Consider the following 115,343-nt stretch of genomic DNA (forward strand, 5'->3'; position numbering starts at 1 on the left):
CTCGCGGTCACCCCCGACCTGCCCGAGCGCTGGCGCGACGGCCGTGAGGCGGACCGGGAACCGCGCCCGGTGACCTGGCCGGACAAGGCACTCGCCTCGGCTGCGAGCATGGCCAGGGTCCGGTACCAGCTGCGCCGCCTCGCCAGGGGACGCCGTCCGGCACCCGGCGTCCACCCGGCTTGGGCGCTGCTCGCCGAGCGCCGGCTCCAGCGACGGGCACTGCGGCGCTACCGCGCCTGGCTGGCCACCGCGCGGAGCGCCGTCGCGACGCGTCCGGCACCGGTCCGAGTTGCCGAGCGGTAAGGACACCCACAGGGTAAGCGGTGCGCATTCGCGTGACCGCGAGGAAAGGAACGAGACGATGACGAAGGTCCTGTTCGTGATCTCGGCGGCGGACCGCTGGACGCTCGACGACGGCACGGTGCATCCCTCGGGCTACTGGGCCGAGGAAGTCGCGGTGCCGCACCGCGTCTTCACCGAGGCGGGCTGGGACATCACCGTCGCGACCCCCGGCGGGAAGGCACCGACCCTCGACCGGCTGAGCCTCGGTGTCTCCGGCGGGCTGCCGGGCAAACGCCGGGAGGTGAAGCGCTATCTCGACGGCATCGAGGACGTGCTGGCCCACCCGGTGGCACTGGACACGGTCGACCCGGACGCGTTCGACGTGGTGTTCTACCCCGGCGGTCACGGGCCGATGGAGGACCTCGCCCACGACGAGACCTCCGGCGCGCTGCTGGCCGCCAGGCTGGCCGCGGGCACACCGCTCGCCCTGCTGTGCCACGCGCCGGCGGCGATCCTGGCCGCGACCGGCCCCGACGGCACGTCTCCCTTCGCGGGCTACCGGATGACCGGACTGTCCAATCGGGAGGAAATGCTCAACCGGTTCGCGAAGAAGGCGCCGTGGCTGCTGGAAGACAGACTGAAGGAAGCCGGTGTCGAGTACTCCAAGGCGTTGCTTCCGTTGCGTCCCCACGTCGTGGTCGACCGTAACGTCTACACCGGACAGAACCCGCAGTCCTCCGAGCGGCTGGCCGCCCGGCTCGTCGCCGATTTCGGCGGCACGTCACCGAAATAGCTTTCCGCGAGAGTTCCGAAGGAGCCACACCGATGTCGCCGGCCCACCAGGAAACCGTCGAAGTCGAGCTGGGCGGCCGCACGGTCGCGGTGCCGAAAGGCGGCCTCTACGACCGATACCGCATGAACACCGACCTCGACGAGGTACTCCGTGATCCCCGGGTCGGCACCGTGGACTTCTTCCGGCGGCTGCCCAAGACCAAAGTGGACTCGCCGATCGGCCCCACCCTCACCCCGAACTTCTACTACCGCGTCTCGACCGCGCGGCTCACGATGCTCGCCCGTACCCGCGCGATCCGGGCCCGCCTTCCCCGCGAACTGGCGCCGCTGGAGGTCGCGCCGGGACTCGGGCTGATCTCGGTCATGTTCTTCCGCTACGACGTGTGCGACATCGACTTCTACACCGAAGCCGCCGTCGGCGTGGCCGTCCGGCCCGCCCGGCACGGCCGCCTCGGGATCGCCGATCTCGCCACCGCGCTGGGGAACGACCACCTCCACTCCTATGTGCTGTCCCTGCCGGTCAGCACCGACATCGCCCAGGTCCGCGGCCACGACGGCTACGGATTTCCCAAGTGGGTCACCGGACTCGACGTCGACATCGACCCGAGCCGGGTCACCGCGCGCGTGGCCGGCGACGGGGGCGGCACCGACCTGTCGTTCTCGGCCGCCACGCCCGCACCGCGCACATACCCGACCGGCACGCGGGTCTCGACCCTCACCTCCTACACGTCGATCGGCGGCGCGTGGCACTCGACGCTGAGCCAGACGAACGTGCTGTCCGCCGGGAGCGCGCGGTTTCCGCGCGGCGCCGGACTCCACCTCGGGCAGGGCCGGATGAGCGAGGACCTGCGGTCCCTCCGCCCGCTCAGGACCGTCCGGCTCGACGTCACCACCGAAGGCCAGCTCGCCCTGCACCTGCCGGTCCCGATCTCGATGCCGGACCCGAGCTGAGCATCGCGACGCGGCGGACCGATCCACCGTGTCCGGCGGAGTCGGGGGTCGCGGTCGGCCGCGGTTGTCACCGGGGTGCGCGGGGCCTGGCCGAGACGTGTTCGTTCGGGCACGAATATGAACCCGTGGGTACTCGGCGGACTCCGGGGTGCCCGGGGGCTGGTTAGCGTGATCATCATGAGGGATGAGAAGCCGAGGACGTTCGTTCTGGTGCACGGAGCCTGGCACGGCCCATGGTGCTGGGAGCGGGTGAGCGAGCACCTGATCGCGCGTGGTCACGAGGTGGTGTGCCCGTCGTTGCCGTGCGACACCGCCGAAGCCGGCCAGGACGAGTACCTCGCGGTGATCGAAGACGCGCTCCGAACCCGGTCCGATGTGGTCCTCGTCGCGCACTCGATGAGCGGCATGGTGGCACCGCTGGCGACCGGCGACCCGGCGGTCGGTTCCCTCGTCCTGCTCGCCGCCCTGCTGCGCAGACCCGGCACCGCATGGGTGGACGGCGGGCTCACGCCGCTTGCCGAGCCGTTGCAGAAGACGCTCGCCAGTGCCGGCGTCGACGAGTCCGGGTGCGTGGTCCTGGACCCGGCGGACGCGACCGACGTGCTGTACCACGACTGCGCCCCGGCCGACGCCGCCGACGCGGTCCGCCGGTTGCGCCCCAGTGCGAACATCTTGGGCCAGCAAATCTGCCCCGGCCTGCCGCGGCGCCGCGTGCCGACCACGTACGTGGCCTGTCGCGACGATCGCGCGGTGAACAACGCATGGAACGCCGCCCTAGCCCAGGAACTGCTCGGTGCCACGGTCCGCGAGATCGACGGTGGGCACTCGCCGTTCTGGTCGGCACCGGAACAGCTCGCCGCGCTGCTGGTCGAGGCGGCCTGACCCACGCGGCCCGGCGGAGGGCCGAACCGCCTCACAAGCGACCGATGCGGCTCACCGGGATCCACGGCCCCTTCCCGTGGATCCCGGACCCATCACGAGGAAGTGCGAACATACGTTCGATTCATGGGTTACAGTGGACTCATGGCACTACCGCTCCAGGCTTCGTTGTTCGGCTCGGCGGGGCCGATGACGCTCGGCCCGCTGACGGACCTCCGCCGCACCACACTCGGCCGCGGCGCGTGGATCGACGTGCTGCCCGGCTGGCTCACCGGGGCCGAACGGCTCTTCGACCGGCTCGCCGAAGAGGTGCCGTGGCAGGCCGAACGCCGCCGGATGTACGACCGGGTCGTCGCGGTGCCGCGCCTGCTCTGTTTCTACGACGAGCGGGCAGCGCTCCCCCACCCGATCCTGGCCGACGCGCGGGAAGCGCTTTCCACGCACTACGCGGCCGAGCTCGGCGAGCCGTTCCGCACCGCGGGGCTGTGCTACTACCGCGACGGCCGCGACAGCGTCGCCTGGCACGGGGACGACCTCGGGCGCGGCCGGACCGAGGACACCATGGTCGCGATCGTGTCGGTCGGCGCGCCACGACAGCTCGCGCTGCGCCCGCGCGGCGGCGGCGAGACACACCGGTACGCGCTCGGGCACGGCGACCTGATCGTGATGGGCGGCTCCTGCCAGCGCACCTGGGAACACGCCATCCCGAAGACCACGAAAACGGCGGGACCGCGCATCAGCGTCCAGTTCCGCCCACGCGGCGTGCGCTAGGAAACGAAGGAAAACGCGAGGGCGAGTGCTCACACTGGATGGGTTTTGAATCCGTTGCCGCATGCTCCCCGTCCGCGCGGGTGAGTGACGAACCGGGCGAACGTCCGCGAAGGTCGCCACCCAAGCAAGGAAGTAGCAGGCCGCGCGCTCGTCGCCGATGCGTTACGCGCGAGTCGCCTGCATCTCCTGGAACAGCTCGAACTCGCCGTCGGGACCGGCACTGAACCCCTGCCACCGGAACGAGGTCGGCGTGACGTCGGTGAACGTCCACCGCGAGCGCCCGCCCCCGGCGTCCGTGCCCTCCTGGATCATCCCGCCGTCGCCGTCGGGCCTGCCGATCTGCGAGAAGTACGACGGGAGTTTCGGCGAGAACCAGGTGACCTGCCACAGCCCGGTCGTGACGTCGTACATGCGGATGGTCGTGCCGGGGAACCGGTCGTGGAACTCCGGGCAGAAGAGCACGTCCTGCACCGCCCGTCCGCCGAGCACCCAGCCGAACCGCCATTCGCCCGTCGCACTGCGCCACTGGCCGTCGGGGAACCTGTACCGGTTGACGATGGTCCACTCCCCGACCAGCCTGCCGTAGAGCATCAGCGCCTCGGCGTGGTCCGGGTCCGGTCCGTCCGCCAGGAGCAGCCCCGGCATCGCCTCCCCCGAGGGCATGTCAGTCCACCAGCACCGGGAGCTCGTCGAGACCGTAGACGATCGAGACCTTCCGGAACGCCAGCTGCTCCGGCTCCACCGCCAGGCGCAGCTTCGGGAAGCGGCGGACCAGCGCGGGATAGGCGGCCCGCAGCTCCATCCGGCCCAGCTCCGCGCCGACGCACCGGTGGATGCCGTAGCCGAACGCGAGGTGCGAGGACGGCTCGCGGGTCGCGTCGAAACGCTCCATGTCCGCGCCGAGGGACGGGTCGCGGTTGGCCCCGGACAGCGAGACGATCATGATGTCGCCCTCGCTGATCCGCACGCCGCCGATCTCCATGTCCTCCTTGGCGAAACGCGGGAACGCCATCTGCACCACGGTCAGGTACCGCAGCAGCTCCTCGACGAACCGGTGCACCTCGTCCTCGGTGCCGCGCGCGGCGGCCATCGCGCGGTCGTCGCGCAGCAGCACCAGCGCGCCCAGCGCGAGCATGCTGGCAGTGGTCTCGAACCCGCCGGTGAGGATGCCGTCGGCGAGCCCGGCCAGCTCGCGGTCGTCGATCTCGTCCCCGTGTTCCTTGATCAGCATGCCGAGCAGGCCGTCACCGGGCTCCTCGCGCTGCTTCTTGACAACTTCGAGCAGGTAGGTCAGCGATTCGGACATCGCGCCGAGCGAGGCGCCCGCGCCGCTGAACAGGTCGAACCGGGCCATGCTCAGCCGCTGGAAGTCCGCCCGGTCCTCGTAGGGCACCCCGAGCAGCTCGCAGATCGTCAGCGACGGGATCGGCAGCGCGAAGGAGGTCCACAGGTCAACCGGCCCCTCGGTGGCGGCCATCGCGTCGAGCTGCGCGGCGATGATCTCGTCGATGCGCGGGGTCAGCCGCGACAGCCTGCGCATGGTGAACTCGGGGGTGAGCAGCTTGCGCAGCCGGGTGTGCACCGGCGGGTCCGCGAAGCCGAGCCCGCCCGGGTTCTGGTCCTCGGTGACCCCGGCGTTCCCGACCAGGTTGGTGAAGTCACTGCTGAAGCCGTTCGCCTTGCCGAGGACGGCCTTCGTCTCCTCGTACCCGGTCACCAGCCAGGCGTTCATCCCGAACGGCAGGTCGAGCTTGCTGATCGGCGCCTCGGCCCGCTTGGCGCCCAGTTCGGGCAGCGGATCGAGGCCGTCCCGCTTGAGCGGCATCAGCGCGGCGTCCGGCAGGAACGCCATCTTCGACAGGTCGAAGCCCTTCTTCTGTTGGCGCGCAAGGTAACGGCGCCCGACCCAGCCGAGGACACGCGTACGGATACTCCCCATGGCCGCGACACTACCGCACTAGACCGATCGGGCTACCGGCCCGTTCACCGGGGTGACCGGCTCCCGCCGATCTCGTGGTCCGCGGTGAGCAGGCCGTGGTTGCTCGCGACGTAGTGGAAGTACGGCCGTCCGCGGTCGTCGGGTCCGGTGTAGAGGGTCCGCGAGCTGTCGTCGGACTCCGTCGTGACACCGTTCGTCCTGGTCAGGGTGCCGGTGGAGCGCAGCCACTCCCGCGAGGACGACTTCGGCCGCCAGTGACGTCCGTCACCGGTCTCGTCGCTCAGCTGCTTGGTCATCTCCACCGTGCCGCCGAGCTTGAAGTTCTGGTCGTCGGTCAGGGTGAGCGGCGAGGCGTCCACGGTCAGCGGATAGGACCAGGAGTGCCGGTCGGCCGCGACCACCCGGCCGTCCACAGTGGAGACCGAACTCTGCCGCCCCTGGTCGGTCTGCACCAGGTGCTGGGCGTTCGCGCCGTGGGTGAGGTCGTCGCTGTTGCGGTAGTCGCGGGTCCGCTCGACCTGGGTGAATACGCGCCCGGCGGAGGTGTCGAGGTACCCGGCGGTGACGTCGTGGCGCTTCGCGGTCACCGTGGCGTTGACACCGTCCGAGGTGTCCTTCACCACGGTCGTCTTCTCCGCCACCGGGGCGACGTCGTCCCGCGTCAGCGCGCCGGAGGTCCGCTCGGCGTGCTGGTCGGTGTAGAGGAACAGCGTCGGCACGACACTCCAGCCGCCGCCGATGTCCGGCACGGTGAACGACAGGTCGTGGGTCCCGCCGTCGACGAGCCGCCCGGCGAACGGCGTGAGGTCGAACGTCTCGGCGTGCAGGCTGAACGTGTCGATCGCCACGATCGGGCGCCACAGCGTCGGCACGATCCCGCCGGAGTAGATGTGCGGGAAGGTGTGCGCGCCGCCGACCGGGGCGCCGTCGAGGGCGATGTTCGCCTCGCGGAACGGGCCGTGCCCGCACAGTCCCGCCTTCGGGTACTTCGCGACCACCTCGTCCGGGACGGCGCTGAACCACTGCTCGTCGCAGGCGCCGCCCTCCAGCGTCACCTCCAGGTAGGCGCGGGTGATGTTGCGCGGCAGGTCCTTCGCGGTGAAGTGCACGGTGCCCGCGCCGACGTTCGCGTCGGCGTGGGCGAACCCCGCGACGCGGTCGGGCACGGCGGGCGCCGGGTGCGCGGCGCCGGCCCGGTAGTAGGTGATGGTCACGGTCTGCTCGTACACGCCGGTGTAGACCGGTGAGGTGAAGTTGCCGATCCCGCCGCCGAACGGCTGCGGCGTGCGCAGCAGCGAGCTGTAGGCGGTCAGGTCCTTGTCGAAGTGGTAGGTGATGGGCCGCCTGCCCTCGCCGCTCGGTTCCTCGGTGGTGCCCCACCACACCTCGGTGCCGCCGATGAGCAGATCGCCGATCCGGTCGTACTGCCGGCCGCTGACGGTGACCGTCTGGTCGAGCACGACCTTCGACCACGGTCCCGCGCACTCCTTCGGCGGTGTGAGCGTGCCCTCGTAGAAGCGCTGCGCGCCGTCGGGCGCGTTGGAGCGGAACCGGTCCGCGAGCGTCACCGTGCAGTGCGCGGTGTCCGGCCGCGTCACCGCGGGCGCCGGGGTGACCGGGTTGTCGGTGTCCCCCTCCAGCACCGGATCGGCCGAGGCGGCCGTCGGCGCGAACAGCAGCAGGAGGGCGGCGAGCAGGACCGCGAATCTCTTCACCGGCGCAGCGTAACCAGTCCGCGACCCGACGAACGGTGATCGTCACCTGGTCAGCCCAGCAGCTCGGCCAGGATCGCCCGTGCCTCCCGTCCCCTGCCGTCGATGTCCTTCCGCGCCAGGAAGACCGGCAGTTCGACGGGCGGGGCGTTCAGGTACGGGGCGGCGCGGCGGGCCAGGTCGGCGGTGTCGGTGCCCAGCCCGTGGTCGAGGAGGATCCCGGCCACCGTGGCCCACAGCTCCGGCGAGTCGAGCAGGTCGCGGACGGTGCGGACCGGCCGGGTGACCGGCACGCACGGATCGTCCCAGGTCCAGCTGTGCCTGCCCGGCCGCACCGCGATCGGCTCCCCCGCGGGCGGGTACACCGTCGCGGTCGTACCCGGCGGGATCGTGACGTCGAGGACGAACTTCCCGTCCGCGCGGCGCCATCCCGCGTACGCCTCGCCGTAGGGCGTTTCGTGCTGGGCCCAGGCGTGCGTCAGCGCGGCGTCCGGCACCGGCCGCACCACGATCTCGCGGTAGCCCGGCGCGCCCGGCGCGAGCCCGGCCACCGTCCGGTGCAGCCAGTCGGCCACCGCGCCCAGCGCGTAGTGGTTGAACGAGGTCATCTGGCCGGGGTTGATCGTGCCGTCGGGCAGCATGCTGTCCCAGCGTTCCCAGATCGTGGTGGCGCCCATCGTGACCGGGTACAGCCAGGACGGGCAGCCGCGTTCGAGCAGCAGCCGGTAGGCAGGCCCGGGATGCCCGGCCGAGGTCAGCGCGTCGGCGACGAGCGGGGTGCCGACGAAGCCGGTGCCGATCCGGAACCCGTTGCCCCGCACCAGATCCGCGAGCCGCTCCCCCGCGCCGCGCCGTTGCTCCCCCGTCGGCAGCAACGCGAACTCCAGTGCCAGCGCGTACACCGTCTGCGCGTCGCTCAGCACCCGTCCCGCGCCGGTGACGTATTCGCGGACGAACGCGGCGCGGGTCCGCTCCGCGAGTTCTCCGTACCGTTCCGCTTCCTCCGCGCGGCCGAGCAGCGCGGCGGCGTCGGCGACGATCCGCGCCGAGCGGGCCAGGTACGCGGTGGCGACGACGTCGGGATCGGCCTTCGCCGCGAACGGATTGTCCGGCGGCGCGGCCGGGTCGAGCCAGTCACCGAACTGGAACCCGCCCGTCCACAGGCCGTTCGTGCACGCGGCGGCCACCCGGTCCACCCACGCGCGCATGCTCGCGAACTGCCGCGCGAGGATCTCGACGTCGCCGTAACGCCGGTACAGCACCCACGGCACGATCGTGGCCGCGTCGCCCCACGCCGTGGCGGCCGGGGCCTCGATGGACAACACATCCGGGACCACGTACGGCACCGAGCCGTCCTCGTGCTGCTCCGCGGCGAGGTCGGCGAGCCAGGACCGGAGGAACCCGGCGGAGTCGTACAGGAAGCTCGCGGTCGGCGCGAACACCTGGATGTCACCGGTCCAGCCCATCCGCTCGTCCCGCTGCGGGCAGTCGGTGGGCAGGTCGACGAAGTTGCCGCGCATGCTCCAGACCACGTTCTCGTGCAGGCGTTCCAGCAGCGGCTCCGAGCAGCCGAACCAGCCGGTGCGCCGCAGGTCGCTGCCGATCACGACGGCCGCCACGTCGGCGGGCGCGAGGTCGGGGACGCCGGTGACCTCCGCGTACCGGAACCCGTGGAAGGTCAGGCTCGGTTCCAGCACCACGTCGCCGGCGCCAGTGAGCACGTAGGTGTCGGTCGCCTTCGCGCTGCGCAGCGGCCGCACGCCGAGTTCGCCGTGCTCCAGCACCTCCGCGTGCCGCACGACGACTTCCTGCCCCAGTACCGGTTTCCGGACCGCGAGCCGGACCCAGCCGACGAGGTTCTGCCCGAAGTCGACGATCGTCCGCCCGGACGGCGACGCGGTCACCGAGAGCGCGGACACCACCTCGGTCACCCGCACCGGCGGCCCCTCCGGCGCGACCACGGTGGACAGCCCGGCGTCGAGGACCGTCACACCGTCCACAACGGACTCATGGGGCCGGAGGTCGGTGTACTGCCCGTCGTACAGGTCGTTGTCGAGGACGTCGCTCTCCCGCGCGGTCCAGCCCTCGCCGGTGCCGACCACCTCGCTCGTCCCGTCCGCGTAGGTGATCTCCAGCTGGGCGAGCAGCGCGACCCGGTCACCGTAGACGCCGCGGTCCCCGGTCCAGCCGAGGCGTCCCCGGTACCAGCCGTTGCCCAGCAGCGCCTCCAGCGTGTTCTCACCGGGTACCAGCGCTTCCGTGACATCGTGGGTCCGGTACCGCAGGCGGTGCGGATAGCTGGTCCAGCCGGGCGCGAGCACCTCGTCACCGACGCGGGAACCGTTCAGGGTGAGGGTGTACACGCCGTGCGCGGTGACGTAGAGCCGTGCCGAGGCGACCTCGCCGCGCACGGTGAAGGCGCGGCCGAGGATCGGGGCGCGTTCCCCGATGCCGCCGATCATCGCGGGGGTGACGAACCGCGCCGCCCAGTCGTCCGGGGCGAGCAGGCCGGTTTCCACAGTGGACGGTGCGCTCCAGTCGCTCCACCGCTCGCCCGCGGCGACCCGGATCCGGACGGCGGCGCGGGCCCGGGACGCCAACGGGGCGAACGGCCACGGTACGAGCACCTGCTCGGCCGAGTCCACCCGTACCACGGTGTGCCCGTTCGGTTCGTGGCGCTCCCCATCACCGGGAACGCATCGGCACAGCTCGGCTTCGTAGGCGGTCTGCGCCCAGCCGGGCTCCTCGGCGCGCACCTGCCAGGACAGGCGTGGCGACGCGGTGCCGACGCCCAGCGCGTGCTCGTGGTGGTCGAAGCGGACCCGGGTGACGAACAAGACGAACTCCTTCGGCTTCACGCGAGGGCGCGTTCGGTTTCGATCCGCTCCAGCGACTTGCCGGAGGTGTCGGGCATGAACAGGAAGCCGACCAGCCCGCTGATCAGCAGGAACAGCGCCAGCAGCGCGGCGACCGGGCCGATCCCCGCCTCGGCGAGTACCGGCACGAAGAAACTCCAGACGCCGAGGACCGCGCGGGCCACGCCAAAGGTGATGCCCTGCGCGGTGCCCCGCAGCATGGTCGGGAACAGCTCCTGGCTGAACACCTTGTAGAAGGCCTCCCCGGCGAGCGCGCCGCCGAACGCGAACAGCACCAGGTTCGCCACGATCACCGGCACGGTGAACGGGAACACCAGGTACAGCACGAACGCGAGGAACTCGGTGACCGCGCCGATCGCCCACATCGTCCGCCGCGCGCGGTAGCCGCGGTCGGCGAACCGCATGAACCCGGCCGCGACCACGAGCGCGGTGACCACGAAGCTGGAGCAGGAGAGCGCGACACTCGCCGCCTGCGTCCCGGCGTTGAGCGTCTTGATGATGTACGGGGTGAAGATCCCCGCGGTGCCCGCCGCGAGGTTCCAGAACAGGTAGATCGTCGCGGTCCAGACGAGGGCCTTCAGGTTGGCGCCGCTGAACAGGTTTCGCGGCCGGTGACGCGCCGGAGCGCCCGGAGTGTCCGAAGTGGACGCGGCGGCCAGCTCGGCGGCGGTCCGCCAGCGCGCCGATTCGGCCAGGTTGCGGCGCAGCGCCCAGGTCACCAGCGCGACCACGAGCAGATGCGCGAACACGATCCGGATTCCCAGCAGCCCCAGCGAGGACAGCGCGAGCGCGAGCAGCAGCACGACGATCGGCCCGACGCTCCAGGCCACCTGGGTCAGCCCCAGCAGTTTGCCGCGCGCCCCGGCCGGGGAGAACTCGCCGACCAGCGCCAGCGACGCCGGGACGTCCGCGCCGACCGCGACCCCGACCACGAACGTGCCGGCGAACAACATGGGCGTGTTGACCGACAAGGCGACGCAGAGGATGCCCGCCGCGTACACCAGCAGGTCGTACTTGTAGATCCGTTTGCGGCCCAGCCTGTCGCCCAGCCGCCCGCCGATCAGCGCGCCCACCGCGCAGCCCAGCGCGTTCGGCCCGATCGCCGCCAGCGCACCGACCGCACCGGCGCCGAGCCCGAGGGAGGACTGGAACAACGCCAGCCCCGCGCCGAGCGCGACGATCGATCCGGCGTCCAGATAGGACGCCATCCCGGCCAGCACGGTCCAGTTCCAGTGCTCGCGGCTGACCGCCTCGCCCTCGGGGACCGGGGTGAGGCCGACCGCGTCGGGGGAAGTCATGGGATCTCCCAGTCGTCGTCGAGCCGGGGATGATCATTTTTGAAACGTATCAATCAGGTACTGCGCACGAGAGTAGCCACAGTTTTCGCGCCGTACAAGACCTTCGGGGCCGGACGCCCGATGACGCCCTGGGTGTGTTCATCGCCAACGCCAGGAACTTGAGGGGACGAGCGCCCCAACGGGGTTTTCTCACTGGGAGTGGTGTGGCCTCGCGGCGAGCTGAAGGACGCCTTCGGTGCGCTCAGTGCACTGAAGGCGTCCTTCAGCGCGGCCAACGCACTGAAAGCGTCCTTCAGCACCCTGCCCACCCCGGGAAGCCACCAGCATCGCTCACCGTCCCCACGCGCCGCTCGGGACGCGGACTTCGACTGGGACGGTGTCGCTGCTGAGAAACCCCAATGTGGCATTGGGTGCGTTGGACGCACCGAACGCCATATTGGGGCGCATGACCACCGCACAACGGGAACGCTCGGGCCCCTGGCGGTAGAGCTGGGGGCACTATCGCGGGTCGTAGCGCCGGGGCGGCGAAGCTCGGGCGATCCGGGCACGCAGGGTGTCCAGCCCACCGGTAAGAGCGCCGTGTGCGCGGGCCTGGACGAGCACGTTGCCCAGCGCCGTCGCTTCCACCGGTCCGGCCAGCACCGGCAGGCCGCAGGCCCGCGCCGTCAACCGGCACAGCAGTGCGTTGCGGGCCCCGCCGCCGACGACGTGGACGACGTCGATCTCCTTGCCGGACAGGCGTACCGCGTCGGCCAGGGCACGGCGGTAGGCCTCGGCGAGGCTGTCGAGCACGCACCGGGTGAACTCGGCCGGATCCCGGGGTACCGGCTGGCCGGTCTCCCGGCAGCACGCCGCGATCCGGCCCGGCATGTCGCCCGGTGGCAGGAAACGCGGATCGTTCACGTCCACAATGGATCTTCGGGGCAGCTCCGCCGCCGCCCGCAGCAACGGTGCCACCTCGGGGACGCCCCAGACCCGCTGGCATTCCTGGAGCAGCCACAGGCCGGTGACGTTGCGCAGGTACCGGACGGTCCCGTCGACGCCGAGTTCGTTGGTGAAGCCGGCTTTCCGGCTCTCCTCGGTGAGCACCGGGGCGGTCAGCTCGACCCCGACGAGCGACCAGGTGCCCGAGGAGATGTAGCCGAACCGGTCCGTGGTGGCCGGGATCGCCGCGACCGCCGACGCCGTGTCGTGGGAGCCCACGGCATACACCGGCACCGAACCGAGTTCCGGGTCGGTCGTCCCCGCCCGCTCGCCCGGTGATCGCAGCGGCGGGAACCCGCCGACGTCGAGGCCCGCCCGCGCCGCGACCCCGGTGGCCCAGCCGCCGGTGCGCGGGTCCAGCAGCGCGGTGGTGGACGCGTTGGTGCGCTCGGTGCCGAGCTCGCCGGTCAGCCAGTAGGTCAGCAGGTCCGGGATGAGCACGATCCGCGCCGCGTCCGCGGCCCGCCGGTCCGCGGCGAGCTGGAACACCGTGTTGAACGGCAGGAACTGGATCCCGGTCGCCGCGTACAGCTCCGACGCCGGGATTTTCGCCAGTACTTCGCCGATGACGTGCTCGGTGCGGCGGTCCCGGTAGTGCACCGGATTGCCGAGCAGCGCGCCGTCTTCGCCGAGCAGGCCGTAGTCGACCGCCCAGGAGTCGATCCCGGCCGCGTCGACCGGCCCCGCCGCGCGCAGCCCCTCGCGGACCTCGCGGTAAAGCGCGAGGATGTCCCAGTACAGCGTGCCCGCGACCTCGACCGGCCGGTTGGGGAACCGGTGTACCTCGGTCAGGTCCGGCCCGCGTGCCGGGTCGCCGACCATCACCCGGCCGCCGGACGCGCCGAGGTCGACCGCGGCGAACCTCATCGCGGGACCGTCATCGCAGCGCCGTCATCGCAGAAACGCCGCCGCGACCCCGGCGTCCACCGGCACGTGCAGCCCGGTGGTGTGCGACAGCTCCGCGCCGGCCAGCGCGAACACCGCGTTCGCGACGTGCTCGGGCAGCACCTCGCGTTTGAGGATGGTGCGACGGGCGTAGAACGCGCCCAGCTCCGACTCCTCGACGCCGTACACCGCCGCCCGCCGCGCGCCCCAGCCGCCCGCGAAGATCCCCGACCCGCGCACGACGCCGTCGGGGTTGACGCCGTTGACCCGGATACCGTGCTCCCCCAGCTCGGCGGCCAGCAGCCGGACCTGGTGCGCCTGATCCGCCTTCGCCGCCCCATAGGCGAGATTGTCCGGGCCGGCGAACACCGAGTTCTTGCTGACGACGTAGATCAGGTCACCGCCGGCGCCCTGGGCGATCATCGTCCTGGCCGCTTCCCGCGCGACGAGGAACGAGCCGCGTGCCATCACGTCGTGCTGCACGTCCCAGTCCTTTGTGGACGTTTCGAGGAGCGGCTTCGAGATGGACAGCCCGGCGTTGCTGACCACGAGGTCCACGCCGCCGAAGGCGAGAGCCGCGGCGTCGAAGGCGTTCCTGACCTGGTCCTCGTCGGTGACGTCGGCGGTGACGGCGATCGCGGTCGCCAGCTCCCCGGCGACCTCGCGCGCGGCGTCGGCGTTCAGGTCGGCGACGACGACACCGGCGCCCTCGGCCGCGAGCCGCCGGGCGATCGCCCTGCCGATGCCCGAGCCCGCGCCGGTGACCAGCGCCACGCGGCCGGTCAGCGGCTTCGGCGCGGGGCGGCGACGGAGTTTGGCCTCCTCCAGTGCCCAGTACTCGATGCGGAACTTCTCGCGCTCGTCGATCGGCGCGTAGGTCGACACCGATTCCGCGCCCCGCATGACGTTGATCGCGTTGAGGTAGAACTCCCCGGCCACCCGCGCGGTCTGCGCGTCGGCGCCGAAGGAGAACATCCCGACGCCGGGCACCAGCACGATCGCCGGGTCCGCGCCCCGCATCGGCGGTGAATCCGCGTCGGCGTAGCGCTCGTAGTAGGCGCGGTAGTCTTCGCGGTATCGCTCGTGCAGTTCTCCCAGCCGCGTGATCGTCGCGTCCAGTGGTGCGGCGGGCGGCAGGTCGAGGACCAGCGGGCGGATCTTGGTGCGCAGGAAGTGATCCGGGCACGAGGTGCCGAGCGCGGCGAGGCGGGGGTGTTCGGCGCGGGCGAGGAAGTCCAGCACCGGCGCGGAGTCGGTGAAGTGCCCGACCTGCCGCCGGTCGGTGGACGCGAGACCGCGCAGGACCGGGGCGAGCGCGGCGGCGCGTGCCCGGCGTCCGGCCTCCGGCAGCGCGCGGAAGCCGTCGAGTTCCGGGCCGAACGGCTCCGGTTTTCCGTGCTCGGCAAGGAACTCCGCGGCGGTACGGATGATTTCGAGCGAGTGCGCCTCGGCCGCGTCGCTGGTTTCGCCCCACGCGGTGATGCCGTGCCCGCCGAGGACACAGCCGATCGCGCGCGGGTTTTCCGCCTTGACACGGGCGATGTCCAGGCCGAGCTGGAACCCCGGCCGCCGCCACGGGACCCAGACGACGCGCTCGCCGAAGCACCGCTCGGTGAGCTTTTCGCCGTCGGCGGCGGTGGCGAGCGCGATCCCGGAGTCCGGGTGCAGGTGATCGACGTGCGGGGCGTCGACGAGCGCGTGCATCGCGGTGTCGATCGACGGCGCGGCAACACCTTTCCCGTGCAGGCAGTAGTCGAACGCGGCGACCATCTCGTCCTCACGCTCGACACCGGGATAGACCGCCGGCAGCGCGCGCAGCCGGTCCAGCCGCAGCACCGCGAGCCCGGCCTCGGTCAGTGTGCCCAGGTCTCCCCCGGAACCCTTGACCCACAACAGTTCCACCGGTTCGGCGGTGACCGGGTCGACCGCCGTCCCCTTCGCCGAGGCGTTGCCCCCGGCGTAGTTGGTGTTGGCCGGGTCGGCACCGAGCCGGCGCGAACGGGCGAGAAGTTCTTCGACGGCTTTCGGGGTCACGCGCCCCACCCCGCCTGGGTGCCGCCGACCCGGTTCGCCGCGATGCGCTCGCCGTAGCCGGACCGCCGGTAGGCCGCCACCGGATCCGGGTCGAGCCCCTGTTCCGCGCGAAGCTCGGCGAGCATCGGCCGGACGTCGGTGTGGTAGGCGTCCATGACCACGTCGTGCGCGGCGAGCACGTCGCCCGAGTACTGCGCGGCGGTCAGCGCGTCGCGGTCGATCAGCAGCGCCTTGGCGGTGGCCTCCTGGACGTTGCACACCGAGCGGATCTGGCCGGGGATCTTGGCCTCGACGTTGTGGCACTGGTCGAGCATGAACGCGACGCCGGTCTCCGGGTCGAGCCCGCCGCCGCGGATCACCTCGGCCATGATCCGGAACAGCTGGAACGGGTCGGCGGCCCCGACCATGAGGTCGTCGTCGGCGTAGAAGCGGGAGTTGAAGTCGAACGCGCCGAGCCTGCCCGCGCGCAGCAGCACCGCGACGATGAACTCGATGTTGGTGCCCGGCGCGTGGTGCCCGGTGTCGACGCAGACCTGCGCGCGGTCGCCGAGGTGCAGGCAGTGCGCGTACGCGGTGCCCCAGTCGGGGACGTCGGTGGTGTAGAAGGCGGGCTCGAACAGCTTGTACTCCAGCAGGAGCCGCTGATGGGCACCGAGCCGTTCGTAGACCGCGACGAGTGCCTCGGCGAGGCGGTCCTGGCGGGTGCGGATGTCGTCCTGGCCGGGATAGTTGGTGCCGTCGGCGAACCAGAGCTTGAGATCGCGTGAGCCCGTCCTGTCCATGATGTCGACGCAGTCGAGCAGGTGATCCAGTGCCTTGCGCCGGATCGCGCGGTCCGGATTGGTGACGCTGCCGAGCTTGTAGTCGTCGTCTTGGAACACGTTGGCGTTGATGGTGCCAAGGCGGACACCCGCGGACTCGGCGTACTTCGCGAGCCTGCCGTAGTCGTCGGCGCGGTCCCACGGGATGTGCAGCGCCACCGTCGGCGCGACCCCGGTGAACGCGTGCACCTGGGCGGCGTCGTCGATCTTCTCCTCGACCGTCCTCGGCACGCCCGGCTGCGCGAACACCTTGAACCGGGTGCCCGAGTTGCCGTACGCCCAGGACGGCGTCTCGATCCGTTGCCCGCGCAGCCGTTCCTTCACCACCGCCGCCGGTACCACCATGGTCCGCTCACCCTCACCCTCGTCGCCGTGGTCGGGTTGAAACGTTTCACACGCATGGTAGGCTCGCGCCCACCTCCGGAGCAAGGGAACGCATGGTCGGGATCAAGGATGTCGCGAAACACGCGGGCGTCTCGATCGGCACGGTGTCCAATGTGGTCAATCGACCCGAGGTCGTCTCCGCGGCCACCCGCAAGCGGGTGCTGTCGGTCATCGAGGAACTGGGCTACGTCCGTGACGAGTCGGCGCGCCAGCTGCGCGCCGGGCGCAGCCGGATCGTGGCGCTCGTGGTGCTCGACCTCGGCAACCCGTTCTTCGTGGAGGTCGCGCGCGGCGCCGAGGAGGCCGCGCACGCCCGCGGGCTCAACGTCATCACGTGCGACAGCGGGCAGCGGACCGACCTGGAGTCCTCCTATCTCGCGATGCTCGCGGAACAGCGGGTGCGTGGCGTGCTGCTGAGCCCGGTGGACACCTCCGGCGAGGCGCTGAAAGCCTTTCGGCGCAGCGGCGTCCCGTACGTGTTCGTGGACCGCGGGGTGCCCGCCGACCAGGCCAGCTCGGTCTCGGTGGACGACGTCGCGGGCGGGGCACTGGCGGGACGGCACCTCGCCGAAGCCGGGCACCGGCGGATCGCGTTCGTCACCGGGCCCGCCGTGCTGGCGCAGTGCCGGGACAGGGAGGCCGGGCTGCGGTCCGTTGTGGACGGTTCCGGGGTTTCGCTCACGGTGCTGGAGGCGACGGCGCTGGACTTCGCGTCCGGCCGGGACGCCGGGGCGCGCCTGCTCGGGATGAGCCCCCGGCCGACGGCGGTGTTCTGCGCCAACGACCTCCTGGCGCTGGGCGTGCTCCAGGCGATGGTCGGGGCCGGGATCCGGGTGCCCGAGGAGATGGCGATCGTCGGGTACGACGACATCGAGTTCGCCGGCGCCGCCGCGGTCCCGCTGACCTCGGTACGCCAGCCCGCGCGACGGCTGGGCCGCACCGCCGCCGAACTGCTGCTCGCCGAAACCGGCGACGGCGCCGCGGCCGGCCACCAGGGCGTGGTCTTCACCCCGGAACTCGTCGTCCGCGAATCCACCCGCACCCGCCGCTGATCACGCGAGATCTCCGCCTGATCACGCGAGTTCCGCCTCCCATCACGCGAGTTCGCCGTCCCATCACGCGGACGACGCTCACCGGTGTCGGGTGGCGCGCACGACGACGTCGTGCAGCGAGACGCTCCGGCCGTTCGGGGCGGTCAGGGTGCGGCTGCGTTCCTCGGCGGTGACGACGGTCCACCCAGCGGGGTCAAGACGCGCGGTGATGTCCGCGGCCGTGACCGACGCCTCGGCGGGCGGGCGACTCCCGTGCCCATGCCCGTGCCCGGCCGCTCCCCCGGCGTGCAGGTGCCCGACGACGAGCAGCGTGCCGCCGGGCTTCACCCAGCCGGCGACGCGCTCGTAGAACGCCAGCTGCGGCATCGACGGATGGGCGTAGTGCGTCACGACCAGATCGAACCGTGACGCGGGCGTCCAGGTGGTCAGGTCCGCCCTGACCCACTCCACCTTCGCCGCGTCCCCGGCACCCGCCGCACGGGTGAGCGCCTCGGCGGAGATGTCCGCCGCCGTGACGTCCCAGCCGCGCGACGCCAGCCAGCGCGCCTCGCCGCCCTCGCCGCATCCGGCGTCCAGCGCCGTGCCCGGGTTCAGCCCGGCGGTCTCGCGGACCAGGTACGGATTCGGTTCCTTCCCCGTCCCCGACGCCCCCCGCCAGTGGTTCTCCCAGTAGGCGCCGTCGAACTCGTGCGCCCCCGCCTGTGTACTCACCCGTGTCCTCCCGGTCCGTTCCGTCCCCGTACACGACCACCGTGCGCCCTCATCCGCCCTGGTGGCAAACCTTCTTGCCGAATGGCAAAATTCCGGCGTGGACGAAACGATCGACCGGACCCTCGACGCGGTCGGGCCGCGGCTGAAACACCTCCGGCTGCGGCGGGAGACCACGCTCACCGCGCTGGCCGAGCAGACCGGGATCTCGGCCAGCACCCTGTCCCGGCTCGAAGCGGGACTGCGCCGCCCCACGCTCGAACAGCTTCTGCCCCTCGCGCGGGCCTACGGGGTCACGCTCGACGAACTCGTCGACGCGCCGCCCACCGGCGATCCCCGCGTCACGCTGCGCCCGATCGCCTGCGGGGACGGCTCGACGATCCTGCCGTTGACGCGGCGGCCCGGCGGCATCCAGGCCTACAAGTTCGTGCTGCCCGCCGGGCGCGACGGCGAGGAGCCCGACCTGCGCACGCACGAGGGCTTCGACTGGGTCTACGTGCTCGACGGGACGCTCCGGCTGGTCCTCGGCGAGCACGACCTGCTCCTCAAGCCCGGCGAGGCCGCGGAGTTCGACACCCGGACCCCGCACTGGTTCGGCGCCACGGGTTCCGGCCCGGTCGAGTTCCTCAGCCTGATCGGCAGACAGGGCGAACGCGCCCACGTCCGCGCGACCCCGGCCGCCACCGGGTAGCCCTCGGCGATCGCCGGTCAGCTCGCGGTGAGCCGGACTTCGTCGGCGACCGGGTCGAACCGGAGGAACACCTCCCCGGGACCGCCGCCCTCCGTGGCCATCGACACCGGTTTGGCGAGGCACGTCCCGATGGCCCGGAGAAACCCGCAGAACAGGTCCAGCCGGTCCTGGCCCTGCAGCTCCCGGAGGTCCACGTCGAAATCGATCCGGTCCTCGGCCAGCAACAGTTCCGGCACCGCCCCATTCTGGCAGCGAAAAGTCAGGGATTTCCTTTCGGTTGCCCCGGCGGGCAATCCGCGCGTGCGGGGCCGCGGGTGCGGCCCCGCACTCCGGGTGGCCGAGCCGAACGGCGTACCGCTTCCCGGCGATCAGGTAGTCCTCAGCGGAGAACCAAGGCCCGGGCCGCGCCGTCGACATGGAACGCGTTCGCGATGTCGGCCAGGCTGCGTCGGGCATAGGCGGCGGGGACGTCGAGGGTGGCGACCGACTGACCTTCCCTGGCCGTGGCACCACACTGCGGCGCACCCGGCTCGCCCGCCCACGAAGGAATGGCGTAGGCGGACACGATGGTGCCCTGGTCGTCGTAAACGGCTTCGATACGAGTAATGGTGGCGTCGGGACTCCGCGGCGTACGGGGCGCCGGAGAGAACTTGGCCGGTGCCACTAATGCGGTTGGGGTAAACGTCACCGACCAGCCCGGGCCGCCGTTGGCCCGCCAGTTGACCCATATCTTCCCCTTGTTCGCCCATTCCCATACCATTTGCAGCGCCGCCTCCGGCGGGCCGTCGTCTTTGGGAAGACCGGACATACGCGACCAGTGATGATCATCGAACTCCCAGGTGTACCACCAGGACGACTCGGCTCCGGGGGCCAGGTAGGTCGATCCCCAGGTCGAGGAGTCGACCCCGACGCTGTACGGGCTGGTGGCCGGGGCGAGCGCCTGCTGGCTGCCCACGCCCGCCTTCGTGGGCGCGGCGGTTACGGTTCCCGCGCCCAGCACGCCGGACAATACGAGCGCGCCCATCGCGCCCACCACGACCCGTCTTCGTGTTTCCCTCATGAATGAACTCCCCGTCCGTCGAATCACCCTGAACACCCCATGGCCGCGGCGGCCACCGCCACCCATGCGGTGACGAGAAGGCGCACCGCTTCCTCCCTTGAGGTCATTCCTGCCGGGCCTGTCGGCTCAGCGGTCTCCACCATGGCGCCGCACCCTGTGCACCGACCTTGCGTCGACCTGGCGAACCAGCCAGCATCGGGTGCGGGACGCCTTTCGTGCACAGTCGATCGCTGTGGGGGATCCGTGGAGTTCCGGATGTTCGGCGAACTGGAAGTGTGGTCGGCGGGCCGGTCGCTCAAGGTGGGGACGCCACGGCAGCAGGCGGTGCTGGCGGCACTTGTCGTCGACGCGCGAAGACCGGTCGCGATCGAGACCCTCATCGACCGGGTCTGGGGCCACGCCCCGCCCGCCGATCCCCGAGCCGTGCTGTACTCGCATCTGAGTCGAATACGACGGCTGCTCACGCAGATAGTCACTCTCCCCGGCGGAAAGCCGGTACGGCTCGAACGCCGGTACGCCGGGTACGTGCTCGATCTCGACCCGGAGTCGGTGGATCTGCACCGGTTCCGGCGCCTGGTCGAACAGGGCGGCGACCGGCGGCACGACGACCACGTCCGGGCCGCCGTACTCGCGGAGGCGTTGGGCTTGTGGCGAGGGCCGCCGCTGGCGGGCGTTCCGGGAGAATGGGCCGTACAGGTCCGCGACAGGTGGGACCGCCGGCGGTTGGACGCGGTGGTGCAGTGGGCGCGGATCGAACTCCGGCTCGGCCATCCCGCCGCGGTGCTCGGCACGGTACCCGACTTCCTCGCCGAGCACCCACTGGCCGAGCCCCTCGAAGCCGTGCTCATGCGAGCGCTGCAGGCGTCCGGGCGGGGCGCGGAAGCCCTCGACCGGTATACCGCCGTCCGGCAGCGGCTGGCAGGCAGGCTGGGCGCGGATCCCGGTCCCGAGCTCCGTGCCCTGCACCAAGCCATGCTGCGCGGCGAACTGCCACACTCACCGCCGCATCACCCGGACTCCACGGCCACGCCTCCGCCCGAGACGTCGTCCGGCCGCACCGAGGCGGTCACGAACGACGCGCCACCGAGCCGGGCGTGGTTACGGCCGCCCCACCGACGCGCCGTGCCCGCCGTCCTGGCCGCGGTCACCATCGTGACGGCGATCGTGTCGGGATTTCTCAGCCAGCAGGGCAAGAATGGCGGTTCACCTTCAAGTCTGTCGGTCGACCGCGCGCACGAGCTCTTCGCCGCGGCCAGGGAGCGCGACCGGGACGGCAGAGCGGGAGACGCACAGGCGACGCTCGTCGTCGCGGTGCGGCTCTACAACGAGCTGGTCAGGACGGACCCGGACCAGAACGCGTCGCCGCTCGCCCCCGCCGTCATCGAGGCGCTGGGCCGGGCCGGCGTGGACTCCAGCGTCCCGGAGACCACCTTGCGGACCTGGCTCGCCAATCCGGCCTTCACCCCCTACCCGGCGATCGCCCAGGCGTTGCTGCTCCAGGGATGGCGGCTCGAAGCCCCGGTCTTTCTCGACGTCATCGTCTGGAACTACGAGCACCTGCCCGGCATCAGGTCCCCCCACGACGTCGTGGACGTGCGACCCGATGCGCTGAGGGCGGCTGTCCTGGAGGCGTCGAACACCCGCCACGGGACACAGGTGAGGGACTTCGAGCGGCTCCTCAAACCTTGAGAGGCTTGTCCGGCGGAGCCGAGGGACGCCTTCGGTGCGTCCAACGCAGCGAGGGACGCCCTTGGTGCATCCAACGCACCCGGGGCGTCCCTCGGACGCCACGCCAACCGCGCGTTTCTCGGACGCGCGGTGCGCTACGCCGTGGCCCACGGGTATCCGGCAGTTCGTGGACATCGGTTCCGGTCTGCCCACCGCGGGGCAGGTGCACAAGATCGCCGACCACGCCGTTCCGGGTGAATGCCGGGTGGTCTACATCGACAACGAGCCCATCGCCTACGCCGACACTTTGCTCGGCCAGCATGCCGACAGGCGACGCTACCACGCTCCACGCGGATCTGCTCGACTACGCGGATCTGTGGCGGCGGGTGACCCGGATCGCAGGAATCGACCCGGACGAGCCGATCTGCCTGCTCGTGGTGGCGATGCCGCACTTCGTCCGGCCGGAACGGGCCCTGGCGTTCCTGCGTGACCGCCGACGCGGTACCTGCCCGCTTCGATCGGGGTGGCCGGGCCCGGCACCGCCATTGGCCGTGGGCGTGCGAGATCACCGGATCGGCTGTCCCGGATGTCGCCGTGGCCGGGTGGGACCTTGGGACCTCGCCAGCCGGTCGAGCAGCGGGATACGGCCGTGATTGGGCACCGAGGTCAGCGGATGACCGGTGATGCCCCAGCGTTCGAGGAGTGTCGTGGCCGCGGCCCAGCCCGTGGTGGCCGCGCGTTCCATCAGAGCGACGGGGAGATCGATCCGGACGCCGTCACCGGCGAGCACCAGCGCGGGGTCGGGAGTGGCCACGTGCGGCCGGTTTTCGAAGTCACCGGGTGCGAACAGCGGGCAGTCCTGCCGACGTAGTGTTTTCGCGTCGATGACGGTCGCGTCCGCGGTTTCCGGGTAGAGCCGGTGCAGCCGCGCGTCCATCTCGCGCGCCAGGTCGGCGGTCTTTTCGGTCGTCGCCGCGTAGGCGTGCAGTTCCACGACGGACCCGCCGGTGCGGGCGGCCCAGCGGCGGGCCTGGCCTTCGAAACGGTCGAGCAGGCTGATGTTGTCCAGCGAGGCGATGCCTCCCGTGCCGAGGAACGGTGGCCGGTGTGCGGCCGCGGGACGGTCGAGCCACAGACGCCGTACGAAGAAAGGTGGTGCGCTGCGCAGCCCGCTGACGAGGGTTCGCCAGGCGGGGGTGCCGACGGTGGGGGAAGCGGCGAGGACGCTTTGCAGACCGGGCAGGTCACAGGCCAGGACGACCGCGTCGACGGTCTGTTCGCCTCCGCTGTGCGTGACGGTGAACCCGCGAGAGAAGCGTTCCAGCGCGAGGACAGCGGTCGCGGTGTGGATGGTGACCCCGCGAGCCGTGAGGTACTCGGCGAGCGGATCCCAGAGCGCCTGCGGAAACGGTTCGGTCGGCACGTCGAAGACGAGTCCTTCGCTGGAGCCGAGAAAGTAGAGATGGAACATCGTCGCCAGTTCGGCGGCGGAAAACTCGGCGGGGTCGGCGAAGAAGCTGCGCGAGAACACTTCGAGCGCGAGATGCCGGGCGGCGGGCGGAAAACGTATCGACTCGAGGAAGCTCGCCGCGTCGACGTGGTCGAGGCGGTGGTACGTGTCGGGCACGCGTACCGTCGCCAGAGGCAGTGCCTCGCGGGCGCTGAGCCGCACCAGGTCACGGAACCGGAACGTGGGGCTGCGCAGGGCGAACGCGAGCGCGTTCCACGGTGGTGTGCGGGGCAGCCCGGCGAAGGTGTCGGTGCGGCCCTGCGCGTCGACCAGCGGGTAGTCGGCGAGCGGGGCGAGGCGTTCCAGCCGGGGATCGGTGCGGGTCAGCAGCGCGCGGAGGTTGTAGTACTGGCGGAAGAAGGCGTGGAAACCGCGGCTCATGGTGACCGGTGTGCCGTCGGTGAGCTGGTCGGGCCAGCCACCCACCCGGCCGCCCAGATAGGCCTCCCGTTCGAATACGGTAACGCTGACGCCGCGTTCCGCCAGCCCGGTCGCGGCGGTCAGCCCGGCGATCCCGGCGCCGATCACGGCGACGGTGGGACGGTGGCCCAGCAGACCGGCGTCGGCCAGCCCGGCGGGCGCGGGGTGGGTGACGCGTCTGGGGTCCGGGCGTCGTGCCGCGGTCACGGTTCCTCCCGCGCGGCGGTGCCGGTGATCGTGTGCACGATGCCCCGTTGCCACCCGGCGACCGACTCGGCGCGGACGTCACGAAAGCCCGCACGGGTGAGCCGTGCGGTCAACGCGGACGCGCCGTCGAAGCGGAGCACGCTGCGGCGCAGATGGCGGTAGAGGGTCGCGTCGCCGGTCGTGACTCGCCCCAGCGGGATGATCACGCCCGCGCAGACCGCGTTCCACACCAGCAGGGCGCGCCGGGAGTCGCGGACCGAGTACTCGTGCAGGGCGATCCGGCCACCGGGGCGCAGGAGGTTCCGCAGCCTGCGCAGCTGCGTGTCGGGGTCGGCCAGGTTGCGTACCAGATAGGCGGCGAAAACCGCGTCGAACGGGCCCCGCACACCGGACATGTCCTCGATGGGAGTGTGGACGAACTCGACGTTCCCCGGCCAGGACTTGGCGCGGGCCTGGTCCAGCATCGCGGCCGAGGCGTCGAAGGCGGTGATCCGGGCCGCCGGCGCGACCGACACCAACGCCGCGGTGGACGCGCCGGTACCGCATCCGGCGTCGAGCAGCCGCAACCCGTCACCGTCGCCGGGAAGTCCGAGCCGTTGTGCCGAGAGCCGGAGGTGCCGGTGGTACCCGGGGCTGGCGCCGGTGAGCCGGTCATACCAGGGGGCATGGGCGTCGAAGGCCGACGGTACGTCCGCCCGGGGCAGCCCGTCACGGGACATGCCGCTCATGAGGTCTCCTGTTCGTCCGTGTGTGGCTTTCGGTGTTCCCACCGCAGCAGGACCGCGGTCACGAGCGCGAAGCCGAAGAGGAAGTCCTCGATCGGGATGTCCCAGGGGATACGCCAGCCGGTGATCTCTCCCGGCGCGTAGCGCACGATCGGCGCGGACAGCTTCGTGAGCCAGCCGTCCACGGGAATCTGGAAGCCGGTGACGATCACGACGGTGACCCAGTAGGCGGTGCGCCGGAACAGCCCGGTCCGCAGCACCACGAGTTCGGCCGCGACCACGACGACGACCGCGAGCACGGCCGGAACCGTGTAGCCCCATGGCATCACCGCGGCACCCGCCGGCGAAGCCAGGCCAGGGTCAGCTGGACGCTCTCGTAGGTCAGCACCCCGCATACCGGGATGACCACGAAGAACAGCACCTCCTCCAGGGGAATCGCGAACGGCAGCCGGACGCCGGTGACGAACGCGGGCGTGAAGTCCCAGATCCCGGCGGCGATCGCGAGCGCGTCCCACAGCAGGAACACCACGCTGACCGGCAGGATCGCGCGGGCCAGCCGGCGGGGCCGCCGGTAGACGCGCGCCCCGGCGAACTCCAGCGGCAGCGTCACCAGCACGCAGGCCGCCAGCACCAGCAGGTATTCGGCCTTGCCCACCTCAGACCTCCACGGTCGGCGCGGTGATCGTGTCGTGGCGCCAACGCGCCCACAGCGCACGAGACAGGGTGCGGCCCGCCACCGCGAGCCGCAGGCCGCGGGAGACGGTGGCCCGCCCGGCGAACACCTCGCACCCGGCATCCTCGATGCGGTCGAGGATCCGGCCGTACAGCTCCGCCGCGGTGGCCACGCAGGGCCGCGAGACGGGGTGCAGCATGGCGATGCCGGGCGCGGCTTCGCGATAGATCCGGCGGGTGATCGCGAGCTGTTCCCGGATCGCGGCGCGAACCGCGTTGTCGGCCAGCCCTCGCCCGGCGCACCAGGCGAGCCGTGCGCGATCGACACCGTGGACGGCCAGTTCGTCCGCGGGCAGGTAGACCCGGCCGCGGCCGAGGTCCTCGGCGACATCACGCAGGAAGTTGGTGAGCTGGAAGGCGGTGCCGAGCGCGGCCGCGCGGGGCTCGGCCTCTTCGCGGGGCACGACCGTACCCAGGACGGGCAGCATCTGCAGACCGATCACCTCGGCCGATCCGTGCACGTACCGGTCCAGCTCCGCACGCGTCGGGTAGTCGGTGACCGTGAGGTCCATCCTCATCGAGGTCACGAACGCGGTGAAGTACGCGGCCGGCAGCGCGTACCGCGTCGCGGTGTCGACCAGCGCCGCGAGCAACGGATCGTCACTGGTGCCCGCGCGGAGATCGACGAGCAGCCGGGTGTGCACTTCGGACAGACGACCGTCCGTCGATTCCGGGGTGTCGGCGGCTTCCGGCACGTCCACGAGGTCGTCGAGGGTGCGGGCGAATCCGTACAGCGCGTGGACGGCGGGCCGTTGGGCCGGGGAGAGCAGCCGCGTGGCCAGGAAGTAGGTGCGGCCGTGCCGGGCGTTGACCTCACGGCAGCGGGTGTAGGCCGCGCGCAACCGGGGTTCCCGGATGCCGGCCGCGTCGAGTTCGCGGCGGGTCATCGCGGGCCACCGGCCGCGAGATCGAACACCCTGGCGCGGGGCCGGGTGGTGCCCGTGATCCGGTCCGCGGCCAGCCTGCCGGAGATCAGCACGGTCGGTACACCCACGCCCGGTACGGTGCCGCCGCCGGCCAGTACGGCGTTGACCGTGCCGGCGGGCCGGTTGCGCGGCCGGAACGGCCCGGTCTGCGGGAACGAATGCGCGTAGCTGAACGGCGTGCCGGCGACGAGACCCCGGCGTGCCCAGTCGGCCGGGCTGACGATGTGGGAGAACTCGGGCTCGAAACCGGGCAGGTGCCGCTCGCGGACGACGTCGAGGATCTCCGCGGCGTAGGACCCGGCCGCGGCGGTCCAGTCGACCGGCCCGCGCTCGAGGTTGGGGACCGGGGCGAGGATGGAGAACAACTGCCTGCCCGGGGGCGCGAGCGTGGGGTCGGACGCGGTCGGCCGGGTGATCAGCAGTGACGGGTCGCTCATCGGCCGCCCCGCGGTGATCAGGTCGTGGAAGGTGGATTTCCAGCCGTGGCCGAAGGAGATCGTGTGATGCCCGACCTCGGGCGGGACGCCGGGGCCGCCGGTGTGCAGGACCAGCGCGGAGGGGGCCGCCCGCAGCGGCACCGGGCGACGCGGCGTCCGCCCGAGCAACCGGTAGCTCTCCGGCGGCTCGGTGGTGAGGACCACCGCGTCACAGGGGAAGCGCTCCCCCGCGGCGGTACGGACCGCGGTGACCCTTGGCCCGCGCCGCTCCAGCGCGGTCACTTCGGAGTCGTAGCGGAAGTCGACCCCGGCCGCCGCGGCGGTACGGGCCAGTGCCCGCGGCACCGCGGCCATGCCACCGGCCGGGAAGAACACCCCCGCCACCGTGTCCATGTACGCGATCACCGCGTACAGCGCGAGCGCGCGCATGGGTGATTCGCCCGCGTAGAGCGCCTGAAACGTGAACACCCGGCGCAGCCGTTCGTCCCGGACGAACGTGCCGATCTTGGTGTCCCAGCGCCGGAAACCCCCGAGCGCCGCCAGCCGCGCGAGTTCGGGCCGCAGCATGCCCAGCGGGGAGTCGATGTTCGCGTCGACGAAGCGGCCGAACTCCGCGTGGTGGAGACGGGTGAGCCAGTCCCGCAGTCTCAGGTAGCCCGCCGCGTCGGCCGGACCCGCGAAATCGCGGACCGCGGCGGCCATCCGCTCACCGGAGGTGTGGACGGGCAGCACACTGCCGTCGGCGAAACGCGCGGAATACGCCGGATCCAGGCGTTTCAACGGCAGTTCCCGGTCCAGGTCTGCGCCGACCGCGGCGAAGGTGTCGCGCAGGATCGAGGGCATCGTCAGGACGGTGGGCCCGGTGTCGAGCAGGTATCCGTCCCGCTCGGCCCGTCCCGCGAGGCCGCCCGGACCGGGATCGCGTTCCAGGACGGTCACCGACCGTCCCCGGCCTGCCAGATGCAGCGCCGAGGCCAGGCCGGAAAGACCCGCGCCCACCACGACGATCCGGTCCGTGCGCCCGGGAACCGCCTTCACAGGTCCCGCTCCGTGCAGCGCGTCGCGAGCTCGGTGAGCAGACCGAGCGCGTGCCCCGGGACCACCGCCACCCCGATGGCGGCGATCGCCTTCTCGGTGCGTTCGCGGATGAGCTCCTCCATGCGATCACGCGCCCCGGTGGAGGTGATCAGCGCACGCCATCGGGCGACCGCGTCGTCGTCGATCTCGCCGAGCGCGTTCAAATCCGCGAGCGTCGCCCGCTGGTGCCGGTCGGCCATCTGCGCGGCGAGGACCACGACACTGGAAGCCTTGCGCTCACGCAGATCCTGCCCGTCCGGTTTGCCGGTGACCGCGGCGTCGCCGAACACTCCGAGCAGGTCGTCGCGGAGCTGGAAGGCCTCGCCGACGAGCCCGCCGAACTCACCGAGCCGGTCGAGGGTGGCCGCACCGCACCCGGCCAGTGCCGCGCCGAATTCCAACGGGCGCCGCACGGTGTAGTTGCCGGACTTGCGGCGGAGCACGTCCAGCACCGTTTCCCAGCTGGGCAACGCGCGGGCATCGCCGACCAGGTCCGCGAGCTGGCCGACGGCCAGCTCGGCGCGCATGCGGTCGTAGTGTGGCCATCCCCGGGCGAGCGTGGCCGGGTCGAGACCACTGCCACGGAGCATCTGCTCGGACCAGACCAGGAACAGGTCGCCCGCCAGGATCGCCGCCGAATCGCCGAATCGCCGGGCGGACCCGCGCCAGCCCTGTCCGGCGTGCCAGTGCGCGAAGCGTGCCTGCAACGCGGGCCGTCCCCGCCGCATCGGGGACTGGTCCATGACGTCGTCCTGGGCCAGCGCGAAACAGTGCAGCAGTTCCAGGCTCGCCGCCGCCCGCAGCGCGGCGTCGGATTCCGTTCTCCCGCAGCACCAGCCGACGTAGGCGAACAGGGGGCGCAGGCACTTGCCGCCCGCCACGAACTCCGGCAGCGCGGTCTCGGCGACGGTCCCCTCGGCGCGGCCCGCGAAATGTTCGGAAGCCCGCGCGGCCGTGAACTTCCGGGCCTCGGCGAGGCATCTCCGGCCGGCGGTGTCCAGCCACGCGGGGGACGCGTGCCCGGCTGTGCTCACGTCTGCCGCCACACGTTCTCCTCACCACTCGGCAATTCGATTCAGAATCGTTTCATAGATGCCGGTGGCTGTCCACCATGGCCGTCACGGCACGGCTAAGCTGTCGCGGCAGTTCGCGGGCCCGCGTGGTGGCGCGCGGGCCCGGACTGTCGTCAGATGCCGTACCGCGCACCGGTCGGCGGTAGCTGCGGCGGGGAACGTGATGTCGATGGAAGCGGAAGCGGGGGACGCCCCCCGGCACGGGGGATCGTGGGCGCCGGGCAAGGTCGCCGAGATGCTCGGGGTGTCCCCGGTGACGTTGCGGACGTGGAACGCGCGTTACGGGGCCGGGCCGACGTTGCGGGCGGACGGGCGGCACCGGCGCTACTCGGATGCCGATGTCCGCAGGCTGCGGCACATGCAGCGGCTGATCGAGCGTGGCATGCGCGCACGCGAAGCCGCGGCCGCCGTTTTCAGCGGAGCCGGGGAAACAACACGCCGGGAAGCGGTTCCCGGCCTCGTGGCCGAGCTGACGCGCGCGGCCGGGGCTCTCCATTTCGGTTCACTGGCCGCGCTGCTGGACGAGGCACTGCTGGACATGGGGGCCGCCGCGACCTGGACCGAGGTACTCGCGCCGATCCTGCGCGAATTCGGCAGGCGCTGGCAATGCGGCGACGTGTGTTTCGCATCCGAATGGGCGCTCACCAGCGAAACCTCGCTGGCACTGGAGCGTCACAGTGTCCGGTTCGCCGATCCGGCGCCAGGGCGCGTGGTCCTGCTGGCCTGCTGCCCCGGCGAACGTCACACGCTGCCCATGGAGGTCCTGCGCGCCGCGCTGGCCGAGCGGGGTGTGCCGGCGGTCTTTCTCGGACCGATGGCCTCGCCCGAGACCATCGCGGCCATGGCGTCCACCCTCGACCCGAGGCCGGCGCTGCTGTGGTCGACGTCTCCGGCCACTGTGGACGACCCGTTGCGGCAACGCCTGGCACACCAGGGAGTCACGGTCGAGCCGGCCGGTTCCGGGTGGGGACACCTCGCCGACCGGGGCCTGACCGGGGTCGACACCCTGACCGGCGCCCTCGATCTGGTCGCCGCACACCAGGAAACACCCCGTACCGGCAATCGTTGCACAATCGCTCCAAATACGTGAGGATGCTGCCGACCGGTCAAGGCGGCCGGCGACGATCGACGGGAGCGGTTCGCGGTGGATCTCGGTCGGCGGTGGATCGGTCGGTGGCCGGCGCGATGGCCCGTCCAGCCCTTCCGTGAACCGCGATGGGCGCGACAGGAACCCACCTTCGCGGAGTGCGGTCCCGCGCGGATCGACGCCGCGGTCAAGCGCGCCGACGCCCGCCCGGCCGGCAACTGGTTCGTCTTCGGCGCCACCCGCGACGTCCGCGAGGGTCGCCCGTTCGGGGTGACCGTCGGTGGACGCGAACTGGTGGCCTGGCGCCGCGTGGACGGCGCTCTCGTCGTCGGCCCCGGCGCGTGCCCGCATCTGGGGGCACCGCTCGATCAGGCGCGGGTGGACTGCGGTGAACTGGTGTGCCGGTGGCATGGCCTGCGGCTCGGCCCCGGCCGCACCGGTTGGTCCCCGCTGCCTTCCCATGACGACGGCGTTCTGGTGTGGGTGCGGCTCGACGAGGCGGGCGGAGAGCTCCCGACCGAACGACCGGTGGTCCCCGCCCGGCCCGGTGGTGTCACCGTCGACGCCGTGGCGACACTGACGGGGACCTGCGAACCGTGTGATGTCGTGGCCAACCGGCTCGATCCGTGGCACGGGGCCTGGTTCCACCCGTACTCGTTCACCCGGTTACGGGTCCTGTCCGCGCCGCGGGGGCTCGACGTACCGGAGCCGCAGGACCGGTTCGTCGTCGAGGTGACCTTCCGGTTGGCCGGTTCCTGGGGCGTGCCGGTGATCGCGGAGTTCACCTGCCCGGGGCCACGGACCGTGCTGATGACCATCGTCGAGGGTGAGGGCACCGGCAGCGTCGTCGAGACCCACGCCACCCCGCTCGGAACGGGACCGGACGGGCGGCCGCGCACCGCGGTGATCGAGGCGACGATCGCCACCTCGGCGCGGCCGGGTTTCGCGCGGGCCAGCCGGGCCGCGCCGGCGCTGCGCCCGCTGATGCGCCGGGCCGCCGCACGGCTGTGGCGTGACGACATGGCCTACGCCGAACGACGGTTCTTCCTGCGCACCGGATCCGCGTCATGACGGTGTCCACGGTCCGGACGCGCCACGGAGGGGAGGGCGGGCGAGCATGCGTTGCCTGGTGATCGGAGCGACCGGCTACGTCGGCGGACGGCTGGTACCGCGGCTGCTCGACGCCGGGCACGAGGTGCGGGTGCTGGCCCGGTCCCCGGACAAGCTCGCCGAGGTTCCCTGGCGGGACCGGGTGCAGGTGTGCCGGGGTGACGTGACCGATCCGGTCGGTACCGCGGCCGCCATGACCGACCAGCAGGTCGTCTACTACCTGGTTCATTCGCTGACGCGTAAGGATTTCGTGCGGGTGGACCGGGACGCGGCCGAAGTGGTGGCCACCGCCGCCAGGACGGCCGGGGTGGCCCGGCTCGTCTATCTGGGCGGCATCGTGCCGGACGGCACGACCCGTTCGCCGCATCTGGCGTCGCGGGCCGAGGTGGGCAGCGTGCTGCTGGACTCGGGGGTACCGACCGCGGTGTTCCAGGCCGCGGTCATTCTCGGTTCCGGTTCGGCCAGTTTCGAGATGTTGCGCTACCTCACCGAGCGGCTGCCCGCGATGGTGACGCCGAGATGGGTGCACAACCGGATCCAGCCCATCGCGGTGCGGGACGTGCTCCACTATCTCGTGCGCGCGGCGGAGCTTCCGCCCGCGGTGCGCGGTGCGTTCGACATCGGCGGCCCGGATGTGCTGACCTACCTGGAGATGATGCGCAAGTACGCGGTGGTGGCGGGCCTGCCGCGGCGGCTCGTGGTACCCGTGCGGCTGCTGACGCCCTGGCTGTCGGCCCAGTGGGTCAACCTGGTCACCCCGGTGCCACGGGGAATCGCGGTCCCGTTGATCGAGTCACTGGTACACGAGGTCGTGTGCCACGACCACGCCATCGCCGCGCACATCCCGGATCCGGCCGGGGGCCTGACGCACTACGAGCGCGCGGTCGAGCTGGCGCTGGCCCGGATCCGCAGTACCGATGTGCCGACGCGGTGGTCGGACGCGGGTGCCGCGCCGTCGGATCCCCTGCCCACCGATCCCGTGTGGTCGGGCGGCACGGTCTACGAGGACGTACGGGAGCACACGACGTCCGCCTCGCCGGACGCGCTGTGGGACGTGATCGAGTCCATCGGCGGCGAGCACGGCTGGTACTCGTTCCCGCTGGCCTGGTCGGTGCGCGGGTGGGCGGACCGCGTGATCGGCGGTGTCGGGTTGCGCCGGGGCCGGCGAGACCCGCGCCGCTTGCACGTGGGCGAGGCGCTCGACTGGTGGCGGGTGGAACACCTGCACCGGCCCCGGATACTGCGGCTGCGCGCGGAAATGAAGGTGCCCGGCCGCGCGTGGCTGGAGCTCGCCGTCGAACCGGGCCGCGCCGGCGGCGCGGTGTACCGGCAGCGGGCCGTGTTCGAACCGCACGGCCTGGCCGGTCACCTGTACTGGCGGCTGATCGCTCCGTTCCACGGCGCCGTGTTCGGCGGGATGGTCCGCAACATTACCGGCACCGCCGAGCATCAGACCGGCTCAGCGCGGGACCGCGCGCGGCACGAAGGGGAGCGATGACGAGCGGGAGTTCCCGGGACGTCGTGATCGCCGGGGGCGGCCCGGGTGGCTTGCTGCTCGGATACCTGCTGGCGCGGGCCGGCGTCGAGGTGACCGTGCTCGAGTCACGGCCGGATTTCGACCGCGACTTCCGGGGCGACTCGCTGCATCCCTACACGCTGGAGCTGTGCGCCCGGCTCGGCCTGGCCGACGGGCTGCTGGCGCTGGACCACTTCAAGGCGGCTTCGTTCCGGTTCCACACACCGAAGGCCACCTTCAGCGTCGCCGACTACGACCGGCTCGACACTCCCCACAACTACGTCGCGCTGATGCCGCAGGTCCGCTTCCTCGAACACCTCGCGGACCGAGCCGCCGAACTCCCGTCGTTCTCCCTGGAAATGGGCGCCAAGGTGACCGGACTGGTCACCGACACCTCGGGAGCCACCACCGGGGTTCGCCATCGCGGTGGCGAACTCACGGCGTCGCTGGTCGTCGGTTCGGACGGCCGGTTTTCCACGCTGCGCCGGCTCGCCGGGCTACCGGCGAGATCCCTCGGAGCGACGACGGACATCCTCTGGTTCCGGCTCCCCCGCATGCCACACGACCCGCCCGACGCCGACCTGGACCTGTACTACGGTCACGAGAGCTACGTCGGCGTCCTCGGCGGGGTCCGCGACTGGCAAGTCGGATACAGTCTCGCGAAGGGCAGCTACTCCCGGCTGCGAGACGGCGGCGTCGGCCCGATCCGGGACTTCGTACGTGACCACGTGCCCTGGCTCGCCGATCGCGTCCACCTGCTCACCGACTTCAATCAGACCACCCTGCTGTCGGTCGACATCTCGCGGGTGGACACCTGGTACCGCCCCGGTCTGCTGCTCATCGGCGACGCCGCGCACGTCATCTCCCCCGTCGGCGGCAACGGCATCCTCATGGCCGTCCAAGACGCCGTCACGGCGGCCAACCACCTCGTCCCGGCGTTCCGCCGCGGGACGCCGGGGCCGGAAGACCTCGCCGCGATCCAGCACGACCGCCTGCCGTCGATCACGAAGGTGCAGGACCAGCAGGTCCGGATCGAACGCCGATCCGCCGAGGCCAGGGCCCGCGGACGTGGTGCGGCGCCTCCCTCGTTCCTGCGTTGGTTCTTCGCGATCCCGGCGGTGCGTACCCGCAACGCCAGGGACAACGCCTACGGCCCCTGCCCTCCTCGTCTCGACGAGGCGGTGCTGACACCGATCCCGGCCGCGGACTGACCTCACCGTGACCGCTGCCAGCGGGCCTGATCGTGCCGGTCCCCCACAGATCGGGCAACCGGCCCGGCTCGGGGCCGAAGAAGTCCTTGACGTCGTCCCCCGGCAGCTCCGGCACCCCCATACCGGCGGCAAAACGAAAGGGTGACATGCGTTTTCCGCACGCCACCCTTCGGCGGTGGTTCCCGGGTGGCGTGCCGGGTCGGGGCACCGGCACACCACCCGGGGTGTCTCAGCCGCCCTGCCCGGACCCGCCCAGCGCGAGGGCGACGGCGCCCAGCAGCGCCGCGTCCTGGTCGAACCGGGCGGCCACCAGTTCCGGCGGGAACGGCACGGCGTGCGCGAGGCGGTCCCGCAGCGCGGGCAGCAGCAGGTCCGCCGAGCGGACCAGGCCGCCGCCGACCGCGATCCGCTCCGGATCGAGCGCGATGGCCAGGTTCGCGACGTGCATGGACAGCTCGTCCAGCGCCGCCGTGACCAGTTCCTTGGCCGCCGTGTGCTCCCTGGCCAGCCCGAACAGCTCACCCGCGGTGACCGGGCGGCCGAGCAGATCGCTCGCCCGGCCGCCCAGCCCCCGCCCACCGACGGCTTCCTCCAGCGGCGCCGCTCCGCTGGCGAACCCCTCGGTGTCCTGCGGCGAGAGCAGGTTGTACCCGATCTCGCCGGCAGCCCCGTTGGCGCCGGTCAGCAACCGGCCACCGACCAGGACCGCCGCGGCGATCCCGGTCCCCAGCGAGAGGAACACGGCCGGGTCGGCCCCGGCCAGCGCACCCCACTTCCACTCCGCCAGCGCCGCCGCCTTCGCGTCCGTGCCGACCGCGATCGGCACCCCGGTGAACTCGGCGGCCACCAGCGCACGCAGGTGCAGCCGCTCCCAGCCCGGCACGTTCGGCGCGAGCAGGATCTTCTCCGGCAGCACGATTCCCGGGCTGACGACACCGATCGCGGTGATCCGGTCCGTCGCGTCGTGTTCGGCCAGCAGGCTCCTGGCCCCGGCGAGCGCGCGCGTCACCACCTGATCGGCCCCCGCCTGCGCGTCGGTGTCCAGCCGGCGCGTGGCCAGCAGGGTCCCGTCGCGGTCGGCGAGCCCCAGCGCCACCTTCGTGCCGCCGAAGTCGATGCCGAGAATCCAGTCCGCTTCCGTCACTCCCTGGTCCCCTCGATCTGCGGCGCCAGCGCCGCGCCCTGCCCGTCGTGGTGGCCGTGGCCGGCCGCGCCGACCACGATCCGGCCCGTGTTGAACCCGTCGACGCTGACCACCGGCACCGCGCCCCTGAGGTCGGCCGCCTTGTAGGTCACGGTCAGCGTCTGCGACTGGCCCGGCCATAACGTGATGTCGTTGTCGTCCCAGGTCGCCCGCGCCAGCTGGTTGTCCCCGGAGGCCTCGCGCCCGTCGGCGGTCCCGCGCCGCACGTCGGCCCGCAGGAAGAACCCGACCGCCGGAGTCTTCGAGGTGTTGGTGACGGTGACCGTGGTGACGGTGTCGTCACCGTTCGGCCCCGGCGCGGACCTGGTCGACGCCTTCGCGCTCACCGTCGACTTCGGCAGATCCCGCAGCGCCTGCAGGTCGGCGTACTGGCTCATCGTCGCCTGCGGCTGCGCGCCGTCCGGGCCCTCCAGGGTCTTGGCCCAGTCCACCACGTCCTTCTGGGTGGACATCCAGTAGACGTTCCGGTCGACGACCTTGCCGCCCTGGGTGACCTGCAGCTCGACGAAGTACGTCTGCGCCTTCGCGGGAGCCTTGGTCTCGGCGGGGACCTTCGGCTTGAGGACGCCGGTCTTCACGGCCTGGCTGCCCAGCGAGATCCCGTCCGCGGTCTGCTCGTCGAGCACCTTGCCCGCGGTGTCGTACACCTTGGCCCGTACCGAAACGCCGCCCTGGTGGCCCGCGCCCAGGTTGTCCACGGTCACCGTGCCGGTGTCGTAGCCGTACAGCGCGTGCAGCGGCTTGTTCGCCTTCTTGGCGCCGTAGAACGAACCGGCCTGGTCCCCGTCGTTGTTGTACAGCGACCACAGCAGCGTCGGCCAGCCCTTGTTCAGCTGCCAGTACACGACACCGGTCGCCGGGTTCTTCTTGTCCGTCGAGTGGTGCAGGAACGATTCGAACTGCGAGCGGGTGTTCTCGTAGTTCGCCAGCTGCGCGAGCTTCACGTACGACTCCAGCGAGTCCCACTTGCCGTAGCGCTCGCTGATCGACTTGTCCAAAGTGTACAGAGTGCCGAAAGCGTAGCCGCCGTGCCCGGACTCGAAGTTGGCGTGGTACTGGTTGTACGCCGGGTCGGTCCACAGCTTGTTCTGTTCCTCCGGCGAGAGGAACCGCTTCAACGAGTCCAAAGTGGGCACCGTGTGCCCGGCGCTCTGCTCGCTGGCGAAGCCCCACGCGCCACCGGCGTTGGTGCGGCTGTCGTCCTTCTTCGAGTAGTTCTGGGAGTACCAGTAGGTCGGCGGGACCCAGTCGTAGGGCCCTTCCTTCTCACCCGAAACTCCCAGCGCCGGCGTGCTCTTGTACTCCGCGGACGCCACCAGCGGGACGTCGAAGTCCGCCGCCTTGAACGCCTTCAGCGTCTCGCTTTCCTGACGCGGCACCGGTTCGTTGTCACTCCAGCCATAGTTGAAGACGCTGGGGTGGTTCCGTTCCCGCTGCCCGATCCCGTAGGCCGAATCGTGCATGATCCGGTAGTCGCGGTCGGTCAGTTTCGCCGCGTCCTCCGGCTGCCACGCGTCGCAGCACAGGAACCCGCCGATGATCAGCAGCCCCGCGCGGTCGGCCTGGTCGTAGAAGTCCTGCGGCATGTCGTGGCCTTCGAGCCGGATGCCGTTGAGGCCGAGGCTCTTGATCAGCGCGATCTGGTGCGCGACGTCGGCCCTGTCGTAGCGCAGGAACAGATCCGGGGCGTACCCGCCGCCGCGGAACACGAAGTCGCGGCCGTTGATGCCGAACTGACGCGCGCCCTGCGGCAGCTGCGGCGACCTGCCGACCAGCCGCGAGTTGACGGTGCGGATGCCGAAGGTGTCGTGCGAGGTCGTCGAGACGACGCCGTCCTGGGAGACCGAAGTGGACAGTCCGTACAGCGGCTGGTCACCCATCGAGTAGGGCCACCACAGCTTCGGCCGGTCGATCTTCAGCGCGCGGAACTTCTCCGGCGTGAAGGCGACGGTCTGCTTGGAGCCGGCGGGCACCTTCACCGTCTGCTTGACCACGATCGGCCTGCCCCCGCCGCCGGGCGGGGTGACGGTCGCGGCCACCTCGCCGGTCTGCGCGGTGGGCGCGTTGTTGGTGACGTCTACCTTGACCGTCAGCGACGAGCTGCTCATGTCGGCGGCGTTCGCCTGCACGACGTGCGCGTTGTCGCCGGTGAGCGCGTCGGAGACCTGCAACCGCGGGGCGAACTGGATGCCGGTGTTGTTGTCCGGCGGCAGCTGGCCCCAGTCGACCGTGTCGACGGTGTACATCGTCTTCGGGTCGTTCGGATACACCTTGACCGCCAAGGTGTTCTTGCCCGGCTTCAACAGCTTCGTGACGTCGAAGGTGTGCGTGGCGAACGCGCCGCTGACGAGGTCCTTGCCCGCGATCTGCGTGCCGTTGACCCAGACGTCGCCCTCGCCGACGATGCCCGGGATGGTCAGCTTCGCGTGCTGCCCCCGGTTGAACGCGGGAGTGAAGTCGGTGCGGTACCACCAGGGGTCCTTGAACGGCGCGGTGGTGACGGGGCCGAGCTTGTCGACGTACCCGAAGCACTTGCGCATGTTGTCCGAATAGAACACCTCCGGGCACTTTCCGTTCTGTACCAAGGCGTTGATCTCGGTGCCGGGCGCGCCCTCGTCGTCGGTCCTGACCGGCAGCCAGTCCTTGGTGGCGTAGCCGGGCGTGGAGACCTTGTCCCCGCCGTCCTTGACGTTCGCGGTGGTGAGCACCTGCCAGCCGCCGGTGCCGATCTTGACCGGCGCCTGCCGCTTCGCCGCCGCGACGGCCTCGTCGGCGGCCCCGGTGTCCGCGCCGGTGGTCTGCGCGGAGGCCGGGGCGGCCACCGACAGCACCCCCGGTACCAGGAGCAGCGCGGCACCGGCCGCGACCCGTGCCCTCCATGTCCTTGTCATGCCTGTGTCCCCTCGTTCTCGGTGACGCCGTCCTCGACGAACGTTTCGCGGATTTCCTTGGGGCCGAACGGCCACGTCTTCTCGGCCTTGGCCCAGACCAGGAAGATCAGCAGGCCGAACACGACCCAGCCGATGGCCAGGTACTTGCTGAACGAGTCGTTGGAGAAGACGAAGATGTAGACCCAGCCGATCGCCGCGACGATCGTGGGGACCGGGTACAGCCACTGGCGGTACGGCCGTTTCAGCCCCGGCTGCCTGCGCCGCAGCACGACGATCGCGGCGACCTGCGCGAGCGACTGGAGCAGGATCAGGCAGGCGAGCGCCGCGTTGATCACCTCGGACAGGGAGAACAGCGAGAAGACCGCCGTCAGGAAGCCCATGGTGACCACGCCGAGCGTCGGCATGTTCAGCCGGGGGTGCAGTTTCCCGAAGGCCCGCAGGAACACCTTGTCGCGCGCCGCCTCGTAGGGCACGCGCGAGCCGCCGAGGAGACCGGCGAACACCGAGCCGATGGCGGCGACGACGATGAGCACCGTCAGCGTCTTCGCGACACCCGAGCCCCACGCCTGTTCCAGCACGGTGGACGCCACCGACGTCGCGCTCTTCAGTTCCTCCAGCGGGATCGAGCCGAGCACGCCGACCTGGAGCAGGAAGTAGAGGGTCATGATGCCGAGGATCGAGAACACGATCGCGCGCGGCAGCGTCCGGCCCGGGGCGCGGACCTCACCGCCGAGGTAGGCGGCGGTGTTGTAGCCGAGGTAGTCGTACACCGCGGTGAGCAGGCCGGAGGCGAGACCGGCCCAGAACGCGCCGCTGGGGAAGCTGAACGCGCCCGGGGTGAACGCGAACGCCTGTCCGGCGTCGAAGTGCGAGAACGCGGCCACGATGACGGCGAGCGCGGCGAAGAGCATGACCACGAACAGGACCGTGGTCAGCTTGCCGATCTGGCCGATCTTGCGGAACAGCGCCAGGACGATGACGAGCACGATCGCGATGCCGACGATCTTGCCGAGCGGGGACACCCCGCTGCCCTCGACCACCGCCGGGAACAGGTAGCCGAGGTACTGGACGAGGCCGATGATGCCCGAGGACATGATCAGCGGGATGAACAGCACCGCGCTCCACACGAACAGGAACGGCATCATCCGGCCGGTCCGGTACTGGAACGCCTCGCGCAGGTAGATGTAGGTCCCGCCGGCGCCGGGCATCGCCGCGCCGAGCTCCGCCCAGATCAGGCCGTCGGCCAGCGCGATGATCGCGCCGATGATCCAGCCGAACATCGCCTGCGGGCCACCCAGCGCCGACACGACCAGCGGAATCGTGACGAACGGGCCGATCCCGCACATCTGTGTCATGTTGATGGCCGTGGCCTGCAACGGCCCGATCCTGCGCTCGAGGCCGGCAGGCGGCGGCGATACGGCTTTCCCGGGACCGCCCGGCCGGGTGGGTGAACTCACGACATGCCTCCGTCCGATAGTTAGTAAAGTTTCTTAACATAAATCGTGCGGGTGAGGAAGAGCTCACTTCGTAAAGTTGCGGACGCGGAAGACGGGAGCAGGGCTGACGTGGTGGCGGACAAGGGGCCGCAGGCGGGGACGCCGGCCGGGATGCGCGAGCTGAACCAGCGCCTGGTGCTGGAAAGACTGCGTAAGGGCGGCGCGGCGACCAGGCCGCAGCTCGCCGGGGACACCGGGCTGTCGAAACCGACGGTCGGGCAGGCACTGCTCGACCTGGAGCGGCACGGGCTGGTGCGGGCGGCCGGGCACAGTCTCCCCGGCCCCGGCCGGGCGGCGGTGCTCTACCGGGCCACGCCGGACGCCGGGCACGTCGTCGGCGTCGACATCGGCAGGCGCGCGATCCGGATCGCGGTGGCCGATCTGGAGGGCAGCATCGTGGCCCGGCTGGACGAGCCCAACCGGTGCCGGTCGGCGGGGGCGCTGGTCCGGTCCGTCGGCGCGAGCGCGGCGCGCGCGGTCGCCGAGGCCGGCCTCTCCCCCGCCGACGTCGTGTCCACGGTCGTCGGCACCCCGGGCATCCCCGACCCGCGCACCGGCACCGTGCACCGCGCGCCGAACCTGCCCGGCTGGGAACGCAGGGGGCTGCTGCACGACCTCCGGGCCGCGCTCGGCCCGCTCGGCGCGGACCTGGTGGTGGAGAACGACGCCAATCTCACCGCGGTCGGCGAGCACGCGCTCGGCGCGGCGCTGGGCGTGGACGTCCTGGTGTGCCTGACCGTCGGCACCGGCATCGGCCTCGGCGTGCTGATCGGCGGGAAGCTGTTCCGCGGCGCGAGCGGCGCCGCGGGCGAGATCGCCGACCTGCCCTACGGCAGGCATCCCGCGAGGGCCCGGCGGCCGGGGCCGATGGAGGACGCCGCGGCCGGGCACGCCGTCGTCGCGGCGGCCCAGGCGCGCGGGCTCACCGTCCGTACCGCGAAGGACGTCTTCGCGCGCGCCCGCGCCGGGGACCCGGCCGCGCTGGAGGTGGTCGAGCAGGAGGCGGTCAAGCTGGCCTACGTCGTCGCGTCGGTGACCGCCGTGCTCGACCCCGGGCTGATCGTGCTCGGCGGCGGGATCGGCGGCAACGCCGACCTGCTCGCCGGGCCGCTGCGCCGCGCGCTCGCCGCGACGACGCCGTTCGCGCCGGAGCTCGTCGCCGGGCAGCTCGGCGAGGACGCCGTGCTGGCCGGGGCGATCGCGACCGCGCTGGACACCGCGCGCGAAGTCGTCTTCGACCGGCGCGAGCAACGCCGTGCCGCGCGTGGCGCGTAAGCATTTCCGGGCGCGGAGGGCCTGAGCAGGCACGGGGGAATTCACCCCGGCGCGCCGAGGAGGCGGTTGACGGCCGCTTCCGGTGACCCCATAGGGTTTTCGCGGCTGCCACCCGGAGGTGAACCCGAACGTGTCCGAGGTCGACTACTACGACATGCTCGGCGTGGGCAGGACGGCGTCGTCCGCGGAGATCAAGAGCGCCTATCGCAGGCTGGCCAAGACGATGCACCCCGACGCGGGCGGCACGGTCGGCACGTTCCGGCTGCTCCGGGAGGCCTACGACACGCTGAGCGACCCCGCCCTGCGCGCCGGGTACGACGCGGGCGCCGCGGTGGCACACACCGTCCGCGTCCCCGTGCGGCCTCGGCCCCGGCGACGGTTCGGCGAGGAGCCCGGTTTCGTGCCGGAGACCCCAGATCTGGCCCCGGAGGAGCTGGACTGGTGGGACTTCGCGGGCCAGGACTCCCGCGTCCGGCACGGCAGGCGGCGCGGCCCCGGCCACACCCCGGTGGTCCTCGCGGTGGGCGGGATGGTGCTGGTCCTGCTCCCCCTGCTGACCGGGGTGGAGTTCTCCACGCCGGTGCTCGTCGTGTGGCTGCTGCTGACCGCGGGCACCGCCGTGCTCGTGCAGCACCTCGCGCGCGGGTACCTGCGGGTGTCCCGGGCACGGGAGGCCTACGCCGAGGAGTTCGGCGGGCGGCTGGTGTTCGGCTCCCCCGGCGGGGAGGCGGACGAACTGGCCCAGCGGCTCACCGCCGATCTGCTCGCCCGCTACTTCACCCGGCTGCCCGGCGCGCGGATCTTCCACGGCTTGTCCTGGCCCGGTTCGGTGTTCGCCGACGTCGACCACGCCGTGCTGTGCGGGAAACGGCTGGTGCTGATCGAGTCGAAGACGTGGCTGCCCGGCCACTACGAAACCGCCGAGGACGGGCGGCTGCTGCGCAACGGGCGGACCTTCCTCGGCGGCGGCAGCAGGCTCGCCGAAAGCCTCGCCGCCTACCGGGACCTGGTACCGGGACTCACCCTGCGCGGCGCGATGATCGTCTACCCGAGCCGGTCCGGCGAGCTGACCACCGAGGACCCCGACGACCTGCCCGCGCCGCCGATGACGCCGGAGACGTTCCTGCACGAGATCGGCGCCTGGCTGTCCGCCGAACCGTCCACTGTGGACCACGAGGCACTGCGGGCGGTCCGCGCGCAGGTGACCGGCCGGGCTACTTCCCGGTAATGACGCCGATGGCGATGCCGAGCGTGGCGGTGTTGTAGAGGAACGCCAGCACGGTGTGCGCGAGCACGCGCCGCCGGACCGCCGTCGCACGGGTCTCGACGTCCGAAACGGCGAAGGACGTGCCGAGCGTGAACGAGAAGTAGACGAAATCCGGATAGGCCGGGCGTTCGGTGCCCGGGAAGTCCAGGATCCGCTCGGGCAGCGCGGCGTAGTAGTCCCGCGCGTACCGTTCCGCGTAGCCGAAGTGCAGGATCGCCCAGGCGAGCAGCACCGCGGGCACCGCGAAGACCTTCGCCACCATGCTCTCCTCCGCGGTGTCGCCACCGACCACGATCGCCAGCCCGGCACCGACGCCGGTGATGCTGGCGAGCACCGTGAACAGCAGGGCGCTGCGGCGGTCGGGCAGGTCCTTGAGCCAGCCGCTCCCCTTCCGCTCGCCCCTGACCAGGCGGTGAATCCGGATCACCAGGTAGACCACGGCGAGCAGATCCCACAGCCCGAGGTAGAGCGGCATGTTGTCGGCGAAGGCGACGACGAGGCCCAGGATGATGAGTGAGCCCTCGATGAGCCGGGAGAGCAGGCGGGAGACCTTGCGGAGCACGGTCGGAGCGTAGCCAGGGCCGCTCCGCCGCGCCTGCCGGAAACGTGCGGCTCGTCCGCCTGGCGGCGTCCCGAAAGCGCCGTTCGAGACCTGTCATTTGTGCACACTCCGTCAGCGCGGCGCGGCGCGGCGCCCGAGGGACGCCCTGGGTGCGTTGGATGCACCAAGGGCGTCCCTCGCTGCGCTGGACGCACCGAAGGCGTCCCTCGGCACGAGCGGGCACCACCGTAGGAGAGGCGGGGTCCCGAAAGCGACTCTCGCGACGTTCAACGCCCTCAAGGGAGCGTTCGCGATATGAGCGCCAGGGCGAGACGGGCGCAAGCACGTCCTGAAGGACGCCTTCCGGACGTTCAGCGTCCGCAACGCGTCGTTCGCGACGTGGACGAGTTCTCAGTTTCGGCTCGTTAAGGTCGGGGTATGACGACCACGCGCCCCGACCGGCGGTCCCCGGCGGCCTGGCTCGCCTGCCTGGTGGCGGTCACCGCCGGCGCGGTGCTGATCCTCGCGCTGCAGTTCCTCCCGCCGACCGACGCGATCAGCGCGACGCGGCGCACCATCAGCGAGTACGCGCTCACCGACGCCAAGACGGTGTTCGACCTCGCCGTCGGCCTGGTCGCGCTCGGCTCGGTGGCCGGGTTCGCGGCGCTGCGCCTGCGTGGCGCGCTCCCGGTGGCCGCCGCCGTGTGCGGTGCGCTGTGGACGGCCGGGCTCCTGGTGGTCGTGGTGTTCCCCAAGAACGACTGGGCGGTCGGCCCGAGCGTGGGCGGCACCGTGCACCGGTTCGCCAGCGTGGCGGCGTTCGTATGCCTGCCGCTCGCGGTGCTCTTCGCGGCCCGTGCCGCCTTTCCCGCCGCGGCGGGCCGCCGCCTGCTCGCGCGGCTGCTCGCCGTCGCGTCGCTCGGCTGGTTCGGGATCATCCTCGGCGCGATCGCCCTCGCCGCCGCCACCGGCGGGCACTGGTGGACGACGATCCCGCTCGGCCTGGTCGAGCGGGGCATGGCGCTGACCGAACTGCTGGCGCTGCTCGCGCTGGTGGTGCCCGCCCGGCCGGTGGACCTGCGCGTCCCCGCATCGATTGATACAGTCGTCTAGTGTTCTAGAGGACTAGATCAATCGGAGGGCGGGCATGACACCTGCGACCTCGCCGGTCGGCCGCGGCGTCGGCGCGGGCCTGCTGTGGGCGACCTGGCGGCAGCACCGGTGGCTGCTCGTGCTGACCACGGCCGCGGTCCTCGCGGTCTCCGGTACCGCCCTGTGGCTCTGCGCCGAGGCGGGCCCCGGCCCCGTCTCCGAGGCGCAGCTGCGGTTCCTGCGGACCGTGACGGACGGTCTGCTGTACGCCGTCACCGGATTCGCCGGGTTCGCCGCGACGTTCTGGGGTGCCCCGCTGGTCGCGCGCGAGTTCGAGCAGCGCACCCAGCTGTGGGCCTGGAGCCAGGACGTGCCCGCCGGGCGCTGGCTGGCCGTGAAGGTGCTCGTGTTCGGCCTGGTGCTCGCCGTGCTCGCCGCGCTGCTCGGCGCCGTCACCATGACGCTGACACACCGGCTCCACGGCCAGGATCCCTTCGGCTATCCCCCGTTCGCCTCGGTGGCCTTCGAACTCTGGCCGCCGCTGCAGGTGGCCTACGCGCTGTTCGGGCTCGCGCTCGGCGTCGCGACGAGCGTGCTGACCCGCCGGACCCTGGCGGCGATGGGTGCGGCGCTGGCCGGTTTCGTCGCGGTACGGCTGGTGATCGCCGTGCTGGCCCGGCCGCACTACCTTCCGCCGGTCCGCAACGTCAGGCCGCAGGACGACCCGTCGCCGATGATCGGCGCCGACAGCCTGCACGAGGTCCTCGTCGTCGGCCGGGGCGGCTGGATGAACACCACGGGAGAGCTCGCCCCGCTGGGCGGCGACGAGCTGCCCCAGCCGATCCATGACTGCCTGTTCGGCGGCTCGGGACGCCTCACCGCCTGCCTCGCCGAACACGGCTGGACGCGCAGTTACCTGGACTACCAGCCCGCGGACCGGCTCCTCACCTTCCGGCTCGTCGAGACCGGCGTCTTCCTGCTGCTCGCCGCGGCGCTGTACCTGCTCGCCCGGCAGCGCGTGCGCGCGCTGAGCGGGCACCGGCGCCGGACCGTGGCGTAGCCTCGCCGGAACCTTCTGTCCACTGTGGACCTTCTCTCGGCGCTTCCGGGGCGGCTCCCACCCGGCGCGTCGGCGGCCCCTACCAGAACCGGCACCGCCGCGACCCGGATTCTCATCCCGCGAGAAACGCTCAACCGTATATTTCTGGCCGAGAACCGACATTTCTTCCCCGGCGACACATCCTGACAAGAGTCACCAGGGCAAGATCTCTTGCCTCTTTTTCGCGCGGAATTTCTCCGCTCTTCTCCCCGGCACCGGGACGGCACGCCGCCCCAGGACTCCATCCGAGTGACGCGTTGTTCCATTGGTTGAAAGCACTTCCACGAACCGTGTAGACGTAAGAGGGCTCAACAGTACGGGGGAGGTAACGAGTGGTGGCTTCCGGCGCCCACAGCGGCCGATTTCCCGGCACGCGGGGTCGTTCACCGGCGCATGACACCCGTTTCACCCATCGTTCACCATGTCGCACGCGCGCTCTCGACGTGATTTACGCCACCCCCATTCCGCGCGCCTGAATTCACACTCGTTTCTTTCGCCGCACCCGGACACGGTTTCCGAACAACGGGAGATCCAGAAATTGAAGAGCACGTCGTCGCGCCCGGACAACGGGCGGCTGATCGAGGCGCCCGCGTCACATGCGGAAGAGCGCCTGCATTTCGTCGAACGGCTCTCCGGGGGCCGCGCCCCGTACAAGGTGGTGAGCGCGCTGCGGATCGACGGGCCCCTGGACGAGACCGCGCTGGAGCGCGCGGCAGCGGAGGTCCTGCGACGTCATGAGGCGCTGCGGACGGGTTTCCTGATGACCTCGGCCGGGCTGGTCCGGCAGGTCCGCCCGGAGACCGCCGTGCCGCTGCACCGGATGGACCTGCGCGCCCTCCCCGAAACGGACCGCGCGGACGAGGCCGACCGGCGGCTGCGCGCCCTCGCCGACGAACCGTTCGACCTCGCGCGGCCACCGCTGCTGCGGATCGGGCTGGCCCGGATCTCCGGGACCGGATGGCGGCTCATGGTGGCCTGCCACCACATCGTCTCCGACGGCCGCTCGCAGGTGGTGCTCCTGCACGATCTCGCGGCGCAGTACCGGTCCTTCGCCGAGCACGGCGTGCCCGCCGGGGAGCCACCCGAGGGCGGCTCCCTCCGTGAGTTCGCCGCGACCGACCGCGCGTTCGCCGAGTCCGCGCGGGGCGGGGTAGAGGCGGAGTACTGGCGCGCGCGGCTGGCGGAGGCGCCGACGGAGTGCCCGCTCCCCTACGACGCCGCGGAACCACCGGTCCGGGCGTTTCGCGGCCGCACCGAGTTCTTCCGGATGACCGGGGACGAACTCCGGCCGCTGTTCGCCCTCGCGAGCGAACAGCGTTTCGTCGCCCTGCTTTCGGTGTGGGGCGCGGTGCTGGCCCGCTACAGCGGTCAGGAGGGCGTCGTGGTCGGCGCCCCGTTCGCCCGGCGGACGCGGCGGGCGGACGAGGACACCATCGGGTTCTTCGCCAACACCGTTCCCCTGCACGTCGACCTGCGGGACGGGCCGAGTGGCACCGAACTGCTCGCCCGCACCCGCGCCACCGTCGCGGGCGGGCTGGAGCACCAGCTGCTCGACTTCAGCCACATCATCGAGGGCCTCCCGGAACACCAGGAGGGCCACGAACACCGCAGGCGCGACGACTGGCTCAAGGCGCTGTTCGTCTCCCGGGAACCGATCGGCTCCCCCGACTTCGGCGCCGGGCTGACCGCGGCACCGGTGCCGTTCGCGGTCTCCGGGGCGCGGGTGGACCTGCAGCTGACCGTGGAGCCCGGCGACCACGGGTTCACCTTCGAACTCGAGTACGACACCGAGCTGTTCCACGAGGCGACGATCACCCGGCTGATCGGCCACTTCCGGCAGCTGTGCGCGACGCTGCCGCGGGACCCGGACCGCCCGGTCCGGGAACTCCCGCTGATGACCGCGCCGGAGCGCGCCGAACTCGACGCCTGGAACGCCACCGAACGCGACTATCCGAAGTGGACAGTGCCGGAGCTGATCGAGGAGCAGGCACGGCGGACCCCGGACGCGGTGGCGGTGCGCTTCCGCGACGAGACCCTGACCTACGCCGAGCTCGACGCGCTGGCCAACCGGCTGGCCCGGCACCTGCGCGAGGCCGGGGTCGGCGCGCAGGACCTGGTCGGCGTGCACCTGTACCGCTCGACCGAACTCGTCGTCTCGCTGCTCGCGATCCACAAGGCACAGGCCGCCTACGTGCCGATGGATCCGGACTACCCCGCCGAGCGCGTCGCCTACATGATCGCCGACGCCGGTATGCCGGTCGTGCTCACCCAGGAGCACCTCGCCGCCGGGCTCGACGCGGGCGAGGCCGTGGTCCTCGACGTGCCGAGGGTGCTCGCCGAGTCGACGCTGCCCGGTACCCCGCTCGGCCTGCCGGTGGCCGCGGATTCACTGGCCTACATGATCTACACCTCCGGGTCCACCGGACGGCCCAAGGGCGTGCTGCTGGAGCACCGGGCGCTGTTCAACCGCCTGTACTGGATGCAGGAGGCGTTCCCGCTCACCGGCGCCGACCGGGTGATCCAGAAGACGCCGTTCAGCTTCGACGTCTCGGTGTGGGAGTTCTTCTGGCCACTGATGGTCGGCGCGGGCATCGTGGTCGCCGAGCCGGGAATCCACCGCGACCCGGTCGCGCTCGCCGAGGCCATGCGCAAGAGCGACGTGACGGTGGCCCACTTCGTCCCGTCGATGCTCGATCTGTTCCTGCAGGCCGACGTCGGCGCGCTCCCGGCCCTGCGCCTGGTGTTCAGCAGCGGTGAAGCGCTTTCCTCGCAGACGGTCGGCGCGTTCCACCGGCAGCTGGAATCCGAGCTGCACAACCTCTACGGCCCCACCGAAGCGGCCATCGACGTCTCGCACTGGCCGTGCACGCCCGCGGACGCGCACGGCGCCGTCCCGATCGGGCGGCCGATCGCCAACGTCCGGCTGTTCGTGCTGGACCCGGCCGGGAACCCACAGCCGGTGGGCCTGGCCGGTGAGCTGCACATCGGCGGGATCTGCCTGGCGCGCGGGTACCACGGCCGCGCGGAGCTGACCGCCGAGCGGTTCGTCACCGACCCGTTCTCCGCCGACGAGGACGCGCGGCTGTACCGGACCGGCGACCTCGCCCGGTTCCGCCCGGACGGGGCGATCGAGTACCTGGGCCGCATCGACGACCAGATCAAGCTGCGCGGGCTGCGGATCGAACTGGGCGAGATCGAGGCGTGCCTGCGCGAGGCCGCCGGGTGCACCGAGGCCGCGGTGAAGCCGGTGACCGCGCCCAGCGGCGCGACCGTGCTCGTCGGCTACTACCGCGCGGAACGGGACCTGGACCCGGCCGCGCTGGGCGCCCGGCTCGGCGAGCGGCTGCCGGACTACATGGTGCCGGTGGACTTCCTGCGGGTGTCGCGTCTTCCGTTGACTCCCAACGGGAAACTCGACCGCAAGGCGCTGCCCGCGCCGAAGATGCGCGACACCGCCGAAGGGGCGTCGGCCGAACCGCCGAACGGGCCGGTCGAGGAACTGCTCGCGCGGTGCTGGCAGGAGATCCTGAAGGTCGGGAAGATCGCCAGGGACAGCAGTTTCTTCGCGCTGGGCGGTGATTCCATCCTCGGCATCCGGCTGATCACCGCGATGCGGGAGGCCGGGTACGAGCTGACCGTCGGGGACCTGTTCGCGCACCACCGGCTGGCCGAGCTGGCTTCGGCCGCCCGCGCCGTGGACGTGCCGGCCGAGGTGACGACCGCGACCGGGAGCGACCGCGCCGTCGAGGACTCCTGGCCTGCCTCGCAGTTGCAGACCGGCATGATGTTCCACAGTGGACTGAACCCGGAGATCCCGGTCTACCACGACATCTTCCGCTACCGCGTGGCCGTTCCGCGCGTCGACGAACGCGCGCTGGTCCGGGCGTGGGAGCTGCTCGCCCAGCGCCACCCCGCCCTGCGGGCCCGGTTCGACACCGAGAACTGGCCCGAACCGCGGATGGTGGTGGAAAGCGCGCCGCCGCTGCCGGTCGAGGTCGTCGACTGCACCGGCGAGCAGGACCCGCACGCCGTCGTCGGGGACTGGGCCGAGCGGGAGAAGCGCACCCCGATCGACCCCGGCGCCGCCCCCGCCTACCGGGTCCGGTTCTTCGTCACCGGCGCGACGGGCGTCGTGCTCGGTTTCGCCTTCCACCACGCCATCCTGGACGGCTGGAGCGTCGCCTCGGTGGTCGAGGACTGGGTGCGGCACTACACCGCGCTGCTGGCGGATCCCGGCGCCACCCCCGCGCCGGAATCGGTCACCGACGCCACGCGAAACGCGCAGAAGCTCTACGCCGAGCTCGAAGGGCGCGCCGCCGCGGATCCGGAACAGGCCGGGTTCTGGCGATCGCTGCTGGCCGACGCCGACCCGCTGGAGATCCCGCGCCTGGTCCGCGACGCGCCCCAGGACCGGCCGGGCGAGGTCGAGGTCAGGGGCAGGCTGCTGGACCCGCGCCTGGCCGAACTGCTGCGCGGGCGCGCCGGCGAGTGGGGCGTCCCGCTCAAGAGCGTGTTCCTCGCGGTGCACCTGCGCGTGCTCGGCCTGGTCACCAACCGGCGCGACGTGCTGACCGGCCTGGTGAGCAACGGCCGCCCGGAGGTCGGCGGCGCGGAGCAGGCGCTCGGGATGTTCCTCAACACGCTGCCCTTCCGGCTGGAGATCGACCCGGACGAGACCTGGCGCACGCTCGCCGAACGCTGCTTCGCGCTCGAACAGCGGCTCCAGCCCCGGCGCTGGTACCCACTGGCCGAGATCCAGCGGGTGGCGGGGACGGCCGCGGTGTCCGACGTGATCTTCAACTTCACCAACTTCCACGTGCACCAGCAGGAGCACCGAGCGGACGAAGCCCACGTCGAATCGGTCGAGTACTTCGAGCAGACGAACGTGCCGCTCGTGGTGTACGTCGGCTCGAACGCCTTCGCCGGTGGGTGGGAGTACCGGATCGGCTACGACCCGCACCGCTACACCGCCGAGCAGATCGACCGCTATCTCGGCTACTACCAGCAGTGCGTCACCGCGCTCGTGCGGGACGGCGGGCGGGCGTGGTCGGCAGGCGACCCGCTCTCGGCCGCCGAACGCGACCTCGTGCTGCCCCCGGTGGCCCGCGCGGTGCCACCCCGGCTGGGCGAGAGCGAAAGCCTCCCGGCCCGGTTCGCGGTGATGGCGGCCCGGCACGGCGAGCGCGTCGCGGTGACCTGCGGGGACCGCCGCCTGACCTACCGGGAACTCGACCGGCGGGCCAACGCGCTGGCCGCGCGCCTCGTGCGCGAGGGTGTGCGGCCGGGTGACCTGGTCGCGCTCGCGCTGGAGCGGGATCTGGAGATGGTGCTGTCCATCGTGGCCACCGTCAAGGCGGGCGCGGTGTACGTGCCGGTCGACCCGGAGTACCCGCGCGAGCGGATCGCCGCGGTCGTCGAGGATTCCGGCGCGCGGCTGCTGATCGGCACCGAGGACGTGCTCGGCCTCTTCCCGGACCTGCCCGGGATCGCGGGCACACCGGAGTCGCTCGCCGCGATCACCGGTGACGGCACCGAGGACGCGCCGTCCGCCGAGCCGGGCCCGGATTCCCCGGCCTACGTCATCTTCACCTCGGGCTCGACCGGGCGCCCCAAGGGTGTCCAGGTGACGCACGGCAACGTGCTGCGGCTGTTCGCCGCGACCGAGGACTGGTTCGGTTTCGACGAGCACGACCGGTGGACGTCGTTCCACTCGTTCGCCTTCGACTTCTCCGTCTGGGAGATGTGGGGAGCGCTGCTGTACGGCGGTGGCCTCGTGGTGGTGCCCTTCTGGGTGAGCCGCTCGGCGGAGGAGTTCGCCGAGCTCGTGGCACGGGAGCGGATCACCGTGCTCAACCAGACGCCGTCGGCGTTCCGCGCGGTCAAACGCGAGCTGATGGCCCGCGGCGGGCCGGGTGACCTCGCGCTGCGCCACGTCGTCTTCGGCGGTGAGGCGCTGGACTTCACCGAGCTGGCCGACTGGTTCGCGCACTTCGGCGACGACCGGCCGCGGCTGGTCAACATGTACGGGATCACCGAGACCACCGTGCACGTCACCTACCGCCCGATCCGGCGCGCGGACACGCTGAGCCCGGCGAGCCTGATCGGCGAGCCCATCCCGGACCTCGGGGTGTACCTGCTCGACGACCGGCTGCGGCCGGTCCCGGTCGGCACGGTCGGCGAGCTGGTCGTCTCCGGCGGCGGCGTGGCCCTCGGCTACCTCGGCAGGCACGAGGAGACCCGGCGGCGCTTCGTCGAGCTGGACCTGGGCGGCGGGCGCGTCGAACGTGCCTACCGGTCCGGGGACCTGGGCCGCCGGCTGCCCGACGGGGACATCGAGTACCTCGGCCGCGCGGACGCGCAGGTCAAGGTCCAGGGCTACCGGATCGAGACCGGCGACATCTCCGCCGCGCTCACCACCCACCCCGCCGTGCGGTCCGCGCTCGCCGTCGCGTTCACCCGGGCCGCCGGGAACAAGGCACTGGCCGGGTACTTCGTCACCGAGCCGGGCACCACCGCCACGGCCGGGGAACTGCTCGAGTACCTCCGGTCCCGGCTGCCCGGCTACATGGTGCCGCACGTGCTCGTCGGTCTCGAACAGTGGCCGCTGACCACCAACGGCAAGATCGACCGGAAGGCGCTGCCCGACCCGGAGGCCGGGATCCGCGGTGACGACCGGCCGAGGACGCCACCCCGCACCGCGGCCGAAGCGGCGATGGCGGCGGTGTGGCGGGAAGTGCTGGCCGTGCCCGAGACCGGCATCGACGACACCTTCTACTCCCTCGGCGGCGATTCGATCCAGGGCATCCGGCTCGTCGGGGCGTTGCGCCGCGACGGTTTCGAGGTCACCCTGGCCGAGCTGTTCGGACGGCAGACCATCCGGGCGCTGTTCGACGCCGACGACCGGCTGGCCGAAGGCGGCACGGCGGGCGAAGCACCTGCGGACGAGGCCGTCGCCCCGTTCGCGCTACTCACCGACGCCGACCGCGCCCGGATCCCGGCCGGCGTCACCGACGCCTACCCGGCCACCCAGCTCCAGCTGGGCATGATCTTCCACACCGAGCTCGACCACCGGCAGGGCACCTTCCACGACCTGATCAGCTACCGGATCGACCTCCCCTACGACCACGGCGCGCTGAGCACGCTGCTGTCCGGGCTCGTGCGCGGGAACGACGCGCTCCGCACGTCCGTCGCGCTGGGCGGCTACTCCCGGCCGCTCCAGCTCGTGCACGAGCAGGCCCCGGTCAACCTGCTCGTCCACGATCTGTCCCATGTGGACGAAGCGCATCAGGAAGTCCTGCTGAGCGAATGGTTCGAGGCGGAGAAGACGACCGGGTTCCAGTGGCACACCGCGCCGCTGATGCGCTTCTTCGTGCACCGGCGGGGTCCGGAGCGCTTCAACCTGTCGCTGAGCTTCCACCACGCGATCCTCGACGGCTGGAGCTTCTCGCGGCTGATGGCCGGGCTGCTCGACGACTACCACCGCGTCCTGCGCGGTGAACCGCTCGCCCCCGCCGCGCCGAGCCCACTGTCCTATCCGGACTACGTGCGGCTCGAACTCGCGGCGCAGCGGGACGAGGAGTCCCGGCGGTTCTGGCAGCGGGAGCTGCGGGACGCCCCGGTCACGAAACTGCCGCGGGTGCCCGAGGTGGATCCGGAACGCCGGTGGTCGGAGACGGTCCTGACCTTCGACGAGCCGGTGCGCACCGGGCTGGCCACCGCCGCCGCGCGGCGCGGGGTCACCGTCCGGCAGCTGTGTCTCGCCGCGCACGTCCGCGCGCTTTCCCTGCTCTGCCAGGAGGAGGACGTCACCACCGGCGTCTTCGGGCACGGCCGCCCGGAGCATCCCGACGCCGAGCGCATGGTGGGGCTGTTCCTGAACATCCGGCCACTGCGGGCGCGGGCGGACACGGACTGGGACGCGCTGATCGCCGCGGTGGCCGCCGCCGACCACGCGAGCCTGCCGCACCGCCGGTTCTCCTACGCCTCCATCCAGGAGGCCCTCGGCGGGCGGCGGCTGGTGGAGACGGCGTTCAACTTCGTCGACTTCACCGCCTACCGGGACCGGCTCGGCGACCGCGGCGAACGGATCGTCGGGGACATCCGGTGGTTCGAGCACGCCGACTTCGCGCTGCTGGTGACCTTCGGGACCGACCTGTTCACGAACCGGCTGAACCTCACCCTCAACGCCGCCGCGCACGTGCTCGACCAGCGGACGGTGGAGACCTTCGGCGCGGTCTACCGGAACCTGCTGCTCGATCTGGTGGGCCTCGGCCACGACACCCCGACCGAGGCGCTGCTCGCCTCGGTGCCCCCAGTCGGCGACCGGGAACCGGACCGCTACGACCGCGCCGGGCTGTCCCAGGCCCTGCCGGTACTCGGGCGTCCGGTGGACCTGAAGGAGGTCCGGCGCGTGCTGGAGGAGGCCTACGCCGAACGCGTCGGCGCCGAACCCGGCGGGGTGGGCGCGTTGCTGGAGTTCCGCCCGGACTCCCTGACGGCGCTGCGGATCGTGAGCCTGCTGCGGTCCCGGTGCGGGATCGGCGTCGGCGTCGGGATCCTGTTGCGGGGCAACCCCGTCCGCGAGCTGCTGCGGCTGCTCAGCGACGCGGCGGCGAGGGGCTGAGGGATGCGCACCGCCTTCCTCGGCATCCTGGTGGCCTCGCTGGGCTCCACGATCATGTGGCTGCTGCTCGTGCCGTACTTCGACCAGACCGCGCATTCCAGCGGTCTGGTCGGGATGCTCGGCATGGAACGGCAGATCATGATGGTCGCCGGTTCGCTGCTCGTCGGCGTGTGGGCGGACCGGGGCCGGGTGATCCGGAAGTTCGCGCTGCTGGAGGGGGCCCAGCTGGCGCTCGCGGTGGTCTTCCTGGTCCTGCTGGGCTTCTCCCCGGACCTCGACCCCGCGTTCGTCCTGGTCTGGACCGCGGTCCGGTTCGCCGTCGTGGGCGCGAGCACCGTGCTGGCCTACCGGCTGCTGGCGGACCTGTCCGGCTCCAGCTCGCGCGGCGCGGTGTTCCACATGGTCACCTCGCCGCAGGGCGCGATGGTCTTCGCGTCGGTCGTCTGCGTGCTCATCCCGGTGTGGACGACGCGGTCGATCACCGTGGCGCTGACCGTCGACGTGGTCACCGCGGCGGCCGTGCTGGTGTTCCTGCTGGCCCGCGGTCCCCGGCTGGAGTCCTCGTCCGGGTCACTGGCCTTCGGCTGGCGCGCGGTCGGCAGGCACGTGGTGACCGCGCTGCGCGGGTACTGGCTCCCGGAGCTGCGGCCGTGGTCCTGGGTACAGCTGTGCTTCCTGGTCAGCCTGTCCGGGATGATGGTGTACGGCTACGCCATCGCCGAACGGCTCCCGGGCGTGCCCGCCGCGATCGGTTTCGCCGCGTCGTGGTTCTTCTACGGCCTCGCGTTCTGGGTGACCGCGCCGCTGGTGCGGACCGGCCCCGGCGCCCGGCAGTGGGGCGTGGTGTTCGCGGCGGCGCTGGCGGCCGCCGGGGTGCTCGGCGCGATCACCGGTCTCGACGCGGTCGCGACGCACGTGGCGATCTACCTGGCGCTGACCTTCGTCAACGCCTTCTGGCTGCACTACACGAACGCGCGGATCCTCGAACGCGCACCGGGCGCGGCGATCGGCCAGGTGCGCGCGAGCATGCTGTTCTACCTGGGCGTGGTGTTCGGGGTCGGCGAGCAGCTCGTCGGGTTCGCGGTGCAGTCGCCGACGGGGAACCTCCTGCTCGGGCTGGCCCGGCTGGCCGGGGGCCTCGCGCTGCTGGCCGCCGCTATCTTGTGGGGCGGCGGGCGCGGGACCCGGACGTCGATCGCACGGCTCCCGGACGCGCCGCCGGTGGCCGCGGGCCACGACCGATGACCACGGACAGGAAGGGTGCCATGTCGCCGGAGGAGATCGTCGCCGGACAGCTCGCCGCGTACAACCGGAGGGACCTGGAGGAGTTCCTCGGCTACTACGTCGAGGACGTGCCGGTCTTCGGGTTCCCCTCCGGGAACGAGCTGGCGGACCGGTCGGGACCGGCCTTCCGCGGCCGGTACGAACGGCTCTTCGCGGACAGCCCCGGGCTGCACGCCGAACTGCTGAGCCGCGCCGTGCACGGGAACGTGGTGATCGACCACGAACGCGTGTCGGGTTTCCGCGACGACGACACGGCCCGTTTCGCGGTGGCGATCTACCAGGTGGGCCCGGAACGGATCGAGAAGGTCTGGTTCGTGGACTGAGCGAACGGCGGGGCGGCACCGGTCACGACGGCGGGATCAGCCGAAGGTGTCCGGGTCCGCCCCGCGCCAGTCCTCCGCCCAGGTGACGGGCGGGTCCCCGGTGAGCACACCGGGCTCCAGCCATTCGTACGCCTCGGCGTAGGACCGCACGGTCGTCGCGTCGAGCCGCTTGCGCAGCAGGTGCGGGCGCAGCAGCGCGGGGTCGGCCACCCCCATCGAGGCCATGATCTGCTGGGCCGACCGCACGGTCGCCCGCTGGAACCGGTACACCCGCTCCGTCTTGTCCTCGACGTCGAGTGCCCGCGCCCGGCGGGCGTCCTGCGTCGCGACACCGACCGGGCAGTGGTTGGTGTGACACCGTTGCGACTGGATGCACCCGACCGCGAACATCATGGCGCGCGCGGCGTTGGTGTAGTCCGCGCCCTGGATCAGCCGCTTGACGATGTCGCCGCCGGTGGCGACCTTGCCCGCCGCGCCGATCCGGATCCGGTCCCGCAGCCCGGCCCCCACCAGTGCGTTGTGGACGGTCATCAGCCCGTCGGTCAGCGGCGTCCCGATGTGGTCGGAGAACTCGAGCGGCGCGGCACCGGTACCGCCCTCGGCGCCGTCGACGAGGATGAAGTCCGGGGTGATCTCTTCGGCGAGCATCGCCTTGCACAGCGCCAGGAACTGCCGCCGCGAGCCGACGCAGAGCTTGAAGCCCGCCGGCTTCCCGCCCGCGAGTTCGCGCATCCTGGCGACGAACAGCACCAGCTCGCGCGGAGTGGAGAAGACCCGGTGGTAGGGCGGCGAAACCACGGTCTCGCCCTGGGGGACTTCCCGTACCCTGGCGATCTCCGCGTTGACCTTGCCGCCGGGCAGGACCCCGCCGATGCCGGGTTTCGCGCCCTGGGACAGCTTCAGCGACACGCAGCGCACACTGTCCACAGCGGACTTGTCGGCGAATTCGGCGGCGTCGAAACCGCCGTCCGGCGTGCGGCAGCCGAAGTACCCGGTGCCGATCTCCCACACCAGGTCGCCGCCGGGCCGCAGGTGGTATTCGGACAGCCCGCCTTCCCCGGTGTCGTGGGCGAAACCGCCCTTCGCCGCCCCGGCATTGAGCGCCAGGATGGCGTGCGAGGACAGCGATCCGAAGCTCATCGCGGACACGTTGAGCAACGCCATGTCATAGGGCCGCCGGCAGTCCGGCCCGCCGATCCGGACCCGGGGCGGCTCCCGGGCGGGCTCGACGGGGGCCATCGAATGCGTGAACGACTCGTACCCGTCGGCGTAGACCTCGCGTTCGGTGCCGAAGGGCGATTCGTCCTCGGTGCCCTTCGCCCGCTCGTAGACGATGCTGCGCACGTCGCGGTCGAACGGCCTGCCGTCGGTGTTGCGCTCGACGAAGTACTGCTGGACCTCCGGCCGGACCGTTTCCAGCAGATAGCGGAAATGACCGAGCACCGGATAGTTGCGCAGCACCGAATGCCGCCGCTGCGTCAGGTCGTACCAGCCGATCGCGGCCAGCACGGCCAGCGGTACGGCCGCGAAGCACCACCATGGCGAAACGAGTACCGCCACCGACGCGGCCGTGACCGCTACCGCCGTCAACCCGAGGACCAGGGCGAAACGCACTCGCCGAACCTAACCGAACCAGGCCACGGCCGCACGCCGCGCCCGGTCAGTCCTTCAGGCCCTTGATGGCGTCCTTGGCCTTTTCGGCGGCCTGCTTGACCGCGCCCTTGGCCTGCTCCGCCTTGCCCTCGCCCTGCCACTGCTCGTTGCCGGTGGCGTCGCCGAGCGCCTCCTTGGCCTTGCCCTTCAGTTCCTCGCCCTTGTTCTCCATCTTGTCGTTCATCGAAGCTCCTTTCCCATCACCGCGACCGTTCCGGTCGCGTACCGGCCTCGAACCCCGGTTACCCGGTCGCCGGGCGCCTACACCTCCACCCCGCCGCCCGGACGGGTGATCTCTACTCGGTGGGCAGCAACGTCCCGAGCGGGCCGAGGTCGAGATTGAGATCGGCGGCGGAGAGCCCGTGGCGTTCGCGCAGCTCGGTCATCCGTTCGTCGAGCAGCAGCAGGGTCAGGCCGACCCGTTCCTCCTGCTCCTCGCTGAGATCCCCCTGGTCCACCCGCCGCAGCGCCTGCCGCTCCATCAACTGGCGCACCAGCTCGACGATGGTCAGCACCAGCTTCATCAGGTCCCGCTCGACACTGTCCCGGTCGGTGTCGATCCGCTCGGTGAGGGTGCGCGAAGCCCGGGTCAGCGCGGTGGTGACCCGCTCGGTGTCGGAGGGCTCGTTCATCCGGTGTTCTCCTTTCCCCGCACCACATCCGGCCACGGATCCGGCAGCGGGCAGTCCGCCCGGACCGAAGTGATCACCGCGCGCAGCGACACGTGCACCAGGTCCACCCCCGCGATGGACAGCAGCACGTCCCCGGTCAGCACGACGCCCCCGGCCAGCAACCGGTCCAGGAGGTCGACCAGCGCGATCTCCCGGCCCTGCCCCGGGTCACGAAGGTCCCCGAGTCCGGCCGTCTCGGCGGTCACGACCCGGCGCTCCCGGTCGCACCGGGATCGGGCAGCGCGAACGAGTACGGCGCCCAGGGGCCGGTCAGCCCGACCCGGCAGCCCCGTGCCGCGGCGCGCAGTTCCCCGGCTCTGGCCAGGAACGAGTCGACGTCGGCGTCATCGACGAGGTAGGCGACGTTCAGCACGTTCTGCTCGCTGTCCCCGCTCAGCCGCCTGCTCTGCGGCCGGTGTGCCCGCCGGTCCACCGCGAGCGCGCACAGCGACTCGTCCACCTTCGCCGCGGTCTCCTCGACGCGGGCCCACCGGAGGTCCCTCGACCGCCGCTCGGCCAGCCGTTTGCGCAGATACGAACGCCCCGGCGGTTCCGTCGGGCCGGACGGAGGCACCGGCTCGGCCTCCTCAGCGAACTCCGCGTAGACCTTGAGGCCCCATTCGGAGCGGCCCTCGATCCGGTCCAGCGCGGCGCCGATCCGCGCCGCGCCGGACCGGAGCACCTCGTGGACGCGGTGCCGGTCGCGGTAGATCGTGGCCAGCCGGAACGGCACCGTGGCCGCCCGCCGCGCCACGCCGTCCACCACGTCGTTGTGCCTGCGCGCGACCCGTTCCAGCCAGCCGAGATCCTCCAGGTTCGCCCGCAACGCCCGCTCGCCGAACTCGGCGGCGGGCAGTTCGCTGACCACCGCGGCCAGCCCGTCGCACTCCACGGTGTCCACTGTGGAGTCCCGGAGGCCGGGCACGCCCGCGAGGGCGTCCGGCGGGAGTGGTTTGGTGACCGCGTAGCAGTAGCAGACCCGCGCCTCGGCACTCATTCCCGCTCACTCCCTTCCAGCCGCGCGACCTTCTCCCGCAGCTCGCGGTTCTCCGACTCCAGCTTCGCGCTCGCGGGCGTGGAGGTCAGCGCGGGATCGTGCTCCCACCAGTCGATCCCCATTTCCTTCGCCTTGTCCACCGAGGCCACCAGCAACCGCAGTTTGATGGTCAGCAGTTCGATGTCCAGCAGGTTCACCTGGATATCGCCCGCGATGACGATGCCCTTGTCCAGCACGCGTTCCAGGATGTCGGCCAGGTTGGCCCCGGTGGAGCCGCCGCCGGGGGCCTGCGGACGGCTCCCCGTCGTGCGGTTCACCGGGAGGACCGGTTCGGTCATGAGTACGCCTGCCTTTCCTGACGTGCCGGCGGCGGCCCGGGTCCGGGGTCAGCGGGCACCCGCGGGCTCCCGCTCGTCCTCCTCGTCGAGCTCGTCCTCGTCCTCGTCCTCAGGAGGTTCCTCTTCGTCCTCGGCGGGTTCTTCCTCGTCTTCTTCGGTTTCCTCGCCGTCCGGGGCCTCGTCTTCGGCGTAGTCCTCGTCGTACTCCCCGGGCTCTTCCCCGCCGGACTCCTCCTGCTCGGCTTCCATCGCCTCGTCGTGCGTGCGGACGACCTCACCGTCGCGGATCTCGCCGCGCCAGCCCTCGCCGGACGCCTGCCCCGCCATGGTGATGAACCGGCGGTAGTGCTTGAGGTCGAGCCTGGCCCGCCTGCCCTGCGCGCGCCAGATGTTCGCGGTCTTCTCGAACAGCCCGGCCGGGTAGTACTCGATCAGCAGCAGGATCCTGGTCAGGTTCTCGCCGAGCGGATGGAAGGTCACGACGCCCTTGATGGTGCCCTTGGCCCCGTCGGTGGTCCAGACGATGCGCTGGTCGGGAATCTGCTCGGTGGTGGTCGCCTTCATCGAGCGGTTGGACCAGAAGATCTTGAACTTCCAGTTGCTCGTCACGTCGTCCGCGTGCTCGGCGCTCTTGACGCCCTTGGCGAAGGTGCTGAACTTCTGGTACTCGGTCCACTGGTCGTACGCTTCGCGGACCGGGACCCCCACGTCGATGTCCTCGACGATGTTGATCACCTTGCCGCCGGATCCGCTCTTTCCCTTGCCCTTCTTGAAGAGTCCGGCGATTTTGTCCTTTATGGATTTTCCGGCGGTCTCGATACCGGCCCTCGTCATCGATTTCCCTTCGGCCAGCTTGCCGCCGAAACCGAGCGCGGTGCCGATGCCGTCACCGTTCGCCGCGGCGTCGGTAAGCCGGTTGGTCACGTCGCCGAGCTTCCGGCCGGCGCCGGCCATCAGCTGCTGGATCTTCGCCTGCAGGAAGTCCTCCCCCGCGTGCAGCAGTTCCTCGGTCGCCGGGTTCTTCGCCGCGTACTCGCGCAGCTTCGTGATGGGGCCGTCCTGGCCTTCGTCGCCTGCCACGGGTCACCTCCGCTTCGTCTGCGAGCCGCCGCTGCTCTTCCGGGTTCCGGCGTTCTTCGCCCCGGCGCTCCCGCGTGCGGAGGACGCGCTCTTCGCGGCGCTACCGGCCTTCGCCGTGCCCCCGCGTTTGGCCGTGGTGGCGCGGGAAGCGGTACTCCCCGCCGTCCGCTTGGCAGCCGAGGTGGCCGTCTTGGCCGTCTTCGCGGTACCGGACCGCGACCGGCCGGCGCGGGACTTCCCGGTGTCCGTGTCCCCGGATTCCGAGGTTTCCTCCTCGGTGTCCTCCTCGTCGCCGAGGCCGAGGCCGGACTGGAGTTCGTTCAGCCGGTCGGTGCGCTGCCGCAGCGATCCGGCCACCCGGCCCGCCTGCGTGGCCACCATGGTGACCGCCATCTTCTTGCCCGCGTCCAGCACCTGATCGCGGACCTGGCCCTTCAGCTCACCGAACTGCTCGGACGAACCGAGTTCCTTGGTCACGTCCGCGAGCAGCTTCCGCGGGCTCAGGTTCAGCTTCTTCCCGGCGAGCCCCATCCCCATGGCGATCGCCAGCTTGGCCTTTTTCCTTCTGCCAAGGAAATACCCGCCGATGACCGCGGCGGCCACCTTCATTCCGGGAGACATCCGGTTCTCCTTCCGGTTCCTGCCGTGCTATCGGTCGATTCCCCCATCGAGTTCTTCGAGTTCGTCGAGGAGTTCGTCCTCCCTGCGGTCGAATTCCTCTTCGGTGATCTCCTCCGCGAGCAACGCGTGCTCCGCTTCGGCCAGCTCGTGCCGGATTCGCGCGCGGCGCTCGTCGATCGCCGCGTCCGCGACCACACCGACGCTCCAGGTCGCCACCCGCAGCGGCGCGAGCGGCAGCAACGCGATCTCCCGGAGCAGGCCCACTTCGGTCTCACTTCCCGCCCACGAAGCTGTAGGGCGGCAACGGGCCCCGCAACCGGACCTCCGCCACCGGGTCGAGCGTCCGCCTGAGGTGGTCGACGACCGAGGTGAACTCGTCGAGCTCGTCCCGCTCGACCAGGAACGAGCTGTTGAAGAAGCAGCCGTCGACCGGCGGTCCCGCGCTTTCGCGCACCGCGTGCTCGCCGAGGATCGCGCTGAGTGCTTCGGCGTCGCGGCGCTGCCGTTCGGCCAGTGCCTCGCTCACCAGCTCGCCGAAGTGGATCTGTTCGTCCCTCGTCCCGCCGCCACGCCCGCGCAGCCGCTCGTTCAGGTCGGCGAGTTGCTCGTGCTGCCGCAGCAACGCGCCGAGCACCGCGTCCCGCTGGTGCGCGACCTTGACGTTCATCTCCAGCCTGCCGTCCAGTTCGGACAGGGTGGCGCGGTAGTCGTCCCGGCGGGCGGCCACCGCGCCGGCGACCGTCCGCTCGTCGTCGGCGACCAGCCCGAACCGCATCGGCAGCACCGGCCCCTGCTCGATCAGCGCCTCCAGCACATCCTGGTGCGCCTTGAGGTCCCGCCGTTTCGCCCGCAGGTCCGGGGGTGCCTCGCCGACCACGGCCTTGAGACCGTCCGCGTCGACGGTCCGCACCGCGCCGGGTGTCTCGCCGACCCCTCGCAGTTCCTCCACGCGAGCCGGGTGGGAGTCGAGGACGATTCCGTAGACGTAGGTGCTCATTCCGAACTCCCGCCGCCGCGCCTGGTGCTCCGGGTCTTCGGCCGTTGTGCCGGTTCCTTCTCCTGCTCGTCGCCGCCACTGGACTTCTTGAACTGCTCCGCGAACGTCTCCGCCGCGCCGGTCAGCGCGCCCTTCGACTTGCCCTTGGCGCCCTTCTCGGTCATGTCGCCGACCAGGTCGGGAAGTCCCTTCGCGCTGGAGGACTGCTGCAGGTCCAGCCGGTTGCAGGCCTCGGCGAACCGCAGGTAGGTGTCCACGCTGGCGACCACGATCCGCGCGTCGATGGTGAGCAGTTCGATGCCGACCAGCGAGACCCTGACGAAGACGTCGATCACCAAACCCTTGTCCAGGATGAGATCGAGGATGTCGTACAGGTTTCCTGACCCGGCTCCCCCGCCACCCTGCTGCCGGGCGGAAGACTGGGTTGTCGCTACCGTCATGGGGACCCGTTCCTCTCCTAGGTGTCCAACCGGCCGCGGGCATACCGGGCCACGCGTTCGTAGCCGGCGATCTCCCCGTCCGGTTCCAACCGGATCCGATAGGTCGCCAGCACGCTGGTGGTGTCCGGGATTCTTTCCAGCTCGACGACCTCGACACGCACCTGCCATCCGTCGCCGTCCCTGCCGAACGACGACACCGACTCGACGGACCTCCCGGTGAGTTCCTCGAACCGGACGCGGGCCTCCCGCGTCAGTTCGGCGGGCGAAGGTCGCTTCCTTCGCGTGCCGTTCGTGTTTCTGGCTGGTTTGCGGTCGCTCTCGGCCATGACCGTGGTTACCCGGTCGAGTGACACCAAAACCCGGCCGCCCGGCCGGAAGTCACGGGCGGCACCCCTGTGTTTCCTGGCTCTGCCAATGAGAAGAAGACACGTGCGGAGACTGGCTCATCCGGTTCCGCCGGGAGCGGTAGTCCCGGGCCCGCCAGAAGCAGCAAAGAGGATTCGTCGGCCGCCGGTGCCCGCGCCGCACCCCTCCTCGGCTGGACCGGGCGAAGCGAGCGAATACGGCTTCGCCTTCGGTCCGGCGCGGCGCCGGGCGAACCGGCCACCGTCCACAGCGGACAGTCCACGGAAACGGCCGATGCTCCACCACACAGGAAGTACGGCCCGCTGTTCCCGTACCTGGGCCGCGCCGGCAAGACCGGCGCCTGACCCGTCCGGCGGCACGGGCGCCCCGATGACCCGAAACGGGCCCCGGGCGTCGGCAGTGACCGCTCGGAGCCCGTTCGGCCGGGGGCAGTCGGCCGGCGGGGTCCGGGCCGGCCTACCCGGACTGCGATTCTGCCCGCGCGCGACCGGCCGCACAGCACAGCGAACGAAACGACGTCGCCCCCGGTCAGGGCCGGGGAGCAGCCGGAAAACGAACCGTGGCCGGACGTTCGCGCGTCCACTGTGGACGGTCGTCGGTCCGGAAAGTTTCCCACGCCGTCCGGCGGTATCCGGGAATTCCGGCACGGCGATAGGGCGAACGGGTTCCGTCCCGCGCGCACGCTGGCGCGGGAGGGCTCCCACCTGGTTTTATCTTCGTCTGGGCAGGGGCGAGGTGATGGCCGATGGGGATCGTTTGCGTGCGCGCGAAACGGACGGGGTGCGCGATCCTGACGGTCCTGGCCGTCGCCGCCTGCGTGCCCTCGGCCCCGGCGCCACGGCGGGTCGCCGCGTTCGTCCCGGAAGTGCTCCCACCGGGGATGCGGGCTCCCGCGGCACTCCCGCAGGTCACGCCGTCGACGTGCGACCCGCGGGCGAGCAGCCTGCGTCCCCGGGAGGCGTTGCCCGCGCCGGGGCGGATGCCGTCCGGGAGCACCATGGAAAGGATTCTCCGGCGGGGGTACCTGACCGCGGGCGTCGACCAGAACCTGAACCTGCTCGGTTTCCGCGAACCGAAAACGGGTGAGCTCGCCGGCTACGACATCGACTTCGTCCGCGAGATCGCCCGCGCGATCTTCGGCGATCCGGCCAAGGTCAAATTCCGGACGGTCACCTCCGAGAACCGGATCAAGGTACTCGAAAAAGGAGAGATCGACATCATCGCCGACTCGATGACGATCAATTGCGAGCGACTTCAGCAGGTTTTGTTCACCACCGTGTACTTCGAGGCGGGACAACGCGTCATGATCCGCGAAGGGGAACCGTACCGGAGTATTGACGACCTCGGCGGAAAGCGCGTATGCGCTCCCGCCGGGACCACCTCCATCCGCACCATCGCCGAGTCGAAGTCCCGGCCCATTCCCGTTTCCGTGGTCGACTGGACCGACTGTGTCCTGCTGCTCCAGCAGGGCCAGGTCGACGCGATCTCCACCACCGACGGGATACTGGTCGGCCTGCTCGCCCAGGATCCGACCACGGTGATGGTCGGGCCGAGATTCACCGACGAACCACACGGTCTCGCCATCGCCAAAACGGCTCCCGACTTCGTCAGGTTCGTGAACGCGGTGCTGGAACAGATGCGCGGCGACGGCCGGTGGCGATCGATTTACGCGAAATGGCTCACCACGTTGGGCCCGGTGCCCGAACCGCCACCGGCCCGGTACCTGAACGAGTAATCTCCCGCATATCCCGGAACCATGATCCGGGATCCGGCGCCGAAACGAACCCCCGGCTTGGAGTGGTGGCCAGTGACCTCGTCTCGTCTGGCGGAAGCGGGCGCGATTCCCGCTCCCGCCCGGGAAGCACCGGAGCCCGCTTCCCGTCGCGACCGGATGCTCCGGCTGCTCCGCCGGACCGAACGCCGGTTCACCGTACTGACCACGGCGCTGGTGACGCTGGCACTGGCCGCGGGACTGACCGGCGCGCTCGGCGTCGCGGAACGCACCGCCCTGCTGGACGACGTGACCGGGCACAGCAGCCCGCTCACCGTGGCGGCGCTGGAGGTCTACCGCTCGCTGTCCGACGCGGACGCCACCTCGGCCAGCGCGTTTCTGGCCGGCGGCGCCGAATCGAAGGAACTGCGCGATCGGTACCGCACCGACATCGCCCAGTCGACCGCGGCGCTGTCCACCGCCGCCGCCGGCGCGCCGGCCGGTTCCGGCTCGGCCGAGATCGCCGCGCTGTCCAACTACCTGCCGACCTACACCGGACTGGTCGAAACCGCGCGGACCTACAACCGGCAGGGCCTGCCGATCGGCGCCGCGTATCTGCGCGAAGCGTCCGTACTGGTCCGCGACACCATGCTGCCGCGGGCGAAACAGCTGTACGAGGAGGAGATGCGGCGCCTCGCCTCGGCCCAGCACGAAGCCGGTTCGCTGCCGTGGACCGCGCTCACCCTGGGCGTGCTGCTGGTGGCGGGACTGCTCGTGGCGCAGGTCCACCTGCGGCGGCGGACCCGGCGGCGGTACAACGTCGGTCTGCTGGCCGCGACGCTGGCGGCACTGGCCGGGCTGGGCTGGCTGGGTGTCGCGGCGATCGGGTCGGCCCGGCACGGCACGACGAGCAGGACGGACGGGACCGCGCAGATCGAGGCGCTGGCCGGGAGCAGGATCGCCGGTCTGCAGGCCCGCACCGACGAGGCCATGTCGCTGATCGCCCGCGGCAACGGCGCGGCGTTCGACCAGCATTTCGACGCCACCACGAACGCGCTCACCGGCCCCGGCGGCCTGCTCACCGGCGCGCTCGCGAAGGTGGACCAGCCCGAGACGAGGGCCGCGGTCGACTCGGCCGTCGGCATCCTGCGGGATTGGCTGGCCGCGCACCAGGAACTGCGCGCGCTCGATCAGGACGGCAAGTACCAGGACGCGGTGCGGAAGGCGATCGGCGGCGACCCGCACAGCTCGGGCGCGCTGGCACAGGGCTTCGACATCCAGCTCGGCCTTGCCATGGACCAGGCGGGTGGCCGGTTCGACACCGCCGCGGGCGCCGCGCGCGACACCCTGGCGGGCGCGGCCCTCGGCCTGGCCATCCTGACGGCGGTCGCGATGGCCTGCACCGTCGTCGGCGTGTGGCCCCGGATCGCGGAGTACCGATGAGCACGGCACGTTCCCCGCGCGCGCTGGTGGCCACGCTCGCGCTCCTCGCGCTCGTCGCCGGATGCGGTACCGACGGCAGGGCGGACGGTGGACGCGCGCGCGTCTCGGTCCCGGTACCGTGGCCCTCCGGCGTGCAGGAGACGCCCACCGTGCCCACCCTGGTGGCGGATCCGCCCTGCGATCCCCGGGCGAGCTTCCGTCCCGGCGCCCCCGGGGAGACGGTCGCCCGGATCCGCGCGCGTGGTCTGCTGCGGGTCGGGGCCAGCCAGATCGGGTACCTGCTCAGCTACCGCGACGCCGTCACGGGCGAGATGCTCGGCTTCGAGATCGACCTCGTCCGGGAGATCGCCAGGGATCTGTTCGGCGATCCCGGCAGGGTCCAGTTCGTGTCGGTGAACACGGCGGACCGCGAACCGGTGCTCCGCGACGGGATGGTGGATCTCGTCGTCGGCTCCATGACGATGACGTGTGACCGGTGGACCAGGGTCGCGTTCTCCGCGGAGTACCTCGGCGGCGGTCAGCGGGTGCTGGTGGACCGGCGCTCCGCCGCCACGAGCCTCGACGACCTCGGCGGCAAGCGCGTCTGCGCCTCCGCCACCAGCACCAACATCCGGACCCTCGCCGAGACGAGATCGCGTCCGCTGCCGGTCGCCGCCGCCAACGCGACCGACTGCATGGTGCTGCTGCAGCAGGGTCAGGTGGACGCGGTGTCGACCAGCGACGTGATCCTGGCCGGCCTCGCCGAGCAGGACCGGAACACGCGGATCGTCGGGCCCCGGTTCACCGACGAGCCCTGCGGTATCGGGATGAACACGAAGGCGACGGATCTGGTCCGGTTCGTCAACGGCGTGCTGGAGCGGCTGCGCGGGAACGGGGAATGGGACCGGATGTACCAGAAGTGGTTCCAGCGCAGCCTCGGGCCGGGAACGGCGCCGGCGCCGCGCTATCGGGACTAGGGAGGGGTTGGCGTGCGGGCACTGATTCGGCTGGAGGGCGACGACGTCCACGGGGACCTGGGGTCGTTGCAGGACTGGCTCGGCCGCGAGGCGCGGCTGCGGGGCCGGATAGCGCGGGAGCGTCCCGTTCCCCGGCCCGGCGAGATGGGCTCGGCGGCCGAGGTACTGGTGGCGGCGCTGGGCACCGGTGGCGCGGTCAGCGTGCTCGCCGCGTCGCTGGGCACCTGGCTGACGACCCGCCGTTCCCGCGTCACCCTCAAGATCACCGGGCCCGGCGGCCGGAGCGTCGAAGTGGACGGGAAGTCCGATGACGTGCTGAAGCTGCTCCACACGGTGCTGCCGGAGCGCCGCGAGGACGACGGGGACGGCACCCGATGACGGCCCGGTTGCCCGATCCGGAACGCTCGCGGGCCGTGTTGATCGGCACGAGCAGCTACACCGATCCGACGCTGCCGCCGCTCCCCGCGGTCAACGGCAACGTCTCCGACCTGTACGGCCTGCTGACCGCCGAGCACGGCACGGGACTGCCCGGCGCACACTGCGCGGTGCTGCGCGACCCGCCCGACGCGGGCACCGTCGGCGAATCCCTCGCCCATGCCGCCGATCAGGCGGAGGACGTGCTGCTGGTCTACTACGCGGGTCACGGTCTACTGTGGACGAACCGCAACGAGCTGCACCTCGCGCTGTGCCACACCCGGTCGCAGACGGTGGGTACCTCCGCGCTGCGCTTCGCCGACGTGCGCCAGGCCTTCCTGGACAGCCACGCCCGCACCCGGGTGTTGATCGTGGACTGCTGTTTCAGCGGCTACGCCACCGAACGCGTCATGGGGGACGCGGCGGGCACGCTGCTGAGCCAGGTGGACGTGGACGGCGCCTACATCCTGGCCGCCACCGAACCCAACCAGCTCGCCCACGCGCCCGAGGGCAGGCGCACCACCCTGTTCACCGGCGAGCTGCTCCGGCTGCTGGCCGAAGGGATCCCGGACGGCCCGGAGCTGCTCACCCTCGACGAGCTGTACCGCCAGGTGAAGGCGGCGCTGGGCAGGCGCAACCTGCCGGTGCCGACGTGCGCCAACCGCGACGGCGCCGGGCAGCTCGCGCTGGCCCGCAACACCGCCGTCCTGTCCCCCCGGCAGCGCGGCGAAGGCGACGGTCTGCGCGAGGGCTATCCGTCCCAGCGGGAGAAGCTGCGCACCGCCGTCGACGAACTGGCCGCGCAGGAAGCGGAAACCGTGCGGGTCCGCCAAGCCGTGCTGGAGAAGATCGCCGACGCCCGGCTGCCGCACTGGGCCGGATCCGCGCCCGCGTTCCGCGATCGCCTGGACAACCTGGACGAGTTGAAGCAGGAGGCCAGGTGGACCCGGCTGGGCGCCGAACTCGACCTGAGTGAACGGGCGATCCCCCAGGCGTTGCGGAACGCGCGCGACGCGCTCGAGGTCGCGAAGGGACTCCTCGACCAGCGCGCGGAACTCCGCGGCCGCCTCGCGGTGTACCTCGCCATGGCGGTCCGCCTCGGCGTCGCCGAGGACGACGAGCTCGCCGCCCGGTACGGCGTGGCCCACGACCTGCTCTGGACGAAGCCGTGCGATCTGCGCGCCGCCACCCTCGCGACGCGCGCGTACCAGCGCTCGGTGACCGATCGGCGGGAGGCACGATGACGCCCTGTGTCCGCGAAGGCTGCGGCGGGTCCTACCGGCCCGACGGCTCCTGTGACGAATGTGGTTACAAAGCACCGAAAACAGCGGAATCCGGCAGTGCCACGGTGCCGGGTACCGGGGAGAAGTCCGTACCCTCCGGCCACTCCTCCGGTCGCCTCCCCTCCGGCCGTACCGGCGGCAGGAGCCGCACCACGGCGGCGCAGGGGCGGCTCGGCGCCGGTCTGTTCGAGGTGCCACCCGCGCTCGCGCGGGACCCGGGATCGGCCGTGCTGCGGGATCCCCAGGTGCCCCCGTCGCGGCAGCGCTGCCGGGTGTGCGGCGAACTCGTCGGCCAGGCCCGCGACGGCATGCCCGCCTTCGCCGAGGGGTACTGCCCCCACGACGGCACGCGGTTCTCGTTCACGCCCAAGCTGAACACGGGTGATCGGGTGGAGGACCGGTACGAGATCCTCGGCTGTCTCGCCTACGGCGGGCTCGGCTGGATCTACCTGGCCCGCGACCGCAGGCTCGGCGATCACGTCGCCGAGCGCTGGGTCGTCCTCAAAGGACTGATCGACACCGACGATCCGGACGCCGTGGCCGCCGCGGTCAACGAGCGCCGGTTCCTGGTCGAGGTGGACCACCCGAACATCGTCAAGATCCACGACTTCGTCCAGCACCCGGACCCGCGCACCGGCTCGCAGGTCGGCTATCTCGTCATGGAGTACCTCGGCGGCCAGTCGCTGCAGGAGCGCTACCTCGGGCACCGGGACGCCGAGGGCAACCGGGCACCGCTGCCGCTGCCGGTCGTGCTCGCCTACGGGCTCGAAATACTCCAGGCGTTCGGCTATCTGCACGAAAAGGGCCTGGTGTACTGCGATCTGAAACCGGACAACGTCCTGCAGGTCGGCCAGCAGGTGAAGCTGATCGATCTCGGCGCCGTGCTCCGGCTGGCCGACCGGCCGCGCGCGATCTACGGTGCCGTGGGCTTCCAGGCACCGGAGCTGGAGCGAACAGAGAATCCGATGGATCCCTCGGTCGCCTCCGACCTCTACACGGTGGGGCGGACGCTGGCGCTGATCAGCTTCCCGTTCCCCGGGTTCACCACCGAGTACCGGCATCGGCTGCCCGAGCCCGCCGACGTCCCGCTGCTGGCCGAGGAGGAGTCCTACTACCGGCTGCTGCGGCGCGCCACCCACCCGGACCCGGACCGGCGGTTCGCTTCGGCGGGCGAGATGCGGGACCAGGTGCACGGCGTGCTGCTGGAGGTGCTCTCCGCCGGGGACGGCGAGCCCCGCCCGGCGCCGTCGGCGTACTTCACCCCGGAGCGGGGCACCTTCGGCACCGCCGCCGGTGAGGTGTCGGCCGACGGCGGCGCGGACCAGGAGGTCGACTGGGCCGCCGTGCCGCAGGCGCTGCCGACCCCGCTGGTGGACCCGTCCGATCCGGGCGCGGGTTTCCTCGCCACGCTGGGCGCCACCGAGCCCGCCGACCTCGTCGCCACCCTGCTGGCGGCTCCGGTACGCAGCGCCGAGGTGCTGCTGCGCCTGGTGGACGCGCGGATCGCGGCCGGTGACCACGACGGCGCGCGGGCCGACCTCGCGGAGTTCGCGGCCGCGGCGCCCCGGGACTGGCGCGTGGCGTGGTATCAGGGCGTCGCGGCGCTCGCCGCGGGCGATCGCCCGGCCGCGGACACCGCGTTCGACGCGGTCTACGGCGAACTGCCCGGGGAACTGGCCCCCAAGCTCGCGCTGGCCGCCGCGGCGGAGTGGGGCGGCGACGACGAGCGGGCCGGGGCGCTCTACGGCCGGGTGTGGCGTACCGACACGACCTACGTCAACGCGGCGTTCGGGCTCGCCAGGGTGCTCCGGCGCCGCCGCCGCTGGCCGGACGCGGTCGCGGCGCTGGACGGGGTCCCGGACACCTCCAGCCAGCACCTGGCCGCGCAGGTGGCGGCGATCCGCACCCGGCTGGATCCCGACCAGGTCGGCAAGGCGGACCTGCTGGACGCCTCGGCCCGGCTGCAGCGGCTCAAGATGGACATCGAACGGCAGGCGAGGTTGTCGGTCGAGGTGTTCACCGCGGCGCTGAACTGGGTGCTCGACCATCCCGGGGCGGAGCGTTCCGGGACGGTCGTCGGGCACGCGTTCGACGAGCGGAAGCTCCGGACCGGGCTGGAACGGGCCTACCGCCACCTGGCCAAGCTGGCCGACGATCCGGACACCCGGTCCGGGCTGGTGGACCGGGCGAACCAGGTCCGGCCGTGGACGCTGGTGTAGCCGTGCCGTCCCCGCGCTGTCCCGGCTGCGCTCACCCCGCCGTACCGTCCTCGCGGTACTGCGAGCGGTGCGGCCGCAGGCTGGACGGCAGGCCGAAACCCGCCTCGCGCTGGCTCGCCTCCACGCCGGGAGACGGCCGGTGCGCACTGGACCTGGCGGCCGTCGCCGGCGTGACCGACCGGGGGTACTACCGGCGGCGGAACGAGGACGTGCTCGCGATCGGCCGGGTCGACGGCGTCTCGGCGGCGGTGGTCTGCGACGGCGTCTCGACCTCCGAGCGGCCGGAGGAGGCGGCGACGGCCGCCGCGTCGGCCGGGATCACCACGCTGCTCCGGCTGCTCGGGGACGGGGCCCCGCCCGCGACGGCGACCAGGGACGCGGCGCTGGCCGCCGGCGCGGCCGCGGCGGGCGCCGGGAGCCGGACCGAAGAGAATCCGCCTTGCTGTACCTACGTTTCCGCGATCGCGACCACCGGGTCGGTGGTGGTGGGCTGGATCGGCGACAGCCCGGCCTACTGGGCGGAGACCGGGGGCGCCCGGCGGCTGACCGTCGACGACGCCGATCCCCGGACCCGCGCGCTCAACCAGTGGCTGGGCGCGGACGCGCGGCGGGTGGCGCCGCACGTGAAGACGTTCGTGCCGGCGAATCCGGGGCAGGTGCTGGTGTGCAGCGACGGCCTGTCCCGTTACCTCGACCGCGACGGGCACGGCAGCGGCGGCGCACCGGCCGAAGCGGCTCGCGGCCTGCTGGAGTACGCGCTCGACGCGGGCGGGCACGACAACATCACCGTGGCGGTACTGGCTTTCCCGCCACCCCGCGGTTCCGACGCGTTGGGAGGCGTGACACCGTGACCGGGCAACTCACCTTCGAAGTACAGATCGACCAGAACGAGTACCTGCCCGCGGGCGGGCGGACGATGGACGCGGCGATCTCGGTGACCTGCGGCGCCGGCGGCGGGCTCGGCGGCCCGCCGCCGACCGCGGCCCAGGTCGTCATGATCGACTGCTCGACCTCGATGTCGGGCACGAAGCTCGCCGAGGCGAAACGGGCCACCGGCGTCGCCATCGACACGCTGCGCGACGACGTCGCCTTCGCGGTGATCTCCGGTACGTCGAGTGCCAGGGTGATCTACCCGCCGAAGGCCGGTGCGCTGGTTCCGGCGTCGGCGGCCACCCGCGCGCAGGCGAAGGAAGCGGTGCGCGGACTGCGGGCGCACGACGGCACCGCGATCGGCACCTGGCTCGCGCTGGCGGACCGGTTGCTGGACGGGCACCCGGCGCGGATCAAGCACGCGATCCTGCTCACCGACGGGCGCAACCAGCACCAGACGGAGGCGGAGTTCCGGCGTGACCTGGAGCGGTGCCGCGGCCACTTCGTCTGCGACAGCCGGGGTGTCGGCACGGAGTGGGAGGCGGCGCCGCTGCTCGCGATCGCGGAGACGTTGCTCGGATCCGCGTCCGGACTGACCGAACCGGATCGGCTCGCGGCCGACTTCCAGGCCGTCACCGAAGCGGTGATGGGCAAGGCCGTAGCCGACGTGTCGCTGCGGCTGTGGACTCCCGCCGACACGAAGATCCGGTTCCTCAAACAGGTTCACCCCGTGATCGTCGATCTCACCGAGCGCGGGACACCGGCCGGCGGTGAGCGCACACGCGACTACCCGACCGGTCAGTGGGGCGAGGAGACCAAGGACTTCCACCTCTCCGTCGAGGTGCCCGCCGGGCTGATCGGCGACGAACGGGCGGCCGCCAGGGTGAGCGTGGCGGTGGGCGAGCGCGAGCTGGCCGAACGCACCGTCTGGATCCACTGGACCGACGATCTCGTGCTCTCCACGCGGATCAACCCGCAGGTGGCGCACTACACCGGGCAGATCGAGCTGGCGGAGACCATCCAGGAGGGCCTGGCCGCGAGGGCCAAGGGCGAGGTGGACGTCGCGAACGCCAAGCTGGGGCGGGCCGTCCAGCTGGCCACCGAGTCCGGGAACCACGAGACGGTCAAGGTCCTCGCCAAGGTGGTGGAGGTCGTCGACGCGGTACAGGGCACGGTCCGGCTGCGGCACCAGATGGAGGCGGTCGACGCGGAACTGGCCGGCCTCCAGTCGCGGAGGACCATCCGGACCAGGAACGGCTGAGGACCGCCGATGCCCACCTGCCCCGAAGGCCACCACTCCGCCGACGACCGGCACTGCGACGTGTGCGGCCGCCCGTTCGGTCACTCCCCCCGCCCCGCGCCCGGCCCGCCACCGGCCGCCGTGCCGGAATGGGAGTGCCCGAACGGCCACCGGCGGCAGACGGGACAGTACTGCGAACAGTGCGGGCACAACTCGCTCCTGCCCGCCCCGGACGTGCCCCCGGCGGCGCCCGGCGGCCCGGCCGCCGTACCGGAGCTGCTCGCGGTGGCCACCACCGATCGCGAGTACTTCGAGTTCGTGTGCGCGGAGGCGGGTGAGAACGCCGCCTCCCTGCACTTCCCGCCGTACTGCCCCGAACGCCGTTTCCGCCTGTCCGGCAGGCAGATGCTCATCGGCAGGTACAGCGCCAGCCGGGGCTCCGATCCGGAGATCGACCTCACCGGCCCGCCGGAGGACCCGGCCGTCGGCCGCTCGCACGCGCTGCTCGTCGCGCGGGACGGCCACTGGGCGCTGGTCGACCTGGATTCGGTCAACCACACCTATCTCAACGACTTCACCACGGCCCCGCTCGCCCCGAACGTCGCCGTCCCGGTCGGTGACGGCGACCGGATCTACCTCGGCGCGTGGACCGTGCTCACGATCCGCGCGGAGCCGGGCGCCTGAGGGCCGTTCCCCGCGCAGCCGCTGAAGGACGCCTTCAGTGCGTTGGGCGCGCTGAAGGACGCCTTCAGTGCAGTGAGCGCACCGATGGCGTCCTTCAGCACACCCGGGCGCGGGGGTCGCCAAGCGGCGGTGGCGACGCTAGGTTGGGTGCGGGATCGACATACTGAGCGGTTGGTCGCTGGCCGGTATGGTGATCGTGAGCTGCTTCCCGACGACGAGGAGTACCCCCGTGAGCGAGTCCCCTTCCCGTGTCGCCATCGTGACCGGCGCCGGCCGCGGCATCGGCGCCGCCGTGGCCAGGCGCCTTGCCGCCGACGGGTTCGCCGTCGGACTGCTCGACCTCGACGAGGCCGGGGTCACCGCGGGCGCCGAGGCGATCGTCGCCGACGGCGGCCGGGCCGTCGGCGTCGCGCTCGACGTCAGCGACGCCGAGCAGGTCGAGGCCGCCGTCACCCGGGTCGCCGAGGAGCTCGGCGCGCCGACCGTGCTGGTGAACAACGCCGGGATCACGCGGGACAACCTCCTGTTCAAGATGTCCGAACAGGACTGGGACTCGGTGCTGACCGTGCACCTGCGCGGCTCGTTCCTGATGACCAGGGCGGTGCAGAAGTACCAGACCGAGCAGAAGTGGGGCCGGATCGTCAACCTGTCGAGCACTTCGGCGCTGGGCAACCGAGGCCAGGTCAACTACTCCGCCGCGAAGGCCGGTATGCAGGGCTTCACCAAGACCCTCGCGATCGAGCTGGGCAAGTTCGGCGTCACCGCGAACGCGATCGCCCCCGGTTTCATCGCCACCGACATGACCGCCGCGACCGCGGAACGGCTCGGCATGTCCTTCGAGGACTTCAAGACGGCGGCCGCTTCGCAGATCCCCGTGCAGCGCGTCGGCACGCCCGAGGATATCGCGAACCTCGCCTCGTTCCTGATCAGCGACGGCGCCGGGTTCATCTCCGGTCAGGTCATCTACGCGGCCGGCGGCCCGAAGGACTGAGGGGGCGACGATGCGGGTGTTCTCCTCCCTCGACGAGTTCGCCGGCGCGGTCGGCGAACACCTCGGGTACAGCGACTGGCTGCCGGTCACCCAGGAACGGGTGAACCTGTTCGCCGACGCGACCGACGATCACCAGTGGATCCACGTGGACGCCGGGAAGGCCGCCGACGGCCCGTTCGGCACGACGATCGCGCACGGCTTCCTGACCCTGTCGCTCATCTCGGGCTTCGTCGGCAGGATCTACCGGGTCGACGGGATCAGCATGGGCATCAACTACGGCCTCAACAAGGTCCGCTTCCCCCAGCCGGTGAAGGTCGGCGCGCGGATCAGGGCCGGGGCCCAGCTGATCGAGGTCACCGACGTGCCCGGCGGCAAGCAGGGCGTGGTGCGCTGGACGATCGAGATCGAGGACGAGGCCAAGCCCGCGTGCGTGGCCGAAATGGTCGCCAGGATCCTCGCCTGACCACCGGCGGAGCGGTCCCGGCCTGCCGCCGTTGTACGACATACCGACCAGTCGGTATTGTGACCGGGAGACCCGCCGCCGACGATCGACGAGGAGAGGCCGATGAGCCGGACCGACCTGCCCGGACTGGACCTGGCCGCCCTGCGCGCCTACCTGGACGAGCACCGTCCCGGGCTGGTCACCGGTGCGCTGAGCGCCGAGATCGTGCCGGGCGGCCGGTCGAACCTCACCTACCGGGTGAGCGACGGCCGGTCGCGCTGGGTGGTACGCCGCCCGCCGCTCGGCCACGTGCTGCCGACCGCGCACGACATGGCCCGCGAGTTCCGGGTGCTGTCCGGGCTGCGCGGCACCGCCGTCCCGGTGCCGGGGACGGTGGTGCTGTGCGAGGACCCCGCCGTGCTCGGCGCGCGGTTCTACGTCATGGAGCACGTCGAGGGCACGCCGTACCGCACCGAGGCCGAGCTGACCGCGCTCGGCCCGGACCGGACCCGGGCCATCGCCGACGCGCTGGTCGACACGCTCGTCGACCTGCACGCCGTCGAGCCGGAATCGGCCGGGCTCGGCGATTTCGGGCGCCCGGAAGGGTTTCTGGAACGGCAGCTGCGACGGTGGAAGAAGCAGCTGGACGGCTCCCGCAGCCGCGACCTCGAAGGCTTCGACCTCCTGCACGACCGGCTCGCGGCCTCGCTGCCGATTTCGGGGAAGCCGTCGATCGTCCACGGTGACTACCGGCTGGACAACGTGCTGGTCGACGACGAGGACCGCGTCACCGCGGTACTGGACTGGGAGATGTCCACGCTCGGCGACCCGCTGACCGACCTCGCGCTGCTGGTGGCCTACGCCGAGCGGGACCAGGCGACGGCGCGGTTCGTGTCCACCGCCAGCGCCGCGCCGGGATACCCCAGCTCCGACGAGGTGGTGTCCCGCTACGCCCAGCGGTCCGGGCGGGACGTGTCCCGGCTCGGCTGGTACGTCGGGTTCGCGTTCTTCAAACTGGCGGTGATCCTCGAAGGCATCTACTTCCGGTTCAGCCAGGGCAAGACCGTCGGCGCGGGCTTCGAGGACGTCAGCGACGCCGTCGTCCCGCTGATCGCGCACGGCAACCAGATTCTCAAAGAGGAGCAGTAGCGTGGATTTCGCCTTTGACGCCAAGACCGAGGAACTGCGCGGCAGGCTCCTCGACTTCATGGACTCGCACGTCCATCCCGCCGAACCGGTGCTGGAAGAGCAGCTGGCCGCGGCGAGCGACCCGTGGTCGCCCCCGCCGATCGTCGAGGACCTCAAGAAGGCCGCGCGCGAACGCGGCCTGTGGAACTTCTTCCTCCCCGGGGAACACGGCGCGGGACTGACGAACCTCCAGTACGCCCCGCTCGCGGAGATCACCGGTCGCAGCATCCGGCTGGCACCCGCCGCGCTCAACTGCGCCGCGCCGGACACCGGGAACATGGAGGTCCTCGCCATGTTCGGCTCCGACGAGCAGAAGAAGCGTTGGCTGGAACCGTTGCTGGCTGGCGAGATCCGGTCCGCGTTCGCGATGACCGAGCCGGAGGTCGCCTCCTCCGACGCGCGCAACATCGGCACCAGCATCCGCCGGGACGGTGACGAGTACGTCATCACCGGCCGCAAGTGGTACATCACCGGCGCGATGAACCCGAACTGCGCGATCTTCATCGTGATGGGCAAGACCGATCCGGACGCCGCCCCGCACCAGCAACAGAGCATGATCCTGGTCCCGCGTGACACGCCCGGCCTGACGGTCAAGCGCGGGATGAGCGTGTTCGGCTACACCGACGGCGACCACGGCGGCCACGCCGAGGTACTGTTCGACGACGTCCGGGTGCCCGCGGAGAACCTGATCGCCGCGGAAGGCGCCGGGTTCGCGATCGCGCAGGCGCGGCTGGGCCCCGGCCGGATCCACCACTGCATGCGGGCGATCGGGATGGCCGAGCGCGCGCTGGAGATGATGTGCCGCCGCACGATGTCGCGTGAGGCGTTCGGGAAGCCGATCGCCGAGCAGGGCGTGGTGCAGGACTGGATCGCCGAGTCGCGGGTGCGCATCGAGCAGCAGCGGCTCCTGGTGCTCAAGACGGCGTGGCTGATGGACACCGTGGGCAACCAGGGCGCGCACACCGAGATCCAGGCGATCAAGATCTCCACCCCGAGCGCCGTCGAATGGATTCTCGACAAGGCGATCCAGGCACACGGCGCGGGCGGGGTGAGCCAGGACTTCGCGCTCGCCGAGATGTGGGCGGGGGTGCGCACGCTGCGGCTGGCCGACGGGCCGGACGAGGTGCACAAGCGCTCGCTGGCGCGCCGCGAGCTGAAGAAGTACCGGACGGAGGCTGGCCGATGATCACCGCGACCGACCTGCGCGGGCGGGTCGCCGATTTCCTTGCCACGCACGACTTTTCGACCATGGACCGACTGGAGTTCCTGCGGGCGCGGTTCGATTCCGGGCTCGCCTGGGTCCACTTTCCCGAGGGCCTCGGCGGGCTCGGCGCCGCGCGGGCCCTTCAGTCCGTTGTGGACGAAGAGTTCGCCGCCGCGGGTGCGCCGGACAACGACCCGCGCAAGAACGTCATCGGGCTCGGCATGGCGGCGCCGACGATCCTCGCCTTCGGCAGCCGGGAACAGCGGGACCGCTATCTGCGTCCACTGTGGACAGGCGAGGAGATCTGGTGCCAGCTGTTCAGCGAGCCGGGCGCGGGGTCCGATCTCGCCGCGCTGGGCACCAGGGCGGTCCGCGACGGCGACGACTGGGTGGTGACCGGGCAGAAGGTGTGGACCTCCAGCGCGCATCTCGCGCGGTGGGCGATCCTGGTCGCCCGCACCGACCCGGACGTCCCGAAGCACCAGGGCATGACGTACTTCCTGTGCGACATGACCGCGCCGGGCGTCGAGGTCCGGCCGCTGCGCCAGATCACCGGCGAGGCCGAGTTCAACGAGGTTTTCCTCACCGAGGTGCGGATTCCGGACGCGCAACGGATCGGGGCGGTCGGCGAGGGCTGGAAGGTCGCGCAGACCACGCTGATGAACGAGCGGGTCGCGATCGGCGGAACGGTGTATCCCCGCGAGGGCGGGATGATCGGGCCGGTGGTGAAGACCTGGCGCGAACGTCCGGAGCTGCGCACGCCGGAACTGCGGGACCGGCTGGTGAAACTGTGGGTGGAGGCGGAGACGCTGCGGCTGGCCGGGACCCGGCTGCGCCAGCAGCTCGCCTCGGGTGCGCCGGGCCCGGAGGGGTCGGCGATGAAGGTCGCGTTCTCCGAACTGAACCAGGCGGTGTCCGGGTTGGAGATCGAGCTGCTCGGCGCGGAGGGGCTGACCTACGACGACTGGACGTTCCGGCGGTCGGAGTCGGTCGACTTCACCCGCCGCAGCCCCGGATACCGTTATCTGCGGGCGAAGGGCAACTCGATCGAGGGCGGCACCTCGGAGGTGCTGCGCAACATCATCTCCGAACGCGTCCTCGGCATGCCCTCGGAACCGCGGGTGGACAAGGACGTCGCCTGGAAGGACCTCCCCCGATGACCGAGCTCCGGGAACCGAACCTGCTCTACACCGACGTCGAGGACGACCTGCGCGCGAGCGTGCGGGACCTGCTCGCCGACCGGGCGCCCGCGGAGGCGGTGCTGAAGCGGGCCGAGACGGCCGAACCGTACGACCTGAAGCTGTGGCGCACCCTCGCCGCCGAACTCGGCGCCGCCGGGCTCGCGGTCCCGGAGGAGCTGGGCGGGCACGGCGCGTCGGCGCGTGAAGTCGCCGTGGTGCTGGAAGAACTGGGCCGATCGGTGGCGCCGGTACCGTTCCTGGGCAGCGTCGTGCTCGCGACGTCGGCGCTGCTCGGCGCGGACACCGCCGCGCCGGTGGCCGCCGAACTGCTCCCCCGCCTCGCCGCGGGCGAGGTGATCGGCGCGCTGGCGGTACCGCTGACGACGGCCCCGGACGCGGGATTCCCGGCCGCGGTGACGGCGGGCGCGGACGGAACGCTGAGCGGCCGCGTCGGCGCGGTGGCGGACGCGTCGGCCGCTGAGCTGCTCGTGGTCCCCGCCACCGGCCCGGACGGGCCGGGGCTGTACGCGGTCGAAGCGGCGTCCGCGGGGGTCACGGTGTCCGAACTGGTGTCGCTGGACCTGACGCGGCGGGTCGCCGACGTCGTCCTGGACCACGCGCCCGCGCGGCTCGTGGCCTCCGGCGCCCACGCGGAGTCCGGGCTGCGGCACGCGCTGACCACGGCGGCGGGCCTGCTCGCCTCCGAGCAGCTCGGCATCGCCGAATGGGCGCTGACCGAGACGACCGGGTACCTCAGGACGCGGTACCAGTTCGGCCGTCCGGTGGGCTCCTTCCAGTCCCTGAAACACCGGCTGGCCGATCTCTACACCGATCTGGTGGCGGCCCGCGCCGCCGCGCGCTACGCGGCCGACGCGCTCGCCACCGGCGGCGAGGACGTCGAGGTGGCGGTCGCGATCGCCCAGGCACGCACCGCGCCGATCGCGGTGCACACGGTCGAGGAGGCCATCCAGCTGCACGGCGGGATCGGCATGACCTGGGAGCACCCGGCGCATCTGTACCTCAAGCGCGCCAAGGCCGACGAGCTCGCCCTCGGCACCCCTGGACGGCACCGGGCGCGGCTGGCCGAGCTGGTGGACCTGCCAGCGTAAGCCCGATCGGGCACTATCCGTCCTTTTAGGACAGACAGTGCCCGATCCGGAGTTCGCGGAGTGGCTCGGCGCGGACGTCGCCGAGGAGACGACCCGCTTCCCGCCGCCGCTGATCGTGATGTCCGGTCACGAGGTGCCCGCGGAGCGGCTGACCGAGGTGGTCGCCCAGCACCGGAAGAGTACGCCGCGGTGACCCTGGACGAACGCCGTCCATTCGCACGGTGTTACCGCCCGTGAACGCCTTCCGCCCACGGGAGACGGACGTTTCAGGAACGGCCGGGCGGGCGGATGGCGTCGAGGAGCAGGTCGGCGTAGTGGTCACCGATCTGCCGCGCGGACAGCGATCCGCCGCGCCGGTACCACGAACCGAGGTGGTGCACCGAGCCGAAGAAGAAGTCGACGATCACGTCGGCGGGCTTGTCGTCGCGGAACTCGCCGGACGCCTGGCCCTCCTCGATCATCGCGCGGAACCGCTCGTGGTACCTGCGCCGTTCGGCCCGCACCGCCTTCTGCTTTTCGGCGTTGAGCTGGTGCATCGACTGCAGGAAGATCGTGCTGTCGTCCAGGTTGTCGATACTGCTCACGACGACGTCGGAAGCGGCGGCGGTCAGCCGTTCCCGCAGCGGCGCGTCGCTGGAGGCGACACCTTCGAGCTGCTTCATCTGCTCGCGCAGCACGCGGGCGTAGATCTCGTAGAGCAGGTCGTCCTTGGAGCCGAAGTAGTGGTACATCGCCCCTTTGGTGACCCCGGCCGCCTCGACGATCTCCTGCACCGAGGTACGGTCAAAGCCCTTCTTGGCGAACAGTTTCGTCGCCTGCTGCAGCAGCCGGCGCGGCACCGCGGCCTGGTCCTCGCCCGGCGCGGCGGCCACGTCACCCGTTTTGCGGGCAGTCGATCTGGTCACGATCCCAGCATACCGGCTGGTCGGTCGCCTGCCATCCCCGCCCGATCACGCGAGATCTCCACCTGATCACGCGAAACCCCCCACCCGGACACGCGAGAACGCCATGCCCGCCCAGCCGTCCTCGCGTGCCTGGACGGCGAACTCGCGTGATTGAGCGGCGAACTCGCGTGATCGGAGGGCGAACTCGCGTGATTCAGCAGCGGCCGAAGAACTCGACCTCGCCGAGGGCAACCACCCGGCCAGGGGCGGTGCCGTAGGCGCCGGTGACGGTGAGCCGGAGGCCGGTCACGTCGGACACGGCGAGCGCGGTGTGCTGGGGCCCCGGCTGGTCGGCGAGCCGGATCACGCTGGTCTGCCGTTTCCCGTCCTCGGTGGTCATGGTGAGTTCGAGCGCCGAGGGCCGGGCCTGGGTGTTGAACACCTCGCGTTCGGCGGAGGCCCCGTTGTTCACCACGACGTCGAGCACGCGGCACGCCCGGCCGAACCGCGCGTCCAGGTACTCCCCCTGTGCCGGCGCGGGGTTCGCGGGCGCCCAGAACCGGTTGGTGAACCCGTCCATGGCCAGTTTCGCCGGATGCCCGCCCGCCTCGCTGGAGGCGGTGATCGTCTGCGGGGTGAGCGCGACCGGTGTGGTGGTCTTGTCCTTCACCGCGGTGACGATGTCCGGTCCGTAGCGGATCAGCAGCCCGGCCACCACCGCGAGGAGCACCAGCACCAGCAGGAAGACCGGGAACCGGAGCCGCCCGCGGAACCGGGGCGGACGGATCCGCCGCCACCACGGCACCTTCGGGACCTCGGCCGCGGTTTCGCCGAGGACCGCGCCGCAGTCGCGGCAGAACCGGCGTCCCGGCGCGTTCGGGGTGCCGCAGTTCGGGCACGGGCGGTCGTCCGGGCCGACCGGCACCCCGGCGCCGTCCGGCGCGCGGACGCTGGGCCGCTTTTCGACCGGTTTGGCCGGTTGGACCGCCCCCGGCTGCTCGGGCCGGACCGGTGCCGCCTCGGCCGGGGCCACGCCCGGCGGGGGCGCCGACGGCGGTGGTGCCTGCGAGGGCGTGGGCGCCGGGGGTACCGGCGGCTGAGGCGTCGGGAAACCGGTCCGCGGGACCGCCGGAGGGGGCGGCGCGGGCACCGGTTGCTGTGGGGACGCCCCCGGCGGCGCGGGCGGCGGCGCCGGGGCGGGCGCGGACGGTGTGCCCCAGTCCAGATAGGCACCACAGTTCCCGCAGAAGGCCTCGCCCTCGGTGACCGGCGCCCCGCACACCTCGCAGCGCCGTACCGGCCCGGTCGCGCCCACGGTCTACACCCCCTCGATTTCCACGGTGAACGGCAGGTGCGCGGGGCAGGACTGCTGGACCACGCGCTCGCCGTCGCGCCGCCGGACGGCGGCCGGGTCCGGCACCCGCAGCCGCACGGCCAGCCCCGGCGCGCCGGGCGGGGGCAGCGCCGAGCCCGCGGCCGCCGCCCAGCTCACCCCGCCCGGATCGGTGATCTCGGCCGCGCCGCCGAACTCCGACCGCAGCCGTTCGGCCAGCCCGGCCGCGGTCCCCCGCCGCCGGTGCCTGGCCACCGCGCCTGCCACCACGGCGCGTGCGGACGGGTCGTCGGCGGCCACCCAGAACCCGAGCAGGGGCAGGAAGTCCGCCGGTGCCAGCGCCGGGTCGAAGTAGGCGTGGAGGTTGTCCAGCACCGACAGCACCGGCGCCACCACCTCGTCCAGCCCGGCGGTGAAACGCTGGGCGAGCCGGTCATCCGCGTACAACCCGGGAAGCTGTTCCCCGAGCGGATACCGGCTGGGCAGGCCGGGCACCCCGGCGCGCATCAGGCTCCCTCCGCGACGGTGACCTGGTGCTGGTAGGAGAAGATCAGCGCGGTGGGCGCGATTTCGAGCACGTTCACCGGTTCCCCGCGCCTGCCGGTGATCGGGTCGGCCGGGAACATCCGCAGTTCCTCCACCATCGACACGCCCGGCGCCGCGGCGAGCGCGGCGTGCACCTCGCCGAACTGCACCGGCCGCCCGAACGGCCAGCCGTCCCCGTCCGGACCGCCCCGCAACGGGTTGAGGTACCGGTAGAGCGCGTCCAGCGCCGCGCGCCGCGCGGGTTCGGCCGCGCCGGAGGCACGCAGCCGCGCCACCACGGTGAGGCCCTGGTAGTAGGGCGGCTCGACGAGCACCCTGGTACCGACCAGCCTGCGCGCGTCGAGGCTCGCCGCGATCGTGGCGAGCATTTCCCGTGGTGGCACCAGCTGTTCCAGCCGCAGTTCGTCACCCGTGTCGGCGGTCGCGCCGGGGACCACGAGGACCCGCACCGCCGCGCCACCCGGCCCGGCGTCGGCCGCGGGCACGCACCGGACCCTGGCCGCCGCGGGCGCGGCGCCCCGTGCGATCAGCTCGAAGTCGGCCACGGTGACCGCGCGTTCCTGGGTGCGCAGCGCCAGCGGCCCGCGCAGCTTCGCCGCTTCGACCGTTTCGCCGTCCACGCCGCCGCTCGCCGCCTCACGGTTCTCCACCTGGGCGACGTAGGGCACCGAACTGCGCAGTACCGAGATCGCCCGGCGCGCCACGTTCCCGGCCCGGCCGCCGCCGGTCCGGTAGCGGCGGACCCGGAGCACCGCGCCCTTCGGCGGGACGGCGCCGTAGTGCCGGATGGCGCCGTCGGGCTCGCGGACCGCGGGCCCGAAGGAGAACTCGCCGCTGGTGGCGTCCAGCACCACGTGCCGGTCGGCCGCCGCCGAGCCGCCGAAATGCTCCACAGTGGACCATTCCTGCCAGCCGGTCCCGTCGGAGACCTGCACCACCAGCGGCTCGCCGTCGGTGAGCACTGGCGGCCGGCTGACCGGGAACCGTTGTCCCGCAACGCCTTCGGATTCACCGATCACCTCGTCGAGCACGGTCTCCGCGTGCTCGGCGGCGATCGTGCCGCCGATGGTGAACGCCTCGGCCGCGCTGACCGTGGGTGACTCCGAGTAGAAGGGCTGTCCGGACAGGGGTTCCACCACCCGGCAGCGCAGCCAGCCCGCCCGCGCCCCGGCGATCACCGACGGGGTGTGCGTGGCGGGCACGTGCAGCACGACGTCGCCCGGCCGGTTCAGCCCGCCGGTACCGTCGGAGTCCACTTCGCACGGTGACCAGCCGGTGCCGTCCCACGCCTCCCAGACCAACGGCGGCTGCCGGGGATCCACGCCGATGCCCTCGACCTTGCTGTCCAGCCGGATCACCACCGCGCAGCGGGGCACGGCCGAGGACAGGCCGAGCAGCATGGTGTCCCCCGCCGAGGGCGCGGCCGCGAACGCCGGCACGTCCCGGCCGGAGAACAGGTCGTCGGTCCGGTCGGCGGGGGCACCGCCCGCGGCACCGGTCACCAGCCGCTCCAGCTCGCACGGCACCACGAACAGGTCGGCGGTGGTCGCGAAGGCGACCGCCTCCTCGGTTTCGCTGCGGGTCGTGGTCACCTCGGTGCCCGCCCGCAGCACCACCGGCTCCGGCTGGGGCGCCGACAGCCAGAAGGTGACGTCGGCCCGCGCGGCGGCAGGCGGGAACAGCCGCACCCCGAGCAGGTCGAGGAAGGCGAGGTAGTTGCGCTCGGGAACCCGGTTGAGCCGGTAGATCAACTGGTCGACCATGTGCGCGAAGGTCTCGATGAGGGTGACGCCGGGATCGGACACGTTGTGGTCCGTCCACTCCGGAGCACGTTGCTGCACATAGCGTTTCGCCTCGTCGACCAGCTGCTGGAACCGACGGTCGTCCAGGTTGGGTGCGGGCAGGCTCATGAGGTCTCGTTCGGCTCGTCGTGGGCGGGGATAACGTAGAAGGGGAAGACGAGGTTGCGCGGATTGTTGGTCTCCCGCAACCGATAGCGGATGTCGATGTACAGGATCCCGCTGTCCACCGCGTCGTAGGCGACGGCGACCTCGTCCACCTCGATCCGCGGCTCCCAGCGGTCCAGCGCGATCCGCACCTCGTAGGCGATCCGCCCCGCGGTGGCGCCGTCGCTCGGCGCGAACACGTGCTCGTGCACCCCGCAGCCGAACTCCGGGCGCATCGGCCGCTCGCCGGGCGCAGTGCCGAGGATCAGCCGGATCGCCTCCTCGATCTCCTGCTCACCCGCCACCGTGGCGATACCGCCGGTGGCGTCGGCGCGCAGCGGGAAAGCCCAGCCACGGCCGATGAAACGGTCGCTCATCACCGTCCCCCGATCAACACAGTCCGAGCGCCACCGCTGACGACGGCCTTGCAGGCGGTCTTGTCCCCCACCGCGGCGATCGGGCGGCCGCCCACGAGCACCCGCCTGGTCGCGATCTCCGGACCCGGCAGGATGACGTTGGCCGGCCCCAGCAGCCGGTGCTGGGGCGGGACGTTGCAGCCGTTCATCGTGCCGGGACCGACGACCGCCGCCGGCCTCCCCTCGATCAGCACGGTCGGCATCCCGGCACCCTGGAGCGCGCCGGTCGGCGGCCCGACCGCCACACCCAGCTTCGCCCCCGCTTCGACATGGCTGGTCGGGTCCGTGATCCTGGCTGCCGGTGGCATCGGTCGTTCTCCTTCTTCCGGTTGACCATCCGCAATGGACGGACAAAGTGGACGTCGTGGTCTAGTTGAGGCGGATGATCCCGGCCCGGACACTCGCCTCGGTGCCGCCGTTGACCCGCACGCCGGTGCTGCCGTTGATCGACACCGACCTCCCGCGCAGGGCCAGATGCCCCGACCCGGCGTCGATCTCCACCCCGGTGCCGGTGATCCGGACGAACCGGCCCGCCTCGATCTGCACGCTGCCGTCGCTACGCACCACGATCCTGGTGCCCTGCCGGTCGAGGTCGACCTCCAGCTTCCCGTCCCCGGTGCGCAGCTTCACCCCGCTCGGCCCGCCCCTGGCGTCCAGCAGCTCGACCCGGTCACCGCGGCGGGTCGAGAAGGACCGGCGGTTGACCCGCCCGCTGGCCGGGTCCACCAGCGGGCCGTCGTGCGGCGACGGAACGTCCACGCCGTTGTAGAGCCCGCCGAGCACGTACGGCCTGTCCAGCAGCCCCTGCTCGAACCCGACCAGGACCTCGTCGTTGACGTCGGGGGCGACCACTCCCCCGCCGCCGACCCCGCCGAACTGCACGGTGCGCACCCAGTCGGTGACGTAGTCGGGGTCCAGCCACGGGAACGAGAGCTTCACCAGTCCCGGCCCGTTCTTCGGCTTCTTCTGGACCTCGGTGACCAGGCCGATCGCCAGCCCCGGCATGCGCGGCGGCTCCGGCACGGCCGCCGTGACAAGCCCCGCGTGCGACCGGTCCGCCGCCCCGCTGACCGTCACCGTGGTCCGGTACCCCAGGCCCGGCTCGAACACGTGCCTGCTGGCGCTGGCGGTGTAGCGCCCGGAGAACGCCTGGCCGAGGTTGGCGAGCGCGACCGGCACCCCGGCGCGCAGATGCGGATTGCCCTCGCAGACCGCCTCCACCTCACCGAAGCCCGCGGCCGCCGCGGTGGCCTGCGCGGCGGACGCGGTGTCCACTTCGGACTGGGTGCGGTACGCGCCGTCGGTGACCAGCAACTCGCCCGCGCCGCCGAACCGGGCGCTCGACTGGCCGGAGGACATCCCGGCGACCACCGTCCGGGAGGTGGCCGCCCTGGTCCGCTTCACCAGTGGCTGCTTCGTGGTGGTGTTCCAGCCGCGGACGGTCACCGAGTCGACCTGTTCGGCGGTGGACAGCGCGGCCCGCAACGACAGCAGGTTTTCCCCGTACTGCAACACCTGCGGGTTCAGCCGCGCCGAAGAGCGAGGCGAGGGCGCCCGCTGGGCCGGGTCCGGCGCGGTGAAGTCGAGCCTGCCCTGGTCGTCGACCCTGACCACCACGCCGTGCTCGGCGGCGAGCTGCTGGAGGAACTCCCAGTCGGTCGTGTTGGCCTGGGTGATCTGCGGGTAGGTCGGGCCGGGCGCGCGGACCTTCCCCGGCTTCAGGCCCGCCTTCTTCGCGACCTGGCGGACGATGTCGGCCGCGGTCATGTTCCGGAACGCGAGCACCCGGCGGCGGCGCATCAGCCGGTGCGCGCGGTCGGCCGCGCGCAGCACGGTGAACGTCCCGGTCTCGTCGGTTTCGGTCTCCAGCCCGATGATCTCGCCGGAGAACAACGTGAGCCTGCTGTTGTCCGCGACGGTGGTGACCGCGACCTCGAGCGGGCTGCCGATGGTGACACCGGTGTCGGTGAGCAGGTCGTGGTCGGGGTCCCGGAACGTCAGCACCGCGGCCGCCGGCAGGTTCACCGTGTCGTCCACCACGCACTGGACGAGCTGTTCGGCCCAGACCTCCGGCAGCGGGCCGGGCGTGCCGATCACGGGTTCGAGGGCGTAGGAGCGCATGGTTCAGCCCTCCGTGTCCGAGGCCGGGATGAGCAGTTCGGTCCCCGGCCGCAGCCGCATCGGATCGTCGAGGCCGTTGGCCTCGGCGATGACCCGCCACGCGGTCGCGTCGCCGTACTCGCGCCAGGCCAGCTGCGCCAGCGTGTCGCCGGCCACGACCCGGTGCCCGCGCCGGGCCTCGATCGCGCCCGAGGTGGGGTTCTGCCCCGGGGTGGCGCCGCCCGCCTCGTCGATGGTCAGCGAGCACCGGGCCCGCAGCGGGGTTCCGTCCACATCGAACAGTGAGTAGGCGACCGAGACGTTCTTGACGATCCCGTCGAACGACACCGTGGTCGAGCGGCCCCACTCGAAGCGCACCCACGGACTGGCCGGGCGTTTCTTGCCGAGGCTCTGCGTGGTGGGCACGCAGGCGAGCAGGATCTTCTTCACGTTCTTCTCCACCGAGTTGTCGTGCTTCGCGGTGGCGTCCAGGAAGATCTCCACGGAAAGACTGCGGGGCGCGCTGCCGACGAACTCGGGCACCGCGGCCTGGTCGGCCATCCGGGACGGCTTCCGCCGCCATTCGGTGCGCTTGGTCAGCGTCAGCTGGTTGGGGTTGAACTGGAACCCCACGCGCGCGATCAGCCCTCCCGGGGCCGCGCCGACCTTCGCGGGCGGCTGCATGATCCGCAGCGCCGCGCGGACCAGGTTCGCACCGGCCGGTGCGGTCATGGACGTCCTCCTGTTCGGGGCGGGCGGGTCACCGCGGCTGCAGGCCGTGGTGGGCGATCTCCAGCCGCTCCACCGCGGCCTCCGAGCGGGACGGGTCGAACTCCGGGCCCTGCCAGCGCACCGGCACGATTCCGAGCACGCTCCAGCGGGCGATCGGGGTGCGGTCCGGGCGCAGCGCGACGATCTCACCGTTCTTGCGCTCCACCCGCTGCACGATCCGGTTGAGCCACCGGGTCACCTTCGCGGTGTCCGCGGTGACCGGCCGGGTCAGCGTGATGTTGGACCAGCGGATCCGGCTCGGCAGCTGCCAGACGAACCCGTTGTTGCCGCCCTCGGAGAACTGTTCCATCTCGACTTCGGCGCCGAGGCCGGAGCAGCTGTTGAACGCGCCGAGGTCGTCCCCGCCGATCGTCAGCCGGAAGAAGACCGTGCTGGCGAAGACCTGGGTGGACATCCGGCACCTCCTTTCCGTGTCGTCCCGGTACCGCTGTTGTCCCGGTGCCTGTCCGGCGCCTGTTCAGCGCCGCCGTGGATGCAGCCGTCCCGCGCGTTCCCGGCCCGCTCGCAGATCGGCGCGCAGCAGCCTGCTCACCGGTTCCACGAGGCGCCGGGCCAGTTCGTCCATGCCCTGGTGTTCCGCCGTGGGCTCGTCACCACTGTCCGTGCCGGTCTCGGTCGGCGCGCCGACCGAGACCGGCGTGCCCGGCGGGGTGTCGATCGGTGTGCCCGGCGAGGAGTCCTCGGCGTCATCGGCGAGGGAGGACAGGCCCGAGGTGACCGCGGACAGCGAGGGCAGCGCGAAGTCACGCTGGATCGTCGCCGGTTCGCGCGGTGGCGCGGCGATGGGCAGTTCGGGCACCCAGCGCGCTGGGACCACCGGGGCCGGAGCGACGGCGGGTGCCGGGCCCGCCGCGTTCCGCTGGACGGGCGTCTCCGACCGCACCGCGCCGTGCCGGTTCGGCGCGCCGGGCGGCATCGGCCGGGACGCCGGGGGCCGGGACCGGCCCGGCCGCACCGTGGCGCGCTGGATCGCCTCGCCACCGCGCGGCACGTCACCGCGGACCCAGCGGACCGGAGCCGCACTGTCCACTGTGGATACCGCGGCCGGTGCGGGCTCGGTTACCGAACGCGTCAGCGGCCGGTAACCGAGCAACGGCCGGATGACCGGGTGCCGTGCCGTCGGAACGGGTTCGGCCCGGCGAGCGGCGGCCATCGGCGTGTCCCCCGCGACGCCGGATCCGGCGGTCTCGGCCAGGCGCTGGATCGACGTGCCGGAGAGCGGCGGAGCGGACCGGCCGGGCCCGTGCCGCGGAGTGTCCGGGTGCCCGGACGACGCGGGGGCGGGAACTTCCGGCGAGGGCACTACGGGCAGGGCGTGGTCCGCATGGTGATGCGCGCCCGGCTCAGCCCGTTCGCCGTCAGCGAGCCGCTGGATACTCGCGGTTCCGGACACCAACGGCGCGGACGTGCGCTGGGAGGAGTCCGCCTGTCCGGCACCCGATTGCCCGGGTGCGCCGGGAGGTTCCGGCGCGGGCGGTATGTGCCGCTCGCCGGCAGCAAGCCGCTGGATGTTCCCGGTTCCGGAAACCAGCGGCGAGGAGTCCGGCTGTCCGGTCCGGTGTTCGGGCGTTCCGGGAACGGGGGCTTCCGGCAAGGGCACCACGGGCAGCGCGTGGTCCGCGTGGTGATGCGCACCCGGCCCGGCCTGCTCGCCCTCGGTGAGCCGCTGGATACTTCCGGTTCCAGAAACCAACGGCGCGGACCCGCGCTGCGGGGACTCCGGCTGTCCGGCACCCGATCGTCCGGGTGCCCCGGGCGCTTCCGGCACAGACACCACGGGCAATGCGTGCCCCCGAGGGTGATGCGCGCCCGGCTCAGCCTGCTCACCCTCAGTGAGCCGCTGGATGCTCCCGGTTCCGGAAACCAACGGCGCGGACCCGCGCCGCGGGGACTCCGGCTGTCGGGTCCGAGGTTCGAGCGTTCCGGGGACGGGAGCCTCCGGCATAGGCACCACGGGCAATACGTGCCCCCGAGGGTGATGCGCGCCCGGCTCGGCCCGCTCGCCCTCGGTGATCCGCTGGATGCTTCCGGTTCCGGAAACCAGCGGCGCGGACGCGCGCTGCGAGGAGTCCGCCTGTCCGGCACCCGGTTGTTCGAACGTCCTGGGAGTTTCCGGCGCGGGCGGCGTGCCCGGCCCGATCCGTTCGCCGTCCGCGATCGGCGCCTCGCCGATCGAAGCAGGACCCGCCGGACGGGCCGAAGTCCCCGGCGTGGCCGGGTCGTCCTCGTGCGCGGAGACCACCGGCAGTTCGGGCGCGGGCCGGTCCCCGACGAGACTTCCGGCCGCTTCGGTGGCCGCGACGCGCTGGACCACCCCGGCCCCAGACACCAGCGGCGCCACCCGGGGCACCGACGCGGCCGGGTCCGGACCGGCGCCGAGGCGTCGCGAGCCGGATGACGACGTGGCGGCGCCCTCGCTTCCCGTCCGCCCCGAGTCCTGAGTGGACTGTGGTGGCCCCGAGATGTTCCGCTGCACGGAAACCCCTGGCGACGAGGCACCTTCGACCGTTGAGGACGCCGGAGCGCCTTCGTCCTCGCGCGGAGTAGCCACCGGCAGCGCCGGACTCTCGCCGCGATGCCGCACCGGCTCCGCCACGGTGGACTCCGCGATCCGCCGCGTCATCTCGGATCCGGGCACCAACGGCGCCGTCCCGGATTTCCCGGCGCCAGCGTCCGAAGTGGACTGCCCGACCTCCGGCCGCGCCGGACCCGGTCCGCGGTACCGCACCGGGCCTCCCTCGGGAGGAGCACTCGTGACCCGCTGCACCACCTCGGCGCCCGGCACCTCGGTATCCGAGTCGAGGATCTTCGCGGTCGGCGGCAGCGCGGACAGCGGCGCGCCCAGCCCCGTCGTCCGGCGAGCCGGTCGCGGACTCCCGGGCGGTTCAGCGGCCGAAGTGGACTGTCGATGGTCCGGGCCGGAGGTCAGCCGCTGCGCGGTCACCGGCAGTCCGGACAGCGGTGCGCCGAGGCCGGGTTTACGCGTCTCCGGAACCGGGACCACCGGCAGCGGCGAGGAATCGGCGTGCGCGCGCTGGACGGCGACGTCCGGTTCGCCGGGAGGCGCGGCGGTCTCGCCGAGCATCGGGCGGTCCGGAGTGGACGCCGGAGTCGTCGGCGGGAGTCCGGAGGGTCCGGGCGCGGGCCGGACGGGCGGCACGGTCGGGACCCGCCGGACGGGCCGCGCGACCCTGGCCACGGTGAGCGTCCGCGACGGCGGGGCGGGCCGGACCACCGCGGCTTCCGGACGCGAGGGCGCGAGCGGCTCGATCCGCTCGTCGGCCATCGTCCCGGACGACGGACCCGGGCCGCCGGAAGGGCGAACTCGCGTGTCCGAAGACGGAACTCGCGTGTCTGGGGACGGAACTCGCGTGTCTGGAGGGAGATCTCGGGGGGCCGGGATCCGCTGGACGACGGGTGGGACGGCGCCGGGCGTGTGGGTACGCGGGCGGGCCAGGCCCCGGCCGAGGCCGGACGGCGCGGCCGGGCTCACCGCGTGCCCCAGCTCGGTCCGGAAGGACGGGTTCTGCCAGGCGGCGAGCCGGTCGCGGAAGGCGAGCGGATCCGACACGGCCGGGGCCCGGCGCACGGTCGGGGTCATCGGCCCCGCCGCCCGCCAGCCACCGTCCGTTGTGGACGGTGGGGCCGACGTCGGCACCGGGGGCTCCGGCGCGGCCGCCGGGTCACGGCGACGGCGGAACCGGTCCAGCAGGCCCACCGCGGTTCACCCACCCTCGTTGATCCGGGTGTTGATCCCGGCGATCTGCTCCACCCAGCGGATCCGTTCGTGGTGTTCCAGGTCCAGGATCTCGTCGCGGGACCAGTGGAAGTGGTACGCGACGTACGCGACCTCCTGGTGGAGCCGGTCGGGCGCGTACGTCACGATTCCCCCAGGCGGTCACCGGCGATGTCCACCTCGAAGGCCGAGCCGCAGGACGGACAGCTCACCGCCGCCCTGGTGTGGCCCTCGCTGTTGATCCGCCGGTAGAAGTCCTGCAGGAACGCGATGTCCGAGGCGAACATCTGCTCCACCAGCCCGGCGTGGACGTCGGTGACGGTGCCCAGCCGGGTGATCACCTGGCTGAGCAGCACCACGCTCAGGTACGCCGGGTTCTCCTTGACCCGCAGGTCGATCAGCGGCCGCAGCTCGTCGCGCGCGGTGGCCAGGCGCATCGCGCCGGACCGGTGCGTGACGCCGTCCGCGTCGACATAACCACGCGGGAGCTCGAATTCGAACTCCGTGCGCAGACCCTCCCCGCGTGGAGCGGACACCTCCGGTGGCGCGCCCACCTCCTCGACCGGTACGGCAGGCGCGCTGACTGACCTGCGCCTCATGCGATCGACTCGCTCCGCGAGACGGAGTTCAATCCCTTATGGCACAAGACATCCATGATTCGTTCGCGGGCATCGCTCATTCGACACTGATCTCCTCGAACGTGATGGTCACCTTTTCGGTCGCCGCGCTGGACTCACCGGCCTTGAACGAGGGGCCTTCCCACTTGCTCGCCCAGCCCTGCATCAGCTGCATCCGCCGCACCGTGGAGCCGTCCGCCTGCTTGATCTCGACGGTGATGTTCTGGCGGGCCGATTCGACCGCGCCCTTGTTCAGGGTCTCGGTGATCCACTTGGTGAACTCGCTGCTCTTGTCGAGCCCGCGGGTGATGGTCACCTCGCCGCCCTTGCGCGCGCCCGGCTGCTTGCGGATCACCAGCTTGCCGTCGACGACCTGTTTCACCTCCACCACGTCCTCCTCGACGGTCAGCCCGCTGACCTCCTGGATGGACTCGACCTCGTAGCCGCCGAGCTGGAGCCCGAAGATGTGGGTGGAGAGTGCGTCTCCCTGCGCCATCTTTCCGTGCCTTCCTTGGGATTATTCGCTGACCAGGCTGGTGCTGTCGGAGAACTGGGAGAGCCGGAAGATGACGAACTCGGCCGGCTTCACCGGTGCGACACCGATTTCGCAGATCACCTGGCCGACGTCGATCGACTCCGCCGGGTTGGTCTCGGCGTCGCACTTGACGTAGAACGACTCCTCCGCGGTCCGGCCGAACAACGCGCCACGCCGCCATTCCTCGGTGAGGAACGCGGTGATGTTCCGCCGGATGCTCGACCACAACCGGTCGTCGTTCGGCTCGAAGACCACCCACTGGGTGCCCAGCAGAATGGACTCCTCCAGGTAGTTGAACAGCCGCCGCACGTTGAGGTAGCGCCACGCCGGGTCCGAGGACAGCGTGCGGGCACCCCAGATCCGGATGCCGCGGCCGGGGAAGGCGCGGACGCAGTTGACGCCGATCGGGTTGAGCAGGTCCTGTTCCCCCTTGGTGAGCCCGGTCTGCAGGTCGATCACGCCACGGATGACCTCGTTCGCGGGTGCCTTGTGCACCCCGCGATCGGCGTCGCTGCGGGCCCACACCCCGGCGACGTGCCCGCTCGGCGGCACGACGACGTTCTTCCCGGTCGCCGGGTCGAACACCTTGATCCACGGGTAGTAGAGCGCGGCGAACTTCGAGTCGTACCCGGCCTCCTCCTGACGCCACTTCCGCACCTGCTGCGCGGTCAGCGCGGGCGGGGTGTCGAGCACCGCGACCCGGTCGCCCATCTGCTCGCAGTGCGCGATGATCGCCAGCTGCACCGCCTTGACGCCCTCGGCGTCGATCAGTCCCTTGGCGTGCGCGCTCATCAGGTCCGGCACCGCGACCATGGTGACCTCGTCGATGGCCTCCAGCCCGCCGAGGCCGGTGCGCCGGTCCAGATCGCCCACGTACTCCTCGGCGGTGAGGCGGGCCGGGACGCGCGGCGCCGGGGCCGGGGCGGGCAGCGCCAGCGCCTGGTTGTCCGGCCGGGCCAGCGCGCCGCTCTGCGCCTCGGTCACGGTGATCAGCTTCGAGCGTTCCCGAACCTGGGTCACCACGTAGTTCTTGGCGTTCTTCCTGGTGGACACGTCGAAGGTCTCCACCACCTTGCCGCCCTGCTTCACCAGCAGGCGGAAGCGGTCCTCCGGCGGGTTCTCGCCCTCGGCGTCGGCGACCTCCACGGTGACGTCGCCGCCCGCGCCGGGCAGCGCGGCGACCTGGAGACCGCCCAGCGAGGCCGGGACCGCGGCCGCCTCGGTCCCGGCCTCGGCAGGCGTGCTCCCGATCCGGACCACGTACGCCGCGCCACCGCCGTTGGCGAAGTAGCCGTAGACGGCCTGCGCCAGGTAGGTGTCGGCGACGTACCCGCCGAACGTCGCGGTGTAGGCGTTCCAGTTGGTCACCAGTGTCGGCTCGTGGAAGGGGCCTCGCTCGGCGAACCCGACGAACGCGGCGACGGCGGTGCCGACGCCCTCGATGGGCCGGGCCCCGCCCTGGACCTCCTCCACGTAGACGCCGGGTGAGAGATAGCTCGGCATGTTCGCTCCTTATCCGCGACAAGATCGGCTGATGTCCACTGTCGCTGTTTCACCCGCGTCGGCGCGAGTGCTTGCGGACCCAATCGAAGGCACGTTTGATGCGCGCTCGACCCCGCCGCGCATCGCCTCGTTGCACCTCGCTACTGTCCGCAGTCTCCGGTTCGCTGAGGGGCGCCACGGTCACCGGCCCGGACTGGAGCTCTTCGGTCACCGGCGGCACAGCGCTGCCTTGTGGTGCCGGTAGTCGCACCGCCGGGACGCCCAGGTACTGCATCGTCCCAGGCACCGTGTCCGGAATCGCCTTGTTCGCTTCGGGTTCGTTGGCCAGTTCAGCCTTGTCCCCGGTGAACACGTGTTCGCTGACGTGTGCGTGCCCGACGACGACCACATACTTTCCCGGCGAGCGCTCCTGATCCTTTTCCACGACATGCCGGACATATACGTTCAGCATCGCCGCGCGCTTGTGCAGCGGCCAATCGTAACCGGAACGATTGTAATCTAGCGACTGCTGCTTGCTCGCCGGTAGCGCACCAACTCCCTGTACTCGCGTGCCGTGCTGCTTGGCCGCAATCAGAAATCTCGACAGCCCATCGTGATGATTTTCGTCACGATACATTTTAAGGAAAGTCCGCAACGCGGGCGGCATTTCCGCGTCAGGAGCGGAGTTAAGGTACTCGTCGACCAGGACCTGATGCCCATCCTGCCGGATACTCTCGACGTAGACCGTCTTTATCTTGCTCGCTCCCCCACGCCGCAGGTTCTCCACCACGAAGTTCCACGCCGTTTCCTCCTTGTGGTTCTCTCCGATGACCAGTGCGTCTTCCCCCGCGAGTAGGTCCCGAAACTCGTCATGCGTACCGACGTCACGGTAGTCCTCGCCCCGTCCGGAGAAGTTCTCCGCCTCTGTCGCCGCGGCCTCGACCAGCGACCAGACCCGATCCTCCTGAATTTCCCAGTACCGGGCGGTGACCGGGTTTCTTTTCCCGAACTCGTCGATCGGATTCGCCATCCTGTCGACGCCTTCCAGGTTCGCGACCTGTTGCTCGATCGGACCCCGCAGGAGCGCTACCACGAAGGGGTACAGCTCAAAGAGTGTCTGCCGGTCGTAATGTGTTTCGATCGTTCGCTCCGCATCGTCGAAACGAATGCGCGAGTCACCCCTGATTCCTGGATATTCTCGGAGCACCCTGCCGCAAAATTCTTCCCATTCTTCGGGCGTAGCGAAGGTTACCCGCAGCGAAGGACCTTCGGGAGCCCTGGCGGCCATATCGATCCCGCCTTCGCCGGACTCCGAGGCCCGCTGGACGACCGCGTGATCCACCGAACGCTGCGCCGTGTGCGCGTGGCCGTGCTCGCCACCCGCCACGGGCGAGTGCATGACCCGTTCGGCGTTGGCTTCCGCCGCGCGCTCGAAACGGTCCGAAGGATCGGAAACCTTCAGCCCGTCCCCGGCATCAGTACCCGAAACCGGACCGGAACGCTGCTGCACGACATGCGTCAGCTCATGAGCCAGCATCTTCTTGCCCGCATGCGAATCCGTGTCGTACCGGCCCCGCTGGAACACAATATGCGAACCCGACGTGAAAGCGTGTGCCCGCACCGACTCCGCCGCCTGATGCGCGGTCGAATCGGTATGCACCCGGACATCGGAGAAGTCCGCGCCCAGCCGCGATTCCATCTCCGACCGGACACCGTCGTCCAGCGCCGCGCCCGATCCGGAAAGCGCCTCGTGCACCGCCGATCGCTGCACTTCCGCTTCCGGCTCTGCGAGGCCTCGCGCCACCGCCGCGTTCCCGGCCGTCCGTTGCAGCTCGAGCAGCAGGTCCGGCACCGAATGTCCGGTGACCTCGCGGGGAGCGGTGGGAGCTCTCCGCTGTTCGGTTTCCTGGCTCACGCGCTGCCGACGATCACGCATACCGGCTCCTCACGTTCGTTCACCTCGCCTGGGAAAATGGCTCCGCACCCGCTCCCACAGTCGTCTCGCCTGAGCCGCTATCCGCCTGCCGGCACGGGTGACGCGGTTGCCGGTGCGCAGGGACTGTGGTCCCTGCCTGCGTTCCCTTGCCTGCGTGGCGAGTTCCACCAGACGGCGGTAGAAGGGTGTCCGGCGGTCGCTTCCCCACAGGTTGGTCCAGGTGAGGATCTGGTTCAGCACCGTGTCGTATTCCTTGTGCGGCGTCATCAGGCCGTACCGGAGTTTCTCGCGGACCTGCTGGGCCGCGCCCTGCTCGTCACTCCGGAGCCCGCCGTCCGGCGGTAGCAGGCGTTCCAGTTCCTGGAGGTTCTCGATCAGCACCTCGTTCGCCGCGCCGACCATCAATCTTCCCTGCCGGGCCTCCATCCCGTCCTGCTCGGCGGGCAAGGAGTCCTGCACGGCCGCCTGGTCAGGGTGCCGATAGTTCACGAAGGAGCGGTCCAGCCCGAGATACACCGCGATATGGGTGAGCTCGTGCACGAGGTTGCCGAGTCGCTGGGCCTCGTCCTCGGTGGCTCCCTGGTAGGCGACCAAGAACCCGTTCCGAACGCCGTCGTCGGAGTAACTGGGGTGCGCGTGACCACTCGTGGGAATCGCCGGGTTCCAGCGAACGACCGAATCCGCGGCCGCGATCACCTCGGCCAGTACCGCACGCAGTTGGGGGTCCAGGTCCTCGTTCTCCTGAAGCGCCCGTAACCGCTCCAGATCCCGCGTGACCTGTTCCGGTGTGGCGGCGGGGTCCGCGGCCCGCTGCACGGCAACGGCGGTGCGATTTCCCGCGGTGCGCTGCACCTCCAGGATCTCCGCCGGGGAAAGCCGCGCGGCGGCGAACTGCCGGGCCTGGTGCCCGGCAGCGGCCGGCGCGCGTGCCGTCGCCCTCTCGGAGCCAAGCGGTTCCCGCTGTTCGTGAATCCGCACGGTCACTCCTCCAGCCATTCACCGAATTCGCTGTCCAGCAGCAAGCGGCCGAGCTTGCGGTATTCGCGCCGGACCGCGGCGACCAGATCGGCCATCGACGCCGGCCGGTCCGCCTCCGCCGCGAGGTAGGCGGCGGTCACCGCGCAGGCGCGGATCGACCCGCCCGCCAGTTCGAAGGACTTCGCCAGGAACGCGAGGTCCACATCGGACGCCCGGGGCAGGCCGGGCCCGAGGCAGCGGTCCCACAGCGCGAGCCGCTCGTCGGCACCGGGCACGGGGAAGTCGACCACCACGTCCAGCCTGCGCGTGAACGCGTCGTCGAGGTTGGCCCGCAGGTTCGTGGTGAGCACCGCGACGCCGTCGAAGGATTCCATGCGCTGCAGGAGGAACGCCGACTCCAGGTTGGCGTTGCGGTCGTGGCTGTCCTTGACCTCGGTCCGCTTGCCGAACAGCGCGTCGGCCTCGTCGAACAACAGCAGCCCGTTCACCCCGGCCGCCTCGGTGAAGATCCGGTCGAGGTTCTTCTCGGTCTCGCCGACGTACTTGTCCACCACGGTCGCCAGGTCCACGACATACAGGTCGAGACCGAGTTCGGCGGCGACCACCTCGGCCGACATCGTCTTGCCCGTCCCCGACTCGCCGGCGAACAGCGCCAGCACCCCGGTGCCGCGTCCGCCGCCGGGCCGCATCCGCCAGGCACCGAGCACCCGCTCCCGGTGCCGTGCCCGCAGCACCAGCTCGCGCAGCTGGTCGAGCTGTTCGCCGGGCAGTACGAGGTCCGGCCAGCCGACGGCCGGTTCGACACGCCGAGCCAGCCGCGCGAGCCCGGCGCCGTTCTGCGCGCGCACCCCGTCGCGCAGGTGCGCCGCGGTGAGCGTGCCGCCGTCGAGCAACGCGAAACCGGCCGCCGCGCGCGCCGATTCGGCGAGCCGCGCCGGGTTCAGTGTGTACGGGCCGAGCGCCGCGGTCACCGCCGCGGTGTCCAGTTCGGACACCGGGAAACCGGTGTCGCGCACCGCTTCCCGCCAGATCCGCGCGCGGTCGGTGAGCACCGCGGGTGCCGTGGTCACCCGCAGCGGCGTGGCACCGGGCCAGTCGGGATGCCACGGCCGGTCGCCGTGGAGGAGCACCGGCACCCGCGCCGCGTGCCCGGTCAGCGTCCGCAGCAGCCCGTGCCGTCGCGGGTCGGCCAGCGCCTCGGCCGGGCCCGCCACCAGCCCGGCACCTCGCAGGCCCGCCTCCCTGCCCAGCGCGGACACCACCGCGAGGGGCTCGTCCGCCTCGGCCAGCGCGACCAGATCCACCAGCACGGCGCCGTGGCCGGTCTCCGCCAGCGCCGCCTCGGCCGGTTCCGCGCCGGAGCCGCCGGGCTGCCGGAGGTAACACAGCCGCACGCCCGCGCGCAGCGCCCGCGCCACCCGGTCCGCCCCCTCCGTCCGCCCCGCCGCCGTGCCGGTGCCGATCGTGGCCACGCCGCGCAGCAGCGGATCCGGCGCCGGATCGCCGAGCAGGTACGCGGTCACCCGGTCCGGGACGCGCACGGTCCGCGTCAGCAGTGGCCGTTCCGGTTCCTGCACCACCAGCAACCCGTTGGCGCACAACGGTTCCGTGGCGGTGAACCTGGCACGCCCCGCGGCGGCGAAGGGCGGCACGCCGCACAGTTCCAGCGCCAGGCCGATGGTGGGCCTGCGCCGGGTCACGTCGTCGTTGAGGTAGCCGTAGAGCCGCTCGAACCGGGCGTCGAGGTCCGGGGCCAGCGCGATCAGCAGGATCTCCACGTCCAGCGCGGTGAGCCCGAGGGGACCCGCGAACGCCGGGAGCGGCGGCGGATCCCCGTCCGTGGTGTCCGGGCCGGGGATCCGCACCGGATCGTCGAGCACCGCCTCGACCATCTCCGGGGTGAGGTAGAGCCCGCGATGGGGGTCGTCCGGGCCGGGGTCGGCCGCGCGCCGGGCGGCGACCGCGCGGCGGACGCGGCGTTCGACCCCGGCCAGCAGCGCCGCGATCACTCCCGCTCCCCCATCCGCCGCCGTGTCCGCGCCCGCGGCGCGCCGAACCCGGGGACGTCGCCGTGCAGGCCGGTCGTCGCCGGTTCCGGGTACCGCAGCCGCCGCCGCTCCTCCTCGACGTCGAGCACGAACCCGTCGGTGACGGCCGGGCCGACCGGCGTCAGCTCGCCGAGCTGCGGCGCGGTGACCAGCAGGTCGATCGACGGCTTGAGCTCGCCGCCCAGCGCGGACCACAGCTCCGAGAGCGACCGGCCCTCGCCGAGCGGCCGGGCGGCCTGCAACGGCAGGGTGAGGCCACTCTCGGCGAGCGAACCGGCGAGGGCGGGGCGGGGCAGTTGCTCGGTGGCCCCGAACCGGGCCAGCAGCGCGGACAGCAGCCGGTGCTCGTCGTGCGGGCGGCTGGTCCACGCGGTGACCAGGTAGGCGAGGTGGTACCAGCGCGGCGGTGGGCGCCAGCCACGCAGTCCGCCGTCCTCGTCGTGCACCTCCAGCCTGCCCGCGCTGCGCCGGGACAGGTCCTCGCGGACGTCGTAGAGGAACACGTTGATCGTCGGCGCGTTGCGGCGGGCCGACCACTCCTTCGTCGGAGCGTCGAAGACCACCTCGATCTGCGAGCCGAGCCACGCGCCGTCGGTGATGAACGTGCGCAGCGCCTCGTCCACCTCGTGGATCATCGGCGCTCCACGAAGTTCGGCGGTCCCATCGAGGGCGCGATCACCAGGAACGGCGTGGTCACCGGCGAGAACCCGGAGCCGCGCGCGGTGATGGTCCTCGGCCCGAGTTCGTCCTTCGGCAGGATCAGCAGCTGGGCGACGAAACCGCCGTCGGCGCGGGGCAGGACCGGCGCCGCGGCGGCGGTGATCCCGGGCGACCAGGCCAGCGTCACCGGCTCGCCGGGCGGGAAGTCGGTGCCACGCACCGAGGTCACGAAGCCGGGCGGCCCGATCGGCGGCCGCGCGAGGATCTTCGGCTGGAGCACCCGCAGCCTCGCGGACGCGGTGTTGTCGCGCGCGTCGGCGTCCTGGCCGCTGGTGGTGAGTACCCCGGTCACCCGGGTGTCCACCGCCGCGTCCGGCGCGAACACCACCTGGAGCACCGCCGTCCCGCCGGGCGCCAGATCGCCGAGGAAGCACTGGCCGCCGGGGCATCCGGCAGGGACCGAGGTCACCGGGACCCCGGCGGGCAGCCCCAGCGCCACCCGGATCCCGGTCGCCTGCCGGCCACCGGAGTTGCGCACCTCGTAGGTCGCGATGGCTCGTCCGCCCACATAGGACGGATCGGGGGCGACCCGCACACCGAGGCTCGGGCCGGGCGGGGCGGGCGGCGGGGCCGGTGGCGGCGGCGACGTGCTCGGCGGCGGAGGTGGCGGCGGCGGTGTCGATGTGCCCGGCGGTGGTTTGTCCACTGTGGATACACGGGTGGCGGCGAAGTTGTTGCCGGGATCGGCGTCGAGCACCGGACCGGAGACCGACCAGGACAGCTCCCGGACGCCGGGTGCGCCGGCGACGACGTCGACGGTGACCCGCACCGGCTTCCCCGGTGTCAGCACGCCGAGATCGCAGCGGAGATCGGCGGGCAGGCAGGTTCCCTGTTCGGTGTGCGCCCCGGTGACGCGGAGGCCGCTCGCCGGGGCGAGGGTCAGCACGGTGCCCGGCGAGGGCGCGGGGCCGTCGTCGGTCACGGTCAGCGTCACCCTGCCCGGCTCACCGGACACTGTGGACGGTGGCGGGCCGACGGGCTCGGTGCGCAGATCGACCGAGCGCTGCCAGCTCGGTTCCTTCTGCCTGCCCGGCAGCGCGGCGGTGAGCTGCTCCAGCCTGCCGCTCGCGAGGTCCAGCGTCCGCAGGTGTTCCGGGCTCGCGTCCGCACCCTCCTGCCGCGAGGTGAGCACGAGCTTGCGCCCGTCCGGGGAGAACGTCGCGTCCCTCGGCTGATAGGGCCCGGTGGGCGGGGCGGTGATCCGCCCGGCACAGGAACCGCCCGCCGAGGGTAGCAGGACCCGGCAGCCGGTACCGTCCACAGTGGTCTGGAGCAGCCCGTCGAACTCGCGGTTGAACACGAGGGTGCGGCCGTCCGGGGAGAACACCGCGCTGTCGTCGGTGACCTCGCAGTTCCCGCCGCACACCACGGTGGTCAGATCGCGCTGGGTGCCGAAGGTCGCGGTGTCCACGGTCCAGATCCGGCCGCGGCGCACCTCGGTGCCGGACTCCGTGGTGATGGTGCCCCGGCTGAACGCGAGCGTCCCGCCGTCCGCGGAGAACGCGGGCTGGGTGTCGTTCCGTCCTTCCTCGTCGGGCGGCGGGGTCAGCCGGTGCACCACCTTTCCGGTGGTCACCTCGGCCACCACGATCCGGCTCGGATCGCCCCTGCCCGGCGGGACACCACCGGGCGAACGCCGGGACAACGCGATCGTGGTGCCGTCCGGTGACCACACCGGGTCGAACTCCCAGTCCCCCGGCTTCCGGTCGGCCAGTGGCATCGGCCGGGCGTTCCCGCCGTCGGCGTCGGCCAGCCAGACCCGCTCCGACCGGGTGCCGGGCGTGCCCTCGAACCGGGTGAACGCCAGCGATCGGCCGTCCGGGGAATAGGACTGGCGTTCCATCCACGGGTCGTAGCCGGCCCCGGGGTGGAACAGCTTGGTCGCGTCGGTGGCCGCGGCGGGGTCCTCCCGCAGCACGGAATGGCCGAGGTCCCGCGGATCGGCGCCGTCCGGCCGGATGTCCTGCAGGTCCGCGGTGACGCGGTCCGGCGCGGTGAGCCGGGTGACCACCAGCCGGTCGACGAGCCAGGCGGGGAAGCCGACCTGCCGGTCCTCGGCGAGCAGCAGCCGCGGCGGGCCGGCCGGGTTCGCGCCCGGCGCCGGCTGTTCGTAGACCTGGTCGAACTTGGGCGTCCCGCACAGGCAGTACCGGCTGAGGAACAGCACCGACTCCCCGTCCGGTTTCCAGGAGGGCTGGCGGCTCTGCCAGTCGTCGTGCCCGCCGCCGACCAGCAGCCGGTCGCCGCTGCCGTCGATCCTGATCACGTGGGCCTTCTGGTCCTCGGTGGTGCCCGCGTTCCGGTCGTCGTCACAGACGTAGGCGAGGAAGTCGCCGCGCACCGGATTCCAGGACGGCTGGATCGCGTCGCCCGCGCGCTCGTCGCTGACCCGGACGACCGCGCCGGAGGCCACCTCCAGCGCGTAGATCTGGCGTCCCCGCAAGGGTTCCCGGTTGCTGCTGAACGCCAGTCTGTCCCCGTCCGGGGACCAGGAAGGCCACTGCTCGTCGGCGGTGGCGCCGGTGTTCAGCCTGCGCGCGGCGCCGCCGCCGGTGCCGACCAGCCACAGGCCGTGCCCGCCCGCGCCGGCCGAGGCGAACGCGACCGTCCTCCCGTCCGGCGAAAGCACCGGATGACTGACGTCGAGGCCGGTCGTCAGCCGCCGCACCTGGCCGTCGACGGTACGCAGGTACACCTGGGGCCGGGGCTCGTCGCGGAGGCTGGTGAACACGAACTGCCCGCCGCGGGCGCTGCCGTCGGTGTCCCGGTGCGTGGGTCCGGCCCCGAACAGCGGCGCGGTCGTCGCCTTGTCGCCGAGATCGGCTTCGGCCGCCGCGCCGAGACTGGTGTGCCCGGTGCCCGCGAAGGCGATCCGGCCCCGGTCACCGGCGGCGGGCGCCTCCTCCGCGTTCGCCGGGCGGTCCCTCGGCACGGCCACGAGCACCACGCACGCCGCCAGGACGCTCAGCAGGACCGCGCCCAGCACCGAGCGCCTGCCGCGCCAACTCCGTTTCACGCCAGCCTCCCCGGGTTTCCCCGTCATCGTTTCCCGCCGGGCCCGGTGGCCGCAGTGGCGGCGCGGCCCCTGTCCCGGGCACAGCGGGAGACTTTCGGGCACTCCAGGCGAGATGTGTTCAGATCAGCCCGTGCCGCATCGCGTATCCCACGGCGTGTGCCCGGTTCTTCAGCTGCAACCGGCAGTTGAGCTCGTAAAGACATTTCTTGACGGTGCGCTCGGAATACGACAGCTTGGCCGCGATCTCGGCGGTGTCGAACCCGTCCGCGACGAGCCGGAGCACGTCCTGTTCGCGCGCGGTGAGGTGGGAGAAGCCCACCGCCTGCCCGGTTTCGGCCTGCCGCTGCAACCGGCTCACCTGCTCGAACAGCCTGCTCAGCAGATCGCCGGACATGCTTCCCTTTCCCGACGCCGCGGCCAGGACCGCGCGGGGCAGGGAATCCTCGCCCACCTCGGACCGCAACATCAGCCCGGCCACCCCGCATTCGATCGCCGCGGTCAGCCGGTGCGCCTCGATCCGCTGGAGCAGCAACACGATCCGGGTGGACCGCGCGGCGTGCAGCACCCGCAGGGTCCGTTCGCCGTCGTCGTCCAGCCGGTCGGCCACCACCACGGTGACCTGGGCCGCCGACCGTTTCTCGTCGACCAGTTCGATTTCACCGCGGGATCGCAGTAGACCGGTCACCCCGGCCAGGGACACGACATCTTCCGCACGTACCGCGACGGTCACTCGGGTCATTCTTTCGCTCCCCTTCGATTCTTCCCCTGTTGATCCGTCCAGCATCAGCAGGGGGAATCAAGAATCGATAAACGCCGGGAGTCCGGCGTTTATCGGGGCACCCGCGACGCCTCAGCCCCTGTCCGCGAGGAATCCGTTCACCGTCACCAGCTCGGAGCAACCGGGCGCGGGCGCCCCGTTCGGCGGCACGCCGGTCTTCGTACAGGTCACGGTCACCGAGGCGGTGGCCTTTTCGGCGACGTCGACCGGGGTCACCCAGTGGTAGTCCTGGTTGCGGAAGGTCTCGAGCGCGATGGTGGCGATGGTCCGGTCCCCGAGCTTGATGGTGATGCGGCCCTCGTCGCCCTGGAAGTTCGACAGCAGCATGTCGGTGACCCGGAAGACCTTGCCCGGCGGCACGGTGTACCCGTTCGCGGCGGTCTGTCCCGGACTGGTCTGGACCTCGATGGGGATGTCGAACTGCTGCCGGTTCCCGCCACCGCCACCGGGCGCGTCTGGACCGTTCGGGTCCTGGCCGCCCGTTCCCCTGCCGGGCTGCTGCTGCCCCGGGCCCGGCTTTCCCTGCTGGTTCCCGGTGTTGCCGCCCTGTCCCGGGACGTTCCCGCCGGACTGGGCGATTTCGTTGGTCTTGTCCTCGACCGCCTGCTGGGCCGCGGACTTGACCGCGGGCCGGACCAGGCCGAACCACAGCGCCAGCAGGGCCAGCAGCAGCCCGAGCAGCGCCAGCAGCCAGCGCGGGAACACCGGCCGCTGGGTGAACGTGCCGTCCAGCAGGATCGCGGGCGGCAGGTCCGGTGGCGGACCGGGCGGGAGATCGGGCGAAAGGCCGGGCGCCGCCGTGTCGTCCTCGCCCCGGCGGTTCACCCGTACCTGGAAGGGTTTCGTCGCCGGCTTGCCGAACCACATCAGCTTGTGCGCGCGGACGGTCAGCTCGGACTCGGTGGACTGGCCGGGCGGCAGCGTCAGCAGGTCCGGGCGGGTGATCAGCGCGAGCTCGTCGCTGCCGGCCACCCCGTCCACGGTGAGCGCGGCCGCGTCGTTGCCCCGGTTGTCCAGCCGGACCGCGTAGCGGGCCTTCCGCCGTCCCGCCTTCGCCTGTGGCAGCAGCTCGGCGTCGGCGTCGAGGTAGGGCGCGACCACCACGGTTTCCTCGAGCACCACGGTGTCTTCCGGGCGCTCGGCGGGCAGCACCCGGGCCCCGACCGGAACCTGGCCGACCGGGACCTCCGGGGACCGCGGCGGCCGGAGCGACACCACGACGTCGCCCGAGGTCCCGGGGTACAGCGAGATCCGCGCCGGTTCCACGGTCGCCCACGGCGCGAGCGCGCCGAGGACCTCGAAGGTGTAGGCCTCGACGATGTCCGTGCGGTTGAACACCGTCACCGTGATGGTGCCGGTCTCCCCCGGAACGACGACGGGCGCGTCCAACGCGAGATTCGCTGAAGTGACCACCGGACCACGGTAAGCGCCGCGGCGGCGCGGTTCGAGGGACTGCCGGGCATCATCGCGGCCCCTTCGCGGGTTCCCCGCCGACTCCAGGCAGCGGCCCCCGGGGTGTCCACGAACGTTCGGCAACCACCGCCCGAATGTCCACTTGAGACAGTCCAATGTCGACGGTCCGAGGGCGGGTGTGCCACTCACGCCGCGTCGCGAACGACGCGTACGGGACACTGAACGTCGCGAACGCGTCGTTCGGGACATCGAGTCTCCTGCCGCTGTACCCGGTCGTGCCGAGGGACGCCTTCGGTGCGCCCAGCGCACCGAGGGACGCCCTCGGTGCGTCCAACGCACCCAGGGCGTCCCTCGGGCACCTCGCCCCGCCGACGGAGTACGCACCCAAATGCCAGGTCCCGAACGGCGCTTTCGCGACACGCCGAGTGTCCGGGACGCCGCGGCCCTACGGCCGGGCCGGGCCGGTGACGAACCGGCGCACCACGTCCTTGCACCCGTACCGGCCGGGGGCGGGCGAGGTGAGCAGGTTGAGGTTGACCAGCGATTCGGCCAGTTCCTCGGCGACCTCCTCCGGCCGTCCGAGCAGCCGGGCGACCGAGGCCAGCGGGAGGTCCGCGGCCGGGGCCAGCAGCCGCAGCGCCCTGGCCTGCTCGGCGCTCAGCTGCTCGATGCCCATCCGGAAGCCGGTGCAGTCGGCGACGAGGCCCGGATTTTCGTCCAGTTCCCCGAGTACCGAGGCGAGCCGGACCGAAGGCCGCGCGGCCAGCCGCTCCGCGACCTTCCGGACGGTGAGCGGCAGGTGCCCGCAGGCCGCCACCAGCGCGATCGCCGCGCCCGGCTCCGCGCTCACCCGGTCCCGGCCGACGATCCGGCGGAACAGGCCCAGCGACTCCACCGGGCCGGGCACCTCCAGCCGGCAGGTGGTGACACCGGGCAGGGTGGTGAGCGGGACGCGCCCGGCGATCAGCACCGCGCACCCCGGCGTCCCCGGCAGCAGCGGACGGACCTGCTCGGCGTCGCGGGCGTTGTCCAGCACCATGAGCACTCGCCGCCCGGCGAGCGTGGTGCGCAGCAGCGCGGACCGCTGCGGCGCCGTCGCGGGGACCCCGGCCGCGGGCACCCCGAGCGCGAGCAGGAACTCCCGCAGCACCACCCCGGGCTCCGCGGCGCCGAGATCGGCGTGGAGCTGGCCGTCGGGGAACCGCTCGCGCACGCGATGCGCGACGTGCACGGCCAGCGCCGTCTTGCCGACCCCGGCCATCCCGGAGATCGCGGCGATCGCCACCGCGGTACCGGCACCGGATCCCAGCCGCTCGGCCAGGTGCGCGGCGATCCCGGTCCGGCCGGTGAAGTCGGGCGGTTCGGCGGGAAGCAGCGCGGGCCGGGCCCGCCGGGCGGTGACCTTCCGGCGGGCTCCCGGCCCGGGAAGATCACCGGTGAGGATGCGCCGGTGCAACTCCGCCAGCCGCGGCCCCGGCTCGACACCGAGCTCCCGGACCAGGGTCCGCCGGGTGTCGGCGTAGACCTCCAGCGCCTCGCCGAGATCGCCACACCGGTACAGCGCGGTCATCAGCTGCCCGCGCAGTTCCTCACGCAGCGGCTGTTCCAGGGTGAGCGCCCGCAGTTCGGGCAGGATACGGGCGTGCCCGCCCAGCTCCAGGTCGAGCTCGAACCGGGTCTGCAGCAGCGCGACGCGTCGTTCCGCGAGCCGCCCGCGCTGCCGGGCGGCGTAGGGCCCCGGCACCCCGGCGAGCGGATCCCCCGCCCACAGCGACAGTCCGGAATCGAGCAGGTCGCGGGCCTTCGCCGGCTCCCCGGCCCGGCGTGCCCGCTCCGCCGCGGCGAAGTGTGTTTCCGCGCGGTCGGTGTCGAGCACGTGCCCGCGCAGCGGCAGCGAGTAGCCACCGCCCACCGACAGCAGCACCTTCGCCGGAGCCCGCGCCGGACGGTCCGGTTCGAGCGCGGCACGCAGGCCCAGTACGTAGGTACGCAACGCGGTCAGCGCCTGTGCCGGGGCCCGCTCCCCCCACACCGCGTCGACGAGTTCCGAGGTGGTCGCGGTGTGCCCGCCGCGCAGCAGCAGCGCGGCGAGCACCGCCTGCCGCTTCGGCGGGCCCAGGTCGATCGGCCGGTCGTGGTGCCAGCCCCGCAGCGAGCCGAGGACGGCGAACCGGAGTCCGCTGGCGCCCATGCCGGGCCTCCCTCCGCGCGTCCGTGCCCGTTCTCTACTAAGAGAACCGGCGAAGCCCCCAGATACTTCCGCGCGTCGTCGGATAATTCACACGGTCGCCGGGCACGCCACAGGCCGCGAAGTCGGCAGTCTGGTGTGATGACGGACGAGTCGGGGACGGAATGGCGGTTCGAGGTGCTCGGGCCGCTCCGGGCGTGGCGCGGCGATGCCGAGATCCCGCTCGGGTCGCCACAGCAACGGTCCGTGCTCGCGATGCTGGTCCTGCGCGAGGGCACCCCGGTGTCGATCGGCGATCTGGTCGACGGGCTGTGGGGCGAGGCGCCGCCCGCCCACGCGGTGGCCGCGCTGCGGACCTACGTCGGGCGGCTGCGCGCCGCGTTCGGCCACCGGGCGCGGGACCGGGTGCTCGTCTCGGCGGGCAGCGGCTACCGGCTCGCCCCCGGCCTCCACACCGATCTCGGGGACTTCACGCGCGAACTCGCCGACGCCGAGGCCGCCAGGACCTCCGGTGACCCGGCGGGCGCCCACGCGATCCTGCTGGCCGCGCTCGCGCGGTGGCGGGACGAGCCCCTAGCGGGGCTTCCCGGCCCGTACGCGCGAGCGCAGCGGGCCCGGCTGGCCGAGCACCGGCTCGCCGCGCTGGCCACCCGGCTGGAGGTCGACCTCACGCTGGGCAGGCACGCCGAGGCCGTCGCGGAGCTGACCGAGCTGGTGCGGAGACATCCCCTGCGCGAGCACTGGTACGCCCTGCTGATGCGGGCGCTGCACGAAAGCGGCAGGCACGAGGAAGCGCTCGCGCGCTACGCGGAGCTGCGGGACGCCCTGGACCGCGAACTGGGCTGCGAGCCCGGCGAAGACCTGCGCGCCCTGCACGCGCGGCTGCTCGCCGGGCCCACACCCGGGGCGGGCGAGCGGCCGCCCCGCGCGGTACCGGCCCAGCTGCCCGCCGACATCACCGACTTCGCCGGGCGCGCCCGGCAGACCGCGACGGTGCGCGCGGCCCTCACCGCGGGGATCCCGGTCGCGATCAGCGGGACCGGCGGCGTCGGCAAGACCGCGCTCGCCGTGCACGTGGCGCACGCGGTGCGCACTCGGTTCCCTGGCGGACAGCTGTACGCCGATCTCGGGGGCGCCGAGCCCCAGCCCGCCGCGCCCGCCGAGGTCCTCGCCGAGTTCCTGCACGCGCTGGGTGTGCCGCGCGCGGAGATACCGGCGGCCGCCCGCGACCGATCCGCCACGTTCAAGTCCCTTGTGGACGGACGGAAAGTACTGGTATTCCTGGACAACGCACGAGACGTCGAGCAGATCGAGTCGTTGCTGCCGGGCGGGGAGGGCAACGGGGTGCTGCTCACCGGGCGCGCCCCGCTCACCGCGCCCGGCTTCCGGCCGGTCCCCCTCGGCACTCCACCGCCGGAGGAAGCGCTTTCTCTGCTCACCGGACTGGTGGGCGAGCTTCGCGTGGGCGCCGAACGCCCCGCCGCGCTGAAGGTGCTGTCCGCCTGTGGCTTCCTCCCGCTGGCGATCCGGATCATCGGGGCGCGGCTGGCGAGCAGGCCGTCGTGGACCATCGCTTCGCTCGCCGAACGGCTGGCAGGCGAACGGCGGCGGCTGCGCGAGCTGCGGATCGCCGATCTCGCCGTGGAAACGACCTTCGAACTCGGCTACACCCGGCTGGAATCCGCGCAGCGCAGGGCGTTCCGGCTGCTTTCGGTCATCGACGGTGCCCGGTTCTCCCCGCCCGCGGCGGCCGCGGTGCTCGACGTGCCGGAGGACACCGCGCTGGCACTGGTCGAGTCCCTTGTGGACGCCGGGCTGCTGGAGGAGCCGACGCCGAAGGAGTACCGGTTCCACAATCTGGTGAAGCTCTACGCGCGGCAGCGCGGGGAGGCGGAGGACGAGACCGCCGAGCGGTCGGCCGCCCTCACGCGACTGGTCGACTTCGCGCTGGCGACCACGCGCAACGCCTACCGGGCCGTCGAGCCGGAAGGCGTGCTCGCCGACCGGCTCGGGCCCACCACCTCGCCCGGACTGCCCTTCGCCCGCGCGAAGGACGCCTACCGCTGGGTGACGGTCTGGCGAGCGGCGCTGGTCGCGACCGTCCGCCGGGCCGCCGAAAACCCCGGCTGCCCGCTGCTTCCCTCGGCCGAGCTGCTGTTCGTCGTCTGCCTGCTCGCCGACGACGGCGCCGCGAGCCGGGATTTCGCGCGCGCGGGCCGGGCGATCGCGCGGCGCGCGGAGGGCCCCGAGGAGAAGGCCAGCGCCGCGCGGGCACACGTGGTGCTCGGCAGGGTGGCGGCGGAGCACGGCTACCCGCGGCAGGCCGAGGAGGAACGGGTGCGCGCGCTGCGGCTCAGCCGGGAGATCGACGACCGCCTGCTGATCGCCACCTGCACGCTCGCTTCCGGGATCATCGCGCTGGAAACCGGGCGCCACGCCGAAGCGTCCGCCGCGCTCGACGAGGCGCTGGCGGTGTACCGGGCGCTGGGCGACCGGCCGGGCGAGCTGTACTCGCTCGTCTACCGCGCCCGTGCCCAGCTCGGCGCGGGGAACGCCGCGGACGGCCTGGCCACGGCCGAGCGCGCGGTCCGGGTCAGCCGGGCCTGCGGTGGCCCCGGCGGGCTCACCGCGCACACCGCGCTGGACCAGCTCGGCACCGTGCTCGCCGAGCTGGGCAGGACCGACGACGCGATCGAGGTCCACCGGGAGTCCCTGCGGCTCGCCCGGCGGAACGGGGGCGCGGCGCACGAGGCGGCGACGCTGGTGCGGCTGGCCGAGCTGTCGCTGCGCGCGGGCAGGCCGGGCGAGGCGATGGACTACGCGCGGCAGGCCAGCCTGACCAGCCAGCGCGTCGAGCACGCGCGGCTGAAGGCCTTCGCGCTCGACCTGCGCCGCCGGGCGATGGCCGTGCTCGCCGCGCGGGGCGGGCGCCGTGCACCGGCCATCCCCGCCCAGTCCGGCACCGACCGGCACGAGCCCGAGCGGGAGCCACTGGGCCGCTGCGGCGGGTGCGGCGCGCGCTGAACCGGCGCCGGGGCGCGGTCAGTTCCCGGTCTTCGGTGGCGCCGCCGGCGCCTGGTGCAGCGAAAGGTCCTGTCCCGCCGCGGCGTCCTGCGCCCACTCGCCGGCCTGGGCGGTCCAGGTCTGCCCGGCGAAACTCACCTTGTCGACACCGAGCTGCTCTGCGCGGCCGACCAGCCAGCTCGCGATCGTCCAGCCCCGCCCCGCCGGGTGCGCGCCGCTCAGCCGGGCGGTGCCGAGCTCCTCCGTCGCCGCCGCGGCCAGGTCGGCGGGCCCGGCGAGGGTGAGGTTGCGACACGTCAGTGCGGCCGGGCGCAGCCCGGTGAACGCCGCGGCCATGAGCCGCGACTGCGGTTCCCACTGCGCGTACGCGTCGGGGACGCCGGAGAGCTGGACGCCCTGCGCCGCTTCGGTGATCGGGAGGTTCTCCCAGTTCGGCAGCTTCGCGAGCTTGCGGTAGAACGCCGTCGCCGCGTAGACCGGGTCACGCAGCTGATCCGGTTTGCCCCAGCCCTGGCTGGGACGTTGCTGGAAGAGCCCGACCGAGTCCCGGTCACCGCCTTCGAGGTTGCGCAGCTTCGACTCCTGCAACGCCGTGGCCAGCGCGATCGTCGCCGCGTGCGCGGGCATCCCCAGCTTGACGCCGACGGCCGAGATCGTCGCCGCGTGCCCCATCTGCTCCGGGGAGAACGTGTACGTCGTCTCGGCGCCGTCGTTACCGGGACCGCGCACCGTGCATCCCGGCGTGGCGACGGTGTCGCGGGTGGCCGCGATCCCGATCACGATCCCGGCGACCACCACCACGACCACGCCGAACGCGATCGCCAGCTTCAGACCGCAGCCTCGCAAGCCCCGCTCCCCTCGTCACCGTCCGCACCAGCCCGTCGCTTGTCCAGACGTCGTGGACCGGCGCGGGTTGCGACGGCCGGCTCGAACGCGACAAGAGGGAGTTATCGTACCGGGCCCGGCACCCGGGCCCACACGGCGCCACGCGATGACGTGCGCGTTCCTCACTGGAGCGTCCTTTGTGGACTCACCTGCCGTTCGTCCACTATGGGCAAACCCGGCCCCGCGCACCCGCGACCGGCACCGGCGCGGGCGTCCACGAGCCCGGTTTTCCTGCCATAGTGGAAGAACAACCGAGATCTGGGGGACAGCGTGATCACTCGCCGTAACGCGTTCAAACTGGCCGGTGCCGTCGGGGCGGGCGCGGCGGTGACCTCGCTCACCGGCACCGCGGCGGCCGCCGCCACCGGCCGCGACGTGCTGGCCGTGGTGGAGAAGGGCGACCGCAGGCTGGCGTTCTTCGACCCCGACAGCGGCGAACGGCTTTCGGACGTAGTGCTCGGCGACTACCCGCACGAGATCGTGGCCGACGCCGAATGCCGTTACGGCTACGTCGGCCATTACGGCGTCGAGTTCTCCTCCGCGCCCGGCCAGGGCGGTTCGGCGGTGTTCGTCGTGGACCTGCGCGCGCGGTCGCTGCTGCGCACCATCGAACTGGGCCCCTTCCACCGCGTCCACGGGGTCCGGATGGACGCGGCGGGCAGGCTGTACGCGCTGAGCGAGGAGCAGGCGGTCCTGCTCGGGGTGGACAATCCGCGCACCGACCCGGCCCCGTCCCGCGCGGTCGCGACGGGCGGGATCAAGACGCACCTGTTCTCGCTCAGCCGCGACGGCGAACGCGCGTACGTCACCGGTCTGCTGTCCCACACCGTGAGCCTCGTCCGCCCGCACGACCCGTCGGTGCCGCCGGTGGTGACGACCCCGGGCCAGCTCCCGGAAAGCAGCTGCCTGTCCGCCGACGAGCGGACGTTGTTCGTCGGCGCGCGGAAGACCCCCGCCGTCGTGGCGCTGGACGCGCGGACCCTGCGCGTCAAGAACGAGCTGAAGGTCCCGGGGGATCCGCTGCGCGTCTATTCCGTCGGCGAGGACCGGCTCCTGGTGACCGACCTGACCGGCAAGTCGATTTCCTTGCTCCGCACCGATTTCCGCCCGATCTGGACGGCCGCGATGCCCGGTCAGCCCGCCAGCGTGGCGTTCCACCCGAGCAGGCCGGTCGCCTACGTGTCCCTTTTGGACACCCAACGCGTCGCCGTCGTCGACCTTGGCGGCGGCCGGATCACCTCGTCGTTCCCGACGCTGCGCCAGCCGGACTCGGCGGTGCTGATCCCGGCGTCCTGACCGAGAACGAGCGTTCGCCACGGCTCCCCGGGATCACGCGCTTGAAGCCGAGGCCGGTAACACGGCATGGGAATGCGGGGCCGGTACGGGCTGGAACGCAGGTTTTCTCACTAGGGGCGAAGATGTCTCGTACGCGTCGTTGGGGACGCTCACCGTCCCCAACGACCCGTTCGCGACACGACCTTCGACCGACCTGACGTCCCGAAGGCTCCTTTGAAGACAGTGAACGTCTCGAAGGCCCCCTTCAGGACACGACACACCCTCGACCACCCACCACTACCGAGAAAACCACATCGAGGTTTTCTCACTAGGAGCGGTGAGTTCTGGCGCCCGGGGTGTGCTGAAGGACGCCTTCGGTGCGCTCAGTGCACTGAAGGCGTCCTTCAGCGCGGCCAACGCACTAAAAGCGTCCTTCAGCACCCGCGTGCCCCACGAAAGGCCACCAGCATCACTCACCACCCCCAACGCCCCGCTCGGGACCCGGGCTCGGCTGAGACGATGTCGCGAATGCGACATTCGCGACGCTGAACGTCGGCAATGCGACATTCGCGACACCAGCACAACCCACTACCGAGAAAACCACATTGAGGGGTCTTTACCCGTACGGAATGCACTACCGCCCGATCGGCGGTACCCTTCACCGCTGGCCACCTTGGGACACTCGGCCACAACCGTGGTGGAGGTTCACAACGCCCCAACAGTCCGAACCGAACAAGCACGAGAAAAAAGATGAGCGAGAGCGACGGAGCCAGGGTGACGGCCAGCCGTTGCCGGGCTCCCCTCCGCCATCCCGCAACGAGCCACCGCCGGGAAAGCACGGTAAAGATGATTGATTGGGAACGAGCGTTCGCCACGGTTCCCCGAGAGCACTTCATTCCCGATGAGATCTATGAAAGAACCGAGGGAAACCAGCATATTACCATCAGACGCCACCGGGAACCCGAACGGTGGCGGGAACTGGTGGAGTCCGATGTTCCCGTCATCACTCAGCTCAATGACGGAAGGGAGACGGACGGCAGCCTCGTCAGTTCGAGCTCATCCATGCCTTCCGTGATGAAATCCATGCTGTACGCGCTCGAAGCCGAGGCCGGTGACACCGTATTGGAGATCGGGACCGGTACGGGCTGGAACGCCGCCCTGTTGAGCACCGCGTGCACGGTGACCACGGTCGAAGTGGACACGATCCTGGCCGAACAGGCACGAAAGAGACTCCGCGCCTACGATGTGGCGGTCATCGCGGGAGATGGCACGCACGGGTATCCCGGCAACGCACCTTATGATCGGATACTGAGCACCGCATCGGTGACGAACGCCGTCCCCTACGAGTGGATCGAACAGACCGCGCCCGGCGGCCGGATCGTGGTCCCCTGGGGAACCGACTTTCTGGCCACACCTCTCTTGCGGATGACCGCGCACGGAGACGGCACGGCTTCGGGCACGTTCGACGGCCAGGCCGATTTCATGCAGCTGCGTGATCGGCGCATACCACGAGAAATCCCTGAGCGCGAAAACGATCCGTACACGGAATCGACAACCGATCTTCATCCCTACTACGCGGTAGGTGATCTTGACGGAAGCGCGTTCGCGGTCTCGCTTTTCCTGTCCGATGTCCAGTACAACGCCCTCGACGTGAACGACGAACAGAAATATGAGCTGCTGTTGTGGGACAGGGCCCGCTCTTCATGGGCCACGGTCGGCATAGGCGAACCGGGCGCGCATCCCGTGCGCAGGCATGGGCCACGCGATATCTGGAAAGAGATCGAGGCAGCGGTCGAGTTCTGGGCCGCGCACGGCAAGCCTCGGTACACCCGGTTCGGAGTCATGGTCACACCGGAGCGACAGTGGGTCTATCTCGACGACCCCGCCAACGAAGTGAACACGCTCCGCTAGTTTCGGCGGCCGGGAAGGTCCGTCAGGGCAGCAATCGCTGTTCCTTGGCCACCGCGACGGCCCCGGCCCGGGTGTCCACGCCCAGCTTGTCGTAGATCCGGCCGAGATGCGTCTTCACCGTGGCCTCGCTGATGAACAGCCGCCGGGCGATCTCCCGGTTGCCCAGCCCCTGGGCGAGCTGCCCGAGGATGTCCCGCTCCCGGTCGGTCAGTGCCGGCCGCGGCGCGCGCAGCTGGGCGAGCATCCGACCCGCCACCGGAGCCGACAGCGTGGTCCGGCCCGCGGCCGCCGACCTGATCGCCGTGTACAGCTCGTCGGCGGACTCGGCCTTGAGCAGGTAGCCGGTGGCCCCGGCCTCGACGGAGCGGGTGATGTCGGCGTCGGTGTCGTAGGTGGTGAGCACCAGCAGCCGGGGTGTGTCCGGGCCGGGGGTGGCCGTGCGGATCCGCCGGATGGCCTCCACTCCGTCCATGTCGCCGCCCAGCTGCAGATCCATCAGCACCACGTCCGGGCGCAGCGCGGCGGCCATGGCGACCGCCTCCCCTCCGGTCGCGGCCTCGCCGACCACCTCGATGTCGTCGGAACCGGCCAACAGCGCGCGCAGTCCGGCCCGCACCATCGCGTGATCGTCGCAGAGCACCACGCGGATCGGCCGGTCACCGGTCATGGCCGGGCCCCAGCGGGATCGCGGCCGAAATCGCGGTGCCCTGACCGGGCGCGGACTCCACGGTCAGCCTGCCGCCGAGCTGGACGGCCCTGGCGCGCATGGCGGGCAGGCCATGGCCACGCCCGGCGCCGCCGGCGCCCGGATCCGCCGGGTCGAAGCCGCGGCCGTCGTCGGTGATGTCCAGCACCACCTCATCGTCGAGGTAGGTGAGGGTGAGCGCCACCCGGGACGCGCCCGCGTGCTCCCGCACGTTCGCCAGCGCGCCCTGCCCGATGCGCACCAGCGTGGACTGCACCCGGCCGGGCAGCGGCCGGGCGGCGCCGTCGACCCGGACGCGCACCGGCAGCGCCTCACGCCCGGCCACGCTCCGCAGGGCCTGTTCGATCGAGTGGCCGGTGAGGTCGGCGGGTGCCAGATCCTGCACGAGACCCCGCGCCTCGGCCAGGTTCTGGGCGCCGATCCGTTGCGCCGCGAGCAGGTGCTCCCGCGCCACCGCCGGTTCGGCCCAGGCCCGCTCGGCCGCCTGCAGCAGCATCGCCTGACTGGACAGGCCCTGCGCCAGCGCGTCGTGGATCTCCCTCGACAGCCGCTGCCGCTCGTCCAGTATCCCCGCGCGCCGCTCGGTTTCCCGCAGCCGCGCCGCCTGCCCGCGCATGTAGGTGATCGCGGCGGCCGTGACGGCGGCGACGGCGGGCGGCACGATGGTCAGGTTCGGATCGAATCCGTCCGCGAGCCGGTTCTGCGAGATCACCACCAATGCGGTGACCATCGCCACCAGCGCCAGTGCCGGGACGGTCGGCAGGGTGCGCAGCCCGGTGACGAACAACGGGACCGCGCACCAGGCGAAGCTGGGCGCGAGCAGGACCAGCACCACCCACAGCGCGGTCACCGCGGTCAGCCAGGCCAGGTACGGCGCCGAGACCCGTTCCGGCCCGGCGATGCCCAGCACCAGGCCGACGACGTAGCACGCGGCCAGGCACCCGGACAGCCCGATCGCCCATGGCGCGGCGGGCTCGCCCCGGTGGTGTTCGAGGAAGCGCACGATCGAGGCGATCAGCAGCAGGAAGAACGCCGTGTGCATGGTCGCGGCCAGCCACCGCGCGTCC

The 115,343-nt window shown here is 71.8% G+C and carries 97 protein-coding genes and 1 pseudogene (2 of these 98 running past the window's edge); 39 read left to right on the forward strand and 59 right to left on the reverse strand.

The genetic code is table 11. The features are described 5' to 3' along the window. The 5 genes from ABD987_RS02550 to ABD987_RS02570 all read left to right on the forward strand — a co-directional run. Positions 1 to 303 carry the 3' end of an NADH:flavin oxidoreductase/NADH oxidase family protein gene (locus ABD987_RS02550; RefSeq protein WP_345386386.1) on the forward strand. 978 nt of this gene lie to the left of the window's left edge, so the window shows 303 of its 1,281 coding nt (coding positions 979-1,281); the start codon falls outside the window, past its left edge; its stop codon occupies positions 301 to 303. A gap of 58 nt (positions 304 to 361) precedes the next feature. Beyond that, positions 362 to 1,075, forward strand: coding sequence for a type 1 glutamine amidotransferase domain-containing protein (locus ABD987_RS02555; RefSeq protein WP_345386388.1), 714 nt, complete (start codon positions 362 to 364; stop codon positions 1,073 to 1,075). 32 nt (positions 1,076 to 1,107) lie between these two features. Beyond that, positions 1,108 to 2,025 carry an acetoacetate decarboxylase family protein gene (locus ABD987_RS02560; protein ID WP_345386390.1) on the forward strand — a complete coding sequence of 306 codons (918 nt, stop codon included), beginning with the start codon at positions 1,108 to 1,110 and terminating at the stop codon, positions 2,023 to 2,025. A 177-nt stretch (positions 2,026 to 2,202) separates the two neighbouring features. Continuing rightward, complete coding sequence (locus tag ABD987_RS02565; RefSeq protein WP_345386392.1) at positions 2,203 to 2,907, forward strand: alpha/beta fold hydrolase; 705 nt, start codon at positions 2,203 to 2,205, stop codon at positions 2,905 to 2,907. A 141-nt stretch (positions 2,908 to 3,048) separates the two neighbouring features. After that, on the forward strand, positions 3,049 to 3,675 hold the full coding sequence (locus ABD987_RS02570) for an alpha-ketoglutarate-dependent dioxygenase AlkB (protein WP_345386394.1): 627 nt from the start codon (positions 3,049 to 3,051) through the stop codon (positions 3,673 to 3,675). 162 nt (positions 3,676 to 3,837) lie between these two features. Here ABD987_RS02570 and ABD987_RS02575 read toward each other — a convergent pair whose 3' ends face one another. The 8 genes from ABD987_RS02575 to rhaI form a co-directional block, all read right to left on the reverse strand. After that, a complete protein-coding gene (locus tag ABD987_RS02575; RefSeq protein ID WP_345386396.1) occupies positions 3,838 to 4,338 on the reverse strand; it encodes a hypothetical protein in 501 nt (166 codons plus the stop codon). 1 nt (position 4,339) lies between these two features. Then, on the reverse strand, positions 4,340 to 5,614 hold the full coding sequence (locus tag ABD987_RS02580; RefSeq protein WP_345386398.1) for a cytochrome P450: 1,275 nt from the start codon (positions 5,612 to 5,614) through the stop codon (positions 4,340 to 4,342). Between the two features lie 44 nt (positions 5,615 to 5,658). Next, entirely contained in the window at positions 5,659 to 7,329 is a 1,671-nt protein-coding gene (locus ABD987_RS02585; protein ID WP_345386400.1) for a peptide-N4-asparagine amidase, read from the reverse strand. A gap of 50 nt (positions 7,330 to 7,379) precedes the next feature. Beyond that, complete coding sequence (locus tag ABD987_RS02590) at positions 7,380 to 10,163, reverse strand: family 78 glycoside hydrolase catalytic domain (protein WP_345386402.1); 2,784 nt, start codon at positions 10,161 to 10,163, stop codon at positions 7,380 to 7,382. Between the two features lie 17 nt (positions 10,164 to 10,180). Beyond that, positions 10,181 to 11,500, reverse strand: a complete 1,320-nt coding sequence (locus ABD987_RS02595) for an MFS transporter (protein ID WP_345386404.1) — start codon at positions 11,498 to 11,500, stop codon at positions 10,181 to 10,183. A 498-nt stretch (positions 11,501 to 11,998) separates the two neighbouring features. Beyond that, positions 11,999 to 13,351 carry a rhamnulokinase gene (locus ABD987_RS02600; RefSeq protein WP_345386406.1) on the reverse strand — a complete coding sequence of 451 codons (1,353 nt, stop codon included), beginning with the start codon at positions 13,349 to 13,351 and terminating at the stop codon, positions 11,999 to 12,001. A 24-nt stretch (positions 13,352 to 13,375) separates the two neighbouring features. Beyond that, entirely contained in the window at positions 13,376 to 15,403 is a 2,028-nt protein-coding gene (locus tag ABD987_RS02605) for a bifunctional aldolase/short-chain dehydrogenase (protein WP_378213964.1), read from the reverse strand. After that, positions 15,400 to 16,569, reverse strand: coding sequence for an L-rhamnose isomerase (gene rhaI, locus ABD987_RS02610; RefSeq protein WP_345386410.1), 1,170 nt, complete (start codon positions 16,567 to 16,569; stop codon positions 15,400 to 15,402). The genes ABD987_RS02605 and rhaI overlap by 4 nt, the downstream gene beginning before the upstream one ends. A 92-nt stretch (positions 16,570 to 16,661) precedes the next feature. Between rhaI and ABD987_RS02615 the strand changes: the two genes are divergently transcribed. Beyond that, positions 16,662 to 17,660: a LacI family DNA-binding transcriptional regulator gene (locus ABD987_RS02615; protein ID WP_345386412.1), complete on the forward strand. Its 999-nt coding sequence runs from the start codon at positions 16,662 to 16,664 to the stop codon at positions 17,658 to 17,660. A 78-nt stretch (positions 17,661 to 17,738) separates the two neighbouring features. On the opposite strand, the gene ABD987_RS02620 is transcribed toward ABD987_RS02615, so the two are convergent. After that, the gene (locus ABD987_RS02620) at positions 17,739 to 18,371 is read right to left on the reverse strand and encodes a class I SAM-dependent methyltransferase (protein WP_345386414.1); all 633 of its coding nucleotides are present in this window, start codon (positions 18,369 to 18,371) and stop codon (positions 17,739 to 17,741) included. A 97-nt stretch (positions 18,372 to 18,468) separates the two neighbouring features. Here ABD987_RS02620 and ABD987_RS02625 point away from each other — a divergent pair, with 97 nt between their 5' ends. Next, the gene (locus tag ABD987_RS02625; protein WP_345386416.1) at positions 18,469 to 19,059 is read left to right on the forward strand and encodes a helix-turn-helix domain-containing protein; all 591 of its coding nucleotides are present in this window, start codon (positions 18,469 to 18,471) and stop codon (positions 19,057 to 19,059) included. Positions 19,060 to 19,076: 17 nt separating this feature from the next. On the opposite strand, the gene ABD987_RS02630 is transcribed toward ABD987_RS02625, so the two are convergent. After that, positions 19,077 to 19,295: a hypothetical protein gene (locus tag ABD987_RS02630; RefSeq protein WP_345386418.1), complete on the reverse strand. Its 219-nt coding sequence runs from the start codon at positions 19,293 to 19,295 to the stop codon at positions 19,077 to 19,079. A 143-nt stretch (positions 19,296 to 19,438) separates the two neighbouring features. Then, positions 19,439 to 20,083, reverse strand: coding sequence for a hypothetical protein (locus tag ABD987_RS02635; RefSeq protein WP_345386420.1), 645 nt, complete (start codon positions 20,081 to 20,083; stop codon positions 19,439 to 19,441). Between the two features lie 291 nt (positions 20,084 to 20,374). Between ABD987_RS02635 and ABD987_RS02640 the strand changes: the two genes are divergently transcribed. Further along, a complete protein-coding gene (locus ABD987_RS02640) occupies positions 20,375 to 21,808 on the forward strand; it encodes an AfsR/SARP family transcriptional regulator (RefSeq protein ID WP_345386423.1) in 1,434 nt (477 codons plus the stop codon). A 102-nt stretch (positions 21,809 to 21,910) separates the two neighbouring features. Next, positions 21,911 to 22,281: pseudogene (locus ABD987_RS02645) on the forward strand (SAM-dependent methyltransferase); the annotation flags it as partial. A gap of 71 nt (positions 22,282 to 22,352) precedes the next feature. Here the strand turns inward: ABD987_RS02645 and ABD987_RS02650 are convergent. Genes ABD987_RS02650 through ABD987_RS02680 form a run of 7 tightly spaced genes read right to left on the reverse strand, consistent with a single transcriptional unit; the run spans position 22,353 to position 28,867 of the window. Then, positions 22,353 to 23,924, reverse strand: a complete 1,572-nt coding sequence (locus ABD987_RS02650) for an FAD-dependent oxidoreductase (protein ID WP_345386425.1) — start codon at positions 23,922 to 23,924, stop codon at positions 22,353 to 22,355. Continuing rightward, complete coding sequence (locus ABD987_RS02655; protein ID WP_345386428.1) at positions 23,921 to 24,652, reverse strand: class I SAM-dependent methyltransferase; 732 nt, start codon at positions 24,650 to 24,652, stop codon at positions 23,921 to 23,923. Before ABD987_RS02655 ends, ABD987_RS02650 begins: the two co-directional genes overlap by 4 nt. After that, positions 24,649 to 24,975, reverse strand: a complete 327-nt coding sequence (locus tag ABD987_RS02660) for a lycopene cyclase domain-containing protein (RefSeq protein ID WP_378213963.1) — start codon at positions 24,973 to 24,975, stop codon at positions 24,649 to 24,651. The genes ABD987_RS02655 and ABD987_RS02660 overlap by 4 nt, the downstream gene beginning before the upstream one ends. Then, positions 24,975 to 25,304: a lycopene cyclase domain-containing protein gene (locus tag ABD987_RS02665; protein WP_345386432.1), complete on the reverse strand. Its 330-nt coding sequence runs from the start codon at positions 25,302 to 25,304 to the stop codon at positions 24,975 to 24,977. Before ABD987_RS02665 ends, ABD987_RS02660 begins: the two co-directional genes overlap by 1 nt. Before the next feature lies 1 nt (position 25,305). Continuing rightward, positions 25,306 to 26,268 (reverse strand): phytoene/squalene synthase family protein, encoded by a 963-nt coding sequence (locus ABD987_RS02670; RefSeq protein ID WP_345386434.1) that lies wholly within the window; start codon positions 26,266 to 26,268, stop codon positions 25,306 to 25,308. Then, the gene (crtI, locus tag ABD987_RS02675; RefSeq protein WP_345386437.1) at positions 26,265 to 27,782 is read right to left on the reverse strand and encodes a phytoene desaturase family protein; all 1,518 of its coding nucleotides are present in this window, start codon (positions 27,780 to 27,782) and stop codon (positions 26,265 to 26,267) included. The genes ABD987_RS02670 and crtI overlap by 4 nt, the downstream gene beginning before the upstream one ends. Continuing rightward, on the reverse strand, positions 27,779 to 28,867 hold the full coding sequence (locus ABD987_RS02680; RefSeq protein ID WP_345386439.1) for a polyprenyl synthetase family protein: 1,089 nt from the start codon (positions 28,865 to 28,867) through the stop codon (positions 27,779 to 27,781). The genes crtI and ABD987_RS02680 overlap by 4 nt, the downstream gene beginning before the upstream one ends. 190 nt (positions 28,868 to 29,057) lie before the next feature. Between ABD987_RS02680 and ABD987_RS02685 the strand changes: the two genes are divergently transcribed. From ABD987_RS02685 to ABD987_RS02700, 4 genes are read left to right on the forward strand one after another with little or no spacing between them, the layout of a single operon-like run. Beyond that, positions 29,058 to 29,984, forward strand: a complete 927-nt coding sequence (locus tag ABD987_RS02685) for a MerR family transcriptional regulator (protein WP_345386441.1) — start codon at positions 29,058 to 29,060, stop codon at positions 29,982 to 29,984. 54 nt (positions 29,985 to 30,038) lie between these two features. Further along, the gene (locus tag ABD987_RS02690) at positions 30,039 to 31,052 is read left to right on the forward strand and encodes a Rieske (2Fe-2S) protein (protein WP_345386443.1); all 1,014 of its coding nucleotides are present in this window, start codon (positions 30,039 to 30,041) and stop codon (positions 31,050 to 31,052) included. A 46-nt stretch (positions 31,053 to 31,098) separates the two neighbouring features. Beyond that, positions 31,099 to 32,589, forward strand: a complete 1,491-nt coding sequence (locus ABD987_RS02695; protein ID WP_345386445.1) for an SDR family oxidoreductase — start codon at positions 31,099 to 31,101, stop codon at positions 32,587 to 32,589. Further along, on the forward strand, positions 32,586 to 33,818 hold the full coding sequence (locus tag ABD987_RS02700) for an FAD-dependent oxidoreductase (protein WP_345386447.1): 1,233 nt from the start codon (positions 32,586 to 32,588) through the stop codon (positions 33,816 to 33,818). The genes ABD987_RS02695 and ABD987_RS02700 overlap by 4 nt, the downstream gene beginning before the upstream one ends. 229 nt (positions 33,819 to 34,047) lie before the next feature. Here the strand turns inward: ABD987_RS02700 and ABD987_RS02705 are convergent, their stop codons facing one another. The 3 genes from ABD987_RS02705 to ABD987_RS02715 are packed head-to-tail and all read right to left on the reverse strand — an operon-like array spanning position 34,048 to position 39,370. Next, entirely contained in the window at positions 34,048 to 34,962 is a 915-nt protein-coding gene (locus ABD987_RS02705; RefSeq protein ID WP_345386449.1) for an ROK family protein, read from the reverse strand. Then, a complete protein-coding gene (locus ABD987_RS02710) occupies positions 34,959 to 37,913 on the reverse strand; it encodes a glycoside hydrolase family 2 protein (protein ID WP_345386451.1) in 2,955 nt (984 codons plus the stop codon). Before ABD987_RS02710 ends, ABD987_RS02705 begins: the two co-directional genes overlap by 4 nt. After that, positions 37,910 to 39,370, reverse strand: a complete 1,461-nt coding sequence (locus ABD987_RS02715) for an APC family permease (RefSeq protein ID WP_345386453.1) — start codon at positions 39,368 to 39,370, stop codon at positions 37,910 to 37,912. Before ABD987_RS02715 ends, ABD987_RS02710 begins: the two co-directional genes overlap by 4 nt. A 150-nt stretch (positions 39,371 to 39,520) precedes the next feature. Between ABD987_RS02715 and ABD987_RS02720 the strand changes: the two genes are divergently transcribed. Together ABD987_RS02720 and ABD987_RS02725 are read left to right on the forward strand one after the other, a co-directional pair. Beyond that, positions 39,521 to 40,684, forward strand: a complete 1,164-nt coding sequence (locus ABD987_RS02720) for an ROK family transcriptional regulator (RefSeq protein ID WP_345386812.1) — start codon at positions 39,521 to 39,523, stop codon at positions 40,682 to 40,684. A gap of 130 nt (positions 40,685 to 40,814) precedes the next feature. Further along, a complete protein-coding gene (locus tag ABD987_RS02725; protein WP_345386455.1) occupies positions 40,815 to 41,912 on the forward strand; it encodes a J domain-containing protein in 1,098 nt (365 codons plus the stop codon). On the opposite strand, the gene ABD987_RS02730 is transcribed toward ABD987_RS02725, so the two are convergent. Next, positions 41,899 to 42,513: a DUF1345 domain-containing protein gene (locus tag ABD987_RS02730; protein ID WP_345386457.1), complete on the reverse strand. Its 615-nt coding sequence runs from the start codon at positions 42,511 to 42,513 to the stop codon at positions 41,899 to 41,901. The two genes, ABD987_RS02725 and ABD987_RS02730, sit on opposite strands and share 14 nt — an antisense overlap. 417 nt (positions 42,514 to 42,930) lie before the next feature. Between ABD987_RS02730 and ABD987_RS02735 the strand changes: the two genes are divergently transcribed. From ABD987_RS02735 to ABD987_RS02755, 5 genes are all read left to right on the forward strand, one after another. Further along, entirely contained in the window at positions 42,931 to 43,605 is a 675-nt protein-coding gene (locus tag ABD987_RS02735) for a DUF998 domain-containing protein (RefSeq protein WP_345386459.1), read from the forward strand. 34 nt (positions 43,606 to 43,639) lie between these two features. Further along, the gene (locus ABD987_RS02740) at positions 43,640 to 44,644 is read left to right on the forward strand and encodes a hypothetical protein (protein ID WP_345386461.1); all 1,005 of its coding nucleotides are present in this window, start codon (positions 43,640 to 43,642) and stop codon (positions 44,642 to 44,644) included. 577 nt (positions 44,645 to 45,221) lie between these two features. Continuing rightward, on the forward strand, positions 45,222 to 53,306 hold the full coding sequence (locus tag ABD987_RS02745; RefSeq protein WP_345386463.1) for an amino acid adenylation domain-containing protein: 8,085 nt from the start codon (positions 45,222 to 45,224) through the stop codon (positions 53,304 to 53,306). Between the two features lie 3 nt (positions 53,307 to 53,309). After that, complete coding sequence (locus ABD987_RS02750) at positions 53,310 to 54,551, forward strand: hypothetical protein (protein ID WP_345386465.1); 1,242 nt, start codon at positions 53,310 to 53,312, stop codon at positions 54,549 to 54,551. Continuing rightward, entirely contained in the window at positions 54,548 to 54,913 is a 366-nt protein-coding gene (locus tag ABD987_RS02755; RefSeq protein WP_345386467.1) for a nuclear transport factor 2 family protein, read from the forward strand. The genes ABD987_RS02750 and ABD987_RS02755 overlap by 4 nt, the downstream gene beginning before the upstream one ends. Positions 54,914 to 54,949: 36 nt before the next feature. Here the strand turns inward: ABD987_RS02755 and ABD987_RS02760 are convergent, their stop codons facing one another. The 12 genes from ABD987_RS02760 to ABD987_RS02815 form a co-directional block, all read right to left on the reverse strand. Next, positions 54,950 to 56,527 carry an FMN-binding glutamate synthase family protein gene (locus tag ABD987_RS02760; RefSeq protein WP_345386469.1) on the reverse strand — a complete coding sequence of 526 codons (1,578 nt, stop codon included), beginning with the start codon at positions 56,525 to 56,527 and terminating at the stop codon, positions 54,950 to 54,952. A 46-nt stretch (positions 56,528 to 56,573) separates the two neighbouring features. Further along, positions 56,574 to 56,750, reverse strand: coding sequence for a CsbD family protein (locus ABD987_RS02765; RefSeq protein ID WP_345386471.1), 177 nt, complete (start codon positions 56,748 to 56,750; stop codon positions 56,574 to 56,576). Positions 56,751 to 56,862: 112 nt separating this feature from the next. Further along, a complete protein-coding gene (locus ABD987_RS02770; protein ID WP_345386473.1) occupies positions 56,863 to 57,198 on the reverse strand; it encodes a gas vesicle protein K in 336 nt (111 codons plus the stop codon). Further along, complete coding sequence (locus ABD987_RS02775; protein ID WP_345386475.1) at positions 57,195 to 57,443, reverse strand: gas vesicle protein; 249 nt, start codon at positions 57,441 to 57,443, stop codon at positions 57,195 to 57,197. The genes ABD987_RS02770 and ABD987_RS02775 overlap by 4 nt, the downstream gene beginning before the upstream one ends. Continuing rightward, the gene (locus ABD987_RS02780; RefSeq protein WP_345386477.1) at positions 57,440 to 58,234 is read right to left on the reverse strand and encodes a GvpL/GvpF family gas vesicle protein; all 795 of its coding nucleotides are present in this window, start codon (positions 58,232 to 58,234) and stop codon (positions 57,440 to 57,442) included. Before ABD987_RS02780 ends, ABD987_RS02775 begins: the two co-directional genes overlap by 4 nt. Then, positions 58,231 to 58,572: a gas vesicle protein gene (locus tag ABD987_RS02785; RefSeq protein WP_345386480.1), complete on the reverse strand. Its 342-nt coding sequence runs from the start codon at positions 58,570 to 58,572 to the stop codon at positions 58,231 to 58,233. Before ABD987_RS02785 ends, ABD987_RS02780 begins: the two co-directional genes overlap by 4 nt. Before the next feature lie 48 nt (positions 58,573 to 58,620). After that, a complete protein-coding gene (locus ABD987_RS02790; RefSeq protein ID WP_345386482.1) occupies positions 58,621 to 59,652 on the reverse strand; it encodes an SRPBCC family protein in 1,032 nt (343 codons plus the stop codon). A 3-nt stretch (positions 59,653 to 59,655) separates the two neighbouring features. Further along, a complete protein-coding gene (locus ABD987_RS02795) occupies positions 59,656 to 60,273 on the reverse strand; it encodes a hypothetical protein (protein WP_345386484.1) in 618 nt (205 codons plus the stop codon). 27 nt (positions 60,274 to 60,300) lie between these two features. Next, positions 60,301 to 60,537, reverse strand: a complete 237-nt coding sequence (locus tag ABD987_RS02800) for a gas vesicle protein GvpG (RefSeq protein ID WP_345386486.1) — start codon at positions 60,535 to 60,537, stop codon at positions 60,301 to 60,303. Between the two features lie 7 nt (positions 60,538 to 60,544). Continuing rightward, positions 60,545 to 61,270 carry a GvpL/GvpF family gas vesicle protein gene (locus ABD987_RS02805; protein WP_345386488.1) on the reverse strand — a complete coding sequence of 242 codons (726 nt, stop codon included), beginning with the start codon at positions 61,268 to 61,270 and terminating at the stop codon, positions 60,545 to 60,547. After that, positions 61,267 to 61,710, reverse strand: coding sequence for a gas vesicle structural protein GvpA (locus ABD987_RS02810; RefSeq protein ID WP_345386490.1), 444 nt, complete (start codon positions 61,708 to 61,710; stop codon positions 61,267 to 61,269). The genes ABD987_RS02805 and ABD987_RS02810 overlap by 4 nt, the downstream gene beginning before the upstream one ends. Before the next feature lie 17 nt (positions 61,711 to 61,727). Then, positions 61,728 to 62,036, reverse strand: coding sequence for a gas vesicle protein GvpO (locus ABD987_RS02815; protein WP_345386493.1), 309 nt, complete (start codon positions 62,034 to 62,036; stop codon positions 61,728 to 61,730). Positions 62,037 to 62,821: 785 nt separating this feature from the next. On the opposite strand from ABD987_RS02815, the gene ABD987_RS02820 reads away from it, so the two are divergent. The 16 genes from ABD987_RS02820 (at position 62,822) to ABD987_RS02895 (ending at position 79,204) form a co-directional block, all read left to right on the forward strand. After that, positions 62,822 to 63,811 (forward strand): glutamate ABC transporter substrate-binding protein, encoded by a 990-nt coding sequence (locus ABD987_RS02820; protein ID WP_345386495.1) that lies wholly within the window; start codon positions 62,822 to 62,824, stop codon positions 63,809 to 63,811. Positions 63,812 to 63,883: 72 nt separating this feature from the next. Continuing rightward, positions 63,884 to 65,230: a hypothetical protein gene (locus ABD987_RS02825; RefSeq protein ID WP_345386497.1), complete on the forward strand. Its 1,347-nt coding sequence runs from the start codon at positions 63,884 to 63,886 to the stop codon at positions 65,228 to 65,230. Continuing rightward, entirely contained in the window at positions 65,227 to 66,186 is a 960-nt protein-coding gene (locus ABD987_RS02830; protein ID WP_345386499.1) for a glutamate ABC transporter substrate-binding protein, read from the forward strand. The genes ABD987_RS02825 and ABD987_RS02830 overlap by 4 nt, the downstream gene beginning before the upstream one ends. Positions 66,187 to 66,198: 12 nt before the next feature. Then, positions 66,199 to 66,564, forward strand: coding sequence for an effector-associated constant component EACC1 (locus ABD987_RS02835; protein ID WP_345386501.1), 366 nt, complete (start codon positions 66,199 to 66,201; stop codon positions 66,562 to 66,564). Then, positions 66,561 to 67,844: a caspase family protein gene (locus ABD987_RS02840; RefSeq protein ID WP_345386503.1), complete on the forward strand. Its 1,284-nt coding sequence runs from the start codon at positions 66,561 to 66,563 to the stop codon at positions 67,842 to 67,844. The genes ABD987_RS02835 and ABD987_RS02840 overlap by 4 nt, the downstream gene beginning before the upstream one ends. Before the next feature lie 104 nt (positions 67,845 to 67,948). After that, complete coding sequence (locus ABD987_RS02845; RefSeq protein WP_345386505.1) at positions 67,949 to 70,102, forward strand: serine/threonine-protein kinase; 2,154 nt, start codon at positions 67,949 to 67,951, stop codon at positions 70,100 to 70,102. After that, complete coding sequence (locus ABD987_RS02850; protein ID WP_345386507.1) at positions 70,087 to 70,953, forward strand: PP2C family protein-serine/threonine phosphatase; 867 nt, start codon at positions 70,087 to 70,089, stop codon at positions 70,951 to 70,953. The genes ABD987_RS02845 and ABD987_RS02850 overlap by 16 nt, the downstream gene beginning before the upstream one ends. Then, positions 70,950 to 72,233, forward strand: a complete 1,284-nt coding sequence (locus tag ABD987_RS02855) for a VWA domain-containing protein (protein ID WP_345386509.1) — start codon at positions 70,950 to 70,952, stop codon at positions 72,231 to 72,233. The genes ABD987_RS02850 and ABD987_RS02855 overlap by 4 nt, the downstream gene beginning before the upstream one ends. 9 nt (positions 72,234 to 72,242) lie before the next feature. Beyond that, positions 72,243 to 72,896 carry an FHA domain-containing protein gene (locus tag ABD987_RS02860; protein ID WP_345386511.1) on the forward strand — a complete coding sequence of 218 codons (654 nt, stop codon included), beginning with the start codon at positions 72,243 to 72,245 and terminating at the stop codon, positions 72,894 to 72,896. Between the two features lie 229 nt (positions 72,897 to 73,125). Further along, complete coding sequence (gene fabG / locus ABD987_RS02865; RefSeq protein WP_345386513.1) at positions 73,126 to 73,887, forward strand: 3-oxoacyl-ACP reductase FabG; 762 nt, start codon at positions 73,126 to 73,128, stop codon at positions 73,885 to 73,887. A 10-nt stretch (positions 73,888 to 73,897) separates the two neighbouring features. Then, on the forward strand, positions 73,898 to 74,350 hold the full coding sequence (locus ABD987_RS02870; RefSeq protein ID WP_345386515.1) for a MaoC family dehydratase: 453 nt from the start codon (positions 73,898 to 73,900) through the stop codon (positions 74,348 to 74,350). 102 nt (positions 74,351 to 74,452) lie between these two features. After that, positions 74,453 to 75,478 carry a phosphotransferase family protein gene (locus ABD987_RS02875; protein WP_345386517.1) on the forward strand — a complete coding sequence of 342 codons (1,026 nt, stop codon included), beginning with the start codon at positions 74,453 to 74,455 and terminating at the stop codon, positions 75,476 to 75,478. A 1-nt stretch (position 75,479) separates the two neighbouring features. Next, positions 75,480 to 76,703, forward strand: coding sequence for an acyl-CoA dehydrogenase family protein (locus tag ABD987_RS02880; protein WP_345386519.1), 1,224 nt, complete (start codon positions 75,480 to 75,482; stop codon positions 76,701 to 76,703). Beyond that, positions 76,700 to 77,881 carry an acyl-CoA dehydrogenase family protein gene (locus ABD987_RS02885; protein WP_345386521.1) on the forward strand — a complete coding sequence of 394 codons (1,182 nt, stop codon included), beginning with the start codon at positions 76,700 to 76,702 and terminating at the stop codon, positions 77,879 to 77,881. Before ABD987_RS02880 ends, ABD987_RS02885 begins: the two co-directional genes overlap by 4 nt. After that, complete coding sequence (locus ABD987_RS02890; RefSeq protein WP_345386523.1) at positions 77,878 to 79,011, forward strand: acyl-CoA dehydrogenase family protein; 1,134 nt, start codon at positions 77,878 to 77,880, stop codon at positions 79,009 to 79,011. Before ABD987_RS02885 ends, ABD987_RS02890 begins: the two co-directional genes overlap by 4 nt. A gap of 37 nt (positions 79,012 to 79,048) precedes the next feature. Beyond that, positions 79,049 to 79,204 carry a hypothetical protein gene (locus tag ABD987_RS02895; protein WP_345386525.1) on the forward strand — a complete coding sequence of 52 codons (156 nt, stop codon included), beginning with the start codon at positions 79,049 to 79,051 and terminating at the stop codon, positions 79,202 to 79,204. 73 nt (positions 79,205 to 79,277) lie between these two features. Here the strand turns inward: ABD987_RS02895 and ABD987_RS02900 are convergent, their stop codons facing one another. From ABD987_RS02900 to ABD987_RS03005, 22 genes are all read right to left on the reverse strand, one after another. Continuing rightward, positions 79,278 to 79,916 (reverse strand): TetR/AcrR family transcriptional regulator, encoded by a 639-nt coding sequence (locus ABD987_RS02900; RefSeq protein ID WP_345386527.1) that lies wholly within the window; start codon positions 79,914 to 79,916, stop codon positions 79,278 to 79,280. Positions 79,917 to 80,109: 193 nt separating this feature from the next. Next, positions 80,110 to 81,210, reverse strand: a complete 1,101-nt coding sequence (locus tag ABD987_RS02905; RefSeq protein WP_345386529.1) for an NADase-type glycan-binding domain-containing protein — start codon at positions 81,208 to 81,210, stop codon at positions 80,110 to 80,112. A gap of 3 nt (positions 81,211 to 81,213) precedes the next feature. Beyond that, positions 81,214 to 81,735, reverse strand: coding sequence for a phage tail protein (locus tag ABD987_RS02910; RefSeq protein WP_345386531.1), 522 nt, complete (start codon positions 81,733 to 81,735; stop codon positions 81,214 to 81,216). Next, positions 81,735 to 83,684 (reverse strand): putative baseplate assembly protein, encoded by a 1,950-nt coding sequence (locus ABD987_RS02915; protein ID WP_345386533.1) that lies wholly within the window; start codon positions 83,682 to 83,684, stop codon positions 81,735 to 81,737. The genes ABD987_RS02910 and ABD987_RS02915 overlap by 1 nt, the downstream gene beginning before the upstream one ends. Next, positions 83,681 to 84,097, reverse strand: a complete 417-nt coding sequence (locus ABD987_RS02920; protein WP_345386535.1) for a GPW/gp25 family protein — start codon at positions 84,095 to 84,097, stop codon at positions 83,681 to 83,683. Before ABD987_RS02920 ends, ABD987_RS02915 begins: the two co-directional genes overlap by 4 nt. Continuing rightward, complete coding sequence (locus tag ABD987_RS02925) at positions 84,097 to 84,444, reverse strand: PAAR domain-containing protein (RefSeq protein WP_345386537.1); 348 nt, start codon at positions 84,442 to 84,444, stop codon at positions 84,097 to 84,099. The genes ABD987_RS02920 and ABD987_RS02925 overlap by 1 nt, the downstream gene beginning before the upstream one ends. Before the next feature lie 61 nt (positions 84,445 to 84,505). Next, on the reverse strand, positions 84,506 to 86,257 hold the full coding sequence (locus ABD987_RS02930; protein WP_345386539.1) for a VgrG-related protein: 1,752 nt from the start codon (positions 86,255 to 86,257) through the stop codon (positions 84,506 to 84,508). Positions 86,258 to 86,260: 3 nt separating this feature from the next. Then, positions 86,261 to 86,968: a CIS tube protein gene (locus tag ABD987_RS02935; protein ID WP_345386541.1), complete on the reverse strand. Its 708-nt coding sequence runs from the start codon at positions 86,966 to 86,968 to the stop codon at positions 86,261 to 86,263. 28 nt (positions 86,969 to 86,996) lie between these two features. Beyond that, positions 86,997 to 87,422 carry a phage tail protein gene (locus ABD987_RS02940; protein ID WP_345386543.1) on the reverse strand — a complete coding sequence of 142 codons (426 nt, stop codon included), beginning with the start codon at positions 87,420 to 87,422 and terminating at the stop codon, positions 86,997 to 86,999. A gap of 63 nt (positions 87,423 to 87,485) precedes the next feature. After that, a complete protein-coding gene (locus ABD987_RS02945; protein WP_345386545.1) occupies positions 87,486 to 90,746 on the reverse strand; it encodes a hypothetical protein in 3,261 nt (1,086 codons plus the stop codon). A 6-nt stretch (positions 90,747 to 90,752) separates the two neighbouring features. Then, positions 90,753 to 90,911: a DUF6760 family protein gene (locus ABD987_RS02950; protein WP_179956874.1), complete on the reverse strand. Its 159-nt coding sequence runs from the start codon at positions 90,909 to 90,911 to the stop codon at positions 90,753 to 90,755. Further along, positions 90,908 to 91,363, reverse strand: a complete 456-nt coding sequence (locus ABD987_RS02955; RefSeq protein WP_345386550.1) for a hypothetical protein — start codon at positions 91,361 to 91,363, stop codon at positions 90,908 to 90,910. The genes ABD987_RS02950 and ABD987_RS02955 overlap by 4 nt, the downstream gene beginning before the upstream one ends. 76 nt (positions 91,364 to 91,439) lie before the next feature. Beyond that, on the reverse strand, positions 91,440 to 91,877 hold the full coding sequence (locus ABD987_RS02960; RefSeq protein WP_345386552.1) for a phage tail protein: 438 nt from the start codon (positions 91,875 to 91,877) through the stop codon (positions 91,440 to 91,442). 21 nt (positions 91,878 to 91,898) lie between these two features. Beyond that, complete coding sequence (locus ABD987_RS02965) at positions 91,899 to 93,419, reverse strand: phage tail sheath family protein (RefSeq protein WP_345386554.1); 1,521 nt, start codon at positions 93,417 to 93,419, stop codon at positions 91,899 to 91,901. A gap of 49 nt (positions 93,420 to 93,468) precedes the next feature. Further along, positions 93,469 to 95,334 carry an eCIS core domain-containing protein gene (locus ABD987_RS02970; protein WP_345386556.1) on the reverse strand — a complete coding sequence of 622 codons (1,866 nt, stop codon included), beginning with the start codon at positions 95,332 to 95,334 and terminating at the stop codon, positions 93,469 to 93,471. Between the two features lie 9 nt (positions 95,335 to 95,343). Further along, positions 95,344 to 96,312: a hypothetical protein gene (locus ABD987_RS02975; RefSeq protein ID WP_345386558.1), complete on the reverse strand. Its 969-nt coding sequence runs from the start codon at positions 96,310 to 96,312 to the stop codon at positions 95,344 to 95,346. Between the two features lie 2 nt (positions 96,313 to 96,314). After that, complete coding sequence (locus tag ABD987_RS02980) at positions 96,315 to 98,321, reverse strand: ATP-binding protein (RefSeq protein WP_345386560.1); 2,007 nt, start codon at positions 98,319 to 98,321, stop codon at positions 96,315 to 96,317. Next, a complete protein-coding gene (locus tag ABD987_RS02985) occupies positions 98,318 to 98,995 on the reverse strand; it encodes a Pvc16 family protein (RefSeq protein ID WP_345386562.1) in 678 nt (225 codons plus the stop codon). The genes ABD987_RS02980 and ABD987_RS02985 overlap by 4 nt, the downstream gene beginning before the upstream one ends. Continuing rightward, positions 98,992 to 102,096 (reverse strand): hypothetical protein, encoded by a 3,105-nt coding sequence (locus ABD987_RS02990; RefSeq protein WP_345386564.1) that lies wholly within the window; start codon positions 102,094 to 102,096, stop codon positions 98,992 to 98,994. Before ABD987_RS02990 ends, ABD987_RS02985 begins: the two co-directional genes overlap by 4 nt. Before the next feature lie 118 nt (positions 102,097 to 102,214). Next, positions 102,215 to 102,835, reverse strand: a complete 621-nt coding sequence (locus ABD987_RS02995; protein WP_345386566.1) for a response regulator transcription factor — start codon at positions 102,833 to 102,835, stop codon at positions 102,215 to 102,217. A 111-nt stretch (positions 102,836 to 102,946) separates the two neighbouring features. Further along, the gene (locus tag ABD987_RS03000) at positions 102,947 to 104,287 is read right to left on the reverse strand and encodes a COG1470 family protein (protein WP_345386568.1); all 1,341 of its coding nucleotides are present in this window, start codon (positions 104,285 to 104,287) and stop codon (positions 102,947 to 102,949) included. Between the two features lie 445 nt (positions 104,288 to 104,732). Then, the gene (locus ABD987_RS03005) at positions 104,733 to 106,478 is read right to left on the reverse strand and encodes an AfsR/SARP family transcriptional regulator (RefSeq protein ID WP_345386570.1); all 1,746 of its coding nucleotides are present in this window, start codon (positions 106,476 to 106,478) and stop codon (positions 104,733 to 104,735) included. 138 nt (positions 106,479 to 106,616) lie between these two features. Here ABD987_RS03005 and ABD987_RS03010 point away from each other — a divergent pair, with 138 nt between their 5' ends. Beyond that, the gene (locus ABD987_RS03010; protein WP_345386573.1) at positions 106,617 to 109,499 is read left to right on the forward strand and encodes an AfsR/SARP family transcriptional regulator; all 2,883 of its coding nucleotides are present in this window, start codon (positions 106,617 to 106,619) and stop codon (positions 109,497 to 109,499) included. 18 nt (positions 109,500 to 109,517) lie between these two features. On the opposite strand, the gene ABD987_RS03015 is transcribed toward ABD987_RS03010, so the two are convergent. Further along, on the reverse strand, positions 109,518 to 110,345 hold the full coding sequence (locus ABD987_RS03015; protein WP_345386575.1) for a hypothetical protein: 828 nt from the start codon (positions 110,343 to 110,345) through the stop codon (positions 109,518 to 109,520). A gap of 309 nt (positions 110,346 to 110,654) precedes the next feature. On the opposite strand from ABD987_RS03015, the gene ABD987_RS03020 reads away from it, so the two are divergent. Together ABD987_RS03020 and ABD987_RS03025 are read left to right on the forward strand one after the other, a co-directional pair. Continuing rightward, a complete protein-coding gene (locus tag ABD987_RS03020) occupies positions 110,655 to 111,680 on the forward strand; it encodes a YncE family protein (protein WP_345386577.1) in 1,026 nt (341 codons plus the stop codon). 825 nt (positions 111,681 to 112,505) lie between these two features. Beyond that, a complete protein-coding gene (locus tag ABD987_RS03025; protein WP_345386579.1) occupies positions 112,506 to 113,570 on the forward strand; it encodes a methyltransferase domain-containing protein in 1,065 nt (354 codons plus the stop codon). A 22-nt stretch (positions 113,571 to 113,592) separates the two neighbouring features. On the opposite strand, the gene ABD987_RS03030 is transcribed toward ABD987_RS03025, so the two are convergent. After that, the gene (locus ABD987_RS03030) at positions 113,593 to 114,237 is read right to left on the reverse strand and encodes a response regulator (protein WP_345386581.1); all 645 of its coding nucleotides are present in this window, start codon (positions 114,235 to 114,237) and stop codon (positions 113,593 to 113,595) included. Further along, positions 114,227 to 115,343: the 3' portion of a sensor histidine kinase gene (locus ABD987_RS03035; RefSeq protein WP_345386583.1), read on the reverse strand. It continues 11 nt past the right edge of the window; only the last 1,117 of its 1,128 coding nucleotides appear in the window; its start codon lies beyond the right edge, outside the window; it ends in the stop codon at positions 114,227 to 114,229. The genes ABD987_RS03030 and ABD987_RS03035 overlap by 11 nt, the downstream gene beginning before the upstream one ends.

The sequence above is a fragment of the Amycolatopsis samaneae genome (genome assembly GCF_039541975.1).
Lineage (GTDB): Bacteria > Actinomycetota > Actinomycetes > Mycobacteriales > Pseudonocardiaceae > Amycolatopsis > Amycolatopsis samaneae.

Bases quoted from the DNA above. Each gene is read 5' to 3' on its own strand.
- ABD987_RS02555 (WP_345386388.1), top strand. From the start codon at position 362: ATGACGAAGGTCCTGTTCGTGATCTCGGCGGCGGACCGCTGGACGCTC.
- ABD987_RS02560 (WP_345386390.1), top strand. From the start codon at position 1,108: ATGTCGCCGGCCCACCAGGAAACCGTCGAAGTCGAGCTGGGCGGCCGC.
- ABD987_RS02565 (WP_345386392.1), top strand. From the start codon at position 2,203: ATGAGGGATGAGAAGCCGAGGACGTTCGTTCTGGTGCACGGAGCCTGG.
- ABD987_RS02570 (WP_345386394.1), top strand. From the start codon at position 3,049: ATGGCACTACCGCTCCAGGCTTCGTTGTTCGGCTCGGCGGGGCCGATG.
- ABD987_RS02575 (WP_345386396.1), bottom strand. From the start codon at position 4,338: ATGCCCTCGGGGGAGGCGATGCCGGGGCTGCTCCTGGCGGACGGACCG.
- ABD987_RS02580 (WP_345386398.1), bottom strand. From the start codon at position 5,614: ATGGGGAGTATCCGTACGCGTGTCCTCGGCTGGGTCGGGCGCCGTTAC.
- ABD987_RS02595 (WP_345386404.1), bottom strand. From the start codon at position 11,500: ATGACTTCCCCCGACGCGGTCGGCCTCACCCCGGTCCCCGAGGGCGAG.
- ABD987_RS02600 (WP_345386406.1), bottom strand. From the start codon at position 13,351: ATGAGGTTCGCCGCGGTCGACCTCGGCGCGTCCGGCGGCCGGGTGATG.
- rhaI (WP_345386410.1), bottom strand. From the start codon at position 16,569: ATGGTGGTACCGGCGGCGGTGGTGAAGGAACGGCTGCGCGGGCAACGG.
- ABD987_RS02615 (WP_345386412.1), top strand. From the start codon at position 16,662: ATGGTCGGGATCAAGGATGTCGCGAAACACGCGGGCGTCTCGATCGGC.
- ABD987_RS02635 (WP_345386420.1), bottom strand. From the start codon at position 20,083: ATGGGCGCGCTCGTATTGTCCGGCGTGCTGGGCGCGGGAACCGTAACC.
- ABD987_RS02640 (WP_345386423.1), top strand. From the start codon at position 20,375: ATGTTCGGCGAACTGGAAGTGTGGTCGGCGGGCCGGTCGCTCAAGGTG.
- ABD987_RS02655 (WP_345386428.1), bottom strand. From the start codon at position 24,652: ATGAGCGGCATGTCCCGTGACGGGCTGCCCCGGGCGGACGTACCGTCG.
- ABD987_RS02660 (WP_378213963.1), bottom strand. From the start codon at position 24,975: ATGCCATGGGGCTACACGGTTCCGGCCGTGCTCGCGGTCGTCGTCGTG.
- ABD987_RS02670 (WP_345386434.1), bottom strand. From the start codon at position 26,268: ATGACCCGCCGCGAACTCGACGCGGCCGGCATCCGGGAACCCCGGTTG.
- ABD987_RS02685 (WP_345386441.1), top strand. From the start codon at position 29,058: ATGTCGATGGAAGCGGAAGCGGGGGACGCCCCCCGGCACGGGGGATCG.
- ABD987_RS02695 (WP_345386445.1), top strand. From the start codon at position 31,099: ATGCGTTGCCTGGTGATCGGAGCGACCGGCTACGTCGGCGGACGGCTG.
- ABD987_RS02700 (WP_345386447.1), top strand. From the start codon at position 32,586: ATGACGAGCGGGAGTTCCCGGGACGTCGTGATCGCCGGGGGCGGCCCG.
- ABD987_RS02710 (WP_345386451.1), bottom strand. From the start codon at position 37,913: ATGACAAGGACATGGAGGGCACGGGTCGCGGCCGGTGCCGCGCTGCTC.
- ABD987_RS02720 (WP_345386812.1), top strand. From the start codon at position 39,521: ATGCGCGAGCTGAACCAGCGCCTGGTGCTGGAAAGACTGCGTAAGGGC.
- ABD987_RS02735 (WP_345386459.1), top strand. From the start codon at position 42,931: ATGACGACCACGCGCCCCGACCGGCGGTCCCCGGCGGCCTGGCTCGCC.
- ABD987_RS02740 (WP_345386461.1), top strand. From the start codon at position 43,640: ATGACACCTGCGACCTCGCCGGTCGGCCGCGGCGTCGGCGCGGGCCTG.
- ABD987_RS02750 (WP_345386465.1), top strand. From the start codon at position 53,310: ATGCGCACCGCCTTCCTCGGCATCCTGGTGGCCTCGCTGGGCTCCACG.
- ABD987_RS02755 (WP_345386467.1), top strand. From the start codon at position 54,548: ATGACCACGGACAGGAAGGGTGCCATGTCGCCGGAGGAGATCGTCGCC.
- ABD987_RS02765 (WP_345386471.1), bottom strand. From the start codon at position 56,750: ATGAACGACAAGATGGAGAACAAGGGCGAGGAACTGAAGGGCAAGGCC.
- ABD987_RS02770 (WP_345386473.1), bottom strand. From the start codon at position 57,198: ATGAACGAGCCCTCCGACACCGAGCGGGTCACCACCGCGCTGACCCGG.
- ABD987_RS02780 (WP_345386477.1), bottom strand. From the start codon at position 58,234: ATGAGTGCCGAGGCGCGGGTCTGCTACTGCTACGCGGTCACCAAACCA.
- ABD987_RS02785 (WP_345386480.1), bottom strand. From the start codon at position 58,572: ATGACCGAACCGGTCCTCCCGGTGAACCGCACGACGGGGAGCCGTCCG.
- ABD987_RS02795 (WP_345386484.1), bottom strand. From the start codon at position 60,273: ATGTCTCCCGGAATGAAGGTGGCCGCCGCGGTCATCGGCGGGTATTTC.
- ABD987_RS02805 (WP_345386488.1), bottom strand. From the start codon at position 61,270: ATGAGCACCTACGTCTACGGAATCGTCCTCGACTCCCACCCGGCTCGC.
- ABD987_RS02810 (WP_345386490.1), bottom strand. From the start codon at position 61,710: ATGACGGTAGCGACAACCCAGTCTTCCGCCCGGCAGCAGGGTGGCGGG.
- ABD987_RS02815 (WP_345386493.1), bottom strand. From the start codon at position 62,036: ATGGCCGAGAGCGACCGCAAACCAGCCAGAAACACGAACGGCACGCGA.
- ABD987_RS02820 (WP_345386495.1), top strand. From the start codon at position 62,822: ATGGGGATCGTTTGCGTGCGCGCGAAACGGACGGGGTGCGCGATCCTG.
- ABD987_RS02830 (WP_345386499.1), top strand. From the start codon at position 65,227: ATGAGCACGGCACGTTCCCCGCGCGCGCTGGTGGCCACGCTCGCGCTC.
- ABD987_RS02840 (WP_345386503.1), top strand. From the start codon at position 66,561: ATGACGGCCCGGTTGCCCGATCCGGAACGCTCGCGGGCCGTGTTGATC.
- ABD987_RS02860 (WP_345386511.1), top strand. From the start codon at position 72,243: ATGCCCACCTGCCCCGAAGGCCACCACTCCGCCGACGACCGGCACTGC.
- ABD987_RS02870 (WP_345386515.1), top strand. From the start codon at position 73,898: ATGCGGGTGTTCTCCTCCCTCGACGAGTTCGCCGGCGCGGTCGGCGAA.
- ABD987_RS02875 (WP_345386517.1), top strand. From the start codon at position 74,453: ATGAGCCGGACCGACCTGCCCGGACTGGACCTGGCCGCCCTGCGCGCC.
- ABD987_RS02885 (WP_345386521.1), top strand. From the start codon at position 76,700: ATGATCACCGCGACCGACCTGCGCGGGCGGGTCGCCGATTTCCTTGCC.
- ABD987_RS02890 (WP_345386523.1), top strand. From the start codon at position 77,878: ATGACCGAGCTCCGGGAACCGAACCTGCTCTACACCGACGTCGAGGAC.
- ABD987_RS02910 (WP_345386531.1), bottom strand. From the start codon at position 81,735: ATGCGCGCCGGGGTGCCCGGCCTGCCCAGCCGGTATCCGCTCGGGGAA.
- ABD987_RS02915 (WP_345386533.1), bottom strand. From the start codon at position 83,684: ATGAGCCTGCCCGCACCCAACCTGGACGACCGTCGGTTCCAGCAGCTG.
- ABD987_RS02920 (WP_345386535.1), bottom strand. From the start codon at position 84,097: ATGAGCGACCGTTTCATCGGCCGTGGCTGGGCTTTCCCGCTGCGCGCC.
- ABD987_RS02925 (WP_345386537.1), bottom strand. From the start codon at position 84,444: ATGCCACCGGCAGCCAGGATCACGGACCCGACCAGCCATGTCGAAGCG.
- ABD987_RS02930 (WP_345386539.1), bottom strand. From the start codon at position 86,257: ATGCGCTCCTACGCCCTCGAACCCGTGATCGGCACGCCCGGCCCGCTG.
- ABD987_RS02935 (WP_345386541.1), bottom strand. From the start codon at position 86,968: ATGACCGCACCGGCCGGTGCGAACCTGGTCCGCGCGGCGCTGCGGATC.
- ABD987_RS02940 (WP_345386543.1), bottom strand. From the start codon at position 87,422: ATGTCCACCCAGGTCTTCGCCAGCACGGTCTTCTTCCGGCTGACGATC.
- ABD987_RS02955 (WP_345386550.1), bottom strand. From the start codon at position 91,363: ATGAGGCGCAGGTCAGTCAGCGCGCCTGCCGTACCGGTCGAGGAGGTG.
- ABD987_RS02960 (WP_345386552.1), bottom strand. From the start codon at position 91,877: ATGGCGCAGGGAGACGCACTCTCCACCCACATCTTCGGGCTCCAGCTC.
- ABD987_RS02965 (WP_345386554.1), bottom strand. From the start codon at position 93,419: ATGCCGAGCTATCTCTCACCCGGCGTCTACGTGGAGGAGGTCCAGGGC.
- ABD987_RS02970 (WP_345386556.1), bottom strand. From the start codon at position 95,334: ATGCGTGATCGTCGGCAGCGCGTGAGCCAGGAAACCGAACAGCGGAGA.
- ABD987_RS02985 (WP_345386562.1), bottom strand. From the start codon at position 98,995: ATGATCCACGAGGTGGACGAGGCGCTGCGCACGTTCATCACCGACGGC.
- ABD987_RS02995 (WP_345386566.1), bottom strand. From the start codon at position 102,835: ATGACCCGAGTGACCGTCGCGGTACGTGCGGAAGATGTCGTGTCCCTG.
- ABD987_RS03005 (WP_345386570.1), bottom strand. From the start codon at position 106,478: ATGGGCGCCAGCGGACTCCGGTTCGCCGTCCTCGGCTCGCTGCGGGGC.
- ABD987_RS03010 (WP_345386573.1), top strand. From the start codon at position 106,617: ATGACGGACGAGTCGGGGACGGAATGGCGGTTCGAGGTGCTCGGGCCG.
- ABD987_RS03025 (WP_345386579.1), top strand. From the start codon at position 112,506: ATGATTGATTGGGAACGAGCGTTCGCCACGGTTCCCCGAGAGCACTTC.
- ABD987_RS03030 (WP_345386581.1), bottom strand. From the start codon at position 114,237: ATGACCGGTGACCGGCCGATCCGCGTGGTGCTCTGCGACGATCACGCG.